Origin of the sequence: Limnohabitans sp. (assembly GCF_034680285.1) — a bacterium.
Lineage (GTDB): Bacteria > Pseudomonadota > Gammaproteobacteria > Burkholderiales > Burkholderiaceae_C > Limnohabitans_A.
Map to the genome: position 1 here is coordinate 1 of NZ_JAXITC010000010.1, position 112,355 is coordinate 112,355.

The 112,355-nt window shown below is 59.2% G+C and carries 110 protein-coding genes and 1 tRNA gene (1 of these 111 running past the window's edge); 40 read left to right on the plus strand and 71 right to left on the minus strand.

All coding sequences use genetic code 11. The annotated features are described in order from the left end of the window. Nucleotides 1-66: 66 nt before the first annotated feature. The 18 genes from nuoL to rpsO all read right to left on the minus strand — a co-directional run bounded on the left by nuoL (nt 67) and on the right by rpsO (nt 16,561). On the minus strand, nt 67-2,100 hold the full coding sequence (nuoL, locus tag SWE17_RS09395; protein WP_322992841.1) for an NADH-quinone oxidoreductase subunit L: 2,034 nt from the start codon (nt 2,098-2,100) through the stop codon (nt 67-69). Between the two features lie 7 nt (nt 2,101-2,107). Then, on the minus strand, nt 2,108-2,416 hold the full coding sequence (gene nuoK / locus SWE17_RS09400; RefSeq protein ID WP_100119811.1) for an NADH-quinone oxidoreductase subunit NuoK: 309 nt from the start codon (nt 2,414-2,416) through the stop codon (nt 2,108-2,110). Further along, complete coding sequence (locus SWE17_RS09405; protein WP_322992842.1) at nt 2,416-3,066, minus strand: NADH-quinone oxidoreductase subunit J; 651 nt, start codon at nt 3,064-3,066, stop codon at nt 2,416-2,418. The genes nuoK and SWE17_RS09405 overlap by 1 nt, the downstream gene beginning before the upstream one ends. Nucleotides 3,067-3,102: 36 nt before the next feature. After that, complete coding sequence (gene nuoI / locus SWE17_RS09410; RefSeq protein WP_416235001.1) at nt 3,103-3,603, minus strand: NADH-quinone oxidoreductase subunit NuoI; 501 nt, start codon at nt 3,601-3,603, stop codon at nt 3,103-3,105. Between the two features lie 21 nt (nt 3,604-3,624). Then, on the minus strand, nt 3,625-4,707 hold the full coding sequence (gene nuoH / locus SWE17_RS09415; protein ID WP_322992843.1) for an NADH-quinone oxidoreductase subunit NuoH: 1,083 nt from the start codon (nt 4,705-4,707) through the stop codon (nt 3,625-3,627). Beyond that, nucleotides 4,704-6,812, minus strand: coding sequence for an NADH-quinone oxidoreductase subunit NuoG (gene nuoG / locus SWE17_RS09420; protein ID WP_322992844.1), 2,109 nt, complete (start codon nt 6,810-6,812; stop codon nt 4,704-4,706). The genes nuoH and nuoG overlap by 4 nt, the downstream gene beginning before the upstream one ends. Further along, nucleotides 6,805-8,205 (minus strand): NADH-quinone oxidoreductase subunit NuoF, encoded by a 1,401-nt coding sequence (nuoF, locus tag SWE17_RS09425; protein WP_322992845.1) that lies wholly within the window; start codon nt 8,203-8,205, stop codon nt 6,805-6,807. The genes nuoG and nuoF overlap by 8 nt, the downstream gene beginning before the upstream one ends. Then, complete coding sequence (nuoE, locus tag SWE17_RS09430) at nt 8,205-8,693, minus strand: NADH-quinone oxidoreductase subunit NuoE (RefSeq protein WP_322992846.1); 489 nt, start codon at nt 8,691-8,693, stop codon at nt 8,205-8,207. Before nuoE ends, nuoF begins: the two co-directional genes overlap by 1 nt. Then, on the minus strand, nt 8,690-9,943 hold the full coding sequence (locus SWE17_RS09435) for an NADH-quinone oxidoreductase subunit D (protein WP_322992847.1): 1,254 nt from the start codon (nt 9,941-9,943) through the stop codon (nt 8,690-8,692). Before SWE17_RS09435 ends, nuoE begins: the two co-directional genes overlap by 4 nt. 1 nt (nt 9,944) lies before the next feature. Beyond that, nucleotides 9,945-10,553 (minus strand): NADH-quinone oxidoreductase subunit C, encoded by a 609-nt coding sequence (locus tag SWE17_RS09440; protein WP_322992848.1) that lies wholly within the window; start codon nt 10,551-10,553, stop codon nt 9,945-9,947. An 11-nt stretch (nt 10,554-10,564) separates the two neighbouring features. Further along, nucleotides 10,565-11,044 (minus strand): NuoB/complex I 20 kDa subunit family protein, encoded by a 480-nt coding sequence (locus SWE17_RS09445; protein WP_089960498.1) that lies wholly within the window; start codon nt 11,042-11,044, stop codon nt 10,565-10,567. 43 nt (nt 11,045-11,087) lie between these two features. Beyond that, entirely contained in the window at nt 11,088-11,447 is a 360-nt protein-coding gene (locus tag SWE17_RS09450; protein WP_322992849.1) for an NADH-quinone oxidoreductase subunit A, read from the minus strand. A gap of 65 nt (nt 11,448-11,512) precedes the next feature. Then, nucleotides 11,513-11,597: transfer RNA gene (locus SWE17_RS09455), tRNA-Leu, on the minus strand. Nucleotides 11,598-11,740: 143 nt separating this feature from the next. Then, nucleotides 11,741-12,127, minus strand: coding sequence for a preprotein translocase subunit SecG (gene secG, locus SWE17_RS09460; protein WP_322992850.1), 387 nt, complete (start codon nt 12,125-12,127; stop codon nt 11,741-11,743). Nucleotides 12,128-12,165: 38 nt separating this feature from the next. Further along, entirely contained in the window at nt 12,166-12,912 is a 747-nt protein-coding gene (gene tpiA / locus SWE17_RS09465) for a triose-phosphate isomerase (RefSeq protein ID WP_322992851.1), read from the minus strand. A 5-nt stretch (nt 12,913-12,917) separates the two neighbouring features. Further along, the gene (locus SWE17_RS09470) at nt 12,918-13,928 is read right to left on the minus strand and encodes an NAD(P)H-quinone oxidoreductase (protein WP_322992852.1); all 1,011 of its coding nucleotides are present in this window, start codon (nt 13,926-13,928) and stop codon (nt 12,918-12,920) included. A 51-nt stretch (nt 13,929-13,979) separates the two neighbouring features. Further along, complete coding sequence (gene pnp / locus SWE17_RS09475) at nt 13,980-16,085, minus strand: polyribonucleotide nucleotidyltransferase (protein WP_322992853.1); 2,106 nt, start codon at nt 16,083-16,085, stop codon at nt 13,980-13,982. Nucleotides 16,086-16,294: 209 nt separating this feature from the next. Continuing rightward, nucleotides 16,295-16,561 (minus strand): 30S ribosomal protein S15, encoded by a 267-nt coding sequence (gene rpsO, locus SWE17_RS09480; protein WP_019428565.1) that lies wholly within the window; start codon nt 16,559-16,561, stop codon nt 16,295-16,297. Here rpsO and SWE17_RS09485 point away from each other — a divergent pair. After that, nucleotides 16,560-16,775 (plus strand): hypothetical protein, encoded by a 216-nt coding sequence (locus SWE17_RS09485; protein WP_322992854.1) that lies wholly within the window; start codon nt 16,560-16,562, stop codon nt 16,773-16,775. The genes rpsO and SWE17_RS09485 overlap by 2 nt on opposite strands. Before the next feature lie 17 nt (nt 16,776-16,792). Here SWE17_RS09485 and SWE17_RS09490 read toward each other — a convergent pair whose 3' ends face one another. Further along, nucleotides 16,793-17,977, minus strand: coding sequence for a pyridoxal phosphate-dependent aminotransferase (locus SWE17_RS09490; RefSeq protein WP_322992855.1), 1,185 nt, complete (start codon nt 17,975-17,977; stop codon nt 16,793-16,795). A gap of 101 nt (nt 17,978-18,078) precedes the next feature. Between SWE17_RS09490 and SWE17_RS09495 the strand changes: the two genes are divergently transcribed. Next, the gene (locus SWE17_RS09495) at nt 18,079-18,351 is read left to right on the plus strand and encodes a hypothetical protein (RefSeq protein WP_322992856.1); all 273 of its coding nucleotides are present in this window, start codon (nt 18,079-18,081) and stop codon (nt 18,349-18,351) included. Between the two features lie 71 nt (nt 18,352-18,422). On the opposite strand, the gene recD is transcribed toward SWE17_RS09495, so the two are convergent. From recD to recC, 3 genes are read right to left on the minus strand one after another with little or no spacing between them, the layout of a single operon-like run. Continuing rightward, entirely contained in the window at nt 18,423-20,612 is a 2,190-nt protein-coding gene (recD, locus tag SWE17_RS09500) for an exodeoxyribonuclease V subunit alpha (protein ID WP_322992857.1), read from the minus strand. Then, nucleotides 20,609-24,280 carry an exodeoxyribonuclease V subunit beta gene (gene recB / locus SWE17_RS09505; protein WP_322992858.1) on the minus strand — a complete coding sequence of 1,224 codons (3,672 nt, stop codon included), beginning with the start codon at nt 24,278-24,280 and terminating at the stop codon, nt 20,609-20,611. The genes recD and recB overlap by 4 nt, the downstream gene beginning before the upstream one ends. Next, nucleotides 24,277-27,855: an exodeoxyribonuclease V subunit gamma gene (gene recC / locus SWE17_RS09510; protein WP_322992859.1), complete on the minus strand. Its 3,579-nt coding sequence runs from the start codon at nt 27,853-27,855 to the stop codon at nt 24,277-24,279. The genes recB and recC overlap by 4 nt, the downstream gene beginning before the upstream one ends. Before the next feature lie 274 nt (nt 27,856-28,129). Between recC and SWE17_RS09515 the strand changes: the two genes are divergently transcribed. From SWE17_RS09515 to SWE17_RS09530, 4 genes are all read left to right on the plus strand, one after another. Continuing rightward, entirely contained in the window at nt 28,130-29,791 is a 1,662-nt protein-coding gene (locus tag SWE17_RS09515; RefSeq protein ID WP_322992860.1) for a long-chain fatty acid--CoA ligase, read from the plus strand. Nucleotides 29,792-29,910: 119 nt separating this feature from the next. Further along, complete coding sequence (locus SWE17_RS09520) at nt 29,911-30,963, plus strand: S1C family serine protease (RefSeq protein ID WP_322992861.1); 1,053 nt, start codon at nt 29,911-29,913, stop codon at nt 30,961-30,963. 206 nt (nt 30,964-31,169) lie between these two features. Then, nucleotides 31,170-32,222, plus strand: coding sequence for an alpha/beta fold hydrolase (locus SWE17_RS09525; RefSeq protein ID WP_322992862.1), 1,053 nt, complete (start codon nt 31,170-31,172; stop codon nt 32,220-32,222). A gap of 67 nt (nt 32,223-32,289) precedes the next feature. Continuing rightward, entirely contained in the window at nt 32,290-32,685 is a 396-nt protein-coding gene (locus SWE17_RS09530; RefSeq protein ID WP_322992863.1) for a 5-fold beta-flower protein, read from the plus strand. A gap of 88 nt (nt 32,686-32,773) precedes the next feature. Here SWE17_RS09530 and SWE17_RS09535 read toward each other — a convergent pair whose 3' ends face one another. Together SWE17_RS09535 and SWE17_RS09540 are read right to left on the minus strand one after the other, a co-directional pair. Continuing rightward, nucleotides 32,774-33,952, minus strand: coding sequence for a HupE/UreJ family protein (locus tag SWE17_RS09535; protein ID WP_322992864.1), 1,179 nt, complete (start codon nt 33,950-33,952; stop codon nt 32,774-32,776). Then, nucleotides 33,952-35,226 (minus strand): hypothetical protein, encoded by a 1,275-nt coding sequence (locus SWE17_RS09540; protein WP_322992865.1) that lies wholly within the window; start codon nt 35,224-35,226, stop codon nt 33,952-33,954. The genes SWE17_RS09535 and SWE17_RS09540 overlap by 1 nt, the downstream gene beginning before the upstream one ends. A gap of 118 nt (nt 35,227-35,344) precedes the next feature. On the opposite strand from SWE17_RS09540, the gene SWE17_RS09545 reads away from it, so the two are divergent. From SWE17_RS09545 to SWE17_RS09565, 5 genes are all read left to right on the plus strand, one after another. After that, nucleotides 35,345-35,485, plus strand: coding sequence for a hypothetical protein (locus SWE17_RS09545; protein WP_322992866.1), 141 nt, complete (start codon nt 35,345-35,347; stop codon nt 35,483-35,485). A 58-nt stretch (nt 35,486-35,543) separates the two neighbouring features. Continuing rightward, nucleotides 35,544-36,176 (plus strand): flavin reductase family protein, encoded by a 633-nt coding sequence (locus SWE17_RS09550; protein WP_322992867.1) that lies wholly within the window; start codon nt 35,544-35,546, stop codon nt 36,174-36,176. A 149-nt stretch (nt 36,177-36,325) separates the two neighbouring features. Further along, the gene (locus SWE17_RS09555; RefSeq protein WP_322992868.1) at nt 36,326-37,093 is read left to right on the plus strand and encodes an SDR family oxidoreductase; all 768 of its coding nucleotides are present in this window, start codon (nt 36,326-36,328) and stop codon (nt 37,091-37,093) included. Between the two features lie 24 nt (nt 37,094-37,117). Further along, entirely contained in the window at nt 37,118-38,008 is an 891-nt protein-coding gene (locus SWE17_RS09560) for a DMT family transporter (protein WP_322992869.1), read from the plus strand. Nucleotides 38,009-38,136: 128 nt separating this feature from the next. Beyond that, nucleotides 38,137-39,198 (plus strand): cyclase family protein, encoded by a 1,062-nt coding sequence (locus SWE17_RS09565; RefSeq protein ID WP_322992870.1) that lies wholly within the window; start codon nt 38,137-38,139, stop codon nt 39,196-39,198. Between the two features lie 32 nt (nt 39,199-39,230). Here the strand turns inward: SWE17_RS09565 and SWE17_RS09570 are convergent, their stop codons facing one another. After that, nucleotides 39,231-40,070 (minus strand): hypothetical protein, encoded by an 840-nt coding sequence (locus tag SWE17_RS09570; RefSeq protein ID WP_322992871.1) that lies wholly within the window; start codon nt 40,068-40,070, stop codon nt 39,231-39,233. Nucleotides 40,071-40,214: 144 nt separating this feature from the next. Between SWE17_RS09570 and SWE17_RS09575 the strand changes: the two genes are divergently transcribed. Both SWE17_RS09575 and SWE17_RS09580 read left to right on the plus strand, forming a co-directional pair. Continuing rightward, nucleotides 40,215-41,138, plus strand: coding sequence for an ornithine cyclodeaminase family protein (locus SWE17_RS09575; RefSeq protein WP_322992872.1), 924 nt, complete (start codon nt 40,215-40,217; stop codon nt 41,136-41,138). Further along, nucleotides 41,135-42,304 carry an FAD-binding oxidoreductase gene (locus tag SWE17_RS09580; RefSeq protein WP_322992873.1) on the plus strand — a complete coding sequence of 390 codons (1,170 nt, stop codon included), beginning with the start codon at nt 41,135-41,137 and terminating at the stop codon, nt 42,302-42,304. Before SWE17_RS09575 ends, SWE17_RS09580 begins: the two co-directional genes overlap by 4 nt. Before the next feature lie 16 nt (nt 42,305-42,320). Here SWE17_RS09580 and SWE17_RS09585 read toward each other — a convergent pair whose 3' ends face one another. Genes SWE17_RS09585 through SWE17_RS09595 form a run of 3 tightly spaced genes read right to left on the minus strand, consistent with a single transcriptional unit; the run spans nt 42,321 to nt 43,690 of the window. After that, nucleotides 42,321-42,680, minus strand: coding sequence for a hypothetical protein (locus SWE17_RS09585; RefSeq protein WP_322992874.1), 360 nt, complete (start codon nt 42,678-42,680; stop codon nt 42,321-42,323). A 5-nt stretch (nt 42,681-42,685) separates the two neighbouring features. Next, nucleotides 42,686-43,054, minus strand: coding sequence for a glutaredoxin domain-containing protein (locus SWE17_RS09590; RefSeq protein ID WP_322992875.1), 369 nt, complete (start codon nt 43,052-43,054; stop codon nt 42,686-42,688). 48 nt (nt 43,055-43,102) lie between these two features. Further along, nucleotides 43,103-43,690, minus strand: a complete 588-nt coding sequence (locus SWE17_RS09595) for a restriction endonuclease (protein ID WP_322992876.1) — start codon at nt 43,688-43,690, stop codon at nt 43,103-43,105. A gap of 163 nt (nt 43,691-43,853) precedes the next feature. Here SWE17_RS09595 and SWE17_RS09600 point away from each other — a divergent pair, with 163 nt between their 5' ends. Then, nucleotides 43,854-44,375 carry a cupin domain-containing protein gene (locus tag SWE17_RS09600; protein ID WP_322992877.1) on the plus strand — a complete coding sequence of 174 codons (522 nt, stop codon included), beginning with the start codon at nt 43,854-43,856 and terminating at the stop codon, nt 44,373-44,375. Between the two features lie 41 nt (nt 44,376-44,416). Next, on the plus strand, nt 44,417-44,767 hold the full coding sequence (locus tag SWE17_RS09605; RefSeq protein ID WP_322992878.1) for a TIGR03643 family protein: 351 nt from the start codon (nt 44,417-44,419) through the stop codon (nt 44,765-44,767). Nucleotides 44,768-44,845: 78 nt separating this feature from the next. Here SWE17_RS09605 and SWE17_RS09610 read toward each other — a convergent pair whose 3' ends face one another. The 5 genes from SWE17_RS09610 to SWE17_RS09630 are packed head-to-tail and all read right to left on the minus strand — an operon-like array spanning nt 44,846 to nt 49,951. After that, a complete protein-coding gene (locus SWE17_RS09610) occupies nt 44,846-45,613 on the minus strand; it encodes an SDR family NAD(P)-dependent oxidoreductase (RefSeq protein ID WP_322992879.1) in 768 nt (255 codons plus the stop codon). Continuing rightward, complete coding sequence (locus tag SWE17_RS09615; protein WP_322992880.1) at nt 45,610-47,007, minus strand: MmgE/PrpD family protein; 1,398 nt, start codon at nt 47,005-47,007, stop codon at nt 45,610-45,612. The genes SWE17_RS09610 and SWE17_RS09615 overlap by 4 nt, the downstream gene beginning before the upstream one ends. Continuing rightward, on the minus strand, nt 47,004-48,485 hold the full coding sequence (locus tag SWE17_RS09620) for a tripartite tricarboxylate transporter permease (protein WP_322992881.1): 1,482 nt from the start codon (nt 48,483-48,485) through the stop codon (nt 47,004-47,006). Before SWE17_RS09620 ends, SWE17_RS09615 begins: the two co-directional genes overlap by 4 nt. 3 nt (nt 48,486-48,488) lie before the next feature. Next, the gene (locus SWE17_RS09625) at nt 48,489-48,995 is read right to left on the minus strand and encodes a tripartite tricarboxylate transporter TctB family protein (RefSeq protein ID WP_322992882.1); all 507 of its coding nucleotides are present in this window, start codon (nt 48,993-48,995) and stop codon (nt 48,489-48,491) included. After that, nucleotides 48,992-49,951 carry a tripartite tricarboxylate transporter substrate binding protein gene (locus tag SWE17_RS09630; RefSeq protein WP_322992883.1) on the minus strand — a complete coding sequence of 320 codons (960 nt, stop codon included), beginning with the start codon at nt 49,949-49,951 and terminating at the stop codon, nt 48,992-48,994. The genes SWE17_RS09625 and SWE17_RS09630 overlap by 4 nt, the downstream gene beginning before the upstream one ends. A gap of 260 nt (nt 49,952-50,211) precedes the next feature. Here SWE17_RS09630 and SWE17_RS09635 point away from each other — a divergent pair, with 260 nt between their 5' ends. From SWE17_RS09635 to SWE17_RS09645, 3 genes are read left to right on the plus strand one after another with little or no spacing between them, the layout of a single operon-like run. Beyond that, nucleotides 50,212-50,919 carry a GntR family transcriptional regulator gene (locus SWE17_RS09635; protein ID WP_322992884.1) on the plus strand — a complete coding sequence of 236 codons (708 nt, stop codon included), beginning with the start codon at nt 50,212-50,214 and terminating at the stop codon, nt 50,917-50,919. Beyond that, on the plus strand, nt 50,916-51,887 hold the full coding sequence (locus SWE17_RS09640) for a tripartite tricarboxylate transporter substrate binding protein (protein WP_322992885.1): 972 nt from the start codon (nt 50,916-50,918) through the stop codon (nt 51,885-51,887). Before SWE17_RS09635 ends, SWE17_RS09640 begins: the two co-directional genes overlap by 4 nt. A gap of 5 nt (nt 51,888-51,892) precedes the next feature. After that, nucleotides 51,893-53,272, plus strand: coding sequence for an MmgE/PrpD family protein (locus SWE17_RS09645; protein ID WP_322992886.1), 1,380 nt, complete (start codon nt 51,893-51,895; stop codon nt 53,270-53,272). 18 nt (nt 53,273-53,290) lie between these two features. On the opposite strand, the gene SWE17_RS09650 is transcribed toward SWE17_RS09645, so the two are convergent. Beyond that, nucleotides 53,291-54,418 (minus strand): stealth family protein, encoded by a 1,128-nt coding sequence (locus SWE17_RS09650; RefSeq protein ID WP_322992887.1) that lies wholly within the window; start codon nt 54,416-54,418, stop codon nt 53,291-53,293. 54 nt (nt 54,419-54,472) lie between these two features. Continuing rightward, nucleotides 54,473-55,816: a Y-family DNA polymerase gene (locus tag SWE17_RS09655; RefSeq protein WP_322992888.1), complete on the minus strand. Its 1,344-nt coding sequence runs from the start codon at nt 55,814-55,816 to the stop codon at nt 54,473-54,475. Nucleotides 55,817-56,064: 248 nt separating this feature from the next. Here SWE17_RS09655 and SWE17_RS09660 point away from each other — a divergent pair, with 248 nt between their 5' ends. The 3 genes from SWE17_RS09660 to SWE17_RS09670 all read left to right on the plus strand — a co-directional run bounded on the left by SWE17_RS09660 (nt 56,065) and on the right by SWE17_RS09670 (nt 57,485). Beyond that, complete coding sequence (locus tag SWE17_RS09660; RefSeq protein WP_322992889.1) at nt 56,065-56,592, plus strand: heme-binding protein; 528 nt, start codon at nt 56,065-56,067, stop codon at nt 56,590-56,592. A gap of 87 nt (nt 56,593-56,679) precedes the next feature. Further along, a complete protein-coding gene (locus SWE17_RS09665) occupies nt 56,680-57,036 on the plus strand; it encodes an HNH endonuclease signature motif containing protein (RefSeq protein ID WP_322992890.1) in 357 nt (118 codons plus the stop codon). 41 nt (nt 57,037-57,077) lie between these two features. Further along, nucleotides 57,078-57,485 carry a dihydroneopterin aldolase gene (locus SWE17_RS09670; protein WP_322992891.1) on the plus strand — a complete coding sequence of 136 codons (408 nt, stop codon included), beginning with the start codon at nt 57,078-57,080 and terminating at the stop codon, nt 57,483-57,485. 6 nt (nt 57,486-57,491) lie between these two features. Here the strand turns inward: SWE17_RS09670 and SWE17_RS09675 are convergent, their stop codons facing one another. From SWE17_RS09675 to SWE17_RS09690, 4 genes are all read right to left on the minus strand, one after another. After that, the gene (locus SWE17_RS09675; RefSeq protein ID WP_322992892.1) at nt 57,492-58,067 is read right to left on the minus strand and encodes a pyridoxamine 5'-phosphate oxidase family protein; all 576 of its coding nucleotides are present in this window, start codon (nt 58,065-58,067) and stop codon (nt 57,492-57,494) included. 8 nt (nt 58,068-58,075) lie between these two features. Continuing rightward, the gene (gene cho / locus SWE17_RS09680; protein ID WP_322992893.1) at nt 58,076-58,951 is read right to left on the minus strand and encodes an excinuclease Cho; all 876 of its coding nucleotides are present in this window, start codon (nt 58,949-58,951) and stop codon (nt 58,076-58,078) included. 26 nt (nt 58,952-58,977) lie between these two features. Beyond that, nucleotides 58,978-59,409, minus strand: coding sequence for a translesion error-prone DNA polymerase V autoproteolytic subunit (locus SWE17_RS09685; RefSeq protein WP_322992894.1), 432 nt, complete (start codon nt 59,407-59,409; stop codon nt 58,978-58,980). A 163-nt stretch (nt 59,410-59,572) separates the two neighbouring features. Further along, nucleotides 59,573-60,466 (minus strand): MBL fold metallo-hydrolase, encoded by an 894-nt coding sequence (locus SWE17_RS09690; protein WP_322992895.1) that lies wholly within the window; start codon nt 60,464-60,466, stop codon nt 59,573-59,575. Nucleotides 60,467-60,552: 86 nt separating this feature from the next. On the opposite strand from SWE17_RS09690, the gene SWE17_RS09695 reads away from it, so the two are divergent. Both SWE17_RS09695 and SWE17_RS09700 read left to right on the plus strand, forming a co-directional pair. Next, nucleotides 60,553-61,230, plus strand: coding sequence for a transglutaminase family protein (locus SWE17_RS09695; RefSeq protein WP_322992896.1), 678 nt, complete (start codon nt 60,553-60,555; stop codon nt 61,228-61,230). Continuing rightward, a complete protein-coding gene (locus tag SWE17_RS09700; protein WP_322992897.1) occupies nt 61,227-61,601 on the plus strand; it encodes a hypothetical protein in 375 nt (124 codons plus the stop codon). Before SWE17_RS09695 ends, SWE17_RS09700 begins: the two co-directional genes overlap by 4 nt. 16 nt (nt 61,602-61,617) lie before the next feature. On the opposite strand, the gene SWE17_RS09705 is transcribed toward SWE17_RS09700, so the two are convergent. Further along, nucleotides 61,618-62,823, minus strand: a complete 1,206-nt coding sequence (locus SWE17_RS09705; RefSeq protein WP_322992898.1) for a C45 family peptidase — start codon at nt 62,821-62,823, stop codon at nt 61,618-61,620. A gap of 151 nt (nt 62,824-62,974) precedes the next feature. Between SWE17_RS09705 and SWE17_RS09710 the strand changes: the two genes are divergently transcribed. Then, complete coding sequence (locus tag SWE17_RS09710; RefSeq protein ID WP_322992899.1) at nt 62,975-64,474, plus strand: M81 family metallopeptidase; 1,500 nt, start codon at nt 62,975-62,977, stop codon at nt 64,472-64,474. 58 nt (nt 64,475-64,532) lie between these two features. Here the strand turns inward: SWE17_RS09710 and SWE17_RS09715 are convergent, their stop codons facing one another. The 4 genes from SWE17_RS09715 to SWE17_RS09730 all read right to left on the minus strand — a co-directional run bounded on the left by SWE17_RS09715 (nt 64,533) and on the right by SWE17_RS09730 (nt 68,214). After that, a complete protein-coding gene (locus tag SWE17_RS09715) occupies nt 64,533-65,510 on the minus strand; it encodes a tripartite tricarboxylate transporter substrate binding protein (RefSeq protein WP_322992900.1) in 978 nt (325 codons plus the stop codon). Nucleotides 65,511-65,582: 72 nt separating this feature from the next. Further along, complete coding sequence (locus SWE17_RS09720; protein ID WP_322992901.1) at nt 65,583-66,323, minus strand: hypothetical protein; 741 nt, start codon at nt 66,321-66,323, stop codon at nt 65,583-65,585. Between the two features lie 3 nt (nt 66,324-66,326). Then, a complete protein-coding gene (locus SWE17_RS09725; protein WP_322992902.1) occupies nt 66,327-66,959 on the minus strand; it encodes an isochorismatase family protein in 633 nt (210 codons plus the stop codon). A 61-nt stretch (nt 66,960-67,020) separates the two neighbouring features. Continuing rightward, nucleotides 67,021-68,214, minus strand: a complete 1,194-nt coding sequence (locus SWE17_RS09730; RefSeq protein ID WP_322992903.1) for an NAD(P)/FAD-dependent oxidoreductase — start codon at nt 68,212-68,214, stop codon at nt 67,021-67,023. Nucleotides 68,215-68,421: 207 nt separating this feature from the next. Here SWE17_RS09730 and SWE17_RS09735 point away from each other — a divergent pair, with 207 nt between their 5' ends. Beyond that, complete coding sequence (locus tag SWE17_RS09735) at nt 68,422-69,096, plus strand: GntR family transcriptional regulator (RefSeq protein ID WP_322992904.1); 675 nt, start codon at nt 68,422-68,424, stop codon at nt 69,094-69,096. A 243-nt stretch (nt 69,097-69,339) separates the two neighbouring features. Here the strand turns inward: SWE17_RS09735 and SWE17_RS09740 are convergent, their stop codons facing one another. Both SWE17_RS09740 and tsaD read right to left on the minus strand, forming a co-directional pair. Next, nucleotides 69,340-70,617, minus strand: coding sequence for a branched-chain amino acid ABC transporter substrate-binding protein (locus SWE17_RS09740; RefSeq protein WP_322992905.1), 1,278 nt, complete (start codon nt 70,615-70,617; stop codon nt 69,340-69,342). Between the two features lie 64 nt (nt 70,618-70,681). Next, nucleotides 70,682-71,725 carry a tRNA (adenosine(37)-N6)-threonylcarbamoyltransferase complex transferase subunit TsaD gene (gene tsaD / locus SWE17_RS09745; RefSeq protein ID WP_322992906.1) on the minus strand — a complete coding sequence of 348 codons (1,044 nt, stop codon included), beginning with the start codon at nt 71,723-71,725 and terminating at the stop codon, nt 70,682-70,684. 111 nt (nt 71,726-71,836) lie between these two features. Between tsaD and SWE17_RS09750 the strand changes: the two genes are divergently transcribed. From SWE17_RS09750 to SWE17_RS09765, 4 genes are read left to right on the plus strand one after another with little or no spacing between them, the layout of a single operon-like run. Next, entirely contained in the window at nt 71,837-72,526 is a 690-nt protein-coding gene (locus tag SWE17_RS09750) for a substrate-binding domain-containing protein (protein WP_322992907.1), read from the plus strand. Nucleotides 72,527-72,578: 52 nt separating this feature from the next. Next, nucleotides 72,579-73,478: a DNA-binding protein YbiB gene (gene ybiB, locus SWE17_RS09755; protein WP_322992908.1), complete on the plus strand. Its 900-nt coding sequence runs from the start codon at nt 72,579-72,581 to the stop codon at nt 73,476-73,478. After that, nucleotides 73,475-74,257 carry a uroporphyrinogen-III C-methyltransferase gene (cobA, locus tag SWE17_RS09760; protein ID WP_322992909.1) on the plus strand — a complete coding sequence of 261 codons (783 nt, stop codon included), beginning with the start codon at nt 73,475-73,477 and terminating at the stop codon, nt 74,255-74,257. The genes ybiB and cobA overlap by 4 nt, the downstream gene beginning before the upstream one ends. Nucleotides 74,258-74,301: 44 nt before the next feature. Continuing rightward, a complete protein-coding gene (locus tag SWE17_RS09765; RefSeq protein ID WP_322992910.1) occupies nt 74,302-75,522 on the plus strand; it encodes an NAD(P)/FAD-dependent oxidoreductase in 1,221 nt (406 codons plus the stop codon). Here SWE17_RS09765 and SWE17_RS09770 read toward each other — a convergent pair. Then, nucleotides 75,512-77,743, minus strand: coding sequence for a patatin-like phospholipase family protein (locus tag SWE17_RS09770; protein ID WP_322992911.1), 2,232 nt, complete (start codon nt 77,741-77,743; stop codon nt 75,512-75,514). The two genes, SWE17_RS09765 and SWE17_RS09770, sit on opposite strands and share 11 nt — an antisense overlap. 319 nt (nt 77,744-78,062) lie before the next feature. Here SWE17_RS09770 and rpsU point away from each other — a divergent pair, with 319 nt between their 5' ends. Together rpsU and SWE17_RS09780 are read left to right on the plus strand one after the other, a co-directional pair. Then, the gene (gene rpsU / locus SWE17_RS09775) at nt 78,063-78,275 is read left to right on the plus strand and encodes a 30S ribosomal protein S21 (RefSeq protein WP_019428257.1); all 213 of its coding nucleotides are present in this window, start codon (nt 78,063-78,065) and stop codon (nt 78,273-78,275) included. A 107-nt stretch (nt 78,276-78,382) separates the two neighbouring features. Then, the gene (locus tag SWE17_RS09780) at nt 78,383-78,829 is read left to right on the plus strand and encodes a GatB/YqeY domain-containing protein (protein ID WP_322992912.1); all 447 of its coding nucleotides are present in this window, start codon (nt 78,383-78,385) and stop codon (nt 78,827-78,829) included. Nucleotides 78,830-78,841: 12 nt separating this feature from the next. Here SWE17_RS09780 and SWE17_RS09785 read toward each other — a convergent pair whose 3' ends face one another. Beyond that, nucleotides 78,842-79,732, minus strand: coding sequence for a DMT family transporter (locus SWE17_RS09785; protein WP_322992913.1), 891 nt, complete (start codon nt 79,730-79,732; stop codon nt 78,842-78,844). Between the two features lie 13 nt (nt 79,733-79,745). Next, nucleotides 79,746-81,143 carry a metalloprotease PmbA gene (pmbA, locus tag SWE17_RS09790; RefSeq protein WP_416235002.1) on the minus strand — a complete coding sequence of 466 codons (1,398 nt, stop codon included), beginning with the start codon at nt 81,141-81,143 and terminating at the stop codon, nt 79,746-79,748. Nucleotides 81,144-81,258: 115 nt separating this feature from the next. Here pmbA and yjgA point away from each other — a divergent pair, with 115 nt between their 5' ends. Together yjgA and mog are read left to right on the plus strand one after the other, a co-directional pair. Next, nucleotides 81,259-81,918 carry a ribosome biogenesis factor YjgA gene (gene yjgA / locus SWE17_RS09795; protein WP_322992915.1) on the plus strand — a complete coding sequence of 220 codons (660 nt, stop codon included), beginning with the start codon at nt 81,259-81,261 and terminating at the stop codon, nt 81,916-81,918. Next, a complete protein-coding gene (gene mog, locus SWE17_RS09800; protein WP_322992916.1) occupies nt 81,911-82,513 on the plus strand; it encodes a molybdopterin adenylyltransferase in 603 nt (200 codons plus the stop codon). The genes yjgA and mog overlap by 8 nt, the downstream gene beginning before the upstream one ends. 277 nt (nt 82,514-82,790) lie before the next feature. On the opposite strand, the gene SWE17_RS09805 is transcribed toward mog, so the two are convergent. After that, entirely contained in the window at nt 82,791-83,036 is a 246-nt protein-coding gene (locus SWE17_RS09805) for a hypothetical protein (protein WP_322992917.1), read from the minus strand. On the opposite strand from SWE17_RS09805, the gene rpoD reads away from it, so the two are divergent. Beyond that, a complete protein-coding gene (gene rpoD, locus SWE17_RS09810) occupies nt 82,942-85,332 on the plus strand; it encodes an RNA polymerase sigma factor RpoD (RefSeq protein ID WP_416235004.1) in 2,391 nt (796 codons plus the stop codon). The genes SWE17_RS09805 and rpoD overlap by 95 nt on opposite strands. 131 nt (nt 85,333-85,463) lie before the next feature. On the opposite strand, the gene SWE17_RS09815 is transcribed toward rpoD, so the two are convergent. The 3 genes from SWE17_RS09815 to paaZ all read right to left on the minus strand — a co-directional run bounded on the left by SWE17_RS09815 (nt 85,464) and on the right by paaZ (nt 89,436). Then, on the minus strand, nt 85,464-86,726 hold the full coding sequence (locus SWE17_RS09815) for a hypothetical protein (RefSeq protein WP_322992919.1): 1,263 nt from the start codon (nt 86,724-86,726) through the stop codon (nt 85,464-85,466). A gap of 234 nt (nt 86,727-86,960) precedes the next feature. Then, on the minus strand, nt 86,961-87,365 hold the full coding sequence (locus SWE17_RS09820; protein ID WP_019426986.1) for a YkgJ family cysteine cluster protein: 405 nt from the start codon (nt 87,363-87,365) through the stop codon (nt 86,961-86,963). 25 nt (nt 87,366-87,390) lie between these two features. Then, nucleotides 87,391-89,436, minus strand: coding sequence for a phenylacetic acid degradation bifunctional protein PaaZ (paaZ, locus tag SWE17_RS09825; RefSeq protein ID WP_322992920.1), 2,046 nt, complete (start codon nt 89,434-89,436; stop codon nt 87,391-87,393). A gap of 208 nt (nt 89,437-89,644) precedes the next feature. Between paaZ and SWE17_RS09830 the strand changes: the two genes are divergently transcribed. From SWE17_RS09830 to maiA, 4 genes are read left to right on the plus strand one after another with little or no spacing between them, the layout of a single operon-like run. Next, the gene (locus tag SWE17_RS09830) at nt 89,645-90,859 is read left to right on the plus strand and encodes a 3-hydroxybenzoate 6-monooxygenase (protein ID WP_322992921.1); all 1,215 of its coding nucleotides are present in this window, start codon (nt 89,645-89,647) and stop codon (nt 90,857-90,859) included. 13 nt (nt 90,860-90,872) lie between these two features. After that, nucleotides 90,873-91,910: a cupin domain-containing protein gene (locus SWE17_RS09835; protein WP_322992922.1), complete on the plus strand. Its 1,038-nt coding sequence runs from the start codon at nt 90,873-90,875 to the stop codon at nt 91,908-91,910. A 20-nt stretch (nt 91,911-91,930) separates the two neighbouring features. Beyond that, nucleotides 91,931-92,644 (plus strand): fumarylacetoacetate hydrolase family protein, encoded by a 714-nt coding sequence (locus tag SWE17_RS09840; protein ID WP_322992923.1) that lies wholly within the window; start codon nt 91,931-91,933, stop codon nt 92,642-92,644. Between the two features lie 4 nt (nt 92,645-92,648). After that, nucleotides 92,649-93,287 carry a maleylacetoacetate isomerase gene (maiA, locus tag SWE17_RS09845; protein WP_322992924.1) on the plus strand — a complete coding sequence of 213 codons (639 nt, stop codon included), beginning with the start codon at nt 92,649-92,651 and terminating at the stop codon, nt 93,285-93,287. Nucleotides 93,288-93,585: 298 nt separating this feature from the next. Here maiA and SWE17_RS09850 read toward each other — a convergent pair whose 3' ends face one another. The 6 genes from SWE17_RS09850 to SWE17_RS09875 are packed head-to-tail and all read right to left on the minus strand — an operon-like array spanning nt 93,586 to nt 100,156. Continuing rightward, complete coding sequence (locus tag SWE17_RS09850; RefSeq protein ID WP_322992925.1) at nt 93,586-95,025, minus strand: sulfatase-like hydrolase/transferase; 1,440 nt, start codon at nt 95,023-95,025, stop codon at nt 93,586-93,588. Between the two features lie 3 nt (nt 95,026-95,028). Then, complete coding sequence (locus SWE17_RS09855; protein ID WP_108311560.1) at nt 95,029-95,754, minus strand: alpha/beta hydrolase; 726 nt, start codon at nt 95,752-95,754, stop codon at nt 95,029-95,031. 12 nt (nt 95,755-95,766) lie between these two features. Next, on the minus strand, nt 95,767-96,795 hold the full coding sequence (locus tag SWE17_RS09860; RefSeq protein ID WP_322992926.1) for a Bug family tripartite tricarboxylate transporter substrate binding protein: 1,029 nt from the start codon (nt 96,793-96,795) through the stop codon (nt 95,767-95,769). Beyond that, entirely contained in the window at nt 96,752-97,561 is an 810-nt protein-coding gene (locus SWE17_RS09865) for an alpha/beta fold hydrolase (RefSeq protein ID WP_108311562.1), read from the minus strand. Before SWE17_RS09865 ends, SWE17_RS09860 begins: the two co-directional genes overlap by 44 nt. Nucleotides 97,562-97,582: 21 nt before the next feature. Beyond that, the gene (locus tag SWE17_RS09870) at nt 97,583-99,154 is read right to left on the minus strand and encodes a sulfatase (RefSeq protein ID WP_322992927.1); all 1,572 of its coding nucleotides are present in this window, start codon (nt 99,152-99,154) and stop codon (nt 97,583-97,585) included. 33 nt (nt 99,155-99,187) lie between these two features. Further along, the gene (locus SWE17_RS09875; protein WP_322992928.1) at nt 99,188-100,156 is read right to left on the minus strand and encodes a tripartite tricarboxylate transporter substrate-binding protein; all 969 of its coding nucleotides are present in this window, start codon (nt 100,154-100,156) and stop codon (nt 99,188-99,190) included. 127 nt (nt 100,157-100,283) lie between these two features. On the opposite strand from SWE17_RS09875, the gene SWE17_RS09880 reads away from it, so the two are divergent. After that, nucleotides 100,284-100,997: a Crp/Fnr family transcriptional regulator gene (locus tag SWE17_RS09880; protein ID WP_322992929.1), complete on the plus strand. Its 714-nt coding sequence runs from the start codon at nt 100,284-100,286 to the stop codon at nt 100,995-100,997. 400 nt (nt 100,998-101,397) lie between these two features. On the opposite strand, the gene SWE17_RS09885 is transcribed toward SWE17_RS09880, so the two are convergent. The 11 genes from SWE17_RS09885 to SWE17_RS09935 all read right to left on the minus strand — a co-directional run bounded on the left by SWE17_RS09885 (nt 101,398) and on the right by SWE17_RS09935 (nt 110,965). After that, nucleotides 101,398-102,402, minus strand: a complete 1,005-nt coding sequence (locus SWE17_RS09885; RefSeq protein WP_322992930.1) for an aldo/keto reductase — start codon at nt 102,400-102,402, stop codon at nt 101,398-101,400. A gap of 99 nt (nt 102,403-102,501) precedes the next feature. Continuing rightward, a complete protein-coding gene (locus SWE17_RS09890; RefSeq protein ID WP_322992931.1) occupies nt 102,502-103,089 on the minus strand; it encodes a PAS domain-containing protein in 588 nt (195 codons plus the stop codon). A 9-nt stretch (nt 103,090-103,098) separates the two neighbouring features. Next, nucleotides 103,099-103,866: a Crp/Fnr family transcriptional regulator gene (locus SWE17_RS09895; protein ID WP_322992932.1), complete on the minus strand. Its 768-nt coding sequence runs from the start codon at nt 103,864-103,866 to the stop codon at nt 103,099-103,101. Nucleotides 103,867-104,049: 183 nt separating this feature from the next. Continuing rightward, nucleotides 104,050-104,931: a sugar phosphate isomerase/epimerase gene (locus SWE17_RS09900; RefSeq protein ID WP_322992933.1), complete on the minus strand. Its 882-nt coding sequence runs from the start codon at nt 104,929-104,931 to the stop codon at nt 104,050-104,052. A gap of 8 nt (nt 104,932-104,939) precedes the next feature. Next, nucleotides 104,940-105,815, minus strand: coding sequence for a 4-hydroxyphenylpyruvate dioxygenase (locus tag SWE17_RS09905; protein WP_322992934.1), 876 nt, complete (start codon nt 105,813-105,815; stop codon nt 104,940-104,942). A 58-nt stretch (nt 105,816-105,873) separates the two neighbouring features. Continuing rightward, nucleotides 105,874-106,707: a shikimate dehydrogenase gene (locus tag SWE17_RS09910; protein ID WP_322992935.1), complete on the minus strand. Its 834-nt coding sequence runs from the start codon at nt 106,705-106,707 to the stop codon at nt 105,874-105,876. Between the two features lie 16 nt (nt 106,708-106,723). Continuing rightward, nucleotides 106,724-107,164, minus strand: coding sequence for a type II 3-dehydroquinate dehydratase (aroQ, locus tag SWE17_RS09915; protein WP_322992936.1), 441 nt, complete (start codon nt 107,162-107,164; stop codon nt 106,724-106,726). A 97-nt stretch (nt 107,165-107,261) separates the two neighbouring features. Next, nucleotides 107,262-108,257 carry a TRAP transporter substrate-binding protein gene (locus tag SWE17_RS09920; protein WP_322992937.1) on the minus strand — a complete coding sequence of 332 codons (996 nt, stop codon included), beginning with the start codon at nt 108,255-108,257 and terminating at the stop codon, nt 107,262-107,264. An 88-nt stretch (nt 108,258-108,345) separates the two neighbouring features. Next, nucleotides 108,346-109,623 carry a TRAP transporter large permease subunit gene (locus SWE17_RS09925; protein WP_322992938.1) on the minus strand — a complete coding sequence of 426 codons (1,278 nt, stop codon included), beginning with the start codon at nt 109,621-109,623 and terminating at the stop codon, nt 108,346-108,348. Nucleotides 109,624-109,640: 17 nt separating this feature from the next. Continuing rightward, nucleotides 109,641-110,159: a TRAP transporter small permease gene (locus tag SWE17_RS09930; protein WP_322992939.1), complete on the minus strand. Its 519-nt coding sequence runs from the start codon at nt 110,157-110,159 to the stop codon at nt 109,641-109,643. Nucleotides 110,160-110,272: 113 nt separating this feature from the next. Beyond that, the gene (locus tag SWE17_RS09935; protein WP_322992940.1) at nt 110,273-110,965 is read right to left on the minus strand and encodes a TetR/AcrR family transcriptional regulator; all 693 of its coding nucleotides are present in this window, start codon (nt 110,963-110,965) and stop codon (nt 110,273-110,275) included. A 107-nt stretch (nt 110,966-111,072) separates the two neighbouring features. Here SWE17_RS09935 and SWE17_RS09940 point away from each other — a divergent pair, with 107 nt between their 5' ends. Next, nucleotides 111,073-111,846: an IclR family transcriptional regulator domain-containing protein gene (locus SWE17_RS09940; protein ID WP_322992941.1), complete on the plus strand. Its 774-nt coding sequence runs from the start codon at nt 111,073-111,075 to the stop codon at nt 111,844-111,846. Nucleotides 111,847-111,904: 58 nt separating this feature from the next. On the opposite strand, the gene SWE17_RS09945 is transcribed toward SWE17_RS09940, so the two are convergent. Beyond that, nucleotides 111,905-112,355: the 3' portion of an ABC transporter ATP-binding protein gene (locus tag SWE17_RS09945; RefSeq protein WP_322992942.1), read on the minus strand. It continues 308 nt past the right edge of the window; only the last 451 of its 759 coding nucleotides appear in the window; its start codon lies off the right edge, out of view; it ends in the stop codon at nt 111,905-111,907.

A 112,355-nucleotide genomic window follows, 5' to 3' on the forward strand; every position in this document is an offset into this window, starting at 1 on the left:
CCGAAAGCGATCGGCATCCAGATGGCAAGGCTTAACAATCCCATTTTTATCTTGTCCTCAAAACCGTTAAGCGAGCCAGACGAAATACGTCATCAGCACGAACACACCCAAAATCATGACCAGGGCATAGTGGTACAGGAAGCCCGACTGGAACCAACGCACCACACCAGACACCAAGCCCACGACTTTCCAAGAACCGTTGACCAAGAGACCGTCGATGATGGCGCGGTCGCCCACCTTCCACAGGCCCAAGCCCAAACCACGAGCGCCCTTGGCGAGAATGTTTTCGTTGATCCAGTCCATGAAGTATTTCTGCTCCAAGACCACGATCAGTGGGCGCAAAGCACGGGCGAAAAACGCAGGCACTTTGGGGTTGATGAGGTACATGTACCAAGCAGTGACCACACCCGCCAAAGCCAACCAAAACGGTGCGGTGCTCAAGCCGTGCATCGCCATGGCCACAGGGCCATGGAACATCTCACCGAGTTGCTTCATGGCGGGGTGCTTGACGGCATCGATGAAGATGACATCTTTGAAGAACTCACCGTACAGCATGGGCTGGGTGGTCATGAAACCAATCACCACCGAAGGAATGGCCAACAAGACCAAGGGCACCGTGACCACCCAAGGCGACTCGTGGGGCTTGTCGTGACCGTGGTCGTCATGACCATGGTGATCATCATGGCCATGGTGCGCATCCGGGTTCTGGTCGTAGCGTTCTTTGCCGTGGAAAACCAGGAAATACATGCGGAATGAATAGAAGGCAGTGACGAACACGCCAGCCAAAACTGCGAAGTTGGCAAAGCCAGCGGCAGGCAGCGTGCTCAGGTGCACGGCTTCGATGATGCTGTCCTTCGAGTAAAAACCCGAGAACAAAGGCGTTCCAATCAAGGCCAGCGAACCCAGCAAAGAGGTGATCCAAGTGATGGGCATGTACTTGCGCACGCCACCCATCCAGCGGATGTCTTGGTTGTGGTGCATGCCCATGATGACCGAGCCCGCGCCCAAAAACAGCAGCGCTTTGAAGAAAGCGTGTGTCATGAGGTGGAACACCGCCACCGAGTAGGCCGATGCGCCCAGAGCCACCGTCATGTAACCGAGCTGCGACAAAGTGGAGTAAGCCACCACGCGCTTGATGTCGTTTTGGATGATGCCCAAAAAGCCCATGAACAAGGCTGTGATCGAGCCAATCACCATGATGAAGTTGAGGGCCGCATCAGACAACTCAAACAAGGGCGACATGCGTGCGACCATGAAGATACCTGCCGTGACCATGGTCGCAGCGTGGATCAGCGCAGAGATCGGTGTGGGGCCTTCCATCGAGTCAGGCAGCCACACATGAAGCGGGAACTGCGCAGACTTGCCCATGGCACCGATGAAGAGGCAAATACAGATCACGGTGATCAGCATGGCGTCCATGCCGAAGACATACCAAGGGAAGTTGATGGCAGCCAGTTCATTGGCTTTGGCAAACAACTCGGTGTAGTTGAGCGTACCGGTGTAGGCCACGATCAGGCCAATGCCCAAAATGAAGCCGAAGTCACCCACACGGTTGACCAAAAAAGCCTTCATGTTGGCAAAGATGGCGGTCGGTTTGTTGTACCAAAAACCAATCAACAAATACGACACCAAACCCACTGCTTCCCAACCGAAAAACAGTTGCAGCAGGTTGTTGCTCATCACGAGCATCAGCATGGAGAAGGTGAACAGGGAGATGTAGGCGAAGAAACGGTTGTAGCCTTCGTCTTCTTCCATGTAACCGATGGTGTAGATGTGCACCATCAGCGACACAAAGGTCACCACGCACATCATCATGGCGGTGATGCCATCGACCAAGAAGCCGATCTCCATCTTCAAACCACCCACCACCATCCAGGTGTAGAGGGTTTCATTGAAGCGGGCACCATCGATGACATTTTTGAGTGTCATGGCCGACAAGATGAAGGCCACCAGCACGCCCAAGATGGTCAGCGTATGGGTCAGCCGGCGGCCGATCCAGTTACCACCGAATTGGGTGCCGAGCACACCCGCCAGTACCGAGCCCACCAGGGGCGCGAGGGGCACAGCCAGCAGCGTACTGGCATTGAGGGTTTGACTCATATTCTTATTAACCCTTGAGCGAATTGAGTTCGTCCACGTTGATGTTGTTCTTGTTGCGGAACAACAGCACCAGGATGGCCAAGCCAATGGCCGATTCGGCCGCAGCCACCGTGAGGATGAAGAACACAAACACTTGGCCGTGCATGTCACCCAGGTAGTGAGAGAAGGCCACAAAGTTCATGTTCACGGCCAACAACATCAACTCGATGGCCATGAGCAAAACGATCAGGTTTTTGCGGTTCAAAAAGATGCCGATCACGGCCAATGCAAACAGCATGGCGCCGAGCGACAAAAAGTGTCCAAGGGTCAAAGTCATCATTTCTTCACCTCTTCTGAGGCTGCTTCGCTTGCCAACACCGGGTCAGGCGCGACTTGTGTCGCCGTCATCTTGACCAACTGCATGCGGTCAGCAGCACGAACCCGAACTTGAACCGACGGGTCAATGGCCTTGCTGTCTTTGCGCTCACGCAAGGTCAAGGCAATCGCAGCGATCATGGCCACCAACAAAATGGCTGCCGCAATCTGAATGGGCATCAAATATTCGGTGTACAACAAGATACCCAGCGCCTTGACGTTGTCCACCTGCACAGCGCCTGCAGCCATCGCCGGCGCTTCCGCCAATCGGAAACCCGACAACAAGACCGCAGCCATCTCAAGGGCGACAACCGCACCCAGAGTCGCTGCGAGCGGGAAGTTTCTCCAAAACCCCTTGCGCACCGTGTCAATGCCAATGTCCAGCATCATCACCACGAACAAGAAGAGCACCATGACAGCGCCCAAATACACCAGCACCAACAAGATGGCTAAGAATTCGGCGTTGAGGAGGAACCAGACCGCAGAGGCTTGCGAAAACGCCAGCATGAGGTACAGCACTGCGTGCACGGGGTTGCGTGCGGTCACCACCCGGAATGCTGCAAACAGCAGCACCACCGAGAAAAGGTAAAAGAAACCGGTCTTGACGTCCATAGGTCTGTCTTTTTAAGTGTTCAGGACTGGCGGCGTTCAACGGTAAGGAGCATCTGCGGCTTTGGCAGCCGCGATCTCTTTTTCGTAACGGTCGCCCACGGCCAGCAACATGTCCTTGGTGAAGTACAAGTCACCGCGTTTTTCACCGTGGTATTCAAAAATGTGGGTTTCGACGATCGAATCCACTGGGCAGCTCTCTTCGCAAAAACCGCAAAAGATGCACTTGGTCAGATCAATGTCGTAACGCGTGGTACGGCGTGAGCCGTCTTCTCGCTGACCTGCCTCGATGGTGATGGCCATCGCAGGGCACACGGCCTCGCAGAGTTTGCAAGCAATGCAGCGCTCTTCACCGTTGTCGTAACGGCGCAGTGCATGCAGGCCACGGAAACGTGGTGACAGCGGTGTTTTTTCTTCCGGGAACTGCACTGTCACCTTGCGGGCGAAAGCGTAGCGTCCGGTCAGGGCCATGCCCTTGATCAACTCCACGAGCATGAAGCTCTTGAAGAAATCTTTGATCGAAAAGGAGGAAGCAGTCATTGTGGTCATGTCGTGCACCGCTTATTTCCAGATGTTCCATGGTGAGTGGAGCCAAACGCCCACCACCAGCAGCCACACCAATGTGACTGGGATGAAAATCTTCCAACCCAAACGCATGATCTGGTCATAACGGAAGCGCGGGAAAGTGGCACGAATCCAGATGAACATGGACACGACCAAGAAGGTCTTGAGGCCCAGCCAGATCCAGCCAGGAATCGCATTGAACAAGGCGCTGTCGATGGGCGACAACCAGCCACCCAAGAACATGATCACAGCCAAGATGGACACGAGCCACATGCTGGCGTATTCAGCCAAGAAGAAAATGGCGAAGCCCATGCCGGAATACTCGACCATGTGGCCGGCCACGATTTCGGCTTCACCTTCGACCACGTCAAAGGGGTGACGGTTGGTTTCTGCTACGCCTGAAATCAGGTAAACGATGAAGATGGGCAACAGAGGCAGCCAGTTCCAAGAGAAGATGCCCAGGCCCATGTGCGCAGCTGTACCCTTACCTTGCGCCAAAACGATCTCGGTCAAGTTCATGCTGCCCGAGACCATCAAGACCACCAAGAAGCAAAAGCCCATGGCAATTTCGTAGCTCACCATCTGTGCCGAAGCACGCAGTGCACCCAAGAAGGCATATTTGGAGTTAGAAGCCCAACCCGCGATGATCACGCCGTACACCTCGATCGAGGTGATGGCCATCACCAGCATCAAACCCGTGTTGATGTTGGTGAGTGCCACTTCGGGCCCGAATGGAATCGCCACCCATGCGGCCAAAGCCGGCATGATGGCCATGATCGGACCCAATCGGAACAAGCCCAGACTGGCAGCTGATGGGTTGATCAATTCCTTGGTCAGGAGCTTGAGCGCATCGGCAATTGGTTGCAGCAAGCCCATCGGGCCCACGCGGTTGGGACCGTGCCGCACTTGCATGAAGCCCAAAAGTTTGCGCTCCCACAGCGTCAGGTAAGCCACAGCACCCATCAGCGGCGCAAGGATGGCGACGATCTTGAGCAAGATCCAAAGCACTGGCCAAACCAAAGTGGCCCACCAGCTGGCAGCCACCAAGTTCAGGCCGCCGTTGTACAGAGCGTCAATCATGGCGCCACCTCCTGGCGTGCGTCTGCGGTCAATTGCAAGGACGGCGCGCGGCGAACGATGCCATCGAGTTGGTAAATCGAAGCGCTCACAGGTGCAGTTGTCGTGGCGTTCAAAGTGATCGCGGCACGTGTGGCGTTCGATGCGGACAAGGGCTGTGCAGTCGCGCGGGCCAAAACCTCTTGTGAGGTTTCAAATGCCACACCCGGGATGTCAAGCAAGTTGGCCAATACACGCAACACTTTCCATGCGGGACGGGTTTCAGCCAGGGGCTTGACCACGGCATGGAAGCTTTGCAGACGGCCTTCTGCGTTGACAAAGCTGCCCGATGTTTCGGTGAAAGGAGCGATCGGCAGCAACACATCGCTGAAAGCCATGTTGGCTTTGAACGGACTGAGTGTCACGACCATTTCGGCCTGCCCCAAAGTCTGGGCTGCGGCGGCACCTGCTGCGCTGTCGAACTCAGGTTCGGTGTTCAGCAAGATCGCGGCTTTGAGACCACCGGCCAACATCTGGCCTGCGTGCTTGCCACCGGTTTGGGGCTGGGCACCGACCCACTGTGCGCCCACGGTGTTGGCCGCTTCAGTCAGGTAACCGACACTCGCACCGGTTTGCTCAGCAATCCAGTTGGCCAGAGCAAGCAAGCTCGATGCATTGACTGCATGCGCTGCGGCGTTGCCCAGCAACACAGCTTTGCGTTCGCCGCCCATCAAGGACTTGGCGATGGCTTGCGCTTGGGCCGTGGCAGTGCCAGCTGCGGGAGCGCTCACACCCTTCTCGGATGCGATGGCAGCCGCCACATCGGCCAGAGCTTGCGCCCAGCCGGAAGCGTCGGACAAAACGGCCTGCGCCACGGGCATGGCCCAAGCATCTGCATGGCTGAAAGCCGCAGGTGTTGTGATGACATGGAGCTGAGCGCCATGGCGCACGGCGTGCCGCACGCGCAATGCAAACAGCGGATGGTCTTTGCGCAGGTTGGAACCCACAACCAGAACGCGCTGCAAAGTGGACAGCGATGCAACTGATGTGCCCAAGGTGCGCACGCCTTCGCTAGCGCCAAACTCGGCGTTGCGCAGGCGGTAATCGATGTTGTCTGAACCCAGCCCGCGCACCAGAGCGCCAGCGAGATACAACTCTTCCACCGTGCTGTGCGGGCTCACCAGTGCGCCGATGCTGCCCGCACCGTGGTCACGCTGGATGTTGCGCAAGCCATTGGCCACGTATTCGAGGGCTGTTTGCCAGTCGACTTCTTTCCACTCGCCGCCCTGCTTGAGCATGGGGCGTGTCAGGCGGTCAGAGCCGGTCAGAGCTTCGTAAGAGAAACGCTCACGGTCGGCGATCCAGCACTCATTCACGTCTTCGTTTTCCAGGGGCACCACGCGCATGACCTGGTTGTTCTTGACCTGCACAATCAGGTTGGCACCGGACGAATCGTGCGCCGCCACCGACTTGCGGCGCGACAGCTCCCAAGTGCGGGCGTGGTAGCGGAAAGGCTTGCTGGTCAAAGCGCCCACGGGACAGATGTCGATCATGTTGCCCGACAACTCGGAGTCGATCGTCTGACCCAGGAAGGTTTCGATCTCTGCATGCTCACCACGGTGCGACATGCCCAACTCCATCGCGCCAGCCACTTCTTGGCCAAAGCGCACGCAGCGTGTGCAGTGGATGCAGCGGCTCATCTCTTCCATGGAGATCAGCGGGCCGACTTCCTTGTGGAACACCACACGCTTTTCTTCTTCGTAACGCGAGGTGCTGCCGCCATAACCCACGGCCAAGTCTTGCAACTGGCACTCACCGCCTTGGTCGCAGATGGGGCAGTCCAGCGGGTGGTTGATCAGCAAAAACTCCATGACCGACTTTTGCGCCGCAATGGCTCGGTCGCTCTTGGTGCGCACGATCATGCCTTGCGTCACGGGCGTGGCGCATGCGGGCATGGGCTTGGGGGCTTTTTCGACCTCGACCAGGCACATGCGGCAGTTGGCCGCGATGGAGAGTTTCTTGTGGTAGCAGAAATGGGGGATGTAGGTGCCGGCTTTTTCGGCCGCATGCATCACCATGCTGCCTTCGGCAACTTCCACTTTCTGACCGTCGAGTTCTATTTCAACCATGGGTCTTCACCGCTGTTGCATCGGCTTCGACCATAGAGGTCTTGTGCTCGATGAGGTGTACAAATTCGTGACGGAAATGCTTGAGCATGCCGCGCACTGGCATGGCCGCTGCGTCGCCCAAGGCGCAAATCGTGCGGCCCATGATGTTGCCGGCCACGCTGTCGAGCATGTCGATGTCGCTGGCACGACCGTGGCCGTTTTCAATGCGGTCCACCATGCGCCAAAGCCAGCCTGTACCTTCACGGCAAGGCGTGCATTGGCCACAAGACTCGTGCGAATAAAAGTAAGACAAACGCGCCAAGGCCTTGACCATGCAGCGGGTCTCGTCCATGACGATCACCGCGCCCGAACCCAACATCGAACCGCCCTCTTTGGCGATGCTGTCGTAGTCCATGGTGAGTTTCATCATCAAATCGGCCGGAATCACAGGCGATGAAGAACCGCCAGGAATCACGGCTTTGAGTTTGCGACCGCCGCGCACACCACCCGCCAATTCGAGCAGCTTGGCAAACGGTGTGCCCATGGGCACTTCGTAGTTGCCAGGGCGCTCCACATCACCGCTGACCGAGAAGATCTTGGTGCCGCCGTTGTTGGGCTTGCCGCATTCCAGATAAGCCTGACCACCATTGCGGATGATCCACGGCACCGCTGCGAAGGTCTCGGTGTTATTGATCGTGGTGGGCTTGCCGTACAGACCAAAACTGGCGGGGAACGGTGGCTTGAAGCGAGGTTGGCCTTTTTTGCCTTCGAGCGATTCGAGCAAAGCGGTTTCTTCGCCGCAGATGTAGGCGCCAAAACCGTGCGACGCGTGCAACTGGAAGCTGAAGGTGCTGCCCAGAATGTTGTTGCCCAAGTAGCCTGCAGCGCGGGCTTCTTCGAGGGCCGCTTCAAAGCGTTCGTAGGTGTGGAAAATTTCGCCGTGGATGTAGTTGTAACCCACGCTGATGCCCATGGCATACGCCGCGATGATCATGCCTTCGATCACCGTGTGCGGGTTGTACTCCATGATGTCGCGGTCTTTGCATGTGCCCGGCTCGCCTTCGTCCGAATTGCACACCAAATACTTTTGACCAGGGAACTGGCGGGGCATGAAGCTCCACTTCAGGCCCGTGGGGAAACCCGCACCACCGCGACCACGCAGGCCGGACTCTTTGACTGTGGCGATCACCTGGTCTTGGGTCATGCCCGCCACGCCGGTTTCGGCGTTTGGCGCAGAGCCATCTTTGCCCAGGATCTTGCGCAAGGCCGCGTAGCCGCCACGCGCTTCGTAGTCTTTGATGCCCCAATTGCGGCCATTCAAGCCCGCATAAATTTGCGGGTTGATGTGGCGGTCATGGAAGCAGCTTTCCACGCCGGTGGCTTGGAATTGGCTCAGAATTTGTTCGACGTTCATCAGGCGGCCTCGGCTTTCTTCAGGCTGTCGACCAGTTGGTCAAGCTTTTCGTGGCTCATGAAACTGCACATATGGCGGTCATTCACCAGCAACACGGGAGCATCCGCGCAAGCACCTTGGCATTCGCTGGGTTGCAACGTGAATAAGCCATCGGAGGTGGTTTCACCGGCGTGCACCCCCAATTTGTGCTCCAGATGGGCCAACGCTTGCGCACCACCACGCAACTGGCAAGGCAGGTTGGTGCAAACGTTCAGTTTGAACTTGCCCACCGGCTTTTGGTTGTACATGTTGTAGAAGGTGGTGACTTCGTGCACGGCCATCACGGGCATGCCCAACACCTCGGCCACGACTTGCTCACTGTCGGGGCTGACCCAGCCTTGTTCTTGCTGCACGATCGACAGGCAGGCCATGACGGCCGACTGCTTTTGATCCGCAGGGAACTTGGCAACTTCACGCGCAAAGCGTGCTCTGGTGGAATCAGAGATCATCGGTCAATCTCTCCAAAAACGATGTCCATGGTCCCGATGATCGCGACCGCATCGGCCAGCATGTGGCCACGGGCCATTTCATCGAGGGTGGCCAAATGGGCAAAGCCCGGGGCGCGAATTTTGAGGCGGTAGGGCTTGTTGGCCCCATCGCTCACCATGTAAATGCCGAACTCGCCTTTCGGGTGCTCGACCGCTGCGTAGGCCTCGCCTTCGGGTACATGAAAGCCTTCTGTGAAGAGCTTGAAATGGTGGATCAAGTCTTCCATGTTGGACTTCATGCCCTCGCGCGAAGGCGGTGCAATTTTGTGGTTGTCGGTGATGACCGGACCAGGGTTGGCGCGCAACCAAGCCACGCACTGCTGGATGATGCGGTTGGATTCGCGCATCTCAGCCATGCGAACCAAATACCGGTCATAACTGTCACCGGTTTTGCCCACAGGCACGTCGAATTCGACTTTGTCATAGGCATCGTAGGGCTGCTTCTTGCGCAAGTCCCAGGCAAAGCCGGAGCCGCGCAGCATGGGGCCGGTCATGCCCAGATTCAGGGCACGCTCGGGGGCCACCACGCCGATGCCCACCGTGCGCTGTTTCCAGATGCGGTTGTCGGTCAGCAGGGTTTCGTACTCGTCCACGCACTTGGGGAAGCGCTGCGTGAAGTCGTCAATGAAGTCCAGCAAGGAGCCACGGCGGTTGGTGTTGAGCTGCTCGATGGCTTTGGCATTTTTGACCTTGCTCACTTTGTACTGCGGCATGCTGTCAGGCAGGTCACGGTACACGCCACCAGGACGGAAGTAAGCGGCATGCATGCGCGCACCAGACACGGCTTCATACATGTCAAACAGGTCTTCACGCTCGCGGAAGGTGTAGATCAAGATGGTGGAGCTGCCGCAATCGTTGCCGTGCGAGCCGAGCCACATGAGGTGGTTCAGGATACGGGTGATTTCCGAGAACATCACGCGGATGTACTGGGCGCGCATGGGCACTTCGAGGCCCAGCATCTTCTCGATGGCCAAACAGTAAGCGTGCTCGTTGCACATCATCGACACGTAATCCAAGCGGTCCATATAGGGCAGCGATTGGATATAGGTTTTGCTTTCCGCCAGCTTTTCGGTGGCACGGTGCAGCAAACCGATGTGCGGGTCAGCGCGTTGCACGACCTCGCCGTCCAGCTCGAGCACCAAACGCAGCACGCCGTGGGCGGCCGGGTGCTGTGGACCGAAGTTCAGCGTGTAATTCTTGATTTCGGCCATGTCAGTTCAGGCCTCCATAGTTTTCTTCGCGGATGATGCGGGGCGTGATTTCGCGTGGCTCAATGCTCACGGGCTCATAAATCACGCGCTTGCGCTCGGCGTCGTAACGCATTTCAACGTGACCCGACAGTGGGAAGTCCTTGCGGAATGGATGACCGATGAAACCGTAATCGGTCAAGATGCGGCGCAGGTCGTTGTGGCCTTCAAACACGATGCCGTACAAGTCAAAAGCTTCACGCTCGTACCAGTTGGCCGAATTCCAGAGTTCATTGACCGAAGCCACCAAAGGCAAATCGTCCTCGGGGCACAGCACCTTGACGCGCACGCGCTGGTTCAGACTGACCGACAGCAAGTGCACCGTCACGCCGAACCGGGGACCATCGGTGCCCACGTCGCGGTAAGTGGAATAGTCCACACCAGCCAGATCGATCAGTTGCTCGAATTGGCAGCCCGCGACATCGCGCAGGGTCTGCATCACACTCAGGTAGTGGGCTGCGCTCACATGAACAGCAACCTCACCCAGAGCGATGGAAATACTTTGAACCCGATCACCCAAAGCCGCAGCCAAGGTGTCTTGCAGGTCTTCGGGGCGAATGGCGAAATGGGTCATCGTCATTCCCTTCAAGCGCGCGCGATGGTCTGCGTGCGGCGGATTTTTTGCTGCAACTGAATGATGCCGTAGATCAACGCTTCTGCTGTGGGCGGGCAGCCCGGCACATACACATCCACCGGCACAATGCGGTCGCAACCACGTACCACGGAGTAACTGTAGTGGTAATAACCACCGCCATTGGCACAAGAACCCATGGAGATTACCCAGCGCGGTTCAGACATTTGGTCATAGACCTTGCGCAAGGCCGGGGCCATCTTGTTGCACAGGGTTCCGGCCACGATCATCAAATCGGCTTGGCGTGGGCTGGCGCGGAAAACTTCAGCACCAAAGCGGGCCAAGTCGTAACGGGCAGTCGCTGAATGCATCATTTCGACCGCGCAGCACGCCAGACCAAAGGTCATGGGCCAAAGAGAACCCGTTTTGGCCCAATTCACCACCGAGTCGTAACTCGTGGTGATGAAACCTTCTTTCATCACGCCTTCAATCATTTTGAGTCCTTAAGCAGGCCGAATGGTGTTGTGTTTGACAAAATCATTCCCAGTCCAGGGCGCCTTTTTTCCATTCGTAGACGAAGCCTACGACCAGAATGGCCAAGAAAATCACCACGGCCACAAAGCCTGCAAGACCCACCTCCTTGAGCGCCACAGCCCAAGGGAACAGGAAAGCGATTTCCAAATCGAACAAGATGAACAAGATGGCGACCAGGTAATAGCGCACATCGAACTTCATGCGGGCGTCTTCGAAAGCTTCGAAGCCGCATTCATAGGGGGAATTTTTTTCTGCATCAGGCTTGTTGGGGCCAAGGATGTAGCCCAAAACCTGGGGAATGATGCCGACAGCAATGCCGACCAAAATGAACAAGAGAATGGGGAGGTACTGATCGAGGTTCATTTTGGAACTTGCGGTATCACCGAATGAATTGCCCAAGCCTTTCGGATTGGGTTTTTCTGTTTATCTGGTGCCGTCGGCGAGACTCGAACTCGCACAGCTTTCGCCACTACCCCCTCAAGATAGCGTGTCTACCAATTTCACCACGACGGCTGGATACGTTTAACCCGATTGCAAGAGGTGCACCACATGGCGCAATTGGCTCTCAGGTCAGACTCCGAGTTTACTCTGAAAACTCCGCTATTTCCTTTTACAAACAGGGAAAATTGTGCAGAGCAACAAAGCTGAATGCCAACTTACTTGGCGGGTGCCGGTGGCACGCTGTTGTCAGGCTTGGCTGCAGGCGCGTTACCGGGAATTTGTGCAGCCGTACTGCTGTCCACGGGCGCTGCGGGAGCGGTGACGGCGGCACCTTCCAAAACGCTGCCCGATGGGGCTGTGGGACGGACATTGCTGAAATACGCCAACAACAAGGTGCATACAAAAAACACCGCGGCTAAAACAGCGGTGGTCCTCGACAGAAAATTGGCACCACCGGTAGCGCCAAACAGGCTGCCCGAACCGCCACTGCCAAAGGCCGCGCCCATGTCAGCACCTTTACCGTGCTGGATCAGGATCAAACCGATCATGGCCAAAGCCGACAACATCTGCACCACCAAAATCAAAGTCAACACCATGCTCATCTCTATCTCCAAAAATCAATCAAAACTTAGCCAAAGAATCAGCGCGAAGCCGTCTTCAGCATGGATAAAAAATCAGGCGCTTTCAACGCGGCACCACCAATCAGGCCACCATCCACATCGGTCTGGGCCAACAAGTCGGCAGCGTTGGCAGCATTCATACTGCCCCCATACAAAATCGATACGCGGTCAGCGTGAGCAGTCGCGACTTGCAACTGGGCCCGCAACACAGCATGCACCTTTTGTGCTTGCTCCGGCGTGGCCGTCAATCCCGTGCCAATGGCCCAGACTGGCTCATAAGCCACCACGATTTCACTGATGCAATGGCCATTCGCATGAATCACCGCCGCCAACTGTCTTTTGACCACCACTTCGGTCTGACCCGCTTCGCGCTCGGCCAGACTCTCGCCCACACAAACAATCGGGGTGATGCCGGCCGCCAATGCACGTTGGGCCTTGCTGGCGACCAACATATCCGACTCAGCGTGGTATTGCCGCCGCTCCGAATGACCTACGATGCAATAGCGCACGGCAAAGTCTCTCAACATGGTTGCTGAAACCTCACCTGTATAAGCCCCGTCTTCGTGGGCAGACACATCTTGCGCCCCCAAGGCTATGGAGGTCCCAGTGAGCAAGCTTTGCATTTGCGCCAGATACAGCGAAGGCACACACACCGCAGAGCGGCAATACACATCGACCGAGTCAGCCAACAAATCGGTCAACAAAGACGCATTGGCAGCCAAGCTGCCATTCATCTTCCAATTGCCGATCATCAACTTGCCGCGCATGGCTGTCACCAAGTCACCACCAATTTGCCTACATGCTGATTGGTTTCCATCAAGGCATGGGCTTGCGCCGCACCCGATGGCAAACCACCACCCGCCTCTGCCGCAGCAAACACGCTGTGGATGACCGGCTTGATGCGGCCCGACTCGATCCAGGGCCAAACAGTTTTAAGCAAAGACTGGGCAATCGCGGCTTTGAAGGCCACAGGACGTGGACGCAAGGTCGAACCCGTGATGGTCAAACGGCGGCGCAGCACCATCCCAGCGTTGAATTCGCTCTTGATGCCGCCTTGCACAGCGATGATGACCAAGCGGCCATCTTCGGCCAGGGCCTCGACTTCACGCGCCACGTAGTCACCGGCGACCATGTCCAAAATGACATTCACACCCGCACCGCCGGTCAGGCGCTTGGCCTCGGCGACGAAGTCGGTGGTTTTGTAATTGATGGCGTGGTCCGCACCCAAGGCCAGGCAAGCCTGGCACTTGGCGTCAGAACCCGCCGTGGCGATCACGGTCGCACCGGCCGCCTTGGCCATTTGGATGGCTGTAACGCCGATGCCGCTGGTGCCGCCTTGAATCAACAAGGTCTCACCCGCTTGCAATCGCCCCCGGTCAAACACATTGCTCCAGACTGTGAAGAAGGTCTCGGGCAGCGAAGCGGCTTCAATGTTCGTCAGGCCCTTAGGCACTGGCAAGCATTGGGCCACGGGTGCCACACACAGCTGCGCATAACCACCGCCAGCGACCAAGGCGCACACACGGTCGCCCACCGCCAAACCCGCTTCGGCCATGGCCGTTGCATCACCCGATACCACCACACCCGCGACTTCCAGGCCCGGAATATCCGAGGCACCGGGGGGTACGGGGTAATTGCCCAGGCGTTGCAGCACGTCGGGGCGGTTGATGCCGCTGGCCGAAACGCGAATGAGCAACTCACCTACCCCAGCAACGGGGTCAGGGCGGGAGCCAGGGACCAGCACCTCGGGGGCGCCGTAGCTTTGGATTTCAATGACGTTCATGGTGAATCTACGCGATGCCGGGTGATCGCTGATCACCCGAAGCAACGCTGTTTAGCCTTGGGCAGGACGGTCCAACAAAGCCTTCATCGACAGCTTGATGCGGCCTTTTTCGTCGGTTTCCATGACCTTGACTTTGACAATCTGGCCTTCGCTCAGGTAGTCGGTCACTTTTTCAACGCGCTCGTGGGCGATCTGGCTGATGTGCAGCAGTCCGTCTTTACCGGGCAACAAGTTGATCAAGGCGCCGAAGTCCAAGATCTTGGTCACTGGGCCTTCGTAGACCTTGCCGATTTCGACTTCGGCGGTGATCTGCTCGATGCGCTTCTTGGCGATCTCGGCCTTCTCGCCGTCGGTGGCCGCGATGGTGATCGTGCCGTCTTCGGAGATGTTGATCTGGCAACCGGTTTCTTCGGTCAGGGCGCGGATGGTGGCGCCGCCTTTGCCGATCACGTCACGGATCTTCTCGGGGTTGATCTTCATGGTGAAGAGCTTGGGTGCGAAATCAGACACTTCGGTGTTGGCTTCGCTCATCGCTTCTTGCATCTTGCCCAGAATGTGCATACGGGCTTCTTTGGCCTGAGCCAAAGCAACTTGCATGATTTCTTTGGTGATGCCCTGGATCTTGATGTCCATCTGCAACGCAGTGATACCGTTGGTGGTACCAGCGACCTTGAAGTCCATGTCGCCCAAGTGGTCTTCGTCACCCAAGATGTCGGTCAACACCGCAAAGCGGTTGTCTTCCTTGATCAGGCCCATGGCGATACCGGCCACGTGGGCCTTCATCGGCACACCGGCGTCCATCATCGACAAGCAGCCGCCGCAGACCGAAGCCATGGACGAAGAACCGTTCGACTCGGTGATCTCAGACACCACACGCACGGTGTAGGGGAACTCTTCTTTGGTCGGCAACACAGCGGCCAAAGCACGCTTGGCCAAACGGCCGTGGCCGATTTCGCGGCGCTTGGTCGAGCCCATGCGGCCCACTTCGCCGGTGGCAAAGGGAGGCATGTTGTAGTGGAACATGAAGCGGTCTTCGAACTCACCAGCCAGCGCGTCAATGCGCTGCGCATCGCGCTCGGTGCCCAAGGTGGTGATGACCAAAGCCTGGGTTTCGCCACGTGTGAACAAGGCTGAGCCGTGGGTGCGGGGCAACACGCTGTTGCGGATTTCGATAGGGCGCACAGTGCGTGTGTCGCGGCCGTCAATGCGGGGCTCACCCGCCAAAATCTGGCTGCGCACGATGCGGGCTTCGATTTCGAACATCAGGCCGTCGAGCTTGACGCTGTCGAAGGCCACGCCCTCTTCAGCCAAAGCGACTTTGACCGAAGCGTAGGCTTCGCGGCAAGCGTGTGTGCGGGCTTGCTTGTTGCGGATTTGGTATGCAGCACGCAGCTTCTCTTCAGCCAATGTGGCCAACTTGGCTTCGAAAGCGGTGTCGCGGGCAGGCGCTTGCCAGTCCCAGACAGGCTTGCCAGCTTCGCGGACCAGTTCGTGGATCGCGTTGATGGCAATCGCCGACTGCTCGTGACCATACACCACGCCGCCCAACATGATTTCTTCGGACAGTTGCAGGGCTTCGGATTCGACCATCAGCACAGCGGCTTCGGTACCGGCCACCACCAGGTCCATCACGCTGTCTTTGCGCTGGGTTTGGCCGGGGTTCAGGACGTATTCACCGTTGATGTAACCCACGCGAGCGGCACCAATGGGGCCATTGAACGGGATGCCCGAGATGGACAAGGCGGCAGACACGGCGATCATCGCAGCGATGTCGGCATCGACTTCAGGGTTCAAAGACACGGTGTGGATGACCACGTGCACGTCGTTGTAGAAGCCTTCGGGGAACAGAGGACGGATTGGGCGGTCGATCAGACGGCTGGTCAGGGTTTCGTGCTCGCTGGGCTTGGCTTCACGCTTGAAGAAGCTGCCAGGGATCTTGCCTGCGGCGTAAGTCTTCTCGATGTAGTCCACCGTGAGGGGGAAGAAGTCTTGACCGGCTTTGGCGATCTTGGAACCCACCACAGTGGCCAGCACCACGGTGCCTTCCATATCGAGCAGCACAGCGCCGCCAGCTTGGCGAGCCACTTCGCCAGTTTCCATCTTGACCGTGTGCTGGCCCCACTGGAACGTTTTGGTAACTTTATTGAAAATGGACATGTTCAGAACTCCTGAAAACAAAAGCGCATGAGGCTGCACTGTGGGCCCGGAAGTTGACGCTCTGAACTCGATGCCATTCCACAAAACCTTGGGTTGAAAGTCTTGTGGAATGACACAGCGCGGGTTCTTTGTGACAAATTCCGAAGAAAAAAAGAATAAAGCGCCTGAGCTAGTGAACTAACTCAGGCGCTTTTCATCTGGAGAGACGATTACTTACGCAGGCCAAGCTTGGCGATCAGCGCAACGTAACGGTCAGCATCACGGGACTTGAGGTAGTCCAACAGTTTGCGGCGACGGCTCACCATGCGCAGCAGACCGCGGCGACCGTGATGGTCTTTGGCGTGTGTTTTGAAGTGAGGTGTCAGCTCGTTGATACGAGCTGTCAGCAAAGCCACTTGGACTTCTGGGGAGCCAGTGTCATTGGCAGCACGTGCGTTGGCCTTGACGACCTCGGCCTTGATTGAAGATGCAATCATGGTATTTCCTTGTTTTCGCCGAATTCTTGAGGAATATCAGCGGGTTAATGACTTGCGCCAACTGCCGGAAAAGCGGATGGCGTGCGCTTTGCAAATCGCAAAACAGGCGGATTATAGCCCGAAAGCCCGCCCTTTTCACCCGAAGTCGGCATTTGCTCGCTTCAAGGCTCGGCATGAAGACACCAACAATTGGGATCTGACCCCTATTAATTAATTGGGGTCAGATCCCAATTAATTCTTGGCCAACCAGCCTTTGAGCCGTTCCACGCCCTGACTCAGCCTGTCCAGGTCTTTCGAAGCGAAGCACCAACGCAGCCAACCCGCTGCTTCGGGGGCAAAAGCCTCGCCAGGGGCCAGCCCCAGGCCCGCTTCGGCCACCAAGCGTTTGGCCGTCTGCACCGCATCCGGGTGACCATCGAGCCTGAAAAACGCATACATGCCGCCCCGAGCTGGAGCCAATTGAACACCCGGCACAGCCTGCAACAGCGGCACCAAGGTGTCGCGGCAGGCTTTGAGGTGCGCGACCACGCGGGGTGTGATGTCGGCGGTATTTTGCAAAGCCACCACCCCAGCCTTTTGGGTGAAGACCGAAGCGCACGAGGTGTTGAACTCGATCAGTTTGCCCATGTGGGGCGTCATGGTGGCGGGCATGACCAACCAACCCAGACGCCAACCGGTCATCAAAAAACTCTTGGAAAAGCTGTGCACCACGACCAGGCGGTCGTCGGGCTCAGCCACATCCAGAAAAGACGGGGCGCAGCCATTGGCCGTGTCGGTTTCGTAATACAAGCGCTCGTACACCTCGTCGGCCAGCACCCAGGTGCCGGTGCTGCGGCAGTGCTCCAATATTTCGGCCTGTTCGGCACGATTGAGCGTCCAGCCCGTGGGGTTGTTGGGCGAATTGACGATCAACATGCGCGTGGCGGGCGTGATGGCGGCTTTGAGGGCAGCCATGTCGAGCTGCCACTGACCAGCAACCGGGCGCAGAGACACACATTTCAAATTCGCGCCCATCACCAAAGCCTGCGCCGTCAAATTTGGCCAGACGGGCGTGACGGCGACCACCTCGTCGCCCGTGTCGATCAGGGCTTGCGCGGCCAGCATCAAGGCGTTCACGCCGCCCGAAGTGATGGCCAGCCTGTCAACCCCAACGGGACCGTGCAAGGCAGACATGTAGTCGGACACGGCCTGGCGCAACTCGGGCAAACCCAAATTGTGCGAATAAAAGGTCTCGCCTTTTTGCATGGACTCGATGGCCGCCTGGCGCACGATGTCGGGCGTGACCTCGTCGGATTCGCCAAACCAGAAGGCCAGCACATCGGGGCGGCCCATGCCCGCGTTGGCCACTTCGCGGATGCGGGACTCTTCCAGGTCCATGACGGTCTGGCGCATGAAAGGAGCGGTGTTTTTGTTCATGCACCCATCGTAACGGCAGGTCTACCCTGCTGGTGTCACCCTTTGCACAAGCGCTGCACTTGCCTATGATGAACGGCACAACAACAGACAGGGAGACCGCCATGAACACAGGGCATTGGATGCGCGCGCTCGCCAGCGTGGGTTGTGGGCTTTGCTTGATGGCCATATCGCCAGCCAGCCATGCGGTAGACAACTTCACAGCCGTCACGGCCTCCGACAAGCCCGCGAAGACCAAAAAACCGAAACAAAGTAAAGCATCCAAACCGCCCGTCAGCCCCAACACGGGCGAGAGCAAGACTGAGCGGGACAAGCGTCTTTTGCGCGAATGCAGGGGCAAGGCCAATGCTGGAGCTTGCGAGGGGTTTGCCAGTTAAACGTCATCGCGGCGGGGGCGCCGCTCCTACAAGGAATGTGGGAGCCCCGCCCCCGGGGCGATTTCAGGCAGTCAAAGCCACCACTGAGCCAAGCCACTGGCCCGCACGCTCGGGCGGTCAATGGCCGCTTCAAGCATTCCGGACTCAGCCTCGATCAGGGTGAACTGCTCCCGCGCCCGGGTGATGCCTGTGTAGGCCAGCTCACGGCTCAGCACTTCAGCACCGCCAGGTGGCAAGACCAGCGCGGTGTGCTCGAACTCCGAGCCCTGGCTCTTGTGCACCGTCATGACAAAAGCCGTTTCGACCTGCGCCAAGCGCATCACACTCACCGAGCGCAAGGCATCGCCGTCGAGGAACCAGACCTTGAGCTTGCCTTCGCTGTTGGGCAACACCACCCCCACATCGCCGTTGAACACGCCCAGCTGCGCATCGTTGCGGGTGACCATGACTGGGCGACCGGCAAACCATTCGCCCGTGACTTTGAGCAGCCCCTCATCGGCCAAGGCTTTTTGCACGGCGGCGTTGAGTCCTTGGGTGCCCCATTCGCCTTGGTGCACGGCGCACAGGATTCGGAAACGCTCAAAAGCTTTGAGCACGCTGCGCACCCAATTGGCATGGGTTTCGGCGTCTTGCCCGCTCGGCACCTGCTGCATGAGGTGCAGGTAGTCGGCATACGACGGTTTGCCGGATGTGCCAAGCGCCAAAGCGCAAACGGCTTGGGGGGTGGTGGGTTGCAGGGCGATCAAAGCCGAGGGAGATCGCGACGAGGGCGTCGCTCCAACAGGTGGCTGCGGCGTTTCTTGTAGGAGCCCCACCCCCGGGGCGATGGCCTGCGCTTGGCGAAGCTCTTGTTGCATCAAGGATGCAGAAAAACCCTCAGCCAGCACGGCTCGGGCAGCAGCGGCATCGCCCCGGTTCACCGCCAAGGCCAATTGGCCAATGGCGCCTTTGAAGCGGCGGCTTTGGCGCAGCATCACCGTCTGCTGCGCAAGCACAGGAGAAACGCCCGCAGACCGGTACTCGGCAGGCAAGGTCTGCCCGGCCACGGTCTGCACAAACTGTGCAGTTTCCGCGCTGTAGCGGCCTGCGGCGGCGTTGCGGCACAGGTCGCCCAGCACCGCGCCCGCTTCCACCGAGGCCAGCTGGTCCTTGTCGCCCAGCAGAACCAGCCGCGCCGTGGCGGGCAGCGCCTGCAGCAGCGCGTCCATCATTTCCAAGTGCACCATCGAGGCTTCGTCCACGATCAGCACATCCACATCGAGCGGGTTGGCCGCGTGGTGTCTGAACTGGCGCGTGTCGGGCCGCGCACCCAGCAGCGAATGCAAGGTGCGTGCTGGGCCCATGCGGGCGATCAGCGTGTTCAGGTCCAGACCGCAGCCCTCTGGCACCTGATCTTGCAGGCTGGTCAGTGCGTTGTCGATGGACTGCTTGAGCCGCGCCGCCGCCTTGCCCGTGGGCGCGGCCAGCGCCACACGCAATGGGTTTTCTCCGTCATGCAGGGCCAGAAGCAAAGCCAGCAGGCGGGCTGCGGTGTAAGTCTTGCCCGTGCCCGGCCCGCCCGTGATGACCGACAGACGCGCACGCAGCGCCACGGCGCAGGCCACCTTTTGCCAATCGGTGTCGTAAGTGGTCTCGGAAAGGGCATCGGCACTGGGCACAAAGAAACGGTCCAGCCAGCGGCGTGCAGCTGTCTCTTCCACAGGCAACGGTTCGCTGGCCCGTTGCAACAGACCCTGGCCCACGCGCTGCTCGTAGCCTGCATAACGGCGCAGGTACAAGAGCGGAGCATGGGCCGTGCCGCCCAGCACCAGCGGCTGCCCTTGGTCGGGTGCATCGCTCAGACGCGAACAGGCTCGTGATGTGTTGCTTTGCAAAGCGGCTTGCCAGTCGGCCAGCGTGGCGGGCAGGTGCGCCCAAAGCGCACGCAAGCCTTGCGGCCCGTCCACAGCCACGGTGGGCCAAGCCAGCAACGCCACAGGCGGTGCACACAGGTCGACCAAGGGCAGGCAGGTGTGGCCACGCCCTTCCATTTGAGCGAGCATGGCCGCCGCCACCAGCAGCGCGGGGCTGGCTTGGCCATCGAGCCGCAGCAGCTGGGCCGCAAGGGCGCTGTCGATGTGGCGCAGCAGGCCTTGCTCGGTCCACAGCTGCAGCCATTGCAGCGTTTGCGTGGCGCTCAGGCCTTGGGCGGGCAAGTCGTTCAACCAATCCATTTGCAGGGTGGGAACAGACATTGTGCGCGAGGGCTTTTTGAAACTCATGCTTTCACCTCGGCATGGAGCATGGCGTCCAAGCCATCGAGCAATTCGAGCGGCGCAGGCAAGGTGCAGCAACCGCCCGCAGGTCCTTCGATGCCACGCAAGAACAGGTACACCGCGCCGCCCAGTTGCTGCGCCGGGTTGTAGGCCTCACCCAGACGGGCACGCAGCAGGCGGTGCAGCGCCAGCATGTAGAGCGCGGCTTGCACCTCGTAGCGGTGGTGGGCCATGGCGGCATCGAGCGCCTGTGCGGTGTAGGCCGTGTCATCGGCACCCAGGTGGTTGGATTTGTAATCGAGCACCCAGTAGCGCCCTTCGTGCTCGAACACCAAGTCAGCAAAGCCCATCAGCATGCCGTGCAGCTGCGCGTCGGGCAGTTGCTGGCGGCTCACGCCGGGCAGCAGGTGCTGCTGGCACAGGGCGTCCACCTCGCGGGCGTGCAGCCGCTCGGCAGGCAACCAAAACTCCATCTCGGGCAGCAAGGTGCCCAGCGCGTTCAGCGGGCTACCTGGCCCACGCAGGGGTTGCGCCACCACACGGGTGAGCCACTGCACCACCACATCGGCTTGGGCTTTGTAGCCTGCGTTTTCGCAGCGCTTTTTGAGGCGCTCGACCTTGGGTGCGTCGAGCGCAAAACCATCGGCCGCCAACCACTCGAGCTGGTCGTGCAAGAAGTTGCCTGCCGTCGGGCCTTTGGCAAAGCCGTGCCACGGGGCCAAAGAACCCGCAGGGGCTGCAGGCATTGGCAGGGTCTGTGCGTCTTCAGGCGGTTCGTCGTCGGCCGGGCGCGGCGTGGCCATGTGCAGGCTCATGTGCGCCAAAGGTTGCGAAGACAGGTCACGCGTCAGGCGCGAGAAGCTCGCAATGGTCCACGACTTGTCGATGCGGGCGGTGCAGACCAAGGCGTTGCTCAGTTCGCGGGTGTCGGCGGGCCGCTGCCAGACGGTGAGCGGCACGTCTTCGCTTGCGCTCACCAGTTGCACCGACAAGCGCTGCGCTTGCGCATCGGTTTCCAGCGCTTGTAACTTGGGCCACCAGCCAGCTTCATCGATGGCGTCACCGCCACCCAACAAATGGCCTGCAGCACTGTTGTGGTTGACGCAGCTTTTGCCCGGTGCCCGCGTGACAGGGCTCCAGCCCACCCACAGTGCATGCCGCGCACGCGTGAGCGCCACGTACCACAGGCGCAGGTCCTCACGCAGGCGGTCGTGATCCGCCAGCTTCGTGTCGTCCTTGTCAAAGTCCAAAGTCCAATGCCGATCGCCCTCGCCATCATCGCGCTGCAACACCGGGGTTTTGTGGGCTTCCATCATGCGGTGGCTGTGCGCAAAGGGAAGGCACACCACCGGGTACTCCAAGCCTTTGCTGGCGTGGATGGTGATGACCTTGACTAAGTCTTCGTCGCTCTCCAGCCGCACGGTCTGTTCGTCGCTGTCGCCTGCGCCCCCCGATTTGACCTCCTCGATCTGCTGGGCCAGCCAGCGGATCAGGGCCTGCTCGCCATCGAGCTGGCTGCTGGCGGTTTGCAGCAGTTCGGCCAGGTGCAGCACATTGGTCAGGCGGCGCTCGCCATCGCTCTGGCCACGCCAGCGCCCGGCCAGTTGCAGCACATGCAGCGACTGGCGCAGCATGGCCAACACGCCCTGGCCTTGCCAAACCAAACGCAGATCGCGCATCTGCTCAGCGCGTTGGTCCAGCAACTCATCTTGCGTGGCCAAGTTGTACAACTCGGCCAGCGACAATCCCACCGTGCGCGTGCCCAAAGCAGCACGCACGCGGCGCATGTCTTGCGGCTCGGCCACGCCGCGCAGCCACAGACACAGGTCCTGCGCTTCGTCGCTGGCAAACACCGAGTCGCGGTCCGACAGGTAAACCGAAGCCACTCCCCGCACACGCAAGGCATCGCGCACGGCAGCGGCCTCTTTGCCTGTGCGCACCAGCACGGCAATGTCTTTGGGTTGCAGCGGTTTATCGCTCTTCTCTGGGTCCACAAAGCGGGCCTGCGGGTCACTCAGCCAAGCCACGATCTTCTCGGCACACAGGGCCGACAGGTGCGTCAGCGCATCGCGCTGGCTGCGCAGTGTGGCGTCGTGCACCAAGGTCATGGCTTTCACGACACCATCACGGGTCGTGAACACTTCACTGCGGCCCTTCGCGCCTACCGGCTGGAAAGGCAGCGGATCTTCATCGCCGTGTTGGTAGCCAAAGGCATCTTTGGAGATTTCAAACCAGCGGTTCACCACATTGACCACCGCTTGGGTGGATCGGAAGTTGGTGCCCAGCACATGGTGACGGCCATCGGTGGCGCGGCGTGCGGCCAAGTAGCCGTGGATGTCGGCACCGCGAAAACCATAGATCGATTGCTTGGGGTCCCCGATCAGCAGCAGCGCAGCGTCTTGCCGGTTCTCGGCTGTGCGGTAAATGCGGTCAAAAATGCGGAACTGCAGCGGTGAGGTGTCCTGGAACTCGTCGATCATCGCTACCGGAAACTGTTCGCGCAGGCGCTGCGCCAGGCGCTCACCCGACTCGGGGTCGGCCAGCGCCACATCGAGGCGTTGCAGCATGTCGGCAAAACCGAACAGGCCACTGCGTTTTTTCAGCTCGGCCATGCGCTGCATCACATGCGTGCGGGCGTTCAGGCGGGCGGCCTGCGCGGGGTTGGGCAAGGCCAACAAAGCGGCTTGCAGATCAGCGAAGGCCTGAGACTCCGGCGGCAGCTCAACGACATCGCCTTCTTTGCGACACTCCAGCAGGCCATAGGGTGTCAGATGATCCCAGCCTGTACCCATTGCATCTTTCAATGCCTTCGTATCCCCGCTGCTTTGCGACCAGCATTTGAGTGCATCCATCCACTTCTTGGAGCGCCCCACCTGCAGAATTGAACCATTCCATCCATGCTTCTTGACGGCCAGCTGTCCCTCGATCCAGCCCAACAAGCTGTCGGCCTTTTCCACCCAGCCCTGCTTGAGCGCCGCCAGTTGCGCATCGCGCTCGGCCAGCACCGTGCCGAAGACCTCCGTCAGCCTGCCGGGGGCGGGGTCGGCCAGCGGCACCGCCATCAGGGCACGCATGTCTTTGTCGAGCGCAGGCACGTCGCGCCAAACGCGCTGCACCTGCGCCACCAGCGGTGTGGTCATGGGGTAGAGCTGCTGACGCCAGAAGTCCTGCACGGCTTCGAGGCGCAGCGCGGCTTCGTCGCCGACCAGGTTTTCTTCAAACAGGCTGCCGCTGTCAAAGGCGTGCTCGCGCAGCATGCGCTGGCACCAGGCGTCGATGGTGTAGACGGCCGCGTCGTCCATGGCCTGTGCGGCCAGCGCGAGCCGATACGCCGCTTGTTCGCGGGGCTCACCTTCGGGGTATTCGCTTTTGAGTTGATTCAGGAAGGCGTCGTCCGTTGGGGCGATGCCGCGGAACACCTGCGCCGCCTCGGTCAGGCGGGCGCGGATGCGGTCTGACAGCTCACGCGTGGCGGCGCGGGTGAAGGTCATCACCAACACGTCTTGCGGCAGCATGGGGCGCACGGGTGCGGTGCCCACATCGCCATGGCCCAGTACCAAGCGCACATACAGCGCGGCAATCGTCCAGGTCTTGCCCGTGCCCGCGCTCGCCTCGATCAGGTGGCTGCCGCGCAGCGGGAAGCTGTGGGCGTTGAGGGCGTGTGCGGTGCTCATGCCTCGTCTCCCTCATCGTCTGCAGGCGCATCGGGCAAGACCTCGACCTGCGCCTGCGCCGCCCAATCCTGGAGCGGCGCGTACACCGCCTGCGCCAGCCGATCGAGTGCGCCCGTGGCCAGCAAGTCCTGCACCGTGGGGTAGGTTCGGGCCAGCGCCGGGTCTTTGTCTTTTTCTGCGCTCTTGAAGTCACTGCCTTCATAGGCATCGGCCAGCGCGTTGGTGTTTTCTTTGTCCTTGAGCCACTGCAAGGCCACACCCGGCGGCAGGGGCAGCGGCCAGCGCATGCCTTCGGCCCAGGTGGCCAGCAGGGTCTGCAATTGGGTGCGGGCGGCCTCAGGGTCTAGCGGTTCTGCACGCACCACGGCGTTGCGGCCCACCACCACACAACGCAATGGATGCCCCATGGCGGCAGCGGCCAGCGACTGCAGCCAAATGTCGATGAGTTTTTCAGGCAATGCTGTGGCCTTGCCCGCTTTGGAAATGCTGACCAGCTTGTTGGCACGCAAACTCAAAAGCATTTGCCCACCCTCACCCACCAACAGGCCGCCCAAAGCGTCTTGCAAACTCACTTGGGGGTGTGCCTGGTCGACCAACACGCGCTCGGCCGCTTCGGGGTAATCCCCGCGCTCGCGCAGCGCAGCGGCCAGCTGGGTTTGCAGGATGTGGGTGAGCTTTTGGGCTTCGAGCGTGCCCACCCCCGCCAGCGGCAAGGCCCCTGCCTCACGCAAGTGCTGCACCACACGCGCTGCATGGCTGGGCAATTCGTCTGCGCTCAAATCCGCAGGCACATGCTGCAGTTCGTGGTCGAGCAACTGGTACAAGTCCAGCCCGCCCAAGCCAAACAGTTCTTCGTCATGCAGCTCGCTGCGCTCGTCTTCCAAATGCACCTGCAGCCGCTCACGAAAAAACGCACCCACAGGTTTGCGCAGGAAGCGGGCCAGTTGGGCGAGCGAGATGATCGGGGCCTGCTCGTTGGCGGCCATGAGCGGCGGCAACAAAGCAGGCCATCGCGGCGAGGGCGCCGCTCCCAACAATGCCCCTATAGGAGCGGCGCCCTCGCCGCGATCCCCTGCAGCGCCAATGATTGACCCACCACCGTCGCCGCGATGGTCTTGTTGCGCCGCCCGCCACTCTTTGGCATAGGTCAACAAACCACTGCCCGCTTCAAAGTAAGCGCGGCTGAACGGTTGCAGCGGGTGCACGGTGGTCAGGTCTTTGGCCGTGTCTTTGCCCCAGAGCAGGTCGATCTCGACGCGCAGCTGCGAGACCAGCACCGAAGGCGGTTGTTCGCTGTTGTCGCGCACGCTGCGGCCACTCCAGCTCACGTACAGCACCTGACGTGCCGACAAGAGCGCTTCGAGCATGAGCTGGCGGTCATCGTCGCGGCGTGAGCGGTCGCCGGGGCGCGTCATGCCGGGCAGGCCCATCAGGTCAAAGTCGGCACGCGGGCCGCGGCGTGGGTAGTCGCCGTCGTTCATGCCCAGCAGGCACACCGCCTTGAACGGGATCGCCCGCATCGGCATGAGCGTGCAAAACGTCACGCCGCCAGCGCGAAAGCGCTGTTCCAATCGTGGTGCCTTCAAGGCCTCGAGCCAAGCCGATCGGGCCACGGCCAGCGGCACAGCCTCTTCAAAACCCGCATCGCCACAAGCCCGCACCCAATCGTTCAGCGCTTGGTCGAGCGCCGCCAGCGCATTGCGGTCGTTGTCGTCTCGCGGCTTGAACAGCGCCGCGAGCATGGCGCGACAGCGCTCGGCCCACTGTGCGGGCGTGGCGCTTTGCGAGCAGGTTTGCCACCAGTCGATCAGGGCCTGCAACAGGTGCGCCAGCGACCCGGCCAACTCGGCGTCCAGCCCTCCCACTTCTGCATAAGGCGACACGCCCAATGACACGTCATCGTCCACCGGGTCGGCACCACAGGCATAACCCATGAGCATGCGCTGCACGCCAAACAGCGCCGAGTTGTCGTCGCCGCACACGCCCAGCCCCAGGCCCGCGCGGTGCTCGGCCGACAGGCCCCAGCGGATGCCTGAGCCCGCCATCCAGCGCGTGAGCGTGGGCAGGTGTTCGTCCTTCAGGCCAAAGCGGGCCGCGAGCGCGGGCACTTCAAGCAGCTCGACCAGCTCGCTCATGCGGCTGCGCTGCTGCGGCAGGGCCAGCAACCATTCGACCGCATGGATCAACGGGCTGATGGCCTGCGCACCCAGGTCGGCAATGTCATACGGAATGAACCGCGCATCGCTGCGCTTGTATTGACCAAACACGGCGCGGATCGCCGGGGCCATGACTTCGATGTCGGGCACCATGACCACCACATCGCGTGGCGACAAAGGCTCGGGCGAGGTGTGGAACCACTGCAGCAACTGGTCGTGCAGCACCTCGAGTTCGCGCACCGGGCTGTGCGCCACGCTGAACGCGACCGAGCGGTCGCCCTGGCGCAAAGGCTGGGCTGGGGTGCCACCGCTAGACGGCTCCAGGTCGCGGATGCGGCGCTGCAACTGCGCGAGCAAACGCGTGCCGTCTTCGCCGGGCACATCGTCAAAAAAGTCCAGGCGCGGCCACTGCGTGACTTGCTGGGCCGCTTGCAGGTCGTCAAAAGCGTCGAGCTGGCGAATGAAGTCGCGCCCCTGCCGCCCCCAAGCGGCCAAGAGCGTGGGCGCGTGCAGGTGCATCTGGGCCAGCGGCAAGCCAGCCAATGCCTCGCCTCGGTAGGCGTGACGTCGCCGCTCGGCCTGCAACCATTCGCGCCCGTCGATGATGTCACCCCAGTGGTACTGACAAGGGTTGGGCACGGCCAGCAGCACCTGGCTGTGCGCGGCCAGTGCCGCCAGCATCTCCAGCAGCTGCCCAGGCATGTGGCTCATGCCAAACACCGACACGCGCCGCGCCACAGGGCTGGCCAGCGGCTGGCCCGACTGCAGGTGCGCCAGCGCCCGCGCATGCAGCGCCGGGCGGGTGGCTTGGCGCTGACTGTCATCCAAAGTGGCGAGCACGCGCCGCCAGAGTTCCGCCTGCCAAAGCTGGTCTTCGCCCAGCTCATCATGGCCAGCGGCCTTGCGCAACACGTTGCGCCCGGCGGCCCAGTCTTGCAGCCAGTCGGGCCGGTAGATTTGGTACTGGTCAAACAGGTCGGCCAGGCGGCTGGCCAGTTGCAGCAGGCGGTCGGGCTCGTCGCCTCTCAAAAAACCTGCCACGGGTTGGAACACCGGGTCTTGCAGACACCCCGGCAGCAAGGCCATCAGCCGCCAGGTCATAGGCAGTTTGTCAAGCGGTGAGTCGGGCGGCACGTTGGCCGCGCCCAGCACCTGCCGATAGGTGCGCCACAAAAAGCGCGAGGGCAGCTCGACCCGCGTAGCCGCGCACACCCCACCTTGGCGGGCCAGTTCGATCTTGATCCACTCGGCCATGCCGTTGCTCTGCACCAGCACCACTTCGCTCTCAAGCGGCTGCAAAGGGTGCGCACGTAGCCAAGCCGTGAGGGTGTCGGCCAGCACCTCGGAGCGGTGGCTGTGCAGGGCAATGAAGCCGGGCGAAATGGAGGATGCAGGCATGCGGTGAACAAGTGCGGACATGGAAGCGAAGGGACAAGAATAGCCGCAATCGTGACCGCCACCAGGCTCATGGCAAGAGCCCTGCACTGCCCAATTTTTAAGCACCAGCCGCCACGCCAGTCAGGATGCGGCTTGGCGCAGTTGTTCAAGGACTTATCCACACCTTTGGGCACGCTGTTTGGGGGCAACTGTGTGCGCTCCTGACCCATGTGACTCCAACCTTGGGTTTTCCCTAGCCTGCAAGGGAACATTAGGGCCGCATGATTTGGGCAGACAAGTTCAACCCACGCTCTTCATGACCACACCTTCTTCTGCATCCCCCGCCGAGTCCCCCATCTGCAGCACCATGATGCAGATGCCCTTGTCGCTGAACCACTTGCTCGAACGCGCGGGCACTTTGTTTGCCAGCAACGAGATAGTCTCGCGCCTGCCCGACAAGTCGCTGGTACGGCACAGCTACGGCGCGTTTTACCAACGCACCCGCCAGTTGGCGCAAGCCCTGCAAAACATGGGCCTGCAAAAAGGCGAGCGTGTGGCCACGCTGTGCTGGAACCACCATGCGCACCTGGAGTGCTATTTCGGCATCCCGGCCGCAGGCGGGGTCATGCACACCCTCAACCTGCGCCTGTCACCCGAAGAGATCGCATGGATCGCCAACGACGCACAAGACAAGGTGCTGATTATCGACGACGTTTTGTTGCCGCTGTACCAGCAGTTTGCGCACCTCTACCGCTTCGAGCGCGTGATCGTGTTCCCGTTTTCCGGGGCAGCGGTGCCCGCTGAATTCACCGACTACGAGCAGCTGCTGGCGGGCACCGACACACAGGGTTTTCAGTACGCCCCGCATGCCGAAGACGATGCGGTGTCGATGTGCTACACCTCGGGCACCACGGGTCGGCCCAAGGGCGTGGTGTACTCGCACCGCTCCACCATCTTGCACACGCTGGTGGGTTGCCTGGGCGACTTCTGGGGCCTCAAGGGCAGCGACGTCATCTTGCCCGTCACCCCCATGTTCCACGCCAACAGCTGGGGCATTCCTTATGGCGCGGTGATGATGGGCGTGAAGCTCGTGTTTCCCGGCCCGCACCTGCACCCGGAAGATTTGCTGGACCTGATGACGGCTGAGCCCCCCACACTCTCGCTGGGCGTGCCCACCATCTGGATGGGCCTGATCCAGGCTTTCGAAGCCGCACAAACTACCCAGCCGGGCCGCTGGAAACTGCCCGCTGGCATGCGCTCTTTGGTGGGCGGTGCGGCCGTGCCTGAGGCGCTGATTCGTGCCTTTGACCGGCACGGCATCTGGATTCTGCAAGGCTGGGGCATGACCGAAACCTCGCCCTTGTGCACCGTGTCTTACCCCAAGTCGGAGCTGAAAGACGCTTCGCTAAATGAGCGCTACCGCCGCGCCGCAATGGCGGGTGTGCCCGTGCCGCTGACGGAGTTGCGCATTCGGGGTGAAGACGGACTCGATGCCCCTTGGGACGGCCAGCATGTGGGCGAAATCCAGGTGCGCGGACCCTTCATCACCGGCAGCTACCACCAAGTGCCAGTGAGCGAAGACAAGTTCAGCGCCGACGGCTGGCTGCGTACGGGCGATGTGGCCAGCGTAGACGCCTTGGGTTTTGTGCGCATCACCGACCGCACCAAAGACCTGATCAAGTCCGGCGGTGAATGGATCAGCTCGGTCGATCTGGAAAACGCGCTCATGGCCCACCCCGACGTGGCCGAAGCGGCCGTGATCGCCATCCCCGACCCCAAGTGGAGCGAGCGGCCCCTAGCCTGCATCGTGCTCAAACCAGGTAGAGTACCTCAACCCGAAGCCTTTGCTGCACACTTGTTGCAGCACGGCTTTGCCAAGTGGCAGGTGCCCGACCGCTACGAGTTCATTGACGCCGTGCCCCGCACCTCGACAGGCAAGTTCTACAAACTCAAACTGCGCGAGCGTTTTCCGGCCTGAGGCGACTGACCACTGTCTGCACAGCCCTGACGCCAGTAGGCTCTGTGGGCATGGGGTTAAGAGGCACGGTCCACAATGGTTTTCGCTTTTTGAGCGCACCTTTTTTCAAGGGGATGACCATGCGCCACCCATTTGCCACGGCTTTGTTGGCCAGCCTGTTGTCTTGCAGCTGGGCCTGGGCACAGGCTGCCGGGCAGTCCGACAAGACAAAAGACAGTCCGCAAGTCACCACACAAGAGGTGGCTCAAGCCTTGCCGCCCGAGCCGCTGCAGCGGGTACTGCAATCGGTGGTGACGGTGCAAAGCCGCAGCGATGCGCAGGCCAGCACCAGCCGCACCCTGGGCCAGCGCCGCGAAGGCTCGGGCGTGGTCATTGGCCCCGATCTTGTGCTGACCATTGGCTACCTGCTTCTGGAAGCCGAAAGCGTGGACCTGATCGACCACCAAGGCCGCAGAATTCCAGGCCAAGTGCGGGCCGTGGACAACCTCACTGGCTTGGGTCTGATCCGAACCCTGATCCCCTTGCGCTTGGATGCCGTGCCGCTCGGCGACTCGGACAACCTGCCCACCCCCGGCAAGCTCTGGACCCTGGGCCAAAACGAGACCGCGCCCACCGCGCTGGAGCTGGTCTCCAGAAAGGTCTTTGCGGGCAGCTGGGAATACCTGCTGGAAGCGCCCTTGATGACGCTGCCTGCCGTGAACAACTGGAGCGGCTCGGGGCTGTTTGACGCCCAAGGCCAGCTGGTGGGCATCGGCTCCTTGCTGGTGCAAGACGTGTACGGCGACCAAGTGCCGCTGCCTGGCAATTTGTTTGTGCCGGTGAACCTGCTCAAAGACCCCCTGCCCGACTTGGTTCGCACAGGCAAACGCACTGGCCCGGCCACACCCTGGCTGGGCATCACCAGCCAGCGCCTGCCTAGCGGTGGCTTGGCCGTATTGCGTGTATCGCCGGGCAGCCCTGCAGCGCAGGCAGGCATCGCCGTGGGCGACACCTTGCTGGCCCTGCAAGGCCAAACGCTGCAAGACCTGCCCGACTTTTACCGCCGCCTGCGAGCACTGGGGCCTGCTGGCAGTCGCTTGACCCTCACGATTCGCAGCGGGGGCCAAAGCCACGAGGTGGAACTTCTCAGCACCGACCGATCAGGCTCACTCAAACGGCCCAGCGGGATTTGATGCTTGGATGGAATGGGCCCCGCCTTGGCAGGCTCGTACCCGGACTTATCCACACCTTTGGGCACGGGGTTTGGGGATACACTGACCCGCCCTTTTCCTGCCCGCCATGAATACAGTCCCAAGTTAGCATTGACCCCATGGTCTCAGAAAATCGAGCCCCGGTGTGATCCATGTCACTTTTGACAAAGTGCTTTCAAGGCCCTCAGATGCCCCACTTAAAGCTTGACCTGTTCGGTGCCCGGTTGTTCGTGACGCTCGCCTGGCTGTTTTTGGCAGGCTGCAGCGCCCCTGCGACACCGCTGAACACCCCCATTGCACCCGACAAAATCACCCCAGCCCAAGTGCTTCCGGCTCAGCCCATGCGTTTTGATCTGCCCGGCGGCGACAGCCTGGCCGCACGTGTATGGGCCACGCCTGCGCCCCGGCACATTGTGCTGGGTGTGCACGGCTTCAACGACTACAGCAAGGCCTTCGAGCCCATGGCACAGCACTTGGCGGGTGAACTCGGTGCCACGGTTTACGCCTATGACCAACGTGGCTTTGGGGCCAATCCTGAACCCGGCATTTGGTCAGGCTCGGATGCACTTTTGGCCGACTTACGCCACATTGCGATGCAACTGCGCCAGCAGCACCCTGGCTTACCGCTCACGGTGATGGGCGAAAGCATGGGCGGCGCTTTGGTGTGGGTCGCGGCAGGTGAATCACCCGGCTTGGCTGCGGACCACATTGTGCTGAAAGCGCCCGCCGTATGGGGCGCTCAAAGCATGCCCTGGTACCAAAGGCTCAGCCTGCAATTCATGAACGCCGTGGCGCCCAACATGACCTTCACAGGTCGGGGCGTGCAGTCGCTGGGCATCACCCCCACCAACGACATCGAAGTCTCTCGCGAACTTGGGCGCGACCCGCTCTTCATCAAAGCCACCCGCGTCAGCAGCTTGGCCGGGGTGACAGCGCTCATGGGACGCGCCCAAAGCCTAAAAACCCAGCCTCCACAGCGCAGCCTAGTGCTTTATGGTCTGCGCGACCGCATCATTCCTCCCCTGCCTGTCTGCGACTGGCTCACCCAACTGAACGCGGCAAGCGCCCCGGGCACAGCGCTTGACTTTGTGATTTACCCCGAAGGCTGGCACCTGTTGACGCGCCAGCTGCAAACCCGCGAAGTCATGCAAGACCTGCACCAGTGGTTGCAGCGAAGTGCGCTGACGCGGAGACAAAGCCAGCAACAGGCAAAGGAAGCGGTTTGCGCCAAACGCCTGTGAAAACCCTCGCAGCCGATCGGCCATCGAATTATTTTTTCAGTCACAACGAACCACCTCCACGACCGCCATGACACTGCGCCCTGTCACTGCTTTGCTTGTTCTGAGCCTGCTGATGCCTGCCGCTTGGGCCCAGCGCATGTACGACAGCAGCGGGCGTGCTTTGGGGCGGGTGGATGCCGAGCGGTTTTACAGCGCTTCGGGCCAGCAGATCGGGCGGGTCGATGGTGAGCGCGTTTACGACGGCTCGGGGCGGCAACTAGGGCGCATCGACGGAGACCGGGTCTACAACGCATCGGGCAGCCAGATCGGCCGTATCGATGGCGACCGGCTGTACAGCGCTTCGGGCTCGCAAATGGGTCGCATCGACGGCGAGCGCCTGTACGACGGGTCTGGCCGCCAAATTGGGCGCGCTGACGGTCTGCGCAGGATGCAGATGATCGTGTTCTTTTATTTCTTCATGTGAGTTGGTGGCGGCTGCGCGTTCTGCACAAGGGGTACTTTCCCTCGCAGGTTTTCTCATTCACTGACACACAGTTTGGGCAAAACGACCGCTAACCCAACCATCCCACGCGCTCAAGCGTCCAGAACACCCCCAGCACTACGATGGCAGAAGAACCACCCGCCACCAACGCCCAGCGGTACAGGCGGGTATGGCGCAGCAACCAGGCCACAGGTAAAAACGCACCTACGATGGCCAGTTGCCCCAACTCCACGCCAATATTGAAGCCGCCCAACGCGGCCAGCAACGCACTGGCGGGCAACCCCAAATCGAGCAGCACGCTGGCAAAACCAAAGCCATGCACCAAACCGAAGACAAAGGCCAGGCGCCAGCGCTTGAGAGCGCTGAAACCCAGCAGGTTGTTCAGCGCGGCCAGCACCACCGAAATGGCAATGGCCGGCTCTACCAAATCCGCAGGTGGCGTGAGCCAACCTGTGATGGTCAAGCCCAGCGTGATGGAGTGCGCCACCGTGAAGGCCGTGACGACCGCCAGCACATCCAGCACCACGGGCCGGGCCTGCTTGGCTGCTTGCCAATGCACAACCCGTTGACGCGAAGGTTGCAAGGGGGCCAGCACCAAGAGGCTGAGCAGGAAGACGATGTGATCGATGCCAATCCAGATGTGCCACACGCCCTCGAGGATGTAGCGACCGAACACTTTCAACGGGCTGTTATCGGCGCGACTGATGAGGGCCTCGGGCCTTTCCGGGCTGAGCAAGGCGCTGATGGTGTCATCGCCAAAATCCACCTTGAGCAAGCCGCGGTGCAAATTATCTTGCGGAAAAATCAAGCCATAACGCAGCGCCAAACGGGCATCGGCCGCGTCCACCGCAGAAGAAAGCCCCGGGCAATTCACGGCCCACTGAGCGCTCAGGTAATTGCCATCGGCGTGCTCGCTGGCTTGCAGGTCTGCGGGCCCCAAGGCACATTTTTGGCCCGCTGCCGTGAGCGAAATGCCCTGACCCAGCCAATCCTTCAACTCGGGGCTTCGCGCCTGTGTCTCGCCCCAAGTGACTTGGCCATCGCGGTTGGCATCCAGGTCAAAAATCAAGTCAAGGTCTCGCAGGTGAAGATCGGCCCGCAGGGTCAGCGCTGGGCCTGATGTGCTGAGCGTGAGGTAGCTGTTGCTGCTCGAGTGCGCATGGGCCACAGGAGCCATCAGCAAGCTCAAGCCTGCCAAGACAGCTGCAAACAGCCATCGCTGAACTGTCCGGTTTCGGGGAGAAGACATCATGGGCGCCCCCCTTTCCAACTCGGGTGAGCTTTAAGCTGCGCCAGCAGCGGCGTCAATTGCGGATCTGTGTAACCGGTTTTTTCGGCCCAGCTGACCACGGGTTCGGCAGCACGGGCTTGGCCCAAAGCCAGCGCAGCCTGGACAAACAAGAGCGCGTCAGGCGGTTCTTTTTGCAGCTGCCAGTTGTCAATGGACAAAGCCAAGCCCGCTTTCAGGTCGCGCCCATAAGCAATTTGGTAAATGAGTTTGGGCCGCTCGATCAAGGCCTCTTGCCGCAACGCTTGCGACTGAAGCCGCGCTTCCAACTGGCTGGCCAAGCGGGCTTCATCGGGGTCTTTCAATCCGCGACTGGCCAAGACCGCCTGCATCAAAAGCGCATCGGTCAGGGTGGCTGAGTTGTTTTGGGCATTGCCACTGCTTGCATCGGCCATGGCGATGGTTTGGGCTTGGCGGTATTGGCCTTGCTGGTTGAGCAAGTCGGCCAAAGACAAGCGGATCAGGTGCGACTGCGGGCTGGCTTTGAGGCGCTGCCCCCAAACGGCCAAAGCTTTCGCAGGCTGTCCGGACACGCGGTGCGCCTCGCCCAAATGGAACCCAAGCCAGTCTTGCGAAGAGGCGTCTTGGTAATTGGGTGAGCGAAGGGCCTGACTCAGCATGTCCACCGCGGGCAATGACTGGCCTGTGCGGTAGAGCAACACCGCGCGGTAGACCTGGGCTTCTTCTGCGCCCAGCAATCGGCCCATTTCCTCAATGTCCTTCTGGGCCGCCGACATGTTGGCCAAGAGCAGATGCAAGGCAAACCGCCAAGACCAAAACTCGGCGCGTGCAGGCTCCAAGGCGATGGCACGGTTGATGTCTTGTAAGCCATCTGGGAAATCGTGAAAACCTTGCTTGACCAAGCCCCGTAGAAAATAGGCCTCTGCAGGCAAATCGGCTACCGTCCACCAAGGCGTCAAAGCCGCTTTGGCTGAGCCGTACCAACGCAAATCACCCTCAGTCAGGCCCAGCGTAAAGACAGCCCTGGCATAGGCCAGTGCGGAAGGCAAGTTTTGAGGTTGAGCCCGCCAGGATTTGTCCAAAGAGCGCAAAGAATTAAGACGTCCACTGGCGGCGTGCACCGACACGGACAAGACCACCGCAGACTCTGCGGGCTTAAAACGCTCTTGGGCTGTAACAGGTGAGACGGCCACAAAAAGCCCAAAAAGCACAGTCACGGTGGCGCTTGAAATCGGTGTGGAAGCCTCACAGCGGTGGCGATGGGTTTTGTCCATTGTTTTCATGTGCCTTTGATGCTTGATAGTATGCGTCTCTGCGTTGACTCACATCAGTGCACGATTTTTGCCCTTTTTATCAACCTCTCTCCTCCAAGGTGTTTTTATGAAATTCGTGATGACCGCTCTCGTTTCCGCTTTCATGTTGGTGTCCATGCCCGCCTTCGCAGGTGCGCACGGCGGCGGCAAAATGGACGACAAAAAAGTCGACTGCTCCAAGAAAGAAAACGAATCCAACCCTGCTTGCGTCAAGAAGTAAACTTTCTTGCCCTCAGGTTTGAACCCCTCTTGAGGGGTTTTTTTACGAGTTGATCACTATGCACTTTTACGAACCCCACCTGGGCCACGGCCTCAAGCACGACCCGTTCAACTCGATCGTGGGTCCGCGCCCCATTGGCTGGGTGTCCAGCCGCAGCACAGAGGGTGTGCTTAATTTGGCACCGTACAGTTTTTTCAGCGCCTTCAACTATGTGCCACCCCTGATTGGGTTTTCGAGCATTGGTCGCAAGGATTCGCTCAACAACATCGAGGCCACGGGTGAATTTGTTTGGAACTTGGTCACGCGTGACTTGGCCGAAGTGATGAACCAGACCTGCGAAGCGGTGCCGCCCGAGGTGGACGAATTTGCACTGGCGGGCCTGACGCCCGAGCCTTCGCGAATCGTGAGCGTGCCGCGTGTGGCCCAAAGCCAAGTGAGTTTTGAGTGCCGCTGCACACAAATCTTGCAAATGGAAAACCTGGAGGGTCAAAAACTACAGACCTGGATGGTTTTTGGCCAAGTGGTGGGCGTGCACATCGACAAGCGGTTGGTGCCAGAGGGTATTTACGACACCGCCCGTGCGGGGCATATATTGCGTGGCGGCGGCCCTGCTGATTACTTCAGCATCGGCCCAGAGCAGTTGTTCAAGATGTACCGCCCCGAAAGCGGTGCCCGCGACCTGCCGAAATGAGGCCTTGCACCCTTCCAGAGCATGGGCAACACCAGCGGGTGTCACCTGAGGGGCAGGCCGGGCAGCAACGGCTGCGTTAATCTGAGCATCAGCCTCCTGTCTACCATCAGGCGGCTGTTGGCCCTTCACCCCAAGTTCAGGACAAAGACATGACCGCATCACTTTCAGGACAAGTTGCATGGATCACGGGCGGGGGCAGCGGCATCGGGCTGGCAGGCGCGATGGCACTGGCCAAGGCTGGTGCCCATGTGGTGATTTCGGGCCGCAACGCTGCCACCAATGCCAGTGCATTAGCGGCGCTGCAGTCCATGGGCAGTGCCGAGGCCCTGCTGCTCGACGTGGCCGACAAGCACGCCGTCAAGTCGGCCGTGCAACAGATTTTGGACCAACATGGGCGCATCGACATTTTGGTGACCAGCGCGGGCACCAATGCCACGCAACGCAATTTCGATGTGGTCACGCCCGAGGCTTGGGACGATATGGTGGCCATCAACCTGTCTGGGCTGTTTTATTGCGTGCATGCCGTCCTGCCTGCCATGCGCCAGCAACAAAGCGGCTTGATCATCAATGTGTCCTCGTGGGCAGGTCTGTACGCGTCCAAGCTGACTGGCCCCGCCTACAACGCCACGAAACGCGCTGTGCTGGCCCTGACCGAATCCATCAACATGGAGGAATGCACGCACGGCATCCGCGCCACCTCGCTTTTGCCTGGCGAAGTGGCCACGCCCATACTGGACAAGCGGCCCGTGCCACCCTCTGCCGAGCAACGAGAGCGCATGGTGCAGGCTGAGGACATGGGTCAGGCCATCCTGTTTGTGGCGCAGATGCCTGAGCGCACCTGCATCAACGAGTTGATCATCTCGCCCACCTTCAACCGTTTTTACACAGGTGGGCTGGAAACGCCGCCCAAGCGCTGAGCCCGGCACCGTCTCACCCTGTCCATGAGTCAACTTTTCAGCGACAGCGCCCGGCACCGCCGCATCGGCATTGCGCTGGTGACGGTCACCACCTTGATGTTTGCGGTGCTCGACGCGTCGGCCAAGTGGCTGGTGCTCACCCTGCCCGTGATGCAGGTGGTGTGGATGCGCTTTCTCACGCACTCGCTGTTTTCCATCGCGGTGTTTGCGCCCTCGGTCAAAGGCGATTTGCTGCGCTGGCGGCACCCGAGATTGCAGTTGCTGCGCGGCTTGATGCTGGCATCCATGACCGCGCTCAATTTTTGGGCCTTGCAGTATTTGCAGCTGGCCGAGACCGGGGCCATGCAGTTTTCCGTCCCGATTTTGATCGCCCTGCTGTCGGCCTGGTGGTTGGGGGAGCGGCTGGACGCCAAGCGCTGGCTGGCGATTGCGGTGGGCTTTGCGGGCGTGTTGGTTATCATCCGCCCGGGCAGCCAAGGCTTTCATCCGGCGATCTTGCTGTCGGCGCTCAATGCCATTTTGTACGCACTCTTCAACATGATGACGCGCTACCTGGCCAGCAGCGAAAACCCGGCGACCACGCAAATGACATCGGCGATGGTGGCCACTTTGGCGCTCACGCCCGTGGCGCTTTGGCAGTGGCAGCAACCGACCACGCCGCTGGAGTGGTTTGTGATGGCGCTGGCCGGTTTGTGCGGCGGCATTGGCCACTACTTTGTGGCCGAGGCGCACCGCTACGCTTCGGCAGCGGTGCTAGGGCCGTTTTTGTACCAGCAGATCCTCTACATGACGGTGCTCGGTTGGTTGGTGTTTGGCCAGGTGCCCGACCTGGCCGTGGTGCTGGGCGCCTTGGTGGTGGTGGGCAGCGGGCTTTATTTGCTTTGGCGTGAGTTTCAAGGTCAAAGCGAGGCGTGATCGCCCCCAGCCTGCGCCAGATGGGGCCAAGCAGCTCGCAGTCAGATCGGTGACACAAAGCCAGCTGCCCTGCGCACAAGATGCGAAGCCAACGCGTTGTGCTTTAGCCGTCTTCACAGGAGTCTGACATGTCTAATTCTCCCCGGTGGAAACACCGTCCACCCGGCTCAAACTGGGGCGACTTCGGGCCTGACGACCAGTACGGTCGCATGAACCTTTTGACGCCAGACAAAGTGCTGCAGGGCATGCAAGAGGTGCGCACGGGGCAAACCTTCAACCTGAGCCTGCCGCTGGATTTCCCGGGTGGCAACGTGCTCAACCCCAGACGCCTGCCGCCTGTGTTGCGCCCCACTTTGCGCGAGGGCAAAGCCAATATGAACTACCAGCTGCTGTGCGACGACCCGGCCTGCACCGACGTGGTGTGCGACGACTTGGTGATCCTGCATTTACAGTACAGCACCCAGTGGGACAGCTTGGCGCATGTGGGCTCGATGTTTGATGCCAACGGCGATGGCGTGCCCGAGCCGGTGTACTACAACGGCTTTCGCGCAGGCACCGATGTGGTGGGGCCCAGCAATGGATCGGGGGCTGGCATTTTTGGTTTTCCCGAGATCGCCCGCGAATCGACCTCTTCTGCCAAAGCCTTGGGCATCGAAAAAATGTCCGAGCGCTGCGTGCAGGGCCGCGCGGTGATGATCGACCTGCATGCCCACCTGGGCCGCGAGCGGGTGCGGGTGGGTTACGACCTGCTGATGGACATCCTGAAAAAAGACAAGGTGGTCGTGGAGCCCGGCGACATGGTGTGCCTGCACACCGGCTTTGCGCAGATGCTGCTGGAAATGAACAAACAGCCCGACCCGCATGCGGTCGAAAATTCGTGCGCCGTGCTGGAGGGACGCGACGAGCGGCTGCTGCAATGGATCACCGATTCAGGCCTGGTGGCCCTGATCGCCGACAACTACGCGGTCGAAGGCTTGCCCGCCACACCCCGGCCCGGCAGCTGCGCAGCTTTGCCTTTGCACGAGCATTGCCTGTTCAAGCTGGGCGTGCACCTGGGCGAGATCTGGCACCTGACCCCATTGGCCAACTGGCTGCGCGAGCACGGCCGCCACCGTTTTTTGCTGACTGCTCCACCCCTGCGCCTGCCTGGGGCCATCGGCTCACCTGCCACGCCCATTGCCACCGTGTGACATCCACTGTGGCGAGCTTACAACCGCTCGCCTTAATCGATTTGGGTTTGCGCCAGCGTGCCCGATTCAACCAGCCGCCGGATCGCCCCAGCCACCTGCTCTTCGCGCCCCGCAAAACCGTGCTGGGTAAACGCCTGGCAAGCCTCGCCACGGAAACCCGATCCGCCCGACACCGACGCCAAGCCCACGCCCCATTTTTCAGCGATGGCCACAGCGTCCCGGTGGTACGTCATTGGGCAAGGGTCCTGGCGGTGGTGAAAGATGAATTGCGGGGTTTTGAAAGGCCCAAACTCCAGCCCTTGGTCTCTGGCCTTGCTGTAGGTACCCGCGGTGTGGACGATGCCGGCATAAAGGTTTTGTCCATGTTTGAGCAAGCCAGCGGTGGTGATCACGCCTCGGCTGGTGGACACGGCCCAGATGTGCGCCAGGCTGGGGATTTTTCTTTGAACCTCTTGAACCAAAAGTGCAATGTCTTGCGTCCGCTCGGCTGAGGCCTGGTAGTTGTCGGCGCACAGGGTTTCAAAATCGGACCGGCAGTCGAGCAGCAAGGTGACGACCTGGGGGGACAGCAGGTGCTGCCGCGCTCGCACCAAAAAATTGCCGTTTTGCCGGGTGGTGATCTGCCCCGCCTCGTTCAGGCGTGGCCGGGTGACCCCGGGGTGCCCTGACACCACCACCAACAATTTTTGAGGGGCCACAGCCGAATCCAGTTTGGACAACACGCCTTGCTGGGTGAACCCTTGCGGGGTCTTGACGGTGACGATCTCTTCGATGATCCGTGCGGGAACACCCGGCGCATCACTGGCCCCGGCGACGCGCAACCCCAAAGCCCCATAAAAAACCACGGCCCATACCCCAATTTTGGACACCATGACCCACTCCTTCAAATGCGAACGCGCAGAAAATGTCCTCCATTGTGACTAGGCTGGCGACACGACGAATCCTGAATGTGACTGCCCAAATGGACAATGCATGGTGGAATAGCCCCTGCCCTTCAGCCCATCTAGAGACAGACCATGGTCCATTACTTTGACGAAGCCCGCGTGCAACAACTGCTTCACGTGCCCGACCTGCTGCAAGGCGTGCGCGAGGCCTTGGTGGCTTTGACGCATGGCCAGGTGGTGCAGCCGCTGCGCATGGTCATGCCGATTGGCGAGGCCTCTCACGACGGCCTGCTGTTTTTAAAGCCCGCTCAGCTGGGCGATGCCTTGAGCACCAAGCTCATCACCTTGGTGCCGGGCAATGCGCAAAAGGGCTTGCCCACGCTGCTGAGCACCATCGTGCTGATGGACCCGACGACAGGCCAGACGCTGGCCGTGATGGAGGGCAACACCATCACCGCGATGCGCACCGCAGCCGCCTCTGCCGTGGCGGCCGATGCGCTGGTGCCGCGCACACCGCAGGTGGTGGCCATGCTGGGCAGTGGCGTGCTGGCCCGCAGCCACGCGCAAATGCTGCGTGCCGTGCGCGAGGTGTCCGAAATCCGCGTGTGGAGCCCGAACTCCGCCAACGCGCGACAGTGCGCACAAGACATTGGCGGTGTGGCCTGTGCCAGCGCCGAACAAGCAGTGCGCGGCGCCGACATCGTCTGCACCGTGACCAACGCCAGCGCACCGGTGCTGCACGGCGCTTGGCTCAAGCCCGGTGCTTTTGTGGCGGCCGTGGGTGCGCCCCGCCCCACTTGGCGCGAGCTGGACGACGCGGCCATGCAGTATTGGGTGGTGGCCGACCAGCGTGAAGCTGCCGAAAAAGAATCGGGCGACGTGATGCTGTCAGGCGCGACCGTCGCTGCGGAAATTGGCGAGATTTTGTGCGGCCGTGTGGCACCCCCACCATCGGGCACCACGGTCATCTTCAAATCGCTGGGGCAGGCGGTGGAAGACACCGTGGCAGCAAGGCTCGTGTACCGCGCGGCATTGGCGGAAGGTACTCGCCCATGAGCCACGACGATGTGGTGATCGTGGGCAGTGGCGTGATGGGCGCGGCCACAGCCTATTGGTTGACCCGTTTGCAACCGGGCCTGCGCGTCACGCTGGTGGAGTCGGACACGCGTTACGAAAAAGCCTCCTCGTCACTGTCGGCCAGCTCGATCCGCCAACAGTTCACCTGCCCGGTGAACATCCGGCTGAGCCAATACGGCATCGCTTTTTTGCGCGAGGCCGAGCAGCACCTGGGCCTGCCCGATCACCCCGTGGCGTTGGGCTTGCAAGAACCCGGCTATTTGTACTTGGCCCAGCCAGAGCAAACGGCCGCCCTGCACACCGCGCACCAGATCCAAAAACAAGCCGGGGCCGATGTCGCACTGCTGGGCCCAGAGGCCCTGCGCCAGCGCTACCCCTGGCTGAACGTGGACGATGTGGCGCTGGGCAGCCTTGGGCTGAGCGGCGAAGGTTGGTTTGACGGCCCGGCCTTGCACCAAGCATTTTTGAAAAAAGCCATGGCGCAAGGCGTGCAGCGCCTGCACGACCGGGTGGTGGGCCTGGACCACAGCGCCACGCACATCAGTGCGGTGCGGCTGGCCAGTGGCGGCAGCTTGCTCTGCGGTCAAGTGGTCAATGCCGCAGGACCTTGGGCCGGTGAGGTGGCAGCCATGGCGGGGGTACAGCTGCCCATCGAGGCGGCGCGGCGCACGGTGTTTGTACTGTCTTGCCCTGAGACGCTGCCGCAATGCCCCTTGCTGATCGACCCGAGCGGCTGGTGGCTGCGGCCGGAGGGCCGGTTTTTGATCAGTGGTTCAGAGCCCACACAAACCGAACATGGACTGCCGCTAGAGCCCGACTGGGCTGAGTGGAACGACGAGCAATGGGCGTCGCTCGCCCATCGCATACCGGCGCTCGCAGCACTGCGGGTCGAACGGGCCTGGGCGGGCTACTACGAGATGAACACCTTCGACCACAACGCCGTGATCGGTCCGCACCCTGAGCTTAAAAACCTGTATTTCATCAACGGGTTTTCAGGGCACGGCATGCAACATGCGGCCGGAGCCGGTTTGGCCTTGGCCGAGTGGATGCTGCAGGGAAAGTCGACCACCATTGCCGTCAATGAACTGGGCTTTGAGCGCCTGCTAAACAACAGGCCGCTGCTTGAACTGCAAGTGATTGGCTAGCCTTGCAGGTGATCGCTCAGTCCTGCAAGTCTTCACGCGCTTCAATCTGCAAGCGCTGCACCACCGCACCCCGGGTGCCCGCTACTGCGCGAATGCGCAAGGCCGGACCGGCTTCGAGCACCACGCGGCAGTGGTAATCGAGTCCATCGGTCTGGCCCGGGCAGTTGCTGGCGATGCGGCGGTGCCATTGCTGCTTGCCGTCGATCTCCAACGTCAAGGCGTGCCAAGCCTCGGCATGGTCTTCGGGCACACGCACCAGCAAGCTCACATCGATGTCGAACGTGCGAGAACGCTTGAGCGCGCCGGGAATGTTGAGCACAGCCACCGCATCGCCCACCTCGGTTCGCCACAACTCAGGTTTTGCAAGTAGCGCCATATCGCTCAGGATTTGAGCAAGGTCTGGAGTTCGCCGCTGTCGATGAGGCGGCGCAGGTCATCGGCTCCACCCACCAGCGTACCGCGCACAAAGACCATTGGGAAAGTGGGCCAGCCGGTCCACATTTTCAAAGCATTGCGCAAGCGCCATTGCGAAAAATAGCTGCCAAATTCGATGTACTCGTGCACCACGCCTGCAGCGTCCAAGGCTTTGCGGGCCTTGCCCACAAACGGGTTACCCGACAAGCCCACCACCACAACAGGGTGCTGGGCCATGGCGCTTTGCACCTGCTGGATCACGGGCAGGTGGTGTTCGGCAATGCGTTGGCGGATGGCCGGATGGATGGCCGAATCAGCAAGAAGAGGTCTGGTCATGGAATTCCTTGAAGCGCCAAAAATAGGGGTAGAAAAATGTGCCAGTTTTCAGGCTTGGAGGGCATTGGCCCCATCGTGCATGAGTTGCGCGATGTTGGCCGACCCCAGCAATTGCATGGGGCTGACGTTGGCCAAATCAATGGCGGCTTGGCTGAAGACGCCTAAGCTCATGCAGGTGCACGAAAAAGCGTCGCGGCTTTCACGCACCGCCAGCAATTCGCGCAAATGTTCGGCGCCCACGGTGGCCGCTTTCCAGCGCTTGGCACTGACCAAGGTGACTCGGCCATTTTTTTCAATTTGGAAATCGGCCGGGCCGTCGTTCAATCGGGTCACCACAAAGCCCTGCTGCCTGAGCGCTTCTTCGACCAGCACTGAAAAATCACGCCAGCCCATGCCTCGTGCCTGTTCTACCAATTCCTGGATGCGGTTGGGCGAGATGGCGTTTCTTTGTCGCCACGCCGCCATGACACCGATCACAAAGAATGGAAAGGCGCCCAGCATGCCCGCTATTTTGTAGGCCTCGGGCAGCAAAGCCCCGGCCACCAAGGCCACAGCCAACATCACCAAAAAGCTTACCCACCACGGGGCGCGTAACAAAGTCGCAAACAGCGACTTTTCGGACATTTTGAATTTCATGGGGATTCAGAAGTAGAAACAAACAAACGGCGTGTCTCAGAAAGAAAATTTGCGTTTCGAAGCCAGCTGTCAGAGTTTAGTTGAGCCAAGCGCAGGCGCTGAACAATATCTGGCATTCCCTCATGCTAAAGTGAAAATCTCTGTTTCAGTCAGGACACCCGCCATGCCGCAGACCCACAACGACCACAACGACCACAGCAATCCATCAGACCATGATCACCCGCCAACGGACTGGAAACACGATGGTGTGCGTGTGGTGCCAGGCAACCAGTTGGATGGCAATGTGCCCTCTACACCCGGCATGGACCGCAAGGCCGCCATCAATTTTGCGAGGGTAGGCGCCCAAAAACTTTGGGCAGGTACCGTTCACATCCACCCCAATGCCAAAACAGGCGCACACCACCACGGACCCTTGGAGAGCGTCATTTATGTGGTCAAAGGCCGAGCCCGTATGCGCTGGGGCAATGCGCTCGAATTCACAGCAGAGGCGGGTCCGGGTGATTTCATTTATGTGCCGCCTTACGTGCCGCACCAAGAAATCAATGCCAGCGCAGACGAAACCTTGGAGTGTGTCTTGTGCCGAAGCGATGGCCAGGCCGTTGCCGTCAACATGGACATTGAGCCCGCAGAAAAACCAGAAACCGTACTCTGGATTGACCCCACACACCCACAAGGTGGGGTTTAAGAAGACTATTTGAAGCAATCTTCAAAGCTTGAATGGAAAAAATGGCCCTCAACTCCGAAATTCTCGCCAGCTTGTCCGAGACCGACGTATCCAGCATCATCGGTATGGCTTGGTCTGACGACACGCCCTTTGAAGCCATTGAATTGCAATTCGGCTTGAACGAAGGCGAGGTCATCGCTTTGATGCGTGAGCAACTGAAAACACGTTCATTCAGAGTTTGGCGCATGCGAATGAGAGGTCGGTCTGCCAAGCATGGTGATCGTCAAAAACTGGGTCTGCAGTCTCAAACCCATGCCCCACACCTCCATATTCAATCGATCACACTGGATACGCTTCAAGAGGCCAATTTAACGGAATCCAACATACCTCTGACACTCGCATCACTTCGCTGAAATTGGCAGCAAGTGCACACTGAATATCAGAGTGCCGCTTTGCTACCACTTGGGTTCATGACTGCAGGCACCCTCTAATCAAGAACCCAAGTAAGTTCCACCATTGACATGCAGAACTTGCCCCGTCACAAAGCGAGCTTGTGAACCTGCCAACCATGCCACCGAATCGGCCACCTCTTCTGCAGTACCGCGTCTGCCTAACAAAGGCGTGTGTTTTTTATGGTGCTGTGGCTGAGCAGACACGCTACTGCCATGTCGCACGGTATCGATCATGCCGGGCGAGACACAGTTCACCGTCACATGATGGGATGCCAAGTCGTGTGCCAATGCACGGGTCAGACCAACAAGACCCGCTTTGGCCGTTACCACATGAACGCGATTTTCAGCACCCGTGTGGGCCGTCAATCCTCCGATGTTGACCACAGCACCCTCTGTCGCTTTTTGCAAATAGGGCAATGCCGCTTGGCTACAGTGAAACGCGCCGTCCAAAACCACGGCCAAGGTGCTGCGCCAATCGGCACTGCTCATGTCGGCGAGTGTCGCTTCTTTGCGAATGGCGGCATTGTTCACCAACACATCCAACCGTCCAAAACGCGCGGCCACTTTTGCCACCATGGCTTGCACGGCTTGGGCATCGGTGACATCGGCCACACACAAAAGCGCAGGCGTACCCATAGCGGTCAGTTCATCCACCACGGCTTGACCTTCGGCCACTGAGCTGCGCACGTTAACGGCAATGGCCATGCCATCCCGGGCCAAGGCTAAGGCAATGGCGCGACCAATGTTCCGTCCCGCCCCTGTGATCAAGGCCACACGACGTGTTTCTTTTGAGGTGGCTGTGCTCATTTAGCCTCCAATGTGGCCGTAGCCGCCAACGCAGAGAAAGACAATGAACCACCTAACAAGGCAGAATTGACCGTGTCCAAAAGTGCCTGTGTTTGCGCAGCGTCCAAACCACCGTGGCTGCAGTTGGCGTGGAATTTTTGCTCCAAATCGGCATCGCTCAAAGGGTGTGCCGCACCGCCCTTGAAAAACGCCTGGCGCTCTTCCAAAACACGGCCATCGGTCAAGTGCACACGTACATGCCCAGTGAATTGACGTGGGTAAGGGTTGGCCGCGTCCACGACGTAACGGACTTTGGCAGCGAGTGCGCGCAAATCATCGCGTTGTACGGTGGCCTCGGTGTAGGCGGACAAGCCCGCATCGTCCAACAACAACCCCGCAGCGATGGCGTAGGGAATGCTGAACTTGGCAGCGTAAGCGTTGGGCGGAGAAGCCTTGAGCGCCAAAGGCTCCCATAAACGGTGCACGATGCCCTCTGCGGTTTCGCATTCAATGGTTTGGACCTGGTCGGCCGTCACACCTTGCTTGCGCAAAGCGCGTGCGCAATCGATGTACGGATGGGCCATCGTGCCGCAGGCGTAGGGCTTGAAGGCAATCGTGGTCCAGACCCACCGCTCGCCAAAACCAGCGAGCATGGCTTCAAAGTCACCGTCCAGCGTGTTCGCGAAACCATGGAACAAACCATGTGTTCCTTCAAACACCGTGGAAGGCCCCACAAACCCCGCTTGTGCCAAACGGACAGCGCGGTAAGCGGACTGCGCGGCCCAACCGGGGTGCATCCGCTTCGTCCAAGAGCCGTCGGCCAAATATTCAATGATGCCCGCAGCCATGCTGCCAGCCAAACCCAATGCGTTGACCATTTGCACTTCGGTCAACTTCAAGGCAGTGCCGATGCCCGCAACAGCGCCGATGACACCAAAAATGGCCGTTGGGTGGAAGCCCGCTTTGTGAACGCGGGTAGGCGCCACGGCACACAAACGACAGGTGACTTCAACACCCAAGGCGATACCGCGCAACAAGGCATCGCCCTCGAGCGTGTGGCGCTGAGCGACTGCCAACAACGCAGGCACGATGACCGCACCTGCGTGCACGGGGCCGCCTTCGTAAGTGTCGTCAAAATCTTCGCCATGGGCAGCGATGCCATTGACAAAAGCAGCCGCTTCGACACCGTAGCCCTCTGGAAAACCTAACACGGCGCAGGGACCCGGTTGCTCCACAGCGGCCAGTGCCGCCAGCACATAGTTTTCATGGCGCGCGGCCATGCAAATGCCAGCCACATCCATCAACAAACGCCGCGCCACGGGCCTGGCCAAAGGGTCCAATTCGGGTTTGGACGAAGCCATGACCGAGGCCAGTCGAACTGCAACAGATGGGCCTGAGGGGCTTGCGTGACTCATTTCTTAGACTTTCTTTCAGAGAATTCTTTGATGCCGGTATAGAGCGCCAGAGCCAATGACAAGACCAACAAGCCTGCAGAGACCCCGTCTGTCATGAAAATACTGTGGTCCCCACCTGAAATCAACAAACTTCGGCGGTAATTCGACTCCACCATGTAACCCAGCACCAAACCCAAAACCATGGGCAACACAGGGATGCGCAACAATCGCATGGCGTAGCCCAATACACCGACCGCCAAAGTCATGGCAATGTCAAAAACACTTTGGTGCAGCGCGTAAACACCCGTCATGATCAAGGCCAAAATGCCGGCAATCAGATACGGCTTGGGACGGTTCACCAGCCAGATACACGGGTTGAGAATGACCAAACCAATCAAGAGCATGGCGATGTTGGCCGCCAACAAACCCACGTACAGGCCATAGACCACATCGGGTGCTTTGGTGAACAACATTGGGCCTGGCTGCAAGCCATGGATGAGAAAACCACCCATCAAAATCGCAGCAGAGTTAGATCCAGGGATTCCAAGACTGAGCAAAGGCACCAGCGCCGTGGCCGTCACCACGTTGTTGGCCGCCTCTGGCGCCGCCACGCCTTCAGGCGAACCATGGCCATATTCTTCAGGGTGCTTGGACCAGCGCTTGCTTTCAGAATAAGCCATGAAGGCGGCCACAGTTCCGCCTGCTCCGGGGGTCACACCCTCAAAAGTGCCCACAGCCGCACCAATGGCCTGGGGCCTGAACAGCCGCTTGGACATGGCCCAATCGGGCAACTTCAAACGAGACGAAATTTTGTCTGCCTTGGCCCATGCAGGCTCACCAATCTGCACCAACATTTCAGTGACGGCGAACAAGCCCACCATGATGATGATGGGCTTCACCCCATCCAGAAGATCTGCAGAACCAAACGTGAAGCGTGCCACCCCAGAAACAGGGTCGCTGCCAATGAACGCGATCATGAGACCTATGCAGGCGGCGATCAAACCTTTGAGCAAGTTGCCACCGGACAAACTGGCAATCACAGAAAGCCCCAAAACGCCCAATGAAAAATAAGCCGCCGGCGTGAACGCCAAAGCCACTTGGGCCAAACTTTCGGTGGCCAGCACCAAGACCACCAAACCAAACAAACCGCCCACCAATCCCGAGATGAGCGAGATACCCAGCGCCTCACCAGCCTTGCCTTGCCTTGCCATTTCAAAACCATCGATGACGGTGGCCGATGCCGAGTTGGTACCCGGTGTTCGAATCAAAATCGCGGGGATAGAGCCCCCATATTCAGCGCCCACATAAACGCTGGCCAAAAGAACGATGGCGATGGTGGGTGGCAAACCCACCGTGAAGGGCAGCAACAAAGCCATTGCAATCGAGGGCGAAATGCCTGGCAAAGCCCCACCCAGAATGCCCCACAAAACACCACCAAAGGCAGCAACAATGACCCACATCCAAGCAAAACCGCTCAGAGATTGCAACAACGCGTCCATAGATTAACCTGCGAAAAGTGTGGGCCAGATACCCGTTGGCATTTTGACTTTGAGCGCAAAGTCAAACAAAAACCACAGCAACGGACCTGTGACCAACACAAAACCCCAAAGCACTTTGGCTTCGCGTCCACCCGCAAACCAAGCCACTGCCGCAGACAGCAGACCAACGGCCAACACGTAACCGAGCCACGGCAACAAGACCAAATAAGTGGCCAAGATCAGCAGCAAACCCAAGGCAAGTCGGTGCGGGTTCTGGGGTGCATCAGGGTCTGAGGCCTCATCTGTGGCCGCATGCAAAGCGGGTGACGGCTTTTGCATGAACGCTTTGACCAAGAGCATGGCTGAAGCCATGGCCATCAACAAACCGATGGATACCGGAACGCCAGCGGCTCCGACCGCGTCGGCCAACAAGCTGTCCTCAATGACACTGGCAAATCGCATGTAGACCAGCGAAAAAACCAACCCCACAGAACCCGTGATGAGGTTGGAATGGCGATCACTGACGCTCATTTCAACAGGCCCAGCTCTTTGAACGAGGTCACTGTTTCAGCTGCGAATTCGGTGGTGAATTTGCGTGCAGCTTCGCGGCCCAACACCATGGGCGTGAGGTTCTCGCGGGTGTACTCGGCTTTGTAAGCTGGCAACTCCAAGACTTTGCGGGCAGCATCTTCCCAAGCCTTGGCAATATTGTCTGGCACGCCTTTAGGGCTGGCCAGTCCACGGAATTTGCGCACCACCACGTTGAAGCCTTGCTCTTTGGCCGTGGGCAACTGCGGCAAACCTTGCAAACGGGTTTCGGACAAGGTGGCCAACAAACGGATTTTTCCGGCTTCGAGTTGGCCTTGTAACTCTTGCATTTCACCGATGCCCAAGTCGTAGGTGCCGTTGAGCACACCAATCATTTGATCTGCACCGCCATCATGGCTGACGATGGGCACCTTCACACCCGCAGCACGCGACAGGCGCTCCATAGCGATGCGTTCCAAAGAGGCTGGATTGGAGGCACCCCAACGAGATTTTCCGGGATTGGCTTTGGCGAAAGCGATCACATCAGCGAGCGTTTTATGGGGCGAATCTGCGCGGGTGTAAATCAACTCAGGATCTAAAAAGACAATCAGCATAGGATCTAGACCGTCATAACCAACAGGTGGCTTAGACAACAAGGTCGTCTGAATGTAGGTGGGGGTCGTTCCATAAAAAATAGAGCCATCGGGCGCACCTTTGGCCACAGCAGCCACAGCAGTTGCACCACTGCCACCGCGAATATTTTCCACGGCGAAACTGGTTTTCATCACGGTGCTCAATTGCTTAGAAAAGTCACGCAGGAATACATCAGTTCCCCCTCCGGGGCTCGAATGAGTCACCAGCGAAACGCGCGAAACAGGGTAATTGATCGCTTGCGCGAAGGTCACACTGCAGACGGCCAAAGAAAGGCCCAGCGCAGCAAAAAGACGTGAGATTTGCATGTTTTGTCTCCAAAAATTCGGGTGCGGATTAAGATTTTTTGATGGTCATCAGTGATGCGTCAAAATTTATCGTATACGAAAACACCTCCCTGTCAATACTGCTAAAAACCCTCATATACCCAGTACATTCTTTAAACAAAGCCTAGGAAAATCGCATTCAAGCCCTCACGATAGGGAATTCCCGATAGAAACATCAAGGTGATTTCGTATACGATAATCGCATTGACATACACCGACCATTTGACGCCTCTCACCAACCAATGCTTCCTTGGCTTTCTGATCATCCGGCCCAGCAGCCCAATGCCTCGCACACCACTTCGTTGGCCAAACTGGTCCGTGACGAGGTGCTGGCGGGCATCCTCAATGGGAGTTTGACGCCAGGACAGCGCATCAACGAACCTGATGTTGCAGCACGTCTGAATGTTTCACGCGTACCTGTGCGTGAAGCCCTCAGAGAGCTGGAGAGTTCGGGCGTGGTGATTTCACGCAAACATTCCGGTGTATTCGTTCGACAGTTGGGCAGGATCGAAGTGCGCGATCTTTACCAATTAAGGGCGTTGCTGGATGGTTTTGCTGGACGCACCGCTGCGCAGCTGCCCAAAAAAGAACGCGACAACTTGGTCAAATTTTTGGTCAACAGCACCAGCAGCATGAAGGAGGCGCTCAAAAGTGCCGATGCCAACCGCTATTACGCGGAGAACCTGCGCTTTCACTGGGCCATCGTTGAGGCCTCGGGCAATGTCCAGATGGCCGAAATTTACCGAGGCATTGTGCAAAAGCTTCACATTTCTCGCTTGAAAAACCTGTCCGGCAGCAGCGGCCGAAAAGCGTCGATTGCCGAGCACCAAACGATTGTTCGTGCCCTGCGCCAAGGCGACTGCTCGCAAACCGAGTCGTTGATGGCGCGTCACGTCAACGACGCCTTGGTTCGTCTGGAAGAAACATCACAACTGGAGACTGCAACATGAAACGTCGCGAACTGCTACAGGCTGCCTCAGCCTTGGGCCTGCTGCCCACCTTGGGACACGCACAAGCTGCATACCCCAATAAACCCATTCGCTACATCGTGCCCGTGGTGGCCGGTGGGGGCAGTGACATGGTAGGTCGCACCGTGACCGAGCGTTGGGGGGCTTTGCTCAAGCAATCGTTTGTTGTAGATAACCAAGCGGGTGGCGGTGGTGTCATTGCCTGCCAAGCGGCAGCCCGCGCTGCCCCCGATGGGTACACCCTGCTTCAAGGCTATGTGGCCACCCATGGCACCAGCCCAGCCACACGCAAAGTACCTTACGACCCGATCAAGGACCACACGCCCATTGGCATGATCGGCGCCACGCCCAATGTGTTGGTCGTCAACGCCTCACTGCCCGTGCGCAACATCAAAGAATTCGTGGAGTACACCAAAGCCAATCCCGGACGGCTGAGCTACGGCTCCGCAGGTCAAGGCTCTTTGACCCACCTGACCATGGAGTTGTTCAAGCAACAGATCAACTCCTTCATGGTCCACATCCCTTATCGGGGTGTCGCCCTGGCCTTCACTGACCTGATCGGTGGCCAGACCCAAGCCATGTTCCCAGGTTTAGCGGCAGCTGTCCCTCACATGAAATCGGGTCGAGTGCGTGCCTTGGCAGTCACAGGTCCCAAGCGCCACCCGCAATACAAAGACATCCCAACACTCGACGAATCTGGCTTTAAGGGCTTTGATGCCCAGCAGTGGTACGGCGTGGTCGGGCCTGCAGGCATGCCTGCACCCATCGTCAAACAACTGAACGACACTTTGGCCACCGTGCTCAAAAGCCCAGACCTGCGCGAGAAACTCTCGATCGAGGCCATCGAACCCATCACCATGACGCCCGACGAATTTGGCGCCTTCATCAAAGCTGAAATCGTCCGGTGGACCGCCATCGCCAAAGCCCGCAACATCCAACTTGACAACTGAACACCATGGCACGCAATACCCAAGTCACCGCTGACCACAACGCCCCTGCAGTCACCCAAATTTTGGCCAAGTTCGTGGCCACCCACCCTTCCAAAGGTTGGAGCGACGAGGTCGACCTGGAGGCACACCGCACTTTCATGAACTGGCTAGGCTGTGCCGTGGGCGCCACAGGCCACGAAGCCGCCGATGCCGCATTGGCTGCGGTGCAGGTACTGCAACCCGCAGCGCAAGCCAGTGTGCTGGGTCGCACAACCAAGGTGGACATGGCCAGTGCCGCCTTGATCAACGGCATCACCTCGCACACTTTTGACTTTGACGACACACACCTCAAAACCATCATCCACCCGGCAGGCCCGGTAGCCTCGGCCATTTTGGCTTTGGCCGAACACCAGCAGTGCACTGGCCGAGAAGTGATCGACGCTTTGGTCATCGGCATCGACGTGGCTTGCCGCGTGGGCAACGCCATGTACCCAGACCACTATGACCGTGGCTGGCACATCACCGGCTCCACAGGTACTTTGGGTGCGGCTGCGGCTTGCGCACGCTTGCTCAAACTCAACGAGCAACAAACTGCCATGGCTTTGGGAATTGCCGCTTCGCAGCCCATTGGTGTGCGTGAGCAGTTCGGCACCATGACCAAGCCTTTCCACCCCGGTGCTGCCGCTCGTGCGGGTTTGATGTCGGCGCTTTTGGCCCAGCAAGGCTTCACGGCAAGCCCCAAAGCGCTGGAAGCACCTCGCGGCATGATGCAGACGGTGTCTATCAAGAACGACTGGAGCGAAATCACCCACGAGCTGGGCGAGCGCTTTGAGATTTCATTCAACAGCTACAAGCCCTTTGCCTGCGGCATCGTGATTCACCCCAGCATCGACGCTTGCGCCCAATTGCGCGCCAAAGGCGTGCGCCCAGAACAAGTGCAGCGCATTGACCTGCGCGTCCACTCCTTGGTGCTCGAACTGACCGGTAAAAAAGAACCGGTCGATGGCCTGCAGGCCAAGTTCAGCGTTTACCACGGCTGCGCTGCGGGCCTGACCTTTGGCTTCGCTGCCGAAGAAGAGTTTTCTGACCACATCGTGACCCGCGATGACATGGTGGCCTTGCGCCGCAAAGTGGTGGCCACAGTGGACGACTCCATCGACGAAGCCAGCGCCGACGTGACCGCCACCTTGACCGATGGCAGCACGGTGCATGTTTTTGTAGAGCATGCCATCGGCTCTTTGCAAAACCCCATGACACAAGCGTTGCTTGAAGGCAAATTCCACGGCCTGAGCGACCCTGTTTTGGGTCAAGCCCAGACCACCGCATTGATCAACGCCTGCTGGGCCATTGGCCATGCTGCCAATGTGCAGTCCATCATCCAGTTGGCAACGCCCAAAGCCGCCTAAGGCGACAACCCCGAAGGCTCACGCCCTTTTTTTCGAGACAAACACTTGGCCTGCGTTCAGCGCATGGTCAAGTGTTGAAGCCTCCCCCCAGCGCGTTTGCCGCGCGGCAGAAGAATCCGTGACCGGGTCGTTTTCAAACGCCGAAGGGTTGGGCAAGATGCTTTGCAATACGCTCAGCACGTTTTGCAGCCTCGGGTCTTGGGTCTGTGCGTCGTCGGTGGTGTCGTTGATGCAGAAGAACTCGAGCGCCCCGAACTCAGCCTGTAAGGACTGCAACTGCGTTTTTTGATCGGCTTCACCTGTCGAGACATAGCGATGACGGTAAGACCGGACGCTGGCCAAACCATGCGCCAAGGCCCAGCGCAACACAAAGTCTGACACGATGGTGGGTTTGTCCCAACTGCGAAACACCGTCGACCGCACGGCCGCAAATAACTCGGGGGCCGTGCCCTCTAATTCCAGCAAGATCGACTTGAGCATGGGCCGAGGCGAATGCGCAAATGTGCGGAAAGTGCTTTGGTACAGCGGGTCTTGCTCGCGCAGCGCGGGTGTGCCCGAGCGGGCTTTTTCTGCCAGCCACTGGATTGACAAGCGGCATGCATTCTCGAGCGAAGTGGCGTCCATACGCATGGCTTCGTCGGTCACCCACGGCTCATCCGACCAAGTGACATGGAATCCCGCATCACTGAACCAATCGCTCACTTGCACCGGAGCACCAAAAAACACATCGTCGTTGAAATAGAAGTAGCGCTCGGACAAGCCAGGAATGTGGTGAATCCAAGACTCGATGTGCCCCGAATCAAAAGTGGGCAATGACGCCTCGGGCATCAGGTCGCGGTGATCCACCAAGGTCAATCGATCCGAAGGTCGCAGCCAGTCGGGAGCTTGCGCATCGGTGACGATGTAGACGTGGCCGTGCTCGGGGAAAAACTTCTCCAGCGCACGCAGGCTGTAACGCAACTCGTGGTTGTCACGAAAGCGGCCCTCTACGTTGCTGTAGCGGGCCATCGCGGCGCTGGAATCGCTGGGGAGTTTTTGCAAGGCAGCCTGCCGCTTGGCTCGCCAAGTCGAGTCGTTCCCGTCCACCCACAGATAAACAATATCGATGGGCAAGTCGTGCGGTGTGTCTACTTTGGAATTTTTCAAGGCCACGAGTCTAGCAGTGGGCACCTGTGGGCATTTTCAATAACCGCCCCAAGCTCAGGGCCACTGTTTGGAAGCACCGCCAACGTCCATCTGTACCGAGAGCAAATGGGCCCAATCGGTGGTGTAAGCCGGCGTTTTGAAATCTTGCTTCATGTGCCAAATTTGTGCAGTATGGCCCATGCCGGCACTGGCCAATTTCAGGCTACCCCGACCATGGCGCTGGTTGATCTGGTCGATGGCCTGCATCAACCGCGTTCGGTTGGCCGGCTGGGCATCGCCCGGGTAGCGCGACAAATCCAGCGTCATCTGTTGGCGCGTGGCCGGTTGCAAACCCATCAGCATCACACCCGCTTTGGCATACAAAAAACCCGGCTGGTAAATGTTGTCTAACAAAGCCATCACCGCCTGCGTGATGTGCGCACTGTCGCTGGTGGGCACGGGTAAGGGCAGGCAGGCGCTGCGGCTGTACTGCGCGTCTTGCTGCCGGAACGGGCTGGTGCGGATGAACACCAGCACCTGCGCCGCATGGCCTTTTTGCTTGCGCAATTTTTCTGCGGCACGGCAAGCGAACTCGGTCACAGCCTGCTGCAAATCAGCCAGCTCGGTGACCGGGCGACCAAAGCTGCGGGTGCAGGCAATTTGTTGTTTGGCTGGCGGCTCGTCTTCGAACTCCATGCAGGGTGTGCCACCCAGCTCGCGCACCGTTTTTTCAAGGACGACCGAGCGCATGGCCCGCGCAGCCGCTGGGCTCATCACGGCCAGGTCTTGCGCGGTCGTGATGCCCTGCGCCCGCAGTTGCGCTGCGATGCGCGGACCTACGCCCCACACATCGCCCACTTCGGTGGCCTGCAGCAGCTCGGCCAGCTCTTGCGGGCTGCAAGCACCCAGGTGGCAGATTTGCGCGTGGTGCGCGGGGTAGCTGCCAGGTTTGCGTTCAGCGCTTTTGGCAATGGCGTTGGCCAATTTAGCGAGGGTCTTGGTGGGACCGATACCGATGCAGGTCGGAATGCCGATCCATTGGTGGATGCGCCTGCGGATGGTGCGGGCGCGGCGCACCAGGTCACCAGGGATGCCGCTCAGATCCACAAAGCTTTCGTCGATGGAGTAAACCTCTTGCTTGTGGCCCAAGCCTGCGGCCAAGCTCATCATGCGGTCGCTCATGTCGCCATACAGGGCGAAGTTGGCCGACAGCGCAATCAGGCCAGCATCACGCTCGAGCTCGCGAAGCTTGAAGTAAGGTGCGCCCATCTTGATGCCCAGCGCTTTGGCTTCGTCGCTGCGGGCAATGGCGCAGCCGTCGTTGTTGGACAGCACCACCACGGGGCGACCTTGCAGCCAGGGCTGAAACACTCGTTCGCAAGAGACGTAGAAGTTGTTGCCGTCAATGAGGGCGAGCATGGGATTTGCCAGAAAATACTGTTTAAATAAACAGTATAAGGGGCTTACTGTTCGAACAAACCCAAGGCTTGCTGTATTTGTTCGCTTGCAGGCGGCTTGCGTGCGGTAAGAGACTGATGCTGCTAGGATGGATTTGCTCCAATGCACTCACCCCCACCCCCACACCGACTGGTCTCATGATGCGCTGGTTTTTTTCTCGTCTGACGCCCCGTTTATTACCCGTCTTGTTCCTTTTTTGTGGAGCCGCCATGGCCGTTGAAGAACCGCGTTACACCGTGCTGGTCTCAGACCCACCATTTGAAGTGCGCCGCTACGCCGCCTTCACGGTGGCACAAACCCAAATCAATGGCGACTTTGACGCCGCCAGTCGCAGCGGTTTTCGGCGCATTGCGTCATATATCTTTGGCGACAACCTGCAAGCTGGCCTCGGGGCGCAGCGCAAAATTTCCATGACTGCACCCGTCACCGTGGTGCCTGAAGACCAAGGTTGGCGCGTGCACTTTGTGATGCCGTCCGCCGAAAGCGTGCAGACCCTGCCCCAGCCGCTCAACCCGCAAATTCAGCTGCGCCCTGTGCCGGAGCATGAGACGGTGGCAGTGCGTTTCAGCGGCTTCACCACGCAAGCGAGCATCCAAGAACAAACCGAGCGGCTGCGGGCTTGGGCGCAGGCTCGCCAACTCAAGCTCAGTCCCACAGCCCAAATCGCCCGCTACGACGACCCCTTCACCCTGCCGTGGAACCGGCGCAATGAGATCTTGATTGACTTGATGCCCTGAAAGCGACCGGGATCAATCACACAGTGGGGCCTGCGGCACGGGCCACCTGTTGTAGCCTTGGGTCATGGTCAACACAGTCTTGCAGCCGTGACGGGGCGCATTCGCCAAAAGCTCATTCAAGCCCAGCTTGAAGCCTTGCCCGCACCGTGCAGTGGCGACGTGCTGTGCCCACTTTGTGAGCGCCCCATTCCGCCCAGCCAACAAGATGCGCACCACTTGGTGCCCAAGTCACATGGGGGCGCGCACACCGTGGTGCTGCACCGCATTTGCCACCGCCAAATCCATGCGCTGTTCACCGAGGCCGAATTGGCCCGAACCTACGCCACGATAGAGGCTCTGAAGCAGCCCGAAGAGATGGCTCGCTTCATCCGCTGGGTGCAAACCAAGCCCAACGCATTTTTTGAAAAAAGCCGCAAAAGCCAACGGCTCAAAAGCAGGCGCTGAGCCCCAGAACCACCTCCCTCAAAACTTGCACTCCCACACCCATGACCCTGCCCACCTCGACCGCCAGCCGCATTGAGCTGAAAGACTTTCACCTGGCCACCCGCATCGGCACCTACGCGCCCGGCGACACCGTGCCCGAGTACCACGCGCTGGATTTGACGCTGTGGATCGACCCCGATCTGGTGCTGATCGCCCAAGACGGCATGGCGCATGTGTTCGATTACGACCCTTTGGTGGTCGAGATCGAGCGACTGGCGGCCGATGGGCTGTATGAAACCCAAGAGCGGCTGATGACGCGCATCGTGCAGGCCTGCGCGGCTTACCCCACGATCGAGGCGCTCGACATCGGTTTGCGCAAATTCCCGGTGCGCGCAGGCAGTGGCTCTTTGGGTGTGCGTTTGGCAGTCGATGGCGCAAAACTACAAGGCATGCGCGACGACCAGCGCTGAAAGCACTCAGGGCGTGAGCCATTCCCAAGTGGTGGCGCTCAGCTGCGCCCGGCGATGCCCTTCACGCGACAACTCCAGCCAGTCCATTTGAAGCACCTGCGCATGCAGCACAGCAAAATGGTGCGCAGGCGTAAGGCCATCGGCCGTTTCTGCCTCGGGGGTCGAGCTGTCTTGCAGCAGCACAGCACCTGGTGGCAAGAGTGACAAATAATCGCCCGCAGAGGCCGACTGCTTGATCCCTTGCCAAAGTGTCTCAACCTCTGGGCCAGCGGTGATGACCGTACAGACCACCCGCACACGCAGTTGCCAGCCCAAACGCGCACTCCAAAACACCAACATCGCTTGGGCTTGGGCCTGCAGCTGGGGCACTTTGGGGCTGCGGCTGTCGGTATAAAAAGTCAGCTGCCCGGCCAACGCATCCACCTGCCGCAGCACCACGGTGCGTGCATCAGGCCAGCCGTCTGCATCGATCGAAGCCAACACGGGCGTACGCCACTCGTGGTGCCGATCTTGGCTGGCGCGGCCCAACTCTTTCCAGATTTGGGGACGCATTTCTTGGGGCGTTTGCAGGTGAATTTTCATGGTCTGGTTCACAACAACACCATCTCGACACTCTGCGTGAGTACCGGGCGGCACAAAATCTTATAGCTGTCGGCATCAAAATGGGTGACCGCTTGGCTGGCAGTTTGGCTCAGTTCCTGAGCCGCCTCAGCGCTGGATGCGCTGCCCAAATAGCACCAGTGCTTGACCACGTGAGTTTGCGTGAACTCGGTGTCGCGTTCGATCAGGCCCACTGCGCCCGGGTAGGGCCAACATTCCACGCGCATCGCCAACAGGCTGCTGAACAAACGCTCACGATGTGCCTCAGGGGTTTCATCTCCACGGCATACACCCGCACATTGGCGAATGGCCGCCCGAAAGCAGGCTTTGCCAGGAGGCAACTTTTCCAGACCCAAGGGGCCGTAACAAAGTTTGTGCTGGTCGGCCACGGCCCGCAGTGCATTGAGCGCGGCGTGGCGGCTGGCGTACAGGCCATACAGGTCGGGCTGGGTGGCAAAGTCGATGTCTTTGGAATAAACCACTTGGGGCACACCGCCCGTCATTTGCAAGCTGCACAGTTGTTTGTTGCGGCGCAGTTTCTGGTTGAAGAGCGGGTGCTGGGCCTTGATCATTTGGGCCTCTAAAAGCAAAGCGCCGATCTCACCCGCCGTGCGAATGTGGCTGATGCGCTGGGTCTGGCGCAGCATGCGGGCTTCGTCTTCGGTGCGCAAATGCGAGAGCAAGCGTGCGCGGATGTTGATGCTTTTTCCGATGTACAGCGGCAAGTCCCCTTCTTCGCCATGGAAGGTGTACACACCTGCTCCGGTGGGTGCGTCTTCAATGGCTTCACGCAAGTGCTGCGGGTATTCGTAGATCCGGCTGGCGTCAAAGTCATCGCGACGGTGGCGTGGAGAAATGGAGGCCATGTCAAATGGGTGGGAGGCAGATCGCGTCAAGTTTGGTGCTGGTGAATGGTAGCGACCACCACGCCCCAAATTTCCACACTTTGGCCATCTTTGGGAACAATGTCGGGGTAGTCAGGGTGGGCCGCTTGCAAGCGGATGCCCTCGCCTTGCAGGCGAAGCGTTTTGCAGGTGAAGTCACCATCGATCACAGCCAACACGATTTGTCCGTCGGCCGGGGTGATGGCGCGGTCCACCAGCACCACCGAGCCGTCCAGGATGCCCGCGTCGCGCATGCTCTCGCCGCGCACGCGAATGTAAAACGTGGCCTGAGGGTGTTTGACCAATTGCTGCATGAGGTCGATGCGCTCGACCTGGTGGTCTTCGGCGGGCGACGGAAAGCCTGCGGCAATGCTGGCGGGCAAGGCTTGCAACCACCAAGGTCCGGGGGGCAAGGCTTGTGGGGTATCAGGGGCGAACATGATCAGGGTTGAACTCGGGCTGCGGCTTTTTCCACCGAATACTGTTTATATTTACAGTATACTGAGCTTGTCATGCTTCCTGCAGTTGCCTGATAATTTTGTTGATTCACGCCCCGGTCTTTGCGGCCCGGGGCATTTTTTGGGGTCTGCCCCCTGCGCCAATTCAAACCGCCACATACCGGCCATCGCCTTGCCTGGCAATTTGCCCCTGCGCCAGCAGTTCATCGAGGTGCATGGCGATGGTGTTGCGCTCGGCGCAAGGCACAAAGGGCACGTCGTAGCCCTGCGGGTACAGCAAGCGGCGGTCCACCAATTCTTGCAGGCCGTGCGGGGTCTGCAAATAGCCCAGCAGCTGCGCGCTGCGCTCGTCGATCTTGCTGGCAAAGCGGGCCAGGTCGGCCATGAATTGCGCCCGGTCGGTGATGACGGCTTTGTGGTGCGAGGTGGCCCAGATGCGGGCGTCCAGCTCGGCGACCTTCTTCAACGTCTGACGAAAATCGCTCAAGCTGGAGGTGGCGTCACCGTAGTACGGACCAAAGCCGCTCAGGTCGATGTCGCCAATAAAGGCCAGACCGTCGCTCTCCACCACCAGGGCGCAGTGGCCTGCGGTGTGGCCCGGCAGGTGGTGCGCCCGCACGCGCACGCCGCCGCCCAGGTCCCACACCGCGCCGTCGCTGTAGCCGGTGGCGTCGGGCCGGGGCTGGTAATGAAAATCTTTTTGCACAATGGCCAACATCGCATCCAGCACGTCCTGGGGATAGCCATAGTGCTGGCACATGCCGTCCCACGATTGGGTAGCGGCCAGGTCGGCCTCGTGCACCTGAACCGGGGCGTGCATCAGGCGGTGCAGCCCGGCCATGTGGTCTTCGTGCACATGGCCCAAGATGACCAGGTCCACCGTGTCCAGCTCGGGGCCGATGCGGTTGGCCACCTCGGGCGTGTCAAAAGCCACCCGGGTGTCGGCCCCCTGCACGATGAGCTGGTTGCCGTCGGGGTACTTGCCCGACTTTTCACCCAAATACACGCTCACCGCGCCAAAACGCAAAACAGAGGACATGACAGCCTTTCCAAGATCCTGGTGTGTAGGCAGCAATATAGCCAGCGTGACACATCCAGGCTGGCGCACACGCTACAGTCAAATGCATGAACACCCTGCCCTCACCCGCCACCTTGGCCCCCACCGCGCTCATCGACAGCGACCACCCGGATGTGATCGCATTGGCACGCGAGCATGCGCAAGGCGCGACCGACCGCGAACGCGCCGTGGCGCTGTACCTGGCGGTGCGCGACCAATTTCGCTACGACCCTTACCGCATCGACTTGTCGCCCCAAGGCATGCGGGCCAGCTCGGTCATTGCCCAAGGCTCGGGCTGGTGTGTGCCCAAAGCGGCGCTGATGGCCGCGGCTTGCCGCGCTGCAGGCCTGCACGCCCGGCTGGGCTACGCCGATGTGCGCAACCACCTGAGTACCGAGCGCTTGCGCCAAACCATGCAGACCGATGTGTTCATCTGGCACGGCTACGCCGACATCTGGCTGGACGGTCAATGGGTCAAGGCCACGCCCGCTTTCAACATTGAGCTGTGTGACAAATTCGACTTGCTGCCGCTGGAGTTTGATGGTCGAAACGATTCGATTTACCACCCCTTTGACAAGGCGGGCAACCGGCACATGGAGTACGTGAACCAGCGCGGTACCTTTGATGACATGCCTTTGCCGCAGATCGTGTCCGATTTCAAAACCGTCTACAGCAGCTGGATGGCCGAGAGCGACCCGCTGCAAAACGCCAGTTTTGCGCAAGACGTGGACAAGGAAACGCGATGACACAGCGCCCACTGGTTTTGCTGGACTCAATTGCACTGGTCAACGCCACGCATGCAGGTTCGGTGATCGTGTCGGGCTCGCACGGCGGTTTGTCGGCCTCGCATTTCGTGACGGCGCAGACCCTCAAACCTTTTGCGGTGGCCTTCAACGATGCGGGAGGCGGTAAAGACGATGCGGGTCGCGTGGCGCTGCACGAGTTGCAAGCCGTGGGTGTGCTGGCCATTTTGTATGCGCACACCTCGGCCCGCATTGGCGAGGCACAAGACGGGCTGGACAACGGCGTGGTCAACGGCCTGAACCCTTTGGCACTGGCGCAGGGCTTGCAGCTGGGCATGCGGGTGTCAGACGTCGTGCGGCACCTGGGCGCCTGACCGCGTCACCTCCTGCTCAGGCGGGAACGGCCTCCTTGGCCAAAGGCATCGCCTCAAAGGCCACTCGGCTGGGCACATCACTGGCTACCCACATGGCGGGCGGCTGCGTGTGCATGACGATGCCGGCCACGCTTTCGACACGGCTTTCGGGCGGCACGCTCGGGTCGGGGCTGCGGCAGATGGACAAAAAGCCATCCGACTCGTCGCGCAAAAAGTGCTCCAACTCGGCTTGTCCAATGGGTGTCTGCAACGCGTGTTGATGGGCGGTACTGAGGCGGCTTTGGCTCGACAAACCGGGGCCCATGGGGGCTTGCTCGGTCAGCAGCGATTCGCACACGAAATGGTTGGTGTGCACCACCACGCCATCGGTGGGCGTGACCTCGGCCCAGCCTGCGGGCGAGACCTCGAAACACGCAGCCTGGCCCTGGGCATCGGCACAGGGCACGTTGGAGGCCGCGCCAAAACCCAGCCCCAGATCCGACTGCAAAGCCTGCAAACGCTCGCGTGCGTGCGCCACAGAGGTGCAGTCGAGCAGGTGGCGCAGCAGCACATGCACCGGAACGCCCAGGCGGCTGCCGTCGCGCACCGAGCGCAAGATGTTCAGGCCCAGCGCAAAGCCCGATTGGTTGATGCCGATCTTGGCCAGCATGCCCGCTTCGGTCAGGGTGGTGATGCTCTGGCCGCTCGGGCCTTGGGTGTGCAAGACCACCAGCGCCTGGCGCTGGCGGCCCATCCAGTCCCAGTTCTGCGCAAGCCACGCTTGGCCTGTGCGGCTGGCGGCGGCGGTCACGCCCATGGCGGTGCATTCGCCGTCGTGCAGAGCCTGGTCCCAGGCGGCTTGCTCCAGCCAGTCGGGCAGGCCTGCAGCGCGGTTGGCGGCCAGGGCGGCTTGGGCGACGTCTTTCAGGTGCGGGGCGTCCGCTAAAAACGTGAACGGCAAAATTTCGGTGCGGCAGTTCAGCGCCATCAGGCTGCCCAGGCTTTGGCCGCTGCCTTCGGCCATGCCACGCAGCTCGGCCATCAAGTCGGCATCGACTTGGGTAATGACATTTTCAAAACGCATGGCCCGCTCACAAGCTTGGGTCCAGTCGATGCCGCAGGCGGCAAACAAGCGTGCGTAGGTGACCACGCTGTGATGGATGCGGTCCTGGGCCTCGCGGCCATAAATTTGGCCGCGTCCAAAAGCCGAGGGGGCACCCAGGGTGTTGATGCAAGGGAACATTCGCAATCTCCGTCAAGGGGCTTCAGTCTTGATCCGGCAAGGCTGGGTGTCAATTCGGACAAACGCAGATCCCCTCTCAACTTGGCACCTCGGTGACTGTGCCGGGCAAGCCATCGGGGCCATCATGGCCAGATGTTGAACTGGAGGCCCTATGCGTTTGCTGATCGCGATGATGATGCACGAGACCAACACTTTCTCGCCTGTGCCCACCGACTTGCAGCGCTTTGCGCTGGGCCCGGGTGAAGCGCCGCCGCAAGGCGATGCCGCCATAGCCGCCTTTCGCGGCACGGGCACAGCCACCGGGGCCTTCATTGACCTGGCCGAGCAGGCGGGGGCTGAGTTTGAGCTAGCGCTGGGTGCACACGCCGCGCCCAGCGGACTGGTGTTTGACACGGCCTACGAGGCCATGAGTGAAGCCATACTGCAGGCCGTGGCCCGCGGTGGGTTTCACGGCATCTTGCTCGACCTGCACGGCGCCATGGTGAGCGAAAGCCACGAAGACGGCGAAGGCGAGTTACTGCGCCGCATCCGCGCCATCGACCCCAAAACCCCGATTGGCGTGGCCTACGACATGCACGCCAACGTGTACGCCGACATGGTCGAGTTGGCGCAAACCGTGGCGGGCTACCAGACCTACCCGCATGTGGACATGTACGGCACGGGCGTGCGGGCAGGCACTGCCTTGCTCAAGCTGCTCCAGGGCCAGGCCAAGCCCACCACCGCTTGGGGCCGCTTACCCATGATCCCGCACATCATGCGGCAAAGCTCGTTGGATGAGCCCAACCGCTCCATCCAGGCCCGCGCCCAACAAATGGAAAAAGAAGGCGCTTTGTGCGCCAGTGTGTTCACCGGTTTTCCACATGCCGACATCAAAAACGCAGGCCTGTCGGTGGTGGTGGTGACCGACAACGACCCGACACTGGCGCAGCGCCTGCGCGACGAGCTGATGCAAATGGCCTGGGACAGCCGCGCCCAGTGGGTGTACGAGGTGGAACCCCTGGCCACTTCGGTGGCCCGCGCCCAAACCTTGACCGACTTCCCGGTCATGCTGCTCGACCACTACGACAACGCGGCCTCGGGCGGCACCATGGACACCACCGCCGTCTTGGCCGAGGTGCTGCGCCAAGGCTTGCGCAACGTGGCGGTGTTTGCGATTTTTGACCCGCAAGCGGTGCAAGAAGCCATTGCGGCCGGCATCGGCGCACAGGTGCGATTGCAAGTGGGCGGCAAGATGGCCATGCCGCTGATGCCGCACCGCAGCGCGCCCATCGAGTTGAGCGGCTTGGTCAAGCTGATCTCGAACGGCAAGTACCGCAACAAAGGCCCCATGAGCCGGGGTGCCCGGCAAAACATGGGGCAAGCCGTGGTGATCGACACGGGCGATGTGGAGGTGGCGCTGATCTCGCGCCACGTCGAGCCCTTTGACGTGAATGCCCTGCTGTGCCTGGGCATCGACCCCACACAAAAAGATTTTGTGGTGCTCAAAAGCCGCGTGCACTGGCGTGCTGGCCTGGGCCACCTGGCCCGCGCCACGGTGGAGTGCGCTGGGGCCGGGGCCTGCACCTCGGACTACAGCGAGTTGCAGTTCAAAAAACTGCGGCGCCCAATTTACCCTTTGGACCTTGACGTCAGTTGGCCCATTGCGCCCTGACGCGAGCATGTCGGGTCAGCGCGCAGGCCACAGCTGCGCGCCGACTCCATGCCTGAGATCAATTGGCTTTGGCGCCTGAGATCCGGATCACCTCAGACAGTCGGGCTTCATCACGGCGCATCCGGGCTTCAAACTGTGCAGGAGTGCCCCCCAAAGGATCACCGCCGGCACCTCGTATGACCTCCAAAAAGCTCGGCTCGCGCATCAACTTGTTGATCTCGGCATTCAGGCGTAAGACGACCTCTTGCGGCGTTTTCGCTGGCGCCAAAATACCGAACCAGCCCACCAACTCGTAGTCGTTCAAACCCAATGCTTCGTTCACCGTGGGCACATCAGGCAGCAAGGCAGAACGGCGCGACCCGGTCACTGCCAGCGCTTTCAAACGTCCGGCTTTGACGAACTGCATCGCCACGGGCAAATTGACAAAACCTACTTGCAAAGTACCGCCCAAGTGGTCGTTGGTGGCTTGCGCGTTGCCTTGGTATGGCACATGTGTGAACTTGGCACCTGTCTTGACACCAAGCAATTCCGCAGCCAAGTGGCCAGAGCTTCCGGCCCCGGGTGTGCCATGATTGAACTTGTTGGGGTCATTGCGCGCCTGCTGGACCAGCTCGCTCAGAGAGTTGATGCCCAAACCTGGATGCACCGTGACGACATTGGTGACCTCGGCCACCTCGATCACCGGCACCAAGTCACGCATGGTGTTGTAAGGCAGTGAGGCGTAAAGCGCCTGGTTGGTCACCAAAGGCAGGCCATTGATCAGCAAGGTATGACCGTCCGGGGCAGATTTGGCAACAAAGTCATTGCCGATGTTGGTGCCGGCCCCGGGCTTTTGTTCGACGATGACCGACTGTCCCAGCGCCGGAGCCAAGCGCTGGGCCATGGCGCGGGCAAACACATCGGCACTGCCCACCAAAGCAGGCACCACAATGCGCACTGTTTTGGTTGGAAAAGCCTGACCTTGAGCCAGAGCGGGCAAGCCTATGCCAGTCAGCCCCAGGCCGGCAGCAGAAACGAGTAATTCACGACGACGCATAGACCCATCCTTTCGGTGATGAAGGAACAAAGAGATTGACAAAGAAATAGACGAAAGCGTTTCGCATGCCCGTCAGTGAAACTCCATCAAGGAGCCAAACCCAGCTTTTTTGTCTTGCACCCCCTGAGCTCGCAAAGCGTGCCAATAGGTGGCGGTGTTGATGGCAATGACCGGCTTACCCAAAAACAACTCAGCTGCCGCGGCCAGGCGAATCATGGACAGATTGGTGCCCACCTGAACGATCGCATCGACGTCGTCTCCGTCAAGCTGCAGGATCGCCTTGCGGCACATCTCGTCTGTGGTGTGTGCGATCTGCACCGGACTGGGACGCTGCAAACACAAATCGCGTACCACTGTGAAGCCACAGTCTTCATAAAAACGACGCACTTGAGCATTGGCCACTTCAAAATAAGGAGACATGAAAGCGATGCGCTTGGCCTTGTAAACGTTCAAAGCGGACTCGGTCGCAAAGGAGCCGCAGGAGACTCCCACTTGAGCCCTGTCCTGCATCATTTTCAGGTACTCCCCGGCACCTTGACGACCGTTCCAGAAGGTGGCTGCAGACATGCCCATCACCAAGTAATCCATTTCGCAAGTGCGCAAGACATCCACAGCGTCCATGGTGGCTTGGTTGATGCTGTTGACCAACTTGAGGAAGCTGGCATCGTCCGTGACTGGGTCATTGGGAATCGCGATGCGGCTGTAATGATTGGTCACACCCACCGGTCTCAGGTCATCAAAGTCCGGTTGAACGATCGTATTGGTCGAGGGCCCCAAGGTGCCCAGTTTTTTACGGTATGCAAGATGGTCCATGGATTAGATGCAAGCTTTGACGGCTTGATGTTGTGTGATGAACTCATCGCGCGTCATCACGTCGGCGTATTTTTGTTGCATGTCAAAAAGGTTCGCTGCATGTGGCTCCAGAGCACGATCACCCACACAATCTGAAATCACGAGGGTGCGCAAGTTGTGCTGCATGGCATCGACCACACTGGCACGCACGCAACCGCTGGTGGTGCAACCCGTGATGACCGCTGTATCAACCCCACGTTGCAACAACCAACCCGCCAGGCCTGTCTCAAAGAATGCGGAAGCAGACTGCTTACGAATCACCCATTCACCCCCCAAGGGCTCGAGTTGAGGCACGATCTGCGAGGCATTCGCCTCTTCTGTGAGTTTTTGCAAAGGCGGTACACGAAGGGCAAAAATATTCACATCCGCACCATCGCTTGAAAACACGACACGGGTATGAACGATCGGCAGACCCTGCGCCCGAAAATAAGCCAGCAAAGCCACCGTCTGGTCTGCAGCAGCCTGAATGTGCGGCCCCCCCAATTGATCGACATCGACAAATCCATTGACAAAGTCCACCAGGATCAACGCGCACTGACGCCCGATGCCACTGGTACCGCCCAAACCTTGATGTCGGTAAATAGCGTGTTTGTCCATCGTCAACGCAACCCTCTGGTCACTTTGCATAGGGGCTTGATGAAAACCAGATGGTTGTTGATCATGCAATGGACTCCGCGCGCTCCAGCGCTTCGATCATGGATGACTTGCGAAGATAGTCCAGCGCCTTGGCAGGGTTTTCACAGGTAGCTCTCAACTCATCTTGCACCCGCTGGCGCACGACAGGATCGCGCTCTTCAATCTCCCGCTTGTTGCGCGCCGTGCTGGCGTTGATGTACTCGATAGCAATGGTGCGACGCTGGCGCTCATAGCGTGACATCACGTCCATGTTAGCCCCCTGTTGAATGACCAGGAGCAATTTTTGAGTCAAATTCATCGCGTCATGCACACCGCCGTTCATGCCCATGCCCCCCAGGGGATTGTTGATGTGAGCGGCATCACCGGCCAAAAAGATACGGCCCTGAATGAAGGTCTTGGCCACACGTTGGTGAACTTTGTAGAGCGTACGGTGCAAGGTGTTGTAAGGCTGAGGCTGCGGCAGCAAGCTTTGCAAGCGCGCCTGCACCGCTTCGTCAGTCATGACCTCCTCGTCTGATTCTTGTGCCTTGGTGGGGAAGAGCACGCGCCAAAGTGTGGGCACACGCAACAAAACGCACCACTCTTGCGGGTCAGAGCAGTAATTGACGTAAGACAACCGGGGCAAGTGACTGGCGTAATCGAAGTCGGTGGAGATGACCAAAAAGCGCTCCGGATACGTCAGACCTTCGAAATCGATGCCCAGGGTCCGTCGCGTTGGACTCCAGGCACCATCCGCACCGATCATGTAATCGGCTTCGATGGGATGGCTTTCCCCTTCGGTGTTGACCATGGCCGTGACCTTGTCGCCGGTTTGCACGACCGATTCAAGGCGAGTTGAAAAAAGCAACTTGACATGCGGCAAGCGCTCGAGTTCCTGCTTGATCAGGTCAGCCAGCTTCCATTGCTCGCACTGCAGCCGAAAAGGGTGATCGGTGTGTCCCTTGAGCAGATCCAGATCAAACTCTGCAATCACGCCGTCCTTGCGGTCACGCTGCTGGGTGTAACGGGCCACCAAGCCTTGATCAATCAATTTGGAGGTAAGACCGAAGCCGGCCAACATGTCCAGCGTAGGGGGATGAAAAGTGGACGCTCGCAGGTCCCGATTGAGCTCAGCAGACGCCTCCACCAAGGTGACCGACACGCCAGCCTGACCGAGCACCAAAGCACTGACGAGGCCGACAGGCCCTCCACCAGCAATCAACACATGTGCGCGCATTCGTTTTCCCAAAGACGTAACAGTGAATAAACTGTACACAAAGTAAATTGTCTTCTGTTATAAAAAATCGAATATTCAGGGAATTCACCTACAAAACGACTGAAAAAATCATTTCCTTTCAAAAAGCAACCCACAAAAGGACGCTTCAAATAAATTTACCTTCGACAATGTATACAAGTTAAACCAAATCACCCCTTCTTACACACCATGACGCGCGCCAGCAGCCTTGCCCACAACACCATCCGTGAACTGATCATCAGTGGCAGTTTTCAGCCCGGCGAACGCCTGTTAGAAGAAGAGTTGGCGCATCGCGTCGGCGTCTCGCGAACCTCCATTCGTGAGGCCCTCAGACGCCTGAGCGCAGAAGGGCTGATTCGCACCGAGGCCAACCGCGGCACCTTTGTGGCGCAATTGAGCAGCTCTGAGGTGGATGAAATCTTTCAACTTCGAGCCGTTCTGGAAGGCCATGCCACCTCCTTGGCTGCCATTCATGGTCAGCAACACCATTGGGACGCGCTGGCTGAAGTCGCGACCGAAATCGACCTCCAACTGGCGCAAGCTGAACTGTCGGAGGTAGATCGGTACACCCACTTCCAGACATGCAATACGCGCTTTCATGACATCCTGTTGCAAGCGAGTGGTTCGCCACGACTTCAGTCCCTGGCTCGCTCTTTGATCGAGTTGCCTTTGGTGACCATGAAGCAACACACTTGGCCCGGAGAGGTGCGCATACGTCGATCTAATATGCAACATTGGGAAATCATTGAATCCTTGCGTATCCGAGATCCTTTGCTGGGGCGCTTGAAGATGCAAACCCACATCATCAGCGCCAGGCCTTTGGCCATGCTCAGCCAAACCTTGATGCCCATTCACATGCTCTGAGACACCACCCTGACCCCATCATTCGGCAAACTTGGTCGTGAGGGATTTACTTCAAATTCAAATGCCAACGGTAGTTGCAATCCATAGAATTTAAAAAGCAGTGGAATGGATTTCATTTTGCCAATTTGGGCGCATTCGGCTTAGGGCCGAAGGATTGTTTGAGGCACTTGAAGCTCAGTTGCACGGCCCCTCGAAAAGCATAGGTAGAGCCCCTGCCCTGCGAGGCTCGAATCCGTCATGCCATCAGTATTCTGGGCGCACCATCTTGCAGCTGCTGGGCAAACGGGCTTGCTCGGCCTTGATCTGCCGCACCACCTTGAAGCCGTAACCCGAGCCTTCGACATCAAACGGCACGCCGGGTGTTCCTTGGCGCTGCATCACGCCCACCACCAAAGGCTGCTGAAATTGGTGGTCCTCAGCGCGCATGAAACCGGTTTGCCCGGCCATGCTGACGCGGGCTTTTTCAAGCGCCAGGGCCACAGCCACGGGCTCGGTACTGCCCGCTTTTTCCACCGCTTGGGCCAGGGCCTCGACCATCAGCTGCATGCGCACATGCACATAGTCCTCAGAAGGTTTGCTGAAACGTTGGCGGAACGATTGGTAAAACGCCTCGCTGGCCTTGCCCGGCACATTGGGCAGCCAGTCGGCCACCGCCATCACGCGGTCCACTCCGGCATCACCTAAGGCCGCAGGCGCACCCAATGCGTTGCCATAAAAGGTGTAGAACTTGCCTTCGTAGCCTGCCTCACGGGTCGACTTGACCAAGAGCGTGAGGTCATTGCCCCAGTTGCCGGTGATGACCGCTTGAGCCCCGCTGGCCTTGATCTTGGCGGCATAAGGCAAAAAGTCTTTCACTCGGCCCATGGGGTGCAGCTCATCGCCGACCACTTTCACATCAGGGCGTTGGTCAGCCAGCTGGCGTTTGGCTTCGCGCAGCACGGCTTGGCCAAAGCTGTAGTCCTGCCCGATCAGGTAAACCGACTTGATTTTTTTATCTTCGCGCAAGACCGTCATCAAGGCGGTCATGCGCATATCGGCGTGTGCGTCAAAGCGGAAGTGCCAAAAACTGCACTTCTCGTTCGTCAGCGCCGGGTCCACCGCCGAGTAGTTCAAAAACAGCACGCGCTTGCTCGGCTCGCGCTCGTTGTGTTTGTTGATGGCATCGATCAGGGCAGCGGCGTTGGCCGAGGAGTTGCCTTGCAGCACCACTTGTGCCCCGTCGTCGATGGCCGATTTGAGGGCAGACAAAGCCTCTTCACTTTGCCCCTTGCTGTCGTAGCGCTCCAGCACCATGGGGCGCGTGCCCTGCGCAGTCTTGACGCCGCCGCGTGCATTGACGCGCTCCACCGCCCAAGCGATGTTGCGCACCACCGCCTCACCCGTGTTGCCAAAGGGGCCACTCAGGCCTTCGATCAGCGCCAGCTTGATGGGGGCTGGCGATTGCGCCCCAGCGGGCGCCAAACAAAAAGCCGCAGCCAGCAAAACCAGCGCAGGACAGGAAGAGATCAAGGACAAACGCATATTAAATATAGAACCCGCGATGACACGGGTTAGGGCCGAAAGTCGCGCAGTTTAACGGCTCGGCTTAAACCAGTTCATGCAAAGGCCAGCGCGGTTTGACATCGAAGCTGTAGCGCACCTCGGCCACTTGTGCACCGGATTGCAAACGCATGGCGGCAGCCATGGCGATCATGGCGCCGTTGTCGGTGCACAGGTGCAGCTCGGGGTAATGCACGCGCACACCGGCTTTGGCACAGGAGGCATTGAGCTGGGCCCGCAGCTCGCGGTTGGCCCCCACGCCCCCGGCCACCACCAAACGTTTCATGCCACTGGCCTTGAGGGCATTCATGGATTTTTTGACCAGCACTTCCACAATGGCCGCCTGGGTCGATGCGGCCAAGTCGGCCCGCTCAGGTGCGCCTTCGGTGTGGGCGGCAGGGCCAATTTTTTGGCTTTGGGTGAGCACGGCGGTCTTGAGGCCCGCGAAAGAAAAATCAAAGTCTCCGCTGTGCAGCAGCGGGCGCGGTAACTTGTAGGCTGCAGGATTGCCTTGCTCGGCCAGACGCGATAGGCCCGGGCCACCCGGATAAGGCAAGCCCATGAGCTTGGCCGACTTGTCAAAGGCCTCGCCAGCGGCGTCGTCGATCGTCTCGCCCAGCAGCTCGTAGCGACCCACGCCATCCACACGCATCAACTGGGTGTGACCACCCGACACCAGCAAGGCGATGAAGGGAAATTCGGGGGGGTCGGCGCTCAAGAAGGGCGAGAGCAAATGGCCCTCAAGGTGGTGTACGCCCAAGACTGGCTTGCCCAAAGACGCGGCCAGTGCACAGGCCACGCCCGAGCCCACCAAGAGTGCCCCGGCCAGACCCGGCCCGCGGGTGTAGGCCACCACATCGACATCGCTCAAACTGACCCCAGCCTCGCTCATGACCTGGCGCGTGAGCGGCAACACCCGGCGTATGTGGTCGCGGCTGGCCAGTTCGGGCACCACGCCGCCGTAGGCTTGGTGCATCTCGATCTGGCTGTAAAGCGCATGCGACAAAAGGCGCGGCAAAGCCTCACCCGTGGTCTCTACCAAGGCCACGCCCGTCTCGTCGCAGGATGATTCGATACCCAAAATTCGCATAACAGGTAGTTTAAGCGGGGCATGGTCGCTCGCCCTGCCCTTGGCCATAATCCTTTGTGGGCACGACGCCCTCGTTGCTCCCACAACAGTCCCTCATTCAATACCCGCACCATGACCACTCTCCGACTGATTTCTTCCATGGCCACCAAGCCGCTGCTGGCCGATCTGGTGGCGCTGTACAAGGCGCAAGCCCCGGGTGTAGACATCCAAGTGGAGTCGGTCGGCGGCGTCGATGCCGCCAAGCGCGTGCAGGCGGGCGAAGCCTTTGACGGCGTGGTGCTGGCCAGCGACGCCATCGACAAACTGGCAGCCAGCGGCCATGTGCTGGCGGGCAGCCGCGCCGATCTGGTGCGCTCGGGCGTGGCGGTGGCCGTGCCTGCGGGCCAACCCGTGCCCGACATTTCGACCGAGGCCGCACTCAAGGCCGCCATCCTGGCCTCGCCCACGCTGGGCTATTCCACCGGCCCGAGCGGCGTGCAACTGGCCAAACAGTTCGAGGCCTGGGGCATTGCCGACACCCTCTTGCCGCGCATCGTGCAAGCCAAGCCCGGCGTGCCCGTGGGCTCGCTGGTGGCCCAGGGCGAGGTGGCACTGGGCTTTCAGCAGTTGAGCGAGATGCTGGGCGTGGCGGGCATCACCATCGTCGGCGGCCTGCCACCCGGAGTGGAAATCATCACCACGTTCTCAGGCTCGGTGGCCGCGACCTGCAGCCAGACGGACGCCATGCATGCGCTGCTGGCATTTTGGCAATCCCCCACTTGCGACGCGCTCAAACGGCAGCACGGCATGGCTCCGGCCTGAACGCCATACCCATATAACCATCAGTTAGATCGATTCCCGCACAATTGCAGGCATGGGAATCGGCCATTACATCAAAGACATCGGGCGCGGCAAAGACGGCGCACGAGCGCTGGGCCGTGAGCAGGCGGCGGACTTGATGGGCCAGATCCTCGACCAGCAAGTGAGCGACTTGGAACTGGGTGCGTTTTGCCTGGCCATGCGCATCAAAGGCGAGACGCCCGAAGAGATGGCGGGCTTTTTGGACGCGACCCACGCACGCCTGAACAAGGTCCAAACCCATCACGCCCCCACCGTGGTGCTGCCCAGTTACAACGGTGCACGCAAGCTGCCTGTGCTCACGCCTTTGCTGGCCCTGCTGCTGGCCCGCGAGGGTGTGGCGGTGGTGGTGCACGGCACGGCCACCGAAGACAAGCGGGTGAGCAGCCAAGCGGTGCTGGCCGGGCTGGGTGTGACGGCATGCAGCGCATCTGCCCAAGTAACAACCAAAGAAGTGGTGTTGGTGCCCACGGGTGCGCTGAACGCTGGCCTGGAAAAACTGCTGGCCGTGCGCCGGGTGGTGGGCTTGCGCAACCCCGGGCACAGCCTCGTCAAACTCATGAACCCCTGCGATAGCCCCGCCTTGGTGGTGGGCAGCTACACGCACCCAGAATATTTGCAGTCCATGTCGGCCACATTTGCGCTGACCGGGCAACACGCCCTGCTGCTGCGCGGCACCGAGGGCGAGCCCGTGGCCGACGCCCGGCGCACCCCGGCGATGGACGTTTTCAAAAGCGGCCAAACCCAGCGCGTGCAAGCGCAGCAAGAAGGCCCATTGGCCCAAGTGCCCGACCTGCCCGGAACCGATGCGGCGGCCACGGCGGCATACATCCAGCGGGTATTGCGCGGTGAATTGCCCGTGCCCGCCCCACTGGCGCTGCAAGTGCAGCACATCCTGCACGAGGTGAAGCCATGAGCACGCACACATCAGGCCGCTGCACGTTGGTGGGCGCAGGCCCGGGCGACCCGGAGTTGCTCACGCTCAAAGCCGTCCGCGCGATTGCCAGCGCCACCGTGCTGCTGGTGGACGATTTGGTCAACGACGCGGTGCTGGCCCATGCCTCGCCCACCGCCCGCATCGTGCACGTGGGCAAACGCGGTGGCTGCAAAAGCACGCCACAGGCCTTCATCGACAAGCTGATGATCACGGCCGTGCAAGAAGGTGAGCATGTGGTGCGGCTCAAAGGGGGCGACCCGTTTATCTTTGGTCGGGGTGGTGAAGAGGTTGAACACCTGCGCGCCGCAGGCATTGAGGTGGAGGTGGTCAACGGCATCACCTCGGGCCTGGCGGGCATGAGCAGCCTGGGCGCGCCGCTGACGCACCGCGAGCACGCGCACGGCGTGGTGTTTGTGACGGGCCACGCCAAACCCGGTGACACGGGCACCGACTGGGTGCAGCTGGCCCACACCGCCCACCAAGCCAAGCTGACGCTGGTGATCTACATGGGTGTGAGCAGTCTGGCACACATTTGCCAAGGCTTGCTCAGCGGTCTGCCTGCCCACACGCCCGTGGCCGTGGTGCAAAACGCCAGCTTGCCCACACAGCGCCAAGCCCTGACCACCCTGGAGGGGTTGGTGGCCACCGTGCAAAACGAAGACTTGCACAGCCCCAGCATCATCGTGGTGGGCGATGTGGTGCAAGGTGCACGGGCATGGCAACCTCAGGACTTGGACGCTGCACAAAGACAAGCTTGACCCACCCACCTGACCCCAAGGCCCAACCCACTAAACTCCCCAGTATGAATACATGGGACGTTGTGATTGTGGGTGCCGGGGCTGCCGGCTTGTTTTGTGCCGGTGTCGCAGGCCAACGCGGTCTGAAAGTGCTGGTGCTGGACCACCGCGACAAGCTGGCAGAAAAGATCCGCATTTCGGGCGGGGGACGTTGCAACTTCACCAACCGCTTGCTGGATGCATCGGCACCGCAAAAACACTTCATCGGCCAAAACCCCCACTTTTGCCGCTCTGCCCTGTCGCGTTACACACCGCAAGACTTCATTGACTTGGTGCAAAAACACGGCATTGCCTTTCACGAAAAGCACAAAGGCCAGTTGTTTTGCGACCACTCGGCCGAAGACATCATCCGGATGCTGTTGGCCGAGTGCCATGCAGGTGGCGTGACGCTGCGCAGCAGCTGTGGCGTGCAAGCGGTTCGCCACCTGGCCGATGGCCGCTATGAACTGGACACGGCACAAGGACCGCTGCAAACACGCTCATTGGTAGTGGCCACCGGCGGCTTGTCTATTCCCAAAATCGGGGCCACGGGCTGGGGTTATGAGGTGGCCACGCAATTTGGACTGCGCTTGGTCGAGCGCCGACCGGGCCTGGTGCCTTTGACGTTTGACGGCGCCGCCTGGGCACCTTATGCCGAGCTGGCGGGCCTGGCCTTGCCCGTCGGCATCAGCACGGGCGAGAAAAAAGCCCGCATGCAGTTTGACGAAGACTTGCTGTTCACCCACCGGGGATTGTCAGGGCCGGGCGTGCTGCAAATTTCAAGCTATTGGCAAGAGGGCAGCCCCATCCGTTTGAATCTGGCTCCCGAAGTGAACCTGCCCGAGCGTTTGCAGGAAGCCAAGCTGCGCTCCAAAAAACTGCTGGGCAACGAGCTGTCGGCGTTGGTGCCCGGCCGTCTGGCCGAGGCCTGGGTCAGCCAAGATACGGCTTTGCAACGCACCTGCGCCGAAGTGCCCGACAAAGCCTTGAACAAGCTGGCCGAGGCGCTGTCCAGCTGGACGCTCACGCCGACAGGCAGCGAAGGCTACAAAAAAGCCGAAGTGACGCTGGGCGGGGTCGACACGCGTGACCTGTCTTCGCAGACCATGGAGTCCAAACAGCCGGGCTTGTACTTCATCGGTGAAGTGGTTGACGTGACCGGCTGGCTGGGCGGCTACAACTTCCAATGGGCGTGGGCCAGTGGCCATGCCTGCGCCCAGGCGTTGCCGACAGCAGTCAGTAATTGAACCTCCGCCCTAACTGCAAAAACAGGTTGTAGGAACTGCCAGAGCCTCTGGCAGCCCCGAAGTAGATGTCACCGATTTTGCTGTCCACCGCAACAAAGACCGTGCCGCTGTAGCGCCAACGCATCGCATCCGTTTTGTACCAAGCGTCGCCGGCCTCCAGCACCGTGCCGACATAGGTTTTTTGCTTGAACAGACCGCCATCGGTCAAACGGTACATGTAGGTGGTTTGCAAGTGCGCCAGTTGGTCACCGGCCAATTGCCCCATGCGGTAAGCCCCCATGTTTTGAAAACCACCCAAAATCAACTGACTGGGTGAGCGGCAGTTGTCACAGTCGAGCGTGACGCGGTCTTGTGCCAGATTCAGCCCCAAATTGACAATATGCGGCCCCACCGAATGGGCCCATTTGGCGGTCAAGCGACCACCGCTGTAGCGGGAGCCCGAGATCCCTTGTTCCAGACTGGCCCCCAGAAAGTAGCCCCGCGTCGGAAAGCTCAGGGAGTCGAGCTGGTCGATCTGAAACTGTGTCTTGATGCCTTTGTATTTCACCAAGTCGGTGCTGGACGACTGGCTGTCCGTCAAATCGGTCGTGGTGTCAAAGGTTCTGCGAATGGCACTGGATGTGATGCCCAACTTGATGTTCGCCTTGCGCTCAAAGTCATAGACCAATTGCGCATCCACGCTCTGCACAGTCTGGTTGAAATAGGCCAACTTCTGGGTGCCCTCCTCTTCCCTGAAAATGGCACTTCGGTACAAAGGCAAGTAGTTGCGGTCCCAAGAGGCACCGGCTTCGACACTCCAGCCTCGCGACAAGGGTTGGTACAGACGAGCGGCCAATTCAGACTGCGTGCCCAAGCGGGCATCCAGAGAGAACTCCAGACCCGAAGGGGTCAACCAAGGCCGCCTGTAACCAAAGCCCGCCGTGAATTGCGTGATGCCGTCGACTTCGGCAGAAAAGCCCAACGTGCTCTTGAAAAAATGGGGGCTGTACGGTTTTTCACGAACCTTGACGATCAGTTTGTAGCGCTCGCCCCGCTGCTGCTCCAGGGTGTAACTGACCAAATCGAAATAACCGCTGGTGTACAGCTCATCCATGTAACGCTCGGCCTGCTGGGCAGAAAACTCCTGACCCAACAGGGGCGCGAGCATGGCTTGGATATAGCTTTCCGACACATCCTTGTGGCCTTGCGCTTCGATGGCCACGATGCGTTTTTCCCGCTGGTCAAACGACAGGCGCGTGGTGGTGGCCGGCAAGGGCTGCGCTGCATTTGCAGCACTCAACGCCGCCAGTCGGTCTTGCACCAAACCAACCGCCTGCTGGCCACGCTGAACGATTTCGGTGGCACGGTTGAAATCGGCAAAGCCGATGTCCTGCACCACGGGCTGAACCAGCACATCACCGGGGCGCAACAGGGCCAGGTTCCGTTTCTCGTTTTGACGAATCAGGATGTCCAGCATCCGGTTGGCCACCACCAGCGCGTGGCTGGCCTCTTCTGTTTTATCCTCGCCGGCCCCAGCACCCAAAAACGAGGCCACGATCACATCGGCCCCCTCGAGCAGCGCCACTTCAATTGGCAAATTGGCGACCAAGCCACCATCGACATACGTCTCGCCATCGACTTCCACCGGGGCAAAAACTGCGGGGGCCGCCATGCTGGCACGGATGGCCAGGTGCAAAGCACCTTGATCAAACACCTTCATCTCGCCATCGCGGTAGCGCGTGGCCACGGCACGAAACGGGATTTTCAAATTATTGAAGTGGACATTCGGTGGCACATGTGCCGTCAAGGCTTGCAGAAGCGCCAGAAACCGCTGGCCATCGCTCACGCCCCGCGCAAAGCTGACGCCGCCATCCTTGATGCCGAACTCCAACTCAACCGGGTATTTCTGTTGGTAGGCCCGGGTGCGCGAGGGCAACTCCAGCCGATTGAGTTGGTCCAGCGCCACTGTGGATGGGTCAAGCCCCCCCACCATGCGTTCGATCTCGTCGGTACTCATGCCGCTGGCATACAAGCCCCCCACGACAGCCCCCATGCTGGTGCCCACAATGCGGGCGATGGGAATGCCATCCCGCTCCAGCTGCCGCAGGACGGCCAAGTGCGCAAAGCCCTTGGCACCACCCCCAGCAAGAACCACCACCACCGAGGGGGCTGGTGATGGCACGACCAACGCTGACTGCCCCCAGCACCAAGGGCTCATCAAAGCCAAAACAAGAGCGGCCAAGGGGTGTATTCGGGTCAGGTGGCTGGGCGAATGGGTTAAAAATGGCTTCATTTGTGTTGCATTTTAGGTATTCGCCCCGCTGCCAGTGCTGAAGGTACATAGACCGTCAACCGACCCGTTGGAACATTTGGCCCAAGTTGCATGGAGAACGCACAAAGTCGCCCCGCACCATTTCTGCAGGCGCTATAATCTCAGGCTTTGCTGGCAAATCCCCCGTCTGCCAAATACTAGTTCGTGACGGGGAACCGCCGAAACTGGGTTTCAAGGGCCCGATCTCCCTTGCTTCCGCAGCCGGCACATTTTTGGAAAATTTGATTCAATGACCACCATCCGCGTGAAAGAAAACGAGCCGTTTGACGTTGCCCTGCGTCGCTTCAAGCGCACCATCGAGAAACTCGGCCTGCTGACAGACCTGCGTGCCCGCGAGTTCTACGAAAAGCCAACGACCGAGCGCAAGCGCAAAAAATCAGCCGCCGTGAAGCGCCACTACAAGCGTGTGCGCAGCATGCAGTTGCCCAAGAAGATGTATTGATCTTCCTTTTTGCTTGACCTGATCCAGGTCTGCAAACAAGCCCGCTAGAGGACGCTCAGGCGGGCTTTGTCATTTGTACCCATCCACATTCATCCCGGGAGCCTCTCATGAGCCTGAAAGAACAGATCACCGAAGACATGAAAACCGCCATGCGGGCCAAAGACGCCGAACGTCTGGGCACCATCCGTTTGTTGCTGTCGGCCATGAAGCAAAAAGAAGTGGACGAGCGCATTGAGCTCGACGATGTGGCCGTCGTGGCCATCGTCGACAAGTTGATCAAACAGCGGAAAGACTCGATCGCTGCTTTTGAACAAGCAGCACGCCAGGACTTGGCCGACAAGGAAAAGGCCGAAATGGCCGTGCTCTTGGCGTACCTGCCCGCACGCATGTCGGCCGAGGAAGTCACAGCCGCCGTGCAAGCCATCGTGGCCGAGCTGGGCGCCAAAGGCCCAGGCGACATGGGCAAAGTCATGGGCGCCGTCAAAGCCCAACTGTCTGGCAAGGCCGACATGGGTCAGGTGTCGGCAGCCGTCAAGGCGGCCCTGGCGGGCTGATGCCTCCAGGGGTTAGGCCTGCAAAATCAGCGCAGCCCCGGCCACCGCCATCACCGCCCCGCCCCATGCCCCCCAGGCCGGGCGGCGGCGGTACACGGCCCACAAAAGTGGCAGCAACAAGATCGGGGTGAGCGACGAGAAAATACCCACCAGATTCGCCTGCCCGGTGTGCAGCGCCTGCAAGATCAAGGTCATGCCCAGCGCCATGGCCACGGCCGCACTGGCCCAGGTGTTGAACAGGGTTTTGGCATTCAAGGGGTTTTGCACTTGGGCCACCTTCGCCCCAGCCCAGAGCAGCGCCAGATGCGCCATAAAGCTGGCGCTGGTGCGCACCGCAGATGCAGCCACCGCATCCACCCCCGAGGCCATCAAGGGCTTGATCATCAAGGTGGCCACCGACTGGCACACCGCCGCCAGCAGGCCCAGTAAAACACCCGTCATCAAAGAGCCACGCGTGTTTTCCCAAGCATGTGTTTCACTCTCGCGTCGGCCCCACACAATGGCCACCATCACACCCGAGACCAGCAAACCACCCCCCACCAAGGTCCAGCCCCAGAGGGTTTCGCCCAGGAACAACCAAGCCAGCAAGGTGGAAAAAATCGAGTGTGTGGCAAACACCACACCACTGCGGCGCGGCCCCAGCCGGTTCATGCAGGCAAACAGCGCGGTGTCGCCGATGAAGATGCCAATGAAGCCGGACAAGGCCAGCAGGGCCACATTCGCGCTGTCGAGCGTGCGCCACTGCCCGGTGAACAGCGCCAGCGTCCACAGCAGGGTCAGCGCAAAAAACAAGCGCCAGCGCGTAAATGCGAACGCGCCCATGCGGCTGGAAGCAGCGGCAGAAAACAAACTGCCCACCGCCCACGACAAGGCGGCCAGAGCCGCCAAGAGTTCAGCCTGCACAGCGCAGCACCCCTTAACTGCCAGCCAGTTTCATGCGATTGACCAAAATGGAGCCCGTCGATTTGGCCCCCATGTTGTAGGTGTCAGCGCCCACAGCTTCGATGCCCATGAGCATGTCTTTGAGGTTGCCTGCGATGGTGATCTCGTGCACCGGGTAGGCGATCTGGCCGTTCTCCACCCAAAAACCACTGGCACCGCGTGAATAGTCACCCGTCACGTAGTTCACGCCCTGGCCCATCAACTCGATGACAAACAGGCCCGTGCCCAGCTTTTGCAACATGGCGTCGAGGTCGTCGGTGGACTGCGTTAGACGTGAAGTCAGCGATAAGTTATGAGAGCCGCCCGCATTGCCGGTGGTCTTCATGCCCAGTTTGCGGGCCGAGTAGCTGCTCAAAAAATAACCTTCGACACGGCCACCTTTGACCACCTGACGACGTGCCGAGCGCACGCCCTCGTCGTCAAAAGGCGAGCTGCCTTTGCCCCTCAGCACAAACGGGTCCTCTTCGATGTCGATGTGCTTGGGAAATACCTTTTTGCCCAAGGAGTCCAGCAAGAAGCTGCTCTTGCGGTAAAGCGCCCCGCCGCTGACGGCTTGCACAAAACCACCCAACAAACCTGCGGCAACGGGCGATTCAAACAACACAGGGCACTCGGTCGTGGCAATCTTGCGCGCACCCAAGCGCGACAACGCCCGCTCCGCGGCATAACGCCCCACCGCCTCAACCGAGGCCAGTTCATCGGCTGAGCGCATCGAGGTGTACCAAGCATCACGCTGCATTTCGGCGTTGCGACCGGGCAGCTTGGCAATGGGCGCCACCGATACGCTGTGACGCGAGCTGGCATAACCACCACGAAAACCGTGGGTGTGGGCACTGAAAAAATGGCTTTGCTGGGCGGACACGGCCGCGCCGTCGCTGTTGGTGATGCGGCGGCTGGTCTTCAGGGCGGCGGCTTCGCACTGCAATGCAATACGGGCGGCTTCTTCGCTGTTGATGGCCCAGGGGTGGAACAAATCCAGATCGCGGTGGTTCGTTTCAATGTCGGCCTCGTCGGGCAGCCCGGCTGTCGGGTCTTCGGCGGTGAAGCGGGCGATGTCGTAGGCGGCTTGCACCGTGCGCTCGATCGCTGCCTTGGAAAAGTCGGAGGTGCTTGCGTTGCCACGGCGGTGGTCCACGTAGACGGTCACACCCAGCGACTTGTCGCGGTTGCGCTCGACGTTTTCCAACTCGCCCTTGCGCACGCTGACCGACAGGCCGCAACCTTCAGACGCTTCGGCCCCGGCGTTGGTAGCGCCCAGTTTTTTGGCGTGGTGCAATGCAATGTCGACCAGCTCTTCAAAATGGTCACGCGAGTAGCTGAAGCCGTCGTGGGCATGCGCATGGGAGGCGGTGGCAGGGGTGTTTTTTTTCACGGAACTTTTCACGGAAGTGTTCTCAAAAAAAATGGCGGGCGCTGGGCCCGCAGTGGCCGCTATGATACTTGCCACCTAGCCCCAGCGCTGCATCTGAAAACGAGTTCCCCCAGTCATGTCCCGTAAACCCAAAAAAGGCTATTTCGTCCGCGGTCAGTTTGTTGCCGAAGGCAGCGAGCTTGACTTGGAGTACAAGCGCGAGCTCAAAGGTGGCTTCGATGGCCCCAGCCGCACCGAACTCAAGCGAGAAAGCACCGAACTGCAAGAACTGGGCACAGATTTGCTGACCCTCCGACGCGACCTGATGGAGGGTCTGTCCCTGCCCGACAAACTGGTCGATGGCCTGGCCGAAGCCAAGCGCATCACCAACTTTGAAGGCAAGCGCCGCCAGATGCAGTTCATCGGCAAGCAAATGCGCCTGCTCAGCCCCGAGACCCTACAAGCTGTGCGCGAAGCCCTCGACATCCAGCGCCTGGGCAGCGCCAAAGACACCCAAGCCCTGCACTTGGCGGAAGCGTGGCGAGACCGCCTGATCGCCGACGATGCGGCCGTGAACGAATGGATTTCGCACTATCCACAAACCGACATCCAACAGCTGCGCGCCTTGGTTCGTCAGGCCCGAAAAGACGCTGTGCCTGTGACCAATGCCGCCGTCTCGCAAGGCTTGGCCCCGCGCCAAGGCCGCGCTTACCGTGAACTGTTTAAATTGGTTCGCAGCGTGCTCACGGGCGGCGAGAGTGACAACACCCCTGACGAGGAAGCTGATGATGAGTGAAACCCAGTTTGACCCGGTCAAGATCGGCATCGTGTCCATCAGTGACCGGGCCAGCACGGGCGTTTACGAAGACAAAGGCTTGCCCGCGCTGCAAGACTGGTTGACCCGTGCCCTGCACAACCCCATCACTTTCGAGCCGCGCCTGATTCCCGATGAAAAAGACCGCATCAGCGCCACCTTGATCGAGCTGGTCGATGCCGGTTGCAGCCTGGTGCTGACCACCGGCGGCACGGGCCCTGCCCTGCGCGACGTGTCCCCCGAAGCCACGCTGGCTGTGGCCGACAAGGAAATGCCCGGCTTTGGTGAGCAAATGCGCCAGATCAGCCTGAAATTTGTACCGACGGCGATTTTGTCGCGCCAAGTCGCCGTCATTCGGGGCCAGAGCCTGATCATCAACTTGCCCGGGCAGCCCAAGTCGATTGCCGAAACACTCGAAGGCCTGAAAGACGCCGATGGCAAAGCCGTGGTGCACGGCATTTTTGCAGCAGTACCTTATTGCGTCGATTTGATTGGCGGGCCCTATATGGAAACCCGTGACGAGGTCTGCAAGGCGTTTCGCCCAAAAACAGCCATTCGGCCCACGCATCAAAGTTAATCAGCGCCGCACTTCGGTATAATCCTGTTTTTTCGGCAAGAGCGACAGCAGCACCTCCGGCTAGACCACCGCCATCAGCGCAATACCCCCATGTGGGCAGGTCACCGTTCCGCAAGGACTGCATTCCAAATGTTCGCCCTCCATCTTGCCATTGCAGATTTGACGCCCATGTAGGGTGTTGATCTGTGTCTTTACCCACGCCCGCGCCGGGATGTATTTGGCGCTGACTGTGTCCGTTTCCTTGTCTGTTTTGATGTTCCGAGGTGCTCATGCCTGCTCAAAAGTCGAAGAAGCCTGCCCAGGCCGCTGCCAAAGCCAAACCCGTTGCCAAGACCGCTGTTGCCAAAAAAGCCCCCGCGCCCGTCGCCAAGCCCAAGGCCAGCAGCCCTGTGACTGCCAAAGTACCAGCCAAAAAGCCCGCCCCTGTGGTGAGCAAGGCCAAAGCGCCTGCCAAGCTTGCAGCGCCAGCTGCAGCCAAAACGGCATCGAAAGCTACCGCCAAGCCAGCAGCAAAAGCAGTCACAAGCCAAGTCAACGCAACGAAAAGTCCGGCCTCTCCTGTCAAGCCTGTGAAGAAAGCCGCATCTGTGCCCGCTAAGAAATCTGAAGTAACCGACAAGAAAACCACCCCCAAAGCCAAAGAAGCTGTGGTCGAGATAGAAGTCAAAAAACCTGTCAAAGCAGCCAAGACGTCAGCACCCGCTGAAGACAAAAAGCCCGCTGCCAAAAAAGTCGTGACCGGTGCCAAGCGTGGCCCGAAGAAAAAAGGCAGCATCGCCGAGCCGAGCCTCGAAGATGAACTTGAAATAGAAGCCGATCTGGAAGGCGAACCTGTCGTAGACGCAGGCTCGGATTCGACCGAAAAGGTCAAGCCCCTGCGCATGAAGATCAGCAAGGCCAAAGAACGCGCCTTGATGAAGGAATTTGGCCTGGACGAAACCGTCCTGACCGAAGCCGAAATGAAACAGCGCCGCGACCGCTTGAAGGCACTGATCAAGCTCGGCAAAACACGCGGCTACCTCACCAACGGCGAAATCAGCGACCACTTGCCCGACAAACTGGTCGATGCCGAAACGCTGGAAGTGGTGATTGCCACCCTGAACGACTTGGGTGTCGCGGTGTACGAGCAAACGCCCGACGCCGAAAGCCTGATCATCACCGATAACGCGCCCACCGGCTCGACCGAAGAGGAAGCAGAAGAAGCCGCCGAAGCCGCCCTGTCCACCGTGGACAGCGAATTTGGCCGCACCACCGATCCCGTCCGCATGTACATGCGTGAAATGGGCACCGTGGAACTGCTGACCCGCGAAGGCGAAATCGAAATTGCCAAGCGCATCGAAGGCGGCTTGATGGACATGATGGCCGCGATCAGCGCGTCCCCTGCCACCATCGCCGAAATCTTGCGCATGGCCAACGAAATCCGCGAAGGCAAGGTTGTGATCTCCACCGTGGTGGACGGTTTCGCCAACCTGAACGAAGCCGATGACTACGTGGCCGAAGAAGATTTCGACGAATTTGACGAAGCCGACGATGACGATGGCAAAGGCGGCTCCAAAGCCCTGACCAAGAAGCTCGAAGAGCTGAAAAATCAGGCATTGGAGCGCTTTGACCGCATCACCGAATACTTTGAAAAAGTGCACAAGGTGTACGACAAAGAAGGCTGGGGCACACCTGCTTACATCAAGGTCCAGTCCGCCCTGTCCGAAGAGCTGATGACCATCCGTTTCACGGCCAAGACCATCGAGAAGTTATGCGACATGGTGCGCGGCCAAGTGGACGATGTGCGCAAAAAAGAACGCGAGTTGCGCCGCATCATCGTGGACAAGTGCGGTTACCCACAGGACAACTTCATTGCCGATTTCAGCGGCCGCGATAAGAACGGCAAGCGTGTGGAGTCGCAGTTGCTCAACCTCAAGTGGATTGAAAAACAAGCCGCTGCTGGTAAGAGCTGGAGTGCCGTCATGGGCCGCAACATCCCGCCTGTGCAAGACCTGCAGCAAAAGCTGATGGACTTGCAATCGCAGGTGGTGGTGCCCTTGGATGAACTCAAAGACATCAACAAGCGCATGAACGCAGGTGAGCGCTCGTCACGCGATGCCAAGAAAGAGATGATCGAGGCCAACTTGCGCCTGGTGATCTCGATCGCCAAGAAGTACACCAACCGCGGCCTGCAGTTCCTGGACTTGATCCAAGAAGGCAACATCGGTTTGATGAAGGCGGTGGACAAGTTCGAATACCGCCGTGGCTACAAGTTCTCGACCTACGCGACTTGGTGGATCCGTCAGGCCATCACCCGCTCCATTGCAGACCAGGCCCGCACGATCCGCATCCCGGTGCACATGATCGAGACGATCAATAAGATGAACCGCATCTCGCGTCAGCACTTGCAGGAATTCGGCTTTGAGCCCGATGCCTCCATCCTGGCCGAGAAGATGGAGATTCCGGAAGACAAGATCCGCAAGATCATGAAGATCGCCAAAGAGCCAATCTCCATGGAAACGCCGATCGGTGACGACGACGACAGCCATTTGGGTGACTTCATCGAAGACAGCACGCACACTGCGCCCATCGACGCGGCATTGCAAGCGGGTCTGCGTGATGTGGTCAAAGACATCTTGGACAGTCTCACGCCCCGCGAAGCCAAAGTGCTGCGCATGCGTTTCGGCATCGAGATGTCCACCGACCACACTTTAGAAGAAGTGGGCAAGCAGTTTGACGTGACCCGCGAACGCATCCGCCAGATCGAAGCCAAGGCGCTGCGCAAGCTCAAACACCCCAGCCGCTCAGACAAGCTGCGCAGTTTCATCGACACGATGTAAGTCAAGCAGTCTGCAAAAACCAAAGCCTCCTTGCTGCAAAGCAAGGAGGCTTTTTTTGCGCTCAAAACCTATTGAGGTTCAAAGCGCCTTTGGCCTGACTGCCCGGCTGTTGAGCCAGGGCATCATCCATCTCAAACCATGCGAAACATCTCAGCTCGTCGCTCAAACACTTCGACCATGGCCTTGCGCAGGCCCTGAACCACCTGGGGATCTGTTTGAGCCAGCAACTCATCGCCACTGAGTTTTCCAGCATAGTAGGCACGCGCATGATCGAGCAATTGCATGCTGGCCGGTATGCCCAACGATTTCACCAAATAACTGGCCACCGGTGAGTGGCGCGTATCGTGAACGGACTCGGCCGATCGCCCCGTTTCCAGCAAATCCATGACGATTTCCTCTTGGCGATCTCGTGCTTGGTAAGGGTTGGCAATGTGCGGGAGGTAATTTTCAAATTGAATCGGGAAATCCATCTTGCCCGGCAATTTGCCCATGATAGAAGACAAAGAAACTTCTTCACCCAAGCTCAGGGACAAGGATTCAAGCAAAGTGATGGACACCAACTTGAGACGCAAATAAAGCCTTGCCACTTCCAGATTGCGCAAGGTCAAATCCAGTCGGCGCTGATGCTCTTCAGTCGAGGGCTCATCAGCAAACTGTCTGAACACAGCGGCCGGTTGCAAGAAACCCAAGAAACCTTCCATCTTTTGCAAAGAAATGCGGTAGCCCTTGACGGTGTAAGTGTTGGTGCTGACCAGATCATGGTTGGTCTCGGGGATCAAGTTCCAAGTGTTGTTCAAGAACTCTGAGGGGTGTTCACTGGCGAAATTGCCAATGTCACGGTTGGCCACCCGAACACCCATAAGGATGGTGTCCAAACAGGCTGCATCGTCCAGACCCAACGCATGGTTTTGGTTCGCCTGCTTCAAGCGTTCAAGCAAGAGTTGTGAACAGCTCTTGCCATCCGGCTGCGGACCGCGAAATGGCACTGTCGCCTCAATGCATGCGGCAATCTGTGCGCACACCGGTTTAGACAGAACGCCTTCCAAGACACGAACAGCCAATAAGGCACTGAGGAACTCATTGAGGCCCGCGAAGGGCGACAAAACTTGCCCTCTCGCAAAGCCAAACAGTGTCATCACCATCTCCAAGTCTTGCGCGGGTGCATCGTCCATCGGATCGATCACCAAACCTTTGTCAGTCTCGCGGACATAGGGCGCGACATAGCGTGCCAAGTTCACATGGATACCGGAATCCACTTGGGCATACACGAGGTCATGGAAAAGGGCCGCTACGACTTCCACGGGCGCTCCACCGGCGCCGACTTCGAAGATATGTTCTGGCGTGTGGAATGACCGCCATGGCCCCGTCATCGACTGAATGATCAATTCGGCCATGCTCTCGAGGCGAGGCGATGCAGAGTCCCCCCCCAAGGCTGCCACTGCGCTTTTAAGCTCAGCATGACATTTGGAGATGTAATGTTGTGGATCCATGGGGTCTGTTACCTGAAGAAGTTTGCCCCATTTTAGCTTTGCTGTAGAAGGGAGGCTCAACAGCCGCTCCAGCGAGGGGAGCCTAGAGACTGCGCAAGGACATTAGAGCCAAAGCCAAAAGGCCAATTAAAGAGGCCATCAACGCGATTGGGCTTTGTTACCGTAGGGGCAATGGTTGGGGCGAGGCCCCACCTGGGGGTGCAAACGGCATGTGTTGGGCCGCTTGTCGTAAACGGTACAGCGACGCGTTTTGGCGTCGAGCAAATGGCAGTCACCACTGGCACGCCGCGCCAAACTGAAGATGCTGTTTTTAAAATTAAAGTGGTCAATCAAGCCCGCTTTGCTCAGGCGCTTGGCGATCTGCTTGGGGTCATCGTGCTCGGCCTCAAATGGATCGACCATGCCCAGCCGCACCAAATCGGCCATCTTGACCTCGACCGGCATGGTGCAGCAGTTGGCCGCACAGGTGTCGCACAAACCCGCTTTGTAGCGGGTCCAAGTTTCACAACGGTCAACGTCAACAACGGCAATGGGGGATCTCATGCGAGAGATTATCCCCGCATGCGCCTCAGCCCTTCTTGGCCACCAGCGTCAGGATGTCGTAGCTGGCCACAACCTCGCCCAGCTGGTTGGTCACTTCCACGTCCCAAGCGACCACGCCTTGGCCCACGCCGTTGGCGTCTTTTTTGTTGCGGTCGATCTTGCGCTTGGCCGTCAGTCGGGCCTGGATGGTGTCGCCAATGCCCACGGGCTTGACGAAGCGCAGGGTGTCGAGGCCGTAGTTGGCCAGCACCGGGCCAGGCGCAGGCGAAACAAACAAACCCGCCGCAGCAGACAACACGAAGTAACCGTGCGCGATGCGCTTGCCAAATGGCGAGTCTTTGGCGGCGATTTCGTCGAAGTGCATGTAGAAATAGTCGCCCGACAGGCCGCCAAAGGCCACGATGTCGGCCTCGCCCACGGTGCGGCGGTGGGTGAGCAAGCTCTCGCCAATTTGCAGGTCTTCAAAATGGCGGCGGAAGGGGTGGACTTCGGTCTCGATCAGTTTGGCGCCGCGCATGTATTCGCCCGTGACGGCGGCGATCATGGTGGGCGAGCCTTGCAGCGCGGTGCGTTGCATCAGGTGCTTGACGGCGCGGATGCCACCCAGCTCTTCACCGCCGCCTGCGCGGCCGGGGCCACCGTGTTTGAGCGGCGGCAGGGGCGAGCCGTGGCCGGTCGATTCGACCGCCGATTCGCGGTCGAGGATGTGCAAGCGGCCGTGCAAGGCGGCGGCCACCGGAATCACGCGGGCCGCGATTTGCGGGTCTTTGGTGACCAGCGTGCCGACCAAGCTGCCTTGGCCGCGTGCGGCCAGTTGCAGGGCTTCGTCAATGCCGTCATACGCCATGAGCGTGCTGACTGGGCCAAAGGCTTCCACGTCGTGCACGCTGTCGGTTTGTAGCGGCTTTTGGCACAGCAGCAGCGTGGGCTGGAAGAAGGCGCCGCCTTCGACGCCCTGCCCCACGGGATTGAAATCAACGCCGCCGCCAAACACCAGCTCGGCGCTTTGGCACAGCAATGCCACACGCTCGGCCACGTCGGCTTGTTGCGAATGGGAGGCCAGCGCCCCCATCTTCACGCCTTCGACCGACGGGTCGCCCACCACCACTTTGGCCAAACGGGCCTTGAGCTTTTCAGCGACAGCATCGAGGTGCTGGCGTGGCACGATGGTGCGGCGGATCGCGGTGCACTTCTGGCCCGCCTTTACGGTCATCTCGCGGGCGACTTCTTTCACAAACAAATCAAACTCTTCGTCATCGGGCGTCACATCGGGCGCGAGGATGGCGCAGTTGAGCGAGTCGGCTTCTGCATTAAAGGGGATGCTGTGCTTGACCACATTGGGGTGCACACGCAGCATGGCGGCGGTGTCGGCCGAGCCGGTGAAGGTGACCACGTCTTGGCCATTCAGGCGGTCGAGCAGGTCACCCGTGGAGCCGATCACCAGCTGGAGCGAACCGGCAGGCAAGATGCCCGATTGCTCGACCAAACGCACCATGGCTTCGGTCAGGTAGCTGGTGGATGAAGCGGGTTTGCCGATGCAAGGCATGCCGGCCAAGAAACTGGGCGCGAACTTTTCCAAGAGGCCCCAGATGGGGAAATTGAAGGCGTTGATGTGCACCGCGATGCCGCCACGCGGCACCAAGATGTGCGTGCCCGCAAAGCCGCCTTTTTTTCCCAATGGGAAGGCCGGGCCTTCGTGGATCAGGTTGCCACTGGGCAGCTCGTTGCTGCCCATGCCCGAATAGGCAAACAGCGTGCCCGCGCCGCCTTCGATGTCCACCCAGCTGTCAGCGCGTGTCGCGCCTGTGTGGGCCGAGATGGCGTAAAGCTGCTCTTTGTGCTCACCCAGGTATTTGGCCAGGGCCTTCAGGCGCTGAGCGCGTTCTTGAAAATCCAGCTTGAGCAAATTGGGCAGGCCCACGGTGCGGGCGTAGTGCACCGCGTCACCAAAATCAATCGCCTCGGCATGGGTTTGGAATACCGTGGCACCGTTGATGGCGCTGCGCAAGTTTTGCGCGCCTTGCTGGCCGATCCATTGGCCACCGATGAAACTTTGCAGGACTTGGGACATGGGAAGACGCTTTCTGTGAGGTTCAAACCCGTTCTGGAAGAATTAACCAACCGATCGGTCGGGGAATTTTAGTCGCTTTGTCAGCCTCACCACCGGACCAGTTCCCCTAGGGTTTTCACCCGTCAACAAGTCCATGAAGATGGATTTGCCAAATTAATATGCATGCATATAATCTCTTCACTTTTTAACTTCATTGGCTGGAGCCTGCATGAGCAATGCATCGTCTCAACTCCCCGTCATCGTCGCGGGCGGTGGCATTGGCGGCTTGGCCGCCGCCCTGGCTTTGGTACGTCAGGGCTTTCAGGTCACTGTGCTCGAACAAGCCCCCGAAATCGGCGAGATCGGCGCAGGCATCCAGCTCGGCCCCAACGCTTTTCACGCCTTTGACGCTTTGGGCATTGGCGACAAGGCCCGAGGCCGTGCGGTGTACACCGATTACATGGTGATGCACGACGCGATCGACGAGTACCAAGTCGGCAAGATCCCCACCGATGAAAAGTTCCGCCAACGCTTTGGCAACCCTTACGCCGTGATCCACCGCGCCGATGTGCATTTGTCACTGCTCGAAGGCGCGCGTGATACCGGCCAGGTGCAGTTCCACACCAGCACGCGGGTGGTGCGCATTGAGCAAGACGACGCGGGCGTGACCGTGTGGGACCAAAACGGCAAGGCTTTTCAAGGCTGCGCTTTGATTGGGGCCGATGGCGTGAAGTCGGTGGTGCGCGAGCAATTTGTGGGCGACCCGGCCCGCGTGACCGGCCATGTGGTGTACCGCGCCGTGGTCGACAAAAAAGACTTTCCCGAAGACCTGCAATGGAACGGTGCGGCCATCTGGGTCGGCCCCAACTGCCACTTGGTGCATTACCCCCTGCGTGGCGGTGAGCAGTACAACGTGGTGGTGACCTTTCACAGCCGCCAGCAAGAAGAATGGGGCGTGACCGAAGGCAGCAAGGAAGAAGTGCAAAGTTACTTCCAGGGCATTTGCCCCAAAGCGCGCCAGTTGATCGACCTGCCCAAAACCTGGAAGCGCTGGGCCACCGCCGACCGCGAGCCGATTGGCCAATGGACCTATGGCCGCGTGACCCTGCTGGGCGACGCAGCCCACCCCACCACGCAGTACATGGCGCAAGGCGCTTGCATGGCCATGGAAGACGCCGTGACTTTGGGCGAAGCCCTGCGCACGCACCACAACGATTGGCCCAAGGCGCTGGACATGTACCAACGCGCCCGTGTGGCCCGCACGGCGCGCATTGTGTTGTCGAGCCGCGAGATGGGCCGCATCTACCACGCCAAAGGCGTGGAGCGCCTGGTGCGCAATGACCTGTGGCGCGGCCGCAGCCCCGAGCGCTTTTATGATGCGATGGAGTGGCTGTATGGCTGGAACGTGGGCAACTGCCTCGACGCAGCAAAACTCAAGGCATAACAGGAGACACCCCATGAACGACCTCGGCCGAATCGAAGACCTGCCCCCCGACTATGTGCAGGACCTGCGCAAGGTGAACCTGGTGCCCCTGTGGCCCAGCCTGCGCGGCGTGCTGCCGCCCAAGGTGCCCACGCGCCAAACCCAGCCCACTTGCTGGGCTTACCAAGACATCAAGCCGCTGCTGCTCAAAGCGGGCGAACTCACCCCGATTGAAAAAGCCGAGCGCCGCGTGCTGGTGCTGGCCAACCCGGGGCATGGCCTAGACAAAATGCAGGCCAGTGCTGCCATGTATTTGGGCATGCAACTGCTCATGCCCGGCGAATGGGCCCCCAGCCACCGCCACACACCCAACGCGGTGCGCATGGTGGTGGAAGGCGAAGGCGCTTGGACCACGGTGGACGGCGAGAAATGCCCCATGAGCAGGGGCGACTTGATCCTCACACCCACAGGCCTGTGGCACGAACACGGCCACGACGGTACCGAGCCGGTGATCTGGCTGGATGTGCTGGACCTGCCCTTGGTCTATTACATGGAAGCCAGTTACCACATCAACGGCGACCGCCAGACTGTGGTGCCCGGCCAAGGCGACAAGCAGTACGCCCGTGGCGGTGTGGTGCCCAGCCATGTGTTTGAGCGCAGCAAGAAGGCCTACCCCATGCTGCGCTACGCTTGGAAAGACGCCAAGGCCGCGCTCGAATCATTGGCCGCTGACGATGCGGATCTCGAACAAGTGCAGGTCACTTACACCAACCCCGAGACGGGAGGTGATGCCGAAAACATTTTGGGCTTTTACGCCCTCATGCTGCGCCCCGGCCAGACCCTGCGTTTGCCTGCTCGCTCGCCCGCGCAGGTCTTCCATGTCATCGAGGGCTCGGTACAAGCGCAAATCGTGACCAGCACATTCACCCTGCTTGAGGCCGACACCTGCTGCGCCCCCGGCTACGAAGCCGTGACATTGACCAACCTTCAGGCAGATAAACCCGCCTTCGTCTTCATCGCCGACGAATCGCCTTTGCACCGCAAGCTCGGTGTCTACGAAAACCGCGGTTGATTTTTCTTTCAATGGAACCCATGACTTCTTACCTCTTCACGCCACCCACCGTTCAATCCCTGCCCATCCGTGGCAAAACCGAGCGCTTCCCCATCAACCGCATCTTTTGTGTGGGCCGCAACTACCACGCACACGCTGTCGAAATGGGCCGCCCGGTTGACAAGAGCGTCGAGCAGGCTTTCTACTTCACCAAGTCGCCGCAGACCTTGGTCGAAACCGGCGTAGATGCTGCTGCCGTAGTGGCCTACCCACCCCGCACCAACAACTACCACTTCGAGATGGAGCTGGTGCTGGCCATTGGCAAAGCCGGTTTCCGTGTGAGCGAAGCCAACGCGCATGAATTGGTCTATGGCTACGCCGCAGGCCTGGACATGACGCGCCGCGACCTCCAGCTGGTGGCGCGTGACAAAGGCCGCCCTTGGGACACGGGCAAAGACATCGAGCAAGGCTCGGTCTGCTCAGAGATCGTGCCCATGCCTGGCGTGGTGATCGAAAACGGCGCGATTGCTTTGGAAGTGAATGGCCAAACCAAGCAGTCGTCCAACGTGGACAAGCTGATCTGGAACATCCGAGAAATCATCGCCGACTTGTCCACCTACTACCACCTGCAGCCCGGCGACCTGATCTACACCGGCACACCCGAAGGTGTGGGCGCGGTGGTAACCGGTGACAAAATCACAGGTCGGGTAGAAGGCGTGGCCGAGTTGGCCCTAACGATCGGCGCTGCGGAGTAAGACCATGAAGTTGTACAGTTTTTTCAGAAGCGGCACCTCCCACCGCCTGCGCATTGCCCTGAATCTCAAAGGAATCGCCTCCGACTACGTGGCAGTGGATCTGCGGGTAGACGAGCAGCAAAAAGATGCCTTCAAGGCCATCAACCCACAAGGCTTGGTGCCTGCCTTGGACACAGGCGAGCAGGTGATGATCCAGTCCCCTGCCATCATCGAGTGGCTGGAAGAAAAATACCCGACCCCCGCCTTGCTGCCCACAAGCGCAGAAGCGCGGGCCCATGTTCGAGCCCTGGCGGCCATGGTGGGTTGCGACATCCACCCGATCAACAACCGCCGCATTTTGCAAACCTTGCGCAAACAATTTGGCGCCAACGAAGACGCCATCAACGCTTGGTGCGGTCACTGGATCAGCGAGGGTTTTAACGCCTATGAAGCGCTGATTGCGGCTGACAAAACGCGCGGGCGCTTCAGCTTTGGCGACACACCCACTCTGGCCGATGTGTATTTGGTTCCCCAAGTTGAAAGCGCACGGCGCTTCAACGTGGACATGACGAAATGGCCACACATCACGGCAGTGGATAAAGCTTGCATGGAACTTGAGGCCTTTCAAAAGGCTGCGCCGAATCAGCAGCCTGATGCTGGCTGAGCAACAAAACAAGGGCCCTTCGGGGCCCTTGTTTTGTTGGTTCGCTGGCAAGCGATTACTGCTTTGCAGCGGAAGCGGCCATTTAACTTTACATCGTTAAAGACATAGACGTGGCGATATGTCTTTCGTGAGGTGTTGAAAACTGAGGTGGATTTCTCCAAAGCGGTCACTACCTGTGATCCTCCAATTTGGAGTACGGACGACAACGGTTTAACACTCGCCCCATTTACACAAAATTCGGGCCACCCTAGAGTCGAGGCCATCGACTTGGCCATGTTTACGCTTCGTATAGCCTACGTCAGATTAACGGCACTGGGCTTGCGCCCATGGGGCCTTTGCCCAAAGCGGCTTCCCGGCCACCGAATCGCGCGACCAACGCGTCTTGATCGGCCTTGGCGTTCTGGTCAGCAACTTCCGGGTCAAGCATGTGATTCAAAAGCGATTCCATGTGTTTGCGGATCGGCTGATAGCCATCCTTAGCGGCGAGGTCAACGGTTTGGCCTGGATCGGCCGCCATGTCAAACAATTCTGGTTCGTAGCCCACATAGTGGTGATACGCCCACTGGCCTTGTCGCACCAGATAAGCTGCACTGGAGGAGCCTACGGCGTGGTACTCACTGAAGCCGATACGCTCTGAATCATCTTTCTCGTTGGCAATCGCCACCAGCGATCGTCCCGGCAGCGTGGGGTCTGCGGGCAGGTTCGCGTTGTCAAGCACGGTCGGGGCGATATCGATCAGGTTAACTTGGGTGGCACAGACTTTGCCCTCCGGGATTCCCGGTCCAGCCAAGATCAACGGGATATGGGTGGCTTCGCGGTAGAGCGTTGATTTGTTCCACATCCCGCGCACACCTTGGTTGTCGCCATGATCGCTGCTCATGATCACTCGGGTGGATGCTTGCAAACCGGTTTGTCCAAGCGCTTGAAGCACTTTGCCGATTTGCTCGTCAATGAAGCATGTCAAAGCGTAATAGCAAGCCAAAGCCAAGCGGCGGCGCTCAGGTGTGCCCAACTCATCGTCTGCATTTGAAAAATCCGCATGCCGCTGCACCCAAGGGTGACGTTGGTAGCCGCTGAGCGGATGTAGCCGAGGGTCAGGAATAGCATACAAGTTGATTTGATCTAGGTAGTGCTGTGGCACGACGAGCGGGAAATGTGGCGCGACGAAACCGACGAACAAGGTCCATGGCGCAGCTTCTTTCTCGGCGGCCTTGTCATGCAGCCACTGCGCTGCGTGCTCTGCCGACGAGATGTCATACCGGTTGTAGCTGGACTCCCCGGCACCCAGTTCGGTGAACAGCCGCGATGGGCGGGGCGTGCTGGGCAAGGGGTTGCGCACCGAGCCCCAGACCTGACCGATGCCATCGGCCAGATGCAAGGGGTCGTGCTGCTTGCTAAAGCCAGTGGGTGCAGTGGCATTGACATAGTGCAATTTGCCAATCGACTCCACGCAGTGACCAGCAACTTGCAGTGCATGCCCCCAACCGGCCACACGTCCGTCATAGCCCATGGCGTTATCCCAATAGGCGATGTCATGCACCCAGCGCCCAGTGGCCAACGCGGCCCGTGCAGGGACGCAGATGGGCGAAGGTGTGAGGGCTTGGGTGAATCGCGTACCTCGGGCTGCAAGCGCATCAAGATGGGGGGTCTTGACAAATGGGTGTCCAGCGCACCCCATCACCAGCGCATCTTGTTCGTCGGTGAGCAAAATCAATGTGTTGTGGCGATCAGATGTCATTGATTAATGCTCTCGGGCGCTTCGGGCAACCCGATCCAGCGCGTTGCTGAGTTCATTAGGGTGTGTGACCATCAAATCATGGCCCCCATCAATGACCTCGGTGGTCCAGTCGGCTTGGCTTTGCGCCGAGTTGAAGTGCGTTCGAAAGCGTGGGTTGTTGTTCATGCCCGCCAAAATGTAGTGCTTGCTACGAACACGGGTCCAAGCCTGGCCCAATTGAGGCACATCCAGCATTGTCTTGAGGGGATGCGGCGAACAAAGCGCACGCAGCCAAGCTACATCTTGGGCTTCAGTCACACCCCAAATCGATGGGTCAGGTGAAGGTATGCGCTCGCCGCCTAGCTTTTTCGCGTCAGCAAGCATGTCGGACCTGCGTTGCTCGGGAAATGCCATCCATCCCGATACGCCCTCTTCGGGAATGACCCCATCAACATAAACAAGCGCATCGATTTGGACAGCAATTTGATCCGCCACAAGCGTCATGATCGTGCCCCCATAGCTGTGGCCTACCAAGATGATTTGGCTTAACTCTTCAAAATGAATCAAATTCAAAACATCCTGGGTGTGTGTGGACAATCCCACTTCTGGGGTCCACAAGTGTTCGCGCTCACCCATGCCAGTCAGGCTAGGCGCGAACACCTCATGCCCTGCAGTTCGCAAATTTTTAGCGACCTTGCGCCAGCACCAGCCCCCATGCCAACCACCATGAATCAGGACAAATGTGCTCATTCAAGTCTGGCTTTACGCGTCAACAGGCTGATAGTTCAAACGTTTGGCGGTAGCACCCCAGCGATCTATGTCGGCCTTAATCATGCGAGCAAATTCAGTCGGACTGCTCGATGAGGGCTCCATGATCAATTTGCCAAAGGCTTCCTTGATGCGATCACTTGCAATGGCTTTGCTGACCGCAGAATTAAGTACCGCGACGCGTTCGGGGCTGGTCCCTGCTGGTGCCAACAAACCAAACCACTCCATGCCCGAGAGCTGTGGGTATCCGGCTTCTGCTGCAGTCTGCACATCGGGCAAAACCGAGCTGCGCTTGGGCGATGTCGTCACTAGAACACGCATCTTTCCGCCCATGTGGGGCTGAACTGCATTAGAAAGCGCTGTCACGAAAGAGGAAATTCGCCCACCGTACAAGTCATTGAGGATATCGGGGGCGCCTTTGTAGGGCACATGCAGCATCTCGATACCTGCGGCACTCGCAATTTGAGCACCGAGAAAATGTGGGGCAGAACCAGCGCCAGGTGATGCATAAGACGCCTCTTTGGGGTTGGCTTTGCACCAAGCAATGAATTCCCCCAGTGTCTTCACCGGAACGTGCATGCCTACCGCAAGCGCGTTTGCAGACATGCAAACTGTGCTGACAGGTGTCAAGTCTTTTAAGGTGTCGTAGCCCAGTTTATTAAAGACATGTGGGTAAAGTGTCATGATCGACGAGGGTGTCAGCAGCACGGTATTGCCATCGGGAGCGGCCGTTTTGACGGTTGCAACACCAATTCGGCCTCCCGCACCTGGTTTTGCTTCCACCACCACTGCGCGCCCACCCAGGTGCGGCTTCATGGCCTCCCCCAATTCACGCGCAATGATGTCCACAATGCCACCTGCCGGAAATCCAACAACGATGCGAAGGGGATCAGATTGCGCAAGGGCCGGTGCGCCTACAGCGGCGGTAGCGCTATAAACGGTAAATGTGCGGCGATTCAACATATCAATCTCCTTTGAATTAAACCAGTGACAACAACGATGAAACAAAACGTGGTGGGTCAATCAGCATGACGTCATGATGGCCTTCGACCTCGGCGTACTTGAAACGATTGTCTTTTTGGATGCCCGCTGCGATTGCTTTGAATTGCGGATTGGGATTGGTGCTGCATTTCAAATAGGTACGTCGAATTGGTTCAGCCATTGGATCGCCTGCAACCTGCTCGGTAAAACTTCTTGCTGCTTGCGCCGTCATACGGGGCTGAGACCAAGCGATCAATGCGCCATCCGATAAGCCCCATCGTTCGCCCCAAGTTGCGACCGGGGGCACGGGTACTGTTGCGTTTTGAGCTGCAAGCCGTTCAAAGTCCGCCTTCACTGGTGGAGGCAAAAAGTTTGACATCGCTTGCCCTTGTAGTGGGACAAATGCATCCAGATAAATCGCATGCGCCACGCGGCCCGTGCGTGCGGCAAGCACGCCCGAAAGAACGCAGCCCGCATAGGAGTGGCCTACCAAGACCACATCTCGTAAATCTTCCATCATGAGATGTGACACAACATCTTGCACATGTACGGCTAGCCCGCTGATGCCTGCGGCGACATGGCTGCGCTCACCCAGGCCGGACAGCGTCGGCACCGAAACTTCATGCCCAGCCTGGCGGATCAATGGTGCAGCCTTGGACCATGCCCACGCCCCGTGCCATGCGCCGTGCAACAGAACATAGTGTCTGGCTTTATCCCTAGTGTTTGCATTTTGAGTCGTGCCACAGCCGTGCAGAGCCAAAGCAGTGGTTGCGGCACCGATGATCGCCGTACGGCGTTCTAATTTCATGCTGAGTCTCCTTACGTAAATTTAGGCAGGGCCAACGGGGTCAGGCAGTGGGACGCGGATATCGTTGGGGCGGCTCATGAGCCGCTGTATCAATTCTTCACGGAGGCCGCGATGCTTTGGATCGTCAAACAGATTGACGCACTCGTAGGGGTCGTTGCTCAGGTCATACATTTCACCGACCCCACTGTCTAATTCAAGCGTGAGCTTGGCGCTGCGGGTGCGCACAGTGCGCAAGTCCAAGGCGACACCACAACGCGATGGGCCCAAGCGCCATTCGTTGTAGGCGTGATCGCGCTCTGCGTTGCCAACGCCGGTTAGCAGCGGGCGCAGGCTTTGGCTGTGCACGGCAGAGGGCACGGGTGTGGCTGCATAGTCGCCAAAGGTGGCGGCCAGATCTAGCGTGGATACAGGTTGGTCGTTTTTCTGATCAGCGGCGATACCGGGGCCGCGCATGATCAAACCGACGCGCAGCAGGCCTTCGTAATGCATCGGGCCTTTGAGCATGAGGCCATGATCACCCAGAAATTCACCGTGGTCAGAGGTGAACACAACGAGCGTGTTGTCAGTCAAGCCAGCATCGTCGAGCGCAGACAAGATACGCCCCACTTGGTGGTCCACCAAAGAAATCATGCCGTAGTAATTGGCAATGATTTCTCGCAGCTGCGCATCGGTTTGCGGTGGCATGCGCGAGTATTCCTCACGCACTTTTCGGCTTTCTGGTGTGCCACCGGGCGTGTTTTCCAGTGCGGCTCTGTGCCACCAGGGGCGTTTGTCCAAGTCTCGAAGCCGATGCGGTGGCAGATCCACCTCATCTGGGCGGTGCATCCAACACCAAGGCGCAGGTGCGTCAAAAGGATGATGCGGATCAGCCATAGACACCCACGCGCAAAACGGCTGTGCTGTCGCTTGTGCATCGGTGGCTTCTCGCTGACGCCGCCCTTGCTCAGCGATGTACTCGACCGTGCGGTCTCCCACCCAAGTGCTGTTGTGCCAAGCCGTGGGCAGGGCGCTATTGTGAGTTTGCGAAGCCTGCGTTTGCGGATCAAGGCGCTGGCTGTAAAGGGCGTTTTTCATGGCCCCCAAGCCATCGCGGTGGTACCAGCGCTCGTAATGCAAGCCGCCGGGGCTGGTCTCGGGCAGCCAATAGTTGTGCCCCAACTGCATCAACTCGATCTGTTCAAAGCCCATGTAGGGGCCGCGCCAATCGTCGGCGAACAAATGCGAACTGGGAATGTTCTCGCAGCGACCGGTGGGACGGTTGGCATAGGAATGGTTGCTCGAAAAATGCGCCTTGCCGATGAACCGCGTGTCGTAGCCCGCTTGGCTCAGTGATCCGGCAAAGCCTCCCGCCGCGATGGACTCGTCCAGATCGATACCGTTGTCGTGCACGCCACTCGTCAGCGGCAGCATACCGGTCAAGATGGCGCTTCTTGAGGGCATGCACACCACATTGGGTGTGATGCATTGGGTGAATCGCGTGCCTTGTTGGGCCAGCAAATCAAGATGCGGCGTGCGCACCCTGCGGCTTTCGAATCCGAAGCAATCAGCGCGGTGCTGATCGCTCATGATCAGCAAAATATTAGGTCGTTTCAAATCGTGTCACCCAGGTTAGCGAATGGATGTGCATCAGTTATCTGCGGTGTACCCCGTGGCTTTGATGACAGGGCCCCAGCGTTCAAAATCGTCTTTGAGGTGGCGCGCCAAATCAGCCGAAGACCTGACGTCAGAATCAAACTCCAGCTTTTCAATGGCAGCGACCAAGCGTGGGCTGCGCGCCGCAGCTGATATCGCTGCTTCCAGTTCAAGTTGGACCGCTTTGGGTGTTTTGCTCGATGCAAAGAACGCAAACACTTCGGTGAGTTGTAACTCAGGGTAGCCCTGCTCTTTGAAGGTGGTCACACCCGACAGGCCCGGCAAAGCCTTGTCGCCGCTGAAGCCAAGAATGCGAACTTTGCCGGACTTGTGATGCGTCACCAAGTTGGGCAGCGTCGTAGCGAGAGAGGGAATCGTCCCGCCCAACAGATCCGTCATCGCGGCTGCACCACCGCGATAGGGCACATGCTGAAAATCGATGCCAGCCTTGCGCCCAAACATCACACCCATGAAATGCATGGCCGTACCAGCGCCTGGCGTACCGTAGCTGGCTTTGCCAGGGTTGGCCTTGGCCCAATCCACAAATTCCTTCAGTGTTTTGGCGGGTGTGCCCGGCCCGACCCCCAAAGCAAACTGGAAAGAGCAAACACCTGCCAGCGGTGCGAGATCACTCATCGAATAACGCAGTTTTGGATAGACATGCGGGAAGATCGTCGCATTGCCCCCTGGCATCATCACAATCGTGCTGCCGTCGGCGGGTGCGGCCAGCATGGCCTCGGTGGCCAGTTGCCCAGCGGCACCCGTGCGGTTTTCTATGATCGCGTTGTAGCCTGCGGCACGAAGCTCCTCACCGACTTGGCGAGCCACCACATCCACAGCCCCCCCTGCGGGGTAACCCACGAGGATTTTCAATGGTTTGCCTTGCGCAAAGGCCAGGCTGGACGAGAGGCCTGCGACAGCGCTGGTTCCTATGTAGGTCAAGCAGTGGCGACGATTCAACATGATGATCCTTTAAGGAAGCTGCAATCAGCGTTAGATTTGGGCATATTCGCGGTGAAGGCCATTTGCGAATCAAACGATCATGTGCCGGGGTGGAGCGCGCTTCAGTATCTTCGGGAACAATACAGGGATGACCTCTAATCAACTGCATATCAGTGATCGCTTCGCGACGGAACTTTTGCAAAGCCGTCAATTGGGCCGTAAGTTTGCGAACGCCCTTGCGCAACCGCTGGCCTTCAAGAGCAGGCCGCTGCACCGATTTGCTGCAGGGGTGAGCTTGTGCAAAGCAGGAGATCGCGTGACGCAACTGCCTTTCGTCATGAGCGGTCGCCTCGATGCTGTTGTGCATGTGCCGGGTGTCCAAGGCGGGCAAGTCGTTCCCATCTCATTTCGCGCGGGTGAAATGGCTTTTCTTTCTTACTTGTTCAACCAACTGCCCAGCGGGAGTGACTTGGTGGTCGGAGAGCCCAGCACCATTCAATGGCTGCCGCTGAAAGACATTGAGACTTGTCTGCTGAATGATCAGGGTTTGCTGCTGATGCTGGTGGGTTTTCTCGGTCAGCGCCTGCGTGAGGTGCAAGCACGTGAGCGCAGTTGGGCTGCAAGAGGCGTGCAAACCCGCCTTTGTGCTGGCTTGGCGCGCATGGCGGCTGATTTGCCAAGCCGATCCGACGGGCGTAACGTCGTCGTCGCTACGCATGAACAAATAGCTGCCAGCTGCGGCATCAGCCGTCCGAAGGCCTCCATTGCTCTTAAAGCGCTGGAAGGTGATGGCGTTTTGAAACTGGGGCGCGGCTGGATTGAGGTGTTGAATTTGCGAGGATTGAACGAAAGGTCCGACTAGACGTCGCGAGACTTTACAAATATCAAAAGGGTGTTCTCAATTTGTTTCAAAGGTCAAATAGCTGGAAACAGTCGAAAATTCAAAAAGATGAACCATGGCCCTCAGTAGCGAATGATCGATCAACTACCAGTTGATTTTCTCTCCAATTAATCCCGTGCCCAATCTATATGTCTGCTTTCCCGAAAAACACACCATTGCACCGATAGGTCAAACGGCCGCTGTAGGTCGGCTTCTGCCGGTCACCTGCTCGTAGCGATGGTCCGCGTTCAGCCTTAACCAGACCCCCATAACCCAAAACCAGCCACTTGCTTGGTCAGTGATCGAGACATGGATCATCGGGGCAAGCCCAAGGATGACAGATCAAACGGTTCCTCGGCTCAAGCCAAGGACGACAGATCACTCAGTCAAACACCTCGGTATCCACCTCGCTGTTGGCCTGCGCGTTGTAGCGATCGCCCGCCACGGTGCGCTGGTTGATCAGCGCATCAAGGCGCACCATCAACCCAGCATCCAACTTCACATCCACAGCGGCCAAGTCATCCAGCAGGTGCTCCACCGAGGTGGTGCCAGGGATGGGAATGATGTCTTCGCCTTGGTGCAGCAGCCAAGCCAGTGCGAGCTGCGAGGGGCTGCAGCCGGCCTCTTGTGCGAGAGCGTGGTAAGCGGGCAAGAGCTTCAGGTTGGCAGCGTAGTTCTCGGGCGTAAAGCGCGGCATGCTGCGGCGGATGTCTTTGGGGTCAAATGCGGTCACGTCCAAAGCCGCGCCACACAAAAAGCCCCGCGCCACCGGACTGAAAGCCACAAAGGCCACACCCAACTCACGGCAAGCCTGCAGCACCGCGATCTCGGGGTTGCGCGTCCACAGCGAATACTCGGTCTGCACCGCTGCAATCGGGTGCACCGCATGGGCTTTACGCAGGGTGCTGGCCGAGACTTCCGACAGGCCAATGGTCTGGATCTTGCCTTGGCGCACCAAGTCGCTCAGTGCGCCCACGCTGTCTTCGATCGGCACTTTCTTGTCCCAGCGGTGCAGGTAATACAGGTCGATCACATCGGTCTGCAGGCGGCGTAGCGCGCCTTCACAGGTTTTCTTGAGGGTCTCGGGGCGGCCGTCGATGACGCGCACTTTGCTGCCGTCGTTTTGTTCCACGCCCTGCATGCCGCATTTGCTGGCCAGGGTAAACCGTTGACGGTGGGGCTTCAAGACTTTGCCTACCAACGTCTCGTTGGTGCCAAAGCCATACAAAGCGGCGGTATCAAAGAAGGTGACACCTTGATCTAAGGCGGTCAACAACACGCGCTCGGCTTGTTCAGCCGATACAGGTGCGCCATAAGCATGGCTGAGGTTCATGCAGCCTAGGCCGATGGCGCTGACGGAAAAGGAGGCCAATTGACGGTTTTTCATGGTCAGCATCATAGCCCGTCTACCCCTTTGCAACGTTCAGGACACCCACTCAGCACCCCACCATTCGCCGAGACAGGAGGTCGACAAAAATGGCCTCTTCTAGATGGGTGAGAGGGCAAGGGGTGAATAAGCGGCGGTCTTTGACAAATAAGTGGATGCGAGATCGGGTGAAGATGCTTGTGTTCTCAATGCGTCCGCTGCGAACAGGTCCCAATCCGCCAAAAAAGAGGCGTTGGCCGAGATCAACCGTCCATCTTGGTCCTTGAACCACAGCGCCAAAGTTCGGCGGTCCAAAATTTCCTGATGTTGTCGCTCCACAGCGCGTTGCTGCTCTACTTTTTCTTTTTCCTCAGTCACATCAATCATCACCAAACGGCATTCATCACCTTGCTCGTCCATCGTCGCATCGATGCGCACCACCATCTTTGGTCGATGGGCCGTGGCGCTCAGCGTCAATTCACAATGGCGTCTGCATTTGCCGCTCAGAACTTCTCTGTGAAATGCCGCAAACATGGCTTGATCAGCTGGTTGAATGAAGTCGGACATCAAGTTATTGCTTCGTTGCGAGCGCTGAATGCCCAACATGATGGCTCCCGATAAATTGGTTTGGAGAACCTGCCCTTGGAGATCCAAGCTCACGAAACCAACAGGCGCAAAATCGTAGACATCCTGGTATTTGTTCAACAAAGTTGGCTCCTAAAAATGATCCGGCCCCTCGCTCATCGGGGAACTCGTCTGCGTAGAAAGTGTCACACGCGCATACAAGCGCTCGGTTTCGTCATACACCAAAGAAAAACACTCACACACAGCTTCACGCAATCCCTCGCGGTCCAGCACCTGAATTTGACCGCGACCACTCGACACCCAACCAGCAGACTGCAATTTACCCAAGGCTTGGGTGATGGACTCCCTGCGAACACCCAACATGTTGGCAATGGTTTCATGGGTCACCTTCAAGTGGTCGTTGCCCACAGCCGCTTGGTTGAACAACAACCAATAACACAGTCGCTCTCGTACCGAATGGTGACCAATGCACACAATGCTCTGTGACATTTGGGTGATCAAGGCTTGCACGTGACAAAGCGCCAGTTGTTGCAATTCACGGCAACGCACCAACTCAGACTGAAAAATCGCAGCAGGCATTCTGTAAGCCAGGCCCGCACATTGAACCACCACACGGTGGTTGACCGTATGACTGCCCAAAACAAGAGACACACCGACCAAGCCATCGCGACCTGTCATGGCCAACTCGGAGCTCTCGCCTTCGGCTGTTTGTGACACCAATGATGTGGTGCACGTGGTGTGGAAATACACAAAGTTCAGTGATTCACCAGGTTCACAAATCACTTGGCCTGCCGTCAGAGTGACGGGCTTGAGATGCTCAGACAATCGCGCGTAATGACTCAAGGGGATAGCCGCCAAAATTCGATTTTGCCGAGCACTGTCGACGATGGGGTAAGTCATGATCTGTCCAATTCATCGTTTGTTGATAAAGGGGCGGGCTGATAAAGCCGGCGCCACTTTCCGATGTTGATCGAATCAAGCCCCGATTGACATTGATCTGATGGACAAATCAAGTACACCTGTTGGTGTACACCTCATGGCGGCGGCCCTTTCACCTAGAGTCCACTGCCAACCTCAAGATGCTCAGTTCTGTTGGCGAGTCCAAGCAGGCAGAGGCGCCGATTTGTGCAGCACATCTTGGTGAAGCCATATGGCACTTTTTCTTGCACGAGCAGCCACGGTCTCCAGCGGCAGTTGCTGGTAGTCGTCGTTAAATACCTCGAAGCTGTAGTCCCCCCGGTAGCCAATGCGATCAAGGCGCAGCACCAGATCGGCCAGTTGCTCGCTGTGCACGCCTTCACCAGGAAACACGCGGAAGGTTCGGGCCGTCGTCATTCGCTCTTCAAAGGTCGGCGTTTCTTGCCACATGAAGTCAGACAGTTGGACCAGAAAGATTTTGGCCGGATCGAGCTCTTCGATGGCATCGAGCGGCGTTTTCGCTGCAAAGATGTGAAAAGAATCGATACCGACCCCCAAGTTGGGGCAATCGGCACGGCACACCACATCCCAACTGGTCGGGAATTCGTTGACGGTGCGCCCCCAAGACAAGGCCTCGTAGGCCACCTTGATCCCCAAAGGCACGGCAAGCATGGCCAATTTATGAAGATCTGCCGCAATCAGGTCCAAATCCTGCGTGGCATGGCGCGAAGTGGACGAGCAAGCCAACAGGACTTTGCTCCCTGTGGCGGCACACATCTCGAGCATGGCTTTGGCAATGTCGAGCTTGTAACTGTGCAAGTGGCCCGACAAACCTTCAAAGTCGCGAAGCACCTGAAAGCCAGTGGGGCGCATGCCACTTTGGCGCACAGCGTCCACTGCTGCCGACACGCCACCAGGGTGCGTCACCAAATCGCGGGCCATGAGCATCACTTGAGAAAAACCAGCCCCTTTCATGGCGGCCAGCTTGGCCTCCAAGGTGCCCCCCATCGTGATGGTGTCCATGCCGTAACCGTCCAGCAAATTCATGGTGCTGCTCACTGGTGGACGAGCTCAAAAGCCACCGAGCCCAAAGTGGCGCGGGTCAATGCGCCCCGGTCTTCCGGGTGCAAGCGGGTGGATTCGACAAACTCCACCCCTCTCGCCTTGAGTGCAGCCACGGCATGGCCGACATCAGCCACACCGAAGCCAATGCGCTGCAAGCACTCGGGACTGTCGTCGGCATCCATCCAGGGTTCTGGCTCAATCAATTGCCACAGAAAACTGCCGCAAGGGCTTTTCATCAGCTTGCCTTTGGGCAAGATGCCAAAGCGCTCTTCGTCAGGGATGGCAGTGAAATCGAACATGTGTTCGAAATAGGTCTGCCAATCGGCACTGCGGGCAGCACCGATGTACTGGACCACGCCAAAGTAGCTCATCCCCGCGAGTGCTGGTGGGTTGGGGTCTACGGTAGGAATCGGTTTGAAGTCGATGTCGTAGATCGAAAATTCTTGCCAGCGGTCGACAAAGTAAAAGCGGCTGCCGCCTGGACCATGGATGGCCGGGATGTGCAACTCCATGGCTTGCGCGTGACTGTCAACGCCCCATGCACCCAACTCCAGACACCTTGTATGCGCCTTGAGTGCGTCCTGAACGCGAAAAGCGACAGCCGAAATCACGGGCCGACCGTCCACGGTTGCGCTGACCCGGGCGTCATCGGGGCTGGCGTTCACCACCAAGTTCATGCCACCTTGTCTGTAAAGCGTGACTTCGCGAGAACGGTGCCGGGCAACAGGACGAAAGCCCATGCTCTCCAACACTTGGCCCAAGGCTTGTGGGCGGCTGGTGGCGTATTCGATGAATTCAATACCTGCAATGCCCAACCTGTTGGGCATTTCAGGGACAGCTTCACGGTCAACTTTATTCAAGGGCATGGGTGCATTCCTGGTTGAAGTTCTAGGGACTCACAGAGGTGGTCCCGGCAGGTACTTATTAATAACTCAATTTAGCCGCACGGCGCAACACATCGGCCGTCGTCGTCGGTAATCCGAAAAACTCCAGATAAGCCGGTATTTGTTCATACAGCATATCTGTGCCCACTTGGGTGCGGCAGCCACGCGCCTGAGCCGCCGCAAGAAACGCTGTCATCTCGGCCTTCATCACCACTTCACCCACAAAGGTATCGGGCGACAAGCGAGACACATCCATGGGCAGCGGGTCACCTTCGTTCATGCCCATGGGGGTGGCGTTGACCACCAGGTCGTGACCTGCAGGATCGTTGCTGCCCGTGCGCACCTCGATCTGCGGGTAATGCGCTTTGAGACGTTGGGCCAATGCATCACAGCCAGCGGCGTTGACGTCGAACAGGCTGATGGCGGAAATGCCTGCACCGGCCAGAGAAGCGGCGATGGCGCAACCCACACCGCCCGTGCCAACGACCAGCACGCGCTTGGCCGCTGGATCGAACCCCTTGCGCTGTACCCCACGCACGAATCCGGCACCGTCGAACATGTCCCCCACCAGACGCCCATCGGGCAAGCGTTTGACCGCGTTACAGGCACCGGCAACACGGACGGTGGCAGTGACCTCGTCCAACAAACCCACCGTGCTGACCTTGTGCGGCATGGTGATCAAAGCGCCCCGAATGTTCTCCAGCGTGAAGACCGACTTCAGAAAAGTCGGATAGTTCTCGCTTTGGCACCCCATGGGCACCACCACCGCGTTGATACCCGTCTCTTCAAAGTACGGGTTGTAAATCATGGGCGACTTGAAAGTGTGCGTGGGGTAGCCGATGTGGGCAATGAGCTCGGTATGGCCGTTGATCATGGGGGGCAAAAATCAATTATTTGGTTTGGGCGGCTGAAACGCCTGCACGCAGCGCCAGCAAATAGCTGTCCGCGCCAAAGCCGCAGATCTGGCCCTTCACAATTTCGGCAAATACCGATTGGTGCCGGAATTCTTCGCGGGCATGAATATTGGACATGTGCAATTCCACGATTGGGCAAGTCAGCACCGCCAAGGCATCCCGGATGGCATAGCTGTAATGCGTCCAAGCACCTGCATTGATCAGTACGGCATCCACCTTGTCAAAGTAGGCTTGGTGAATGCGCTCGCACATGTCGCCTTCGTGGTTGGTCTGGTAGCACTCGACTTCAGCACCCAACTCGCGGCCCAGTGCATGCAAGCTGGCGTTGATTTCATCCAGCGTGATGGTGCCATATTGCTTGGGATCACGTTTCCCAAACATGTTGTGGTTCACGCCATGCAACATCAAGACTTTCATGAGAACTCCAATAGAAAAAAGACTCTGGGTCAAAACCATTTGACCCAGAGTATGTTCTGCCTTGGTTCCGGCAGACCGGACCCAAAGCCAATGGCCATTATTTGCGGAGCTTGGCCAACTCTGTCTGCAACTCGGCCACAGTGGCGGCGATCGGCTCACCGTGCTTAGCTATCACAGGCTTCATCTTGTCACGCAGGATGGCCACCTCGGCAGCAGGCAATGTGGTCACTTGCATGCCATTCTTCTTCAGGTTGTCCAACAAGCTGGCTTCTTGGGCACGGGCTTGGGTACGCTGAAACTTAGAAGACTCGGTCACGGCATCCGACACAATTTTCTTCTCGGCAGCGGACAAGGTGTCCCAGAACTTCTTGCTGATCACAACCGACTGAGGGTTGTACTGGTGACCCGTCAGAGCCAAGTGCTTTTGGACTTCATAGAGCTTGGCACCGTTGATGGTAGCCACAGGGTTTTCTTGTCCGTCCACAGCTTTCTGTTCCAGTGCAGCGTACAGCTCAGGAAATGGCAGCGGCGTAGGGTTCGCACCCAAGGCTTTGACCCAATCCACGTTAATGGGATTGGGGATGACGCGCAATTTCAAACCGTCGATGTCCGACACTTTGTTGATGGCACGGCGTCCATTGGTCAAATTGCGAAAGCCCAGCTCGTAGTAGCCCAGACCGACCAAACCCTTCTCTTCAAGTTTGGCATGCATCTTCTTGCCGAAGGCACCGTCCACCACTGCATCCGCTTCTTGGCCGCTGGCAAACATGAAGGGGAAATCAAAAACGGCAAAGTCTTTAACCTGCGAGGCGAAGATGCCCGAATTCATCGAAGCCATCTCCAAAGTGCCGCCCTGGATGGCCGAGACGTTGGCTTGGTCGCTGCCCAGTGCACCGCCAGGAAACACATTGACCTTGAGTTTGCCGCCAGATTGCTTTTCGACGATCTCCTTGAACTTCTCCATGCCCTGGATGATGGGGTGGCCCGGCGCGTTCTGATTGGCGAACTTGATGGTCTTGTCTTGCGCCGAAGCCACACCCATGGCGGCCAGCGCCACGGTGGTGATCAAGGACTTGATGAATACACGTTTCATGAAGGGTCTCCAGAATAAAGAAGGACGTACGCTGTGCATGAAAGGGATGGTCGTCAGGCGTACCCGATCAGACAACCACTCCCGGGAATCAATAGAACCAACGCGCAGGCACCATCACCAACGCAGGGAACGCCACCATGGCAAACATGATGATGAACTGGGCAATCATGAAGGGCATCACACCACGCGTGACTTCATCCATGCTGATTTTGCCGACACCTGCCACGGCGTTCAGCACAGTACCCACAGGCGGGGTGATCAGGCCAATCGCGTTGTTGATGATGAACAGCACACCGAAGTAAACCGGGTCAATGCCCGCCGCTTTGACGACCGGCATCAGCACGGGGGTCAACAACAAAATGGTTGGCGTCATGTCAAGTGCCGTGCCTACGACCATCGTGATCATCATGATGGTCAGCATCAACAAGCGCGGACTGTCAAGTAGCGGCTTGAGCAACTCGATAAGCTGGGCAGGCAAATTGGCCACCGTGATGAGCCAAGCGGAGACCATGGCCGCTGCGACCAAAAACATCACAATGGCGCTCGTCTTGGCCGAATTCACAAACAGCGGGTACAGGTCTTTCAAGCTCAGTTCGCGGTAAACGACAGTGGAAATGAACAAGGCGTAGACCGCCGCCACCACCGCCGCCTCGGTCGGGGTGAACACCCCGAACTTCAAGCCAAAGACAACGATGAGGGGCATCACCAGGGCCCAGGTGGCTTCGCGCATGGCCACCATAATCTCACCCATGTTTTTACGCGGGGGAACTTGCACCACCTCGCGCCGCGCCAGCCACCACCACGTCACCCAGAGTGAAGCGCCCAGCATGATGCCCGGCACGATGCCGGCCATGAACAATTTGGAAATAGAAACATTGCCCGCCACGCCGAAAATCACAAAACCAATGCTGGGCGGGATCACCGGAGCGATGATGCCGGCAGAAGCGATCAAACCCGCGGAGCGTGCTCGGTCATGGCCCGCCGCCACCATCATGGGCAAGAGCAGCGCCGACAAGGCCGCAGCATCGGCCACGGCCGAGCCCGACAAAGCCGCCATGATCACCGCAGCCATGATGGTCACGTAACCCAAGCCACCTTTGATGTGGCCTACGCAGGCCATCGCAAAGTTCACGATGCGGCGGGACAATCCGCCCGCGTTCATCACTTCTCCGGCCAGCATGAAAAATGGCACGGCCAGCAAGGGGAAACTGTTGGCGCCTTCGAGCAAGTTTTGAGCGAGGATCTGCGCGTCAAACATGTTCAGGTGCCACATCAAGGCCACACCGCACAACAACAAAGAAAATGCGATGGGAATCCCGATGGCCATGGCACCGAGCAGGGAAAAAACAAAAACTGCGATCGTCATTTCTTTCTCCGTCGCACTCAGGCTTTGTGGCCGCTGTGAGGCGATTCTTCGGTTTCTTGGATCATCACCAGGTCCTCATCGCGCACTTGACCGGTCAGCAAGCGCAGCAATTCGACCAGCAAAATCAGGCCCCCCAATACAGCAAACACCACGCCGGGCGCATAGACCCAGGCCATGGACACTTCCATCACCGCACTGGTGCTGTCCAGGTTGATCAAGGTTTGCTGGTAGGCGCCTTTGAACAAGAGCCAGCAGATGTAAAGCATCAAAACGTAGGACAGTGCCAAGCAGAACTTCTTGCCCGCCGGACCCAACTTGCTCACCAACATGTCTGTGCCCAAGTGGCCGCGCTCTTTCAGGGCCACGATGGCGCCCAAAAAGGTCATCCAAACAAACAACCAGCGCGACAACTCTTCGGACATGGTCAGGCCCGAGTTGAAGGCATAGCGCATGACCACATTGCCAAACACCAAAACCACCATCACCGCCAAGCAAGCGGACATGACCACGCGCAAGAGGCTGGAAAAACTGTCCATGATTTTTTGAATCAACACACCGCTCCTCATGTAGATACCCACTAATGTACGAACTGGTTAGTTTTTTTATCACAGGGAAAACCCTGATCAAACCCACGCCAGAGGCCTAGCAGTTATGCCGGGATGGAATGGCTGACAAAGCGCAAGATCAAGTCGACCACATGACCCCGCTTGAGGGTGGTGGCCTTGTCTTGGCTGGCACGGTCTTGGAAGATCAGGCCGAAGGTGTGGCGGTTCGAGACATTGAAAAACGTGAACGCCGAGATGGCCGAATGGATGTCCACAGGGTCCAGGCCGGCCCTGAACACGCCCTGAACCACGCCTCGATCGTAAACATCCCGCACCGACTCGATGGCCTTGGAGTTGAGCTGTTGGATGCTCTGGCTCTGGCGTAAATAGTCACCCCGCTGGATGTTTTCGTTCATCACCAAGCGTATGAAGTCTTCGTTGTCGCGGTGGTGGTCATACGTGAACTCCACCAGCTTTTGCAAGGCATCGGTGGGCGGCAAGTCGTCCAGATGCAAGTCAGACTCGATGGCCCGCATGCGCCGATAAGCCTCCTCCAGCACCGCCAAGTACAAACCGTCCTTGCTGCCGAAGTAGTAATAGATCATGCGCTTGCTGGTGCGCGTGGCGGCCGCAATCGCATCGATGCGGGCCCCGCTCAGGCCCTTGTCGGCAAACTCGTGTGTGGCCACAGCCAAAATCTCGGCCATCGTGCGGGCCGGGTCGTTGGTTCGGCTGGACTCTTTGACTGACTCGGGGTTTGGAAGATCTGTCACGGGGATATGTACCAATTGGTTCATTTGGGGAGTATAGGGGCGAATCAAATTGCAGCAGACTCCAAGAAAGCCCTATGGGTGAGAAGTTTGGGTATATTTCAATGGATTTGTGTTTGAACCAGAAAGCCCCCATGTCCAGCTCCCAAGAAGCCCTTGATCCACGCGACTGGATTGCAGGACTTGAAAAAGGTCTACACATCATCGAGGCCTTTGACGCTGCTCACCCACGCCTGACGGCCACCGAAATGGGCGAGCGGTGCGGGATGACCCGTACGGCGGCTAGACGGTACTTGAAAACACTGGTCCATCTGGGCTATGTCGGCACAGATGGCAAGCTCTATTGGTTGATGCCGCGCATCTTGCGGCTGGGCCATGCCTATCTGGAGTCGGCACGCTTGCCGCGTTTGGTTCAACCCTTTTTACAACGCATCACCGCGGGCACCGAGGAGATCGCTTACCTGGGCGTGCTGGACGGTGGCGACACGATTTTCATTGCCCGTAGCGGCTTGCAGCGTCACATGGCCAGCGGGTACATGACAGGCACCCGAGTGCCCACGCAGGTGACGGCTGCAGGCATGATCATGCTGGCTTACAGCGACGAAGCTTTCATCGATGAGTGGATGACAACACATGACTTGCGGGCTTTCACTTCTTTCACCTTGTCCAGCAAGACCGATTTAAAAGAGACCCTGCTCGGTTTTAAGCGCCAAGGATGGTCTGTGTCAGAGCAACAACTCGAACTGAACTTCAGGGGTATTGCCGTACCACTTCTGGATAGACACAGCAAGGTTCTCGGTGCGATCAGCATCACCATGCCAATCAACCGAGAAGAAACAGACCACGCGCTCAAACGAGTACTGCCAGTGCTTCAAGAGGCCGCCCACAGCCTTCGCCCGCTGCTTTAAAACAGTCGGGTACCTCTCATCTACCTAGAACGAATGGTTTGTTCAGCGTTTGCAGGGTTCAGGGTGTGCTGGTCGCCGCCGTGGTGGTGTGAGCTCCGCCCAGGAACAACCGCTCCATCTGAGGATCCGCAAGGATTTCAGCAGCAGATTTATAAAGCACCAAACGACCCGACTCCAAAGCGATGGCATTGTCGGAGTACTTGAGCGCACTCTTGACGTTCTGCTCGACCATCAGAACGGTGGTGCCTTGATCCGCCAGTTTGCGCAACAACTTGAAAACATCCTGCACAACGATGGGCGACAGACCAATAGAGGGTTCATCGATCAACAAGACCTTGGGGCGCAGCAGCAAGGCACGGCCGATTTCCAGCTGCTTTTGCTCGCCACCCGACAAGGCCGAGGCACGCGAATTCATGCGTTCCTTCACGCGCGGGAAAAAATCCAAAACCTCCGGAATGCGTTCGTGGGTGGTCTTCATCCCGATTGTGATGCCGCCCAGTTCCAAGTTT

What these genes read in the sequence shown, in the direction of transcription:
- SWE17_RS09750 (WP_322992907.1), top strand. Translation starts at nt 71,837, where the DNA reads ATGACCACTCTCCGACTGATTTCTTCCATGGCCACCAAGCCGCTGCTG.
- rpsU (WP_019428257.1), top strand. Translation starts at nt 78,063, where the DNA reads ATGACCACCATCCGCGTGAAAGAAAACGAGCCGTTTGACGTTGCCCTG.
- nuoI (WP_416235001.1), bottom strand. Translation starts at nt 3,603, where the DNA reads ATGACTGCTTCCTCCTTTTCGATCAAAGATTTCTTCAAGAGCTTCATG.
- SWE17_RS09470 (WP_322992852.1), bottom strand. Translation starts at nt 13,928, where the DNA reads ATGAACGTCATTGAAATCCAAAGCTACGGCGCCCCCGAGGTGCTGGTC.
- SWE17_RS09850 (WP_322992925.1), bottom strand. Translation starts at nt 95,025, where the DNA reads ATGACATCTGATCGCCACAACACATTGATTTTGCTCACCGACGAACAA.
- recD (WP_322992857.1), bottom strand. Translation starts at nt 20,612, where the DNA reads ATGAGTTTCAAAAAGCCCTCGCGCACAATGTCTGTTCCCACCCTGCAA.
- recB (WP_322992858.1), bottom strand. Translation starts at nt 24,280, where the DNA reads ATGAGCACCGCACACGCCCTCAACGCCCACAGCTTCCCGCTGCGCGGC.
- SWE17_RS09605 (WP_322992878.1), top strand. Translation starts at nt 44,417, where the DNA reads ATGGCCCTCAACTCCGAAATTCTCGCCAGCTTGTCCGAGACCGACGTA.
- recC (WP_322992859.1), bottom strand. Translation starts at nt 27,855, where the DNA reads ATGTCCGCACTTGTTCACCGCATGCCTGCATCCTCCATTTCGCCCGGC.
- SWE17_RS09435 (WP_322992847.1), bottom strand. Translation starts at nt 9,943, where the DNA reads ATGGCCGAAATCAAGAATTACACGCTGAACTTCGGTCCACAGCACCCG.
- SWE17_RS09725 (WP_322992902.1), bottom strand. Translation starts at nt 66,959, where the DNA reads ATGGACAAACACGCTATTTACCGACATCAAGGTTTGGGCGGTACCAGT.
- SWE17_RS09700 (WP_322992897.1), top strand. Translation starts at nt 61,227, where the DNA reads ATGACACAGCGCCCACTGGTTTTGCTGGACTCAATTGCACTGGTCAAC.
- SWE17_RS09855 (WP_108311560.1), bottom strand. Translation starts at nt 95,754, where the DNA reads ATGAGCACATTTGTCCTGATTCATGGTGGTTGGCATGGGGGCTGGTGC.
- SWE17_RS09630 (WP_322992883.1), bottom strand. Translation starts at nt 49,951, where the DNA reads ATGCAAATCTCACGTCTTTTTGCTGCGCTGGGCCTTTCTTTGGCCGTC.
- SWE17_RS09525 (WP_322992862.1), top strand. Translation starts at nt 31,170, where the DNA reads ATGCCCCACTTAAAGCTTGACCTGTTCGGTGCCCGGTTGTTCGTGACG.
- secG (WP_322992850.1), bottom strand. Translation starts at nt 12,127, where the DNA reads ATGAGCATGGTGTTGACTTTGATTTTGGTGGTGCAGATGTTGTCGGCT.
- SWE17_RS09655 (WP_322992888.1), bottom strand. Translation starts at nt 55,816, where the DNA reads ATGCTCGCCCTCATTGACGGCAACAACTTCTACGTCTCTTGCGAACGA.
- SWE17_RS09835 (WP_322992922.1), top strand. Translation starts at nt 90,873, where the DNA reads ATGAACGACCTCGGCCGAATCGAAGACCTGCCCCCCGACTATGTGCAG.
- SWE17_RS09920 (WP_322992937.1), bottom strand. Translation starts at nt 108,257, where the DNA reads ATGAAACGTGTATTCATCAAGTCCTTGATCACCACCGTGGCGCTGGCC.
- SWE17_RS09735 (WP_322992904.1), top strand. Translation starts at nt 68,422, where the DNA reads ATGACGCGCGCCAGCAGCCTTGCCCACAACACCATCCGTGAACTGATC.
- SWE17_RS09485 (WP_322992854.1), top strand. Translation starts at nt 16,560, where the DNA reads ATGGTATTTCCTTGTTTTCGCCGAATTCTTGAGGAATATCAGCGGGTT.
- SWE17_RS09925 (WP_322992938.1), bottom strand. Translation starts at nt 109,623, where the DNA reads ATGACGATCGCAGTTTTTGTTTTTTCCCTGCTCGGTGCCATGGCCATC.
- nuoG (WP_322992844.1), bottom strand. Translation starts at nt 6,812, where the DNA reads ATGGTTGAAATAGAACTCGACGGTCAGAAAGTGGAAGTTGCCGAAGGC.
- SWE17_RS09540 (WP_322992865.1), bottom strand. Translation starts at nt 35,226, where the DNA reads ATGGACAAAACCCATCGCCACCGCTGTGAGGCTTCCACACCGATTTCA.
- SWE17_RS09865 (WP_108311562.1), bottom strand. Translation starts at nt 97,561, where the DNA reads ATGAAATTAGAACGCCGTACGGCGATCATCGGTGCCGCAACCACTGCT.
- SWE17_RS09640 (WP_322992885.1), top strand. Translation starts at nt 50,916, where the DNA reads ATGAAACGTCGCGAACTGCTACAGGCTGCCTCAGCCTTGGGCCTGCTG.
- SWE17_RS09450 (WP_322992849.1), bottom strand. Translation starts at nt 11,447, where the DNA reads ATGAACCTCGATCAGTACCTCCCCATTCTCTTGTTCATTTTGGTCGGC.
- SWE17_RS09535 (WP_322992864.1), bottom strand. Translation starts at nt 33,952, where the DNA reads ATGTCTTCTCCCCGAAACCGGACAGTTCAGCGATGGCTGTTTGCAGCT.
- tsaD (WP_322992906.1), bottom strand. Translation starts at nt 71,725, where the DNA reads ATGCGAATTTTGGGTATCGAATCATCCTGCGACGAGACGGGCGTGGCC.
- SWE17_RS09710 (WP_322992899.1), top strand. Translation starts at nt 62,975, where the DNA reads ATGCGTTTGCTGATCGCGATGATGATGCACGAGACCAACACTTTCTCG.
- SWE17_RS09895 (WP_322992932.1), bottom strand. Translation starts at nt 103,866, where the DNA reads ATGACTTACCCCATCGTCGACAGTGCTCGGCAAAATCGAATTTTGGCG.
- SWE17_RS09585 (WP_322992874.1), bottom strand. Translation starts at nt 42,680, where the DNA reads ATGGCGCTACTTGCAAAACCTGAGTTGTGGCGAACCGAGGTGGGCGAT.
- cho (WP_322992893.1), bottom strand. Translation starts at nt 58,951, where the DNA reads ATGGCCTCCATTTCTCCACGCCACCGTCGCGATGACTTTGACGCCAGC.
- SWE17_RS09900 (WP_322992933.1), bottom strand. Translation starts at nt 104,931, where the DNA reads ATGAATTTGCTGGACGGTTACGGCATGGACACCATCACGATGGGGGGC.
- SWE17_RS09875 (WP_322992928.1), bottom strand. Translation starts at nt 100,156, where the DNA reads ATGTTGAATCGTCGCCACTGCTTGACCTACATAGGAACCAGCGCTGTC.
- SWE17_RS09530 (WP_322992863.1), top strand. Translation starts at nt 32,290, where the DNA reads ATGACACTGCGCCCTGTCACTGCTTTGCTTGTTCTGAGCCTGCTGATG.
- SWE17_RS09780 (WP_322992912.1), top strand. Translation starts at nt 78,383, where the DNA reads ATGAGCCTGAAAGAACAGATCACCGAAGACATGAAAACCGCCATGCGG.
- SWE17_RS09615 (WP_322992880.1), bottom strand. Translation starts at nt 47,007, where the DNA reads ATGAGTCACGCAAGCCCCTCAGGCCCATCTGTTGCAGTTCGACTGGCC.
- rpsO (WP_019428565.1), bottom strand. Translation starts at nt 16,561, where the DNA reads ATGATTGCATCTTCAATCAAGGCCGAGGTCGTCAAGGCCAACGCACGT.
- SWE17_RS09570 (WP_322992871.1), bottom strand. Translation starts at nt 40,070, where the DNA reads ATGGTGTCCAAAATTGGGGTATGGGCCGTGGTTTTTTATGGGGCTTTG.
- SWE17_RS09830 (WP_322992921.1), top strand. Translation starts at nt 89,645, where the DNA reads ATGAGCAATGCATCGTCTCAACTCCCCGTCATCGTCGCGGGCGGTGGC.
- SWE17_RS09815 (WP_322992919.1), bottom strand. Translation starts at nt 86,726, where the DNA reads ATGGCCGAATTGATCATTCAGTCGATGACGGGGCCATGGCGGTCATTC.
- paaZ (WP_322992920.1), bottom strand. Translation starts at nt 89,436, where the DNA reads ATGTCCCAAGTCCTGCAAAGTTTCATCGGTGGCCAATGGATCGGCCAG.
- SWE17_RS09600 (WP_322992877.1), top strand. Translation starts at nt 43,854, where the DNA reads ATGCCGCAGACCCACAACGACCACAACGACCACAGCAATCCATCAGAC.
- SWE17_RS09695 (WP_322992896.1), top strand. Translation starts at nt 60,553, where the DNA reads ATGAACACCCTGCCCTCACCCGCCACCTTGGCCCCCACCGCGCTCATC.
- aroQ (WP_322992936.1), bottom strand. Translation starts at nt 107,164, where the DNA reads ATGAAAGTCTTGATGTTGCATGGCGTGAACCACAACATGTTTGGGAAA.
- SWE17_RS09910 (WP_322992935.1), bottom strand. Translation starts at nt 106,707, where the DNA reads ATGATCAACGGCCATACCGAGCTCATTGCCCACATCGGCTACCCCACG.
- mog (WP_322992916.1), top strand. Translation starts at nt 81,911, where the DNA reads ATGAGTGAAACCCAGTTTGACCCGGTCAAGATCGGCATCGTGTCCATC.
- SWE17_RS09625 (WP_322992882.1), bottom strand. Translation starts at nt 48,995, where the DNA reads ATGAGCGTCAGTGATCGCCATTCCAACCTCATCACGGGTTCTGTGGGG.
- SWE17_RS09705 (WP_322992898.1), bottom strand. Translation starts at nt 62,823, where the DNA reads ATGTTCCCTTGCATCAACACCCTGGGTGCCCCCTCGGCTTTTGGACGC.
- SWE17_RS09490 (WP_322992855.1), bottom strand. Translation starts at nt 17,977, where the DNA reads ATGAACAAAAACACCGCTCCTTTCATGCGCCAGACCGTCATGGACCTG.
- nuoK (WP_100119811.1), bottom strand. Translation starts at nt 2,416, where the DNA reads ATGACTTTGACCCTTGGACACTTTTTGTCGCTCGGCGCCATGCTGTTT.
- SWE17_RS09445 (WP_089960498.1), bottom strand. Translation starts at nt 11,044, where the DNA reads ATGATTGAAGGCGTGATGAAAGAAGGTTTCATCACCACGAGTTACGAC.
- nuoH (WP_322992843.1), bottom strand. Translation starts at nt 4,707, where the DNA reads ATGATTGACGCTCTGTACAACGGCGGCCTGAACTTGGTGGCTGCCAGC.
- SWE17_RS09520 (WP_322992861.1), top strand. Translation starts at nt 29,911, where the DNA reads ATGCGCCACCCATTTGCCACGGCTTTGTTGGCCAGCCTGTTGTCTTGC.
- SWE17_RS09740 (WP_322992905.1), bottom strand. Translation starts at nt 70,617, where the DNA reads ATGCGTTTGTCCTTGATCTCTTCCTGTCCTGCGCTGGTTTTGCTGGCT.
- SWE17_RS09935 (WP_322992940.1), bottom strand. Translation starts at nt 110,965, where the DNA reads ATGAACCAATTGGTACATATCCCCGTGACAGATCTTCCAAACCCCGAG.
- SWE17_RS09580 (WP_322992873.1), top strand. Translation starts at nt 41,135, where the DNA reads ATGAGCCACGACGATGTGGTGATCGTGGGCAGTGGCGTGATGGGCGCG.
- tpiA (WP_322992851.1), bottom strand. Translation starts at nt 12,912, where the DNA reads ATGCGCGGCAAGTTGATGATCGGCAATTGGAAGATGAATGGCAGCTTG.
- SWE17_RS09715 (WP_322992900.1), bottom strand. Translation starts at nt 65,510, where the DNA reads ATGCGTCGTCGTGAATTACTCGTTTCTGCTGCCGGCCTGGGGCTGACT.
- SWE17_RS09675 (WP_322992892.1), bottom strand. Translation starts at nt 58,067, where the DNA reads ATGAAAATTCACCTGCAAACGCCCCAAGAAATGCGTCCCCAAATCTGG.
- SWE17_RS09930 (WP_322992939.1), bottom strand. Translation starts at nt 110,159, where the DNA reads ATGGACAGTTTTTCCAGCCTCTTGCGCGTGGTCATGTCCGCTTGCTTG.
- pnp (WP_322992853.1), bottom strand. Translation starts at nt 16,085, where the DNA reads ATGTCCATTTTCAATAAAGTTACCAAAACGTTCCAGTGGGGCCAGCAC.
- SWE17_RS09545 (WP_322992866.1), top strand. Translation starts at nt 35,345, where the DNA reads ATGACCGCTCTCGTTTCCGCTTTCATGTTGGTGTCCATGCCCGCCTTC.
- SWE17_RS09840 (WP_322992923.1), top strand. Translation starts at nt 91,931, where the DNA reads ATGACTTCTTACCTCTTCACGCCACCCACCGTTCAATCCCTGCCCATC.
- SWE17_RS09555 (WP_322992868.1), top strand. Translation starts at nt 36,326, where the DNA reads ATGACCGCATCACTTTCAGGACAAGTTGCATGGATCACGGGCGGGGGC.
- SWE17_RS09595 (WP_322992876.1), bottom strand. Translation starts at nt 43,690, where the DNA reads ATGAAATTCAAAATGTCCGAAAAGTCGCTGTTTGCGACTTTGTTACGC.
- nuoL (WP_322992841.1), bottom strand. Translation starts at nt 2,100, where the DNA reads ATGAGTCAAACCCTCAATGCCAGTACGCTGCTGGCTGTGCCCCTCGCG.
- SWE17_RS09670 (WP_322992891.1), top strand. Translation starts at nt 57,078, where the DNA reads ATGACCCTGCCCACCTCGACCGCCAGCCGCATTGAGCTGAAAGACTTT.
- SWE17_RS09565 (WP_322992870.1), top strand. Translation starts at nt 38,137, where the DNA reads ATGTCTAATTCTCCCCGGTGGAAACACCGTCCACCCGGCTCAAACTGG.
- SWE17_RS09610 (WP_322992879.1), bottom strand. Translation starts at nt 45,613, where the DNA reads ATGAGCACAGCCACCTCAAAAGAAACACGTCGTGTGGCCTTGATCACA.
- yjgA (WP_322992915.1), top strand. Translation starts at nt 81,259, where the DNA reads ATGTCCCGTAAACCCAAAAAAGGCTATTTCGTCCGCGGTCAGTTTGTT.
- SWE17_RS09660 (WP_322992889.1), top strand. Translation starts at nt 56,065, where the DNA reads ATGGCCGTTGAAGAACCGCGTTACACCGTGCTGGTCTCAGACCCACCA.
- SWE17_RS09405 (WP_322992842.1), bottom strand. Translation starts at nt 3,066, where the DNA reads ATGGACGTCAAGACCGGTTTCTTTTACCTTTTCTCGGTGGTGCTGCTG.
- ybiB (WP_322992908.1), top strand. Translation starts at nt 72,579, where the DNA reads ATGGGAATCGGCCATTACATCAAAGACATCGGGCGCGGCAAAGACGGC.
- SWE17_RS09645 (WP_322992886.1), top strand. Translation starts at nt 51,893, where the DNA reads ATGGCACGCAATACCCAAGTCACCGCTGACCACAACGCCCCTGCAGTC.
- SWE17_RS09685 (WP_322992894.1), bottom strand. Translation starts at nt 59,409, where the DNA reads ATGTTCGCCCCTGATACCCCACAAGCCTTGCCCCCCGGACCTTGGTGG.
- SWE17_RS09730 (WP_322992903.1), bottom strand. Translation starts at nt 68,214, where the DNA reads ATGCGCGCACATGTGTTGATTGCTGGTGGAGGGCCTGTCGGCCTCGTC.
- SWE17_RS09940 (WP_322992941.1), top strand. Translation starts at nt 111,073, where the DNA reads ATGTCCAGCTCCCAAGAAGCCCTTGATCCACGCGACTGGATTGCAGGA.
- SWE17_RS09515 (WP_322992860.1), top strand. Translation starts at nt 28,130, where the DNA reads ATGACCACACCTTCTTCTGCATCCCCCGCCGAGTCCCCCATCTGCAGC.
- SWE17_RS09905 (WP_322992934.1), bottom strand. Translation starts at nt 105,815, where the DNA reads ATGCCCTTGAATAAAGTTGACCGTGAAGCTGTCCCTGAAATGCCCAAC.
- SWE17_RS09885 (WP_322992930.1), bottom strand. Translation starts at nt 102,402, where the DNA reads ATGAAAAACCGTCAATTGGCCTCCTTTTCCGTCAGCGCCATCGGCCTA.
- nuoF (WP_322992845.1), bottom strand. Translation starts at nt 8,205, where the DNA reads ATGAACGTCGAACAAATTCTGAGCCAATTCCAAGCCACCGGCGTGGAA.
- SWE17_RS09880 (WP_322992929.1), top strand. Translation starts at nt 100,284, where the DNA reads ATGACCTCTAATCAACTGCATATCAGTGATCGCTTCGCGACGGAACTT.
- maiA (WP_322992924.1), top strand. Translation starts at nt 92,649, where the DNA reads ATGAAGTTGTACAGTTTTTTCAGAAGCGGCACCTCCCACCGCCTGCGC.
- SWE17_RS09690 (WP_322992895.1), bottom strand. Translation starts at nt 60,466, where the DNA reads ATGTCCTCTGTTTTGCGTTTTGGCGCGGTGAGCGTGTATTTGGGTGAA.
- SWE17_RS09620 (WP_322992881.1), bottom strand. Translation starts at nt 48,485, where the DNA reads ATGGACGCGTTGTTGCAATCTCTGAGCGGTTTTGCTTGGATGTGGGTC.
- SWE17_RS09720 (WP_322992901.1), bottom strand. Translation starts at nt 66,323, where the DNA reads ATGGACCATCTTGCATACCGTAAAAAACTGGGCACCTTGGGGCCCTCG.
- nuoE (WP_322992846.1), bottom strand. Translation starts at nt 8,693, where the DNA reads ATGATCTCTGATTCCACCAGAGCACGCTTTGCGCGTGAAGTTGCCAAG.
- SWE17_RS09440 (WP_322992848.1), bottom strand. Translation starts at nt 10,553, where the DNA reads ATGACCCATTTCGCCATTCGCCCCGAAGACCTGCAAGACACCTTGGCT.
- SWE17_RS09635 (WP_322992884.1), top strand. Translation starts at nt 50,212, where the DNA reads ATGCTTCCTTGGCTTTCTGATCATCCGGCCCAGCAGCCCAATGCCTCG.
- SWE17_RS09560 (WP_322992869.1), top strand. Translation starts at nt 37,118, where the DNA reads ATGAGTCAACTTTTCAGCGACAGCGCCCGGCACCGCCGCATCGGCATT.
- SWE17_RS09820 (WP_019426986.1), bottom strand. Translation starts at nt 87,365, where the DNA reads ATGAGATCCCCCATTGCCGTTGTTGACGTTGACCGTTGTGAAACTTGG.
- SWE17_RS09765 (WP_322992910.1), top strand. Translation starts at nt 74,302, where the DNA reads ATGAATACATGGGACGTTGTGATTGTGGGTGCCGGGGCTGCCGGCTTG.
- cobA (WP_322992909.1), top strand. Translation starts at nt 73,475, where the DNA reads ATGAGCACGCACACATCAGGCCGCTGCACGTTGGTGGGCGCAGGCCCG.
- SWE17_RS09550 (WP_322992867.1), top strand. Translation starts at nt 35,544, where the DNA reads ATGCACTTTTACGAACCCCACCTGGGCCACGGCCTCAAGCACGACCCG.
- SWE17_RS09590 (WP_322992875.1), bottom strand. Translation starts at nt 43,054, where the DNA reads ATGACCAGACCTCTTCTTGCTGATTCGGCCATCCATCCGGCCATCCGC.
- SWE17_RS09575 (WP_322992872.1), top strand. Translation starts at nt 40,215, where the DNA reads ATGGTCCATTACTTTGACGAAGCCCGCGTGCAACAACTGCTTCACGTG.
- SWE17_RS09495 (WP_322992856.1), top strand. Translation starts at nt 18,079, where the DNA reads ATGAACACAGGGCATTGGATGCGCGCGCTCGCCAGCGTGGGTTGTGGG.